Genomic DNA, 115343 nt, shown 5'->3' with positions numbered 1-115343 from the left:
CTTGTGGCCCTTGGCCTGGAAGATCTGGTCGTCGTCGATGCTGCCGAACTGGCTGATCGCGCCATCGACCGGGCACACGAAATCGGCCCTGGCCAGCGGGCGCGCGCCCGGGCGCAGCGGACGCGTGAAAAATTCGTTGAAGCTGGCGTAGCTGGCGATGTCCGGATTGGCCGCTTCCTCCATGTTCACGCCGTACTGGCCGACGAACCAGCGGATCAGGGTGGTCGTGTACTGGCCGCCCTGATGGCCGGCGACGCGGCCCGCGAACCGGGTCAGACCTTGCTTGGGAATTAAATACTGGGGAATGACTTTTATGCGATCGGACACGGGCTTCAACCTGTTTTAAAAACGATGGGCAATTATAACGGCGCGCTGCGCATGTGCAGCGCTTTCCGTCGCCCGGATGGTCAATGCGCTAAAAAATAGTCGGCATGGCGGCGCCGCTCAGCGCGGGCGCACGCCGCCGGCCAGGATGGGGGCCGGGTAGTAGCGTTTGAGGCTTTCGTACACGGAGCCCGATTTGACGGCGGCCGCGAACAGGTTCTGGAGCGCGCTGCGGTCGCTCGCCGTGACGGTCTGTCTGGAGATGTAGATACCGCTTTCGCCCCATGGCAGCTCCTCGAGCGGCTCGATGCGCAGCTTGGGCATCATCCACCCAAAGCGCTTGTCTTCCAGGATGGCGCCGGCAAACACGGTCGGCGCCATCAGCGTCACGTCGGCAAAGCCGGCGTCGAGCACGCGCGCCACCGCGGCGGCGTCCTTTTCCAGCAGCAGGCGGCCCTGGGCCGACAACTGATCGATCATGTCCAGGTAGGCGTCGCCGTAGTCGAAACCGCGCACCAGCACCACGCGCAGCTCCTTGCGCGCGAGCAGGTCACGGATCGAGCGCACAGGCGCGCGCCTGCTGTCGATCGACAGCAGGGTGGCGCGGGTGCCGATCACGGGGACGAAGTAGCCGAGCTGGTCGCGCCGCGGGGTGCGCACGGCGGGCATCAGCAGGTGCGATTTGCCGGCTTCGAACATGGCTTCCTGGCGCGCCCGCGGCACCACCGAAAACGTGAACTTGCAGGGGCTTTTCGCGCTGACGCTGCGCAGCAGGTCCGGATAGATGCCGCTGATCGACTCGCCGCTGATGCTCACGCTCAGTCCCGTGGGCGCGACTGGTGCCAGGAACGGTTGCTCGCAGTTGGCCAGCGCAGGCGGGCTGGCACCGGCTGCGCGGACGGCAATGACAAACGCGGCTGCGCGCGTCGCGCTGCGAATAGAGGTTTTGCCCATTGGCCAATTCTAGCGCATGCCTGCCTCACGTGCGCATCCGATGCGATTTGAAATAGAAAAGTGCAACGCCGATGGCGACCGCCTGCATCGCCGCGCACAGGAAGAAGGTGCTGCCGATGCGCCAGTCCTGCGGCGGCAGGTGGCTCGCCAGGCCCAGGATGGCCGTGCCCAGCAGCGGCATGAACACGACGCCCAGGCTGCTGATCGATTGAAGCGAGCCCATCAGCTCGCCCTGGCCATTTGCGTCCGAACCGCGCGAAATGATGCTCTGCAGCGCAGGCGCGGTGGTAAAAGCCAACAAGTTGCACAAAATAAATACGTACATCATCCAGCCCTGGGTGGCCAGGCCGTACAGCACGTAGGTGATGCAGCCCGATGCCAGGCCGAGCAGCGTCAGGCGCACCTCGCCGAAGCGCTTCATCAGCATGCCCAGCAGGCCGGCCTGCACCACGGCCGCCGCCAGGCCCACGCAGAACATGGCGGCGCCGTTGTCGCCCGGGCCCCAGTTGAAGCGGAAGGTGGTGTACAGCACCCAGGTCGACTGCAGCATCATATGGGCGAAGGTGGACAGGGCATAGACGATCACCACGCCGCGGATATCGGTGCGGCGCATCAGCTTGCGCAGGGATGTGAAGGGGTTGATCTTGGAAATCGAAAACGCGGAGCGGCGCGACAGCGGCAGCGATTCGGGCACGGCGATGTAACCGTAGACGAAGTTGGCGGCGCACAGGGCGGCGGCCACGTAGAACGGCAGTTGCAGGTTGATTTCGCCCAAGACGCCGCCCAGCGCCGGACCGCCGATGAACCCCAGGCCGAAGGCCGCGCCCACCTTGCCGAAGCTTTTGGCGCGCGTCTCGGGGGTCGATATGTCGGATGCATAGGCCGAGGCGACCGACATGCTGGCCGAGGACACGCCGCCGATCACGCGCCCGATGAACAGGAAGGCCAGGCTGGGCGCCCAGGCGGTGGCCAGGAAATTGAGGCACATCCCGGCCATCGAATAGAGCATCACCGGACGGCGCCCCACACGGTCGCTGATGGCGCCGAGCATGGGCATGAAGATGAACTGCAACAGCCCGAACAGCGTCGCCAGCACGCCGAACCAGAACGCCTGTTCGTCGCGCCCGCCCACGAACTGGCCCACCAGGGCCGGCATGACGGGGACGATCATGCCGATGCCGAGCATGTCGATGAAGACGGCGACCAGCACGAAATTGAGGTTGCCGGCAGAAGGGGGGGAGGCGGGGGCTGCGGCGGGGCTGCTGCTCATGGAGAAAAGCCCGGGGCCGGGCGCGAAAGGGCGATGCCCTATCTTAACGCACTACGCCCCCGTACGAACGCGGCAGTTCCTACAGTGCCCATTCCTGCGCGAAGGCGGCGCGGAAGGTGGTCAGCTGCGCCATGCGGGCTTCTCCCAGCGCGCGGCCGGCGGCGGTCTGCATCATTGCTGGCAGTTTGGCCAGCTTGACTTCTATATGGTCGAGCGCATAGGCGCGGTCGTCGAGTTCGCGCTCTCCGGGCAGCGGGTCGCTGGGGTGGGCCAGCGCACTGCCCATCTGGCCGGCGATGTAGAACAGGCGCGCCAGGCCCACGGCGCCGAGGGCGTCGAGGCGGTCGGCATCCTGCACCAGCTTCGCTTCGATGCTGTGGGGCGGCAGCGCCGCCGAAAAGCTGTGCGTTTCAATGGCGTGCGCCACCGCGTCCAGCTTCGCGGCCGGAAAACCGAGGGCGGCCAGCTCGCGCCGGGCCAGTTCGGCCGAGCGGCGCGACGCCATGCTGCGCTCCGGGTGGTTCTTGGGCAGGTTGACCAGGTCATGCAGATAGCATGCCGCCATCACGGCCAGCGCATCGGCTTCCGGGTGGCTGGCCAGCAGCGCCTGCGCATTGCGCCACACGCGGTGCAGGTGATTGATATCGTGGGCGCCGGCCAGTGCTTGCAGGCGTGGCTGCCATGCTGTCAGTTCGTCGGTGGTCATTGCATGCTCCTTGATGGGGAGCGCGATTATGCCATGCCGGCCGGCCCGAACGCGGCCGCGGCGCGCTGCGACAGCGCGTCGGCGGCCTGGTTCTTGTGACGCGGCAGCCAGCGCACGCAGGCACTGTCGATCCGTCCGAGCAGGGCCCGCGCCTGCGCCCGATACGCCTGCAGCGAGGGCGCGCCCGCCAGCTCCGGCCCATTCACGTCGTCGATCACGACGCGGCTATCGCCATGCACGGTCAGTCCGTGCGCGCCCTGTGCGACGGCCGCTTCGAGGACCGCGATCAGCGCCTGGTATTCGGCCTCGCTGCTATTGCCGTAGCCCGCCGGGCGCGAAATTTCGACGCGTTCGCCATCCGGGCCGGTGAGCAGCGCGCCGATGCCGCAGCGCCCCGGGTTGGGATGGGCCGAGCCGTCGAACCACGCGCGCCACGGCGCGGGCGGGCCATCGTGCTTGTTCAATCTGGCGCTGCGTGCAAGGGCGCGCTTGGTATCGCGTTCGGCCAGGCGCGCCGCATCGGCCGCAAGCAGTGCGGCGCGTTCGTCGAGCAGGGCGGCCAGGCCGCGCGCACCGGCGCGCTGTTCGAGCGTGGCGCGCAGGGCCTGTTCTTCGCTGATGCCAGCGCGTGCGGAGAGCTTGCGGCTGGCGTTGCGTTCGGATTTGAAGGCCGCCGCGATCAAATGGGCCAGTTCATGGATCGGTTCGGTCATGGCGACAGCATAACCCCAACGGCAACATGTTGCCAAAATCCTCCATTTGTGAGGGCTGAAACCACTCATCCGCACGATTGTGACGCATCAAACTGCAGAGTCCGTCAGTGCCTAGTATGGCCATAGCGGTCCGCACGAGGACGAGTGGAATTGCCACTGGTCCAGTTTCAATTTTGTTAAAGGAGAACATCATGCGCAACTTGACCAGCACTGAATTGCAACACGTGTATGGCGGTGGCAAATCGGATTGCCATACCAAGTGCCACAGCAAGAGCAAGAGCAAGAGCCGCTGCAAGAGCAAAAGCAAAAGCAAGAGCCGGAACAAGTGCAAAACCCGCGGTTGCGACAGCAAGTCGCGCAACCGCGGCGGCCTGCTCGGATGGCTGCTGTAATGCGTTTCCTGCTTAAACGCTGTGCCGGGCCATCGTTCAGCTAACTGGCTGGACTGGCTACTTCAGTCCGCCGTCGGACGCGGCGGCGGGCTGAACTTTCAAGTGAGGTTGCAAAATGCAGAATCTCAACACATCAACAGCTATTGCCACGCCGGAACGCCCCACGCATGAGGAACTATGGCTGCTCGGCCAGGCGCCGCTGCAGAAGTACCTCGATTTCGCCGACGACCTGTGCGCCGAATCGCCCGAGGCCATCCGGCCCGCGCTGATTCGCGAATGGGGCGCGGCCAACCTGTATTACGAAGAGCTGGCCCGCACCGAGGCCGGCGTCGCCGATCATCTGGACTGCGCCGCGCTGCCGGCCGCCATGATGCCGCTGGCCGCGCAGGTGTGCGCCAGCTCGCAGTACAGGCGCACCTTCAACAGCCTGCCGACCCGGATCGCCATGGTCGAACTGGGGCGCATGGTGGTGTGCCAGAACCACGTGACGCGCAGCTTCGTCGATGAACTCAAGGCGCAATTGGGTCCCCATCCCGATCCGCAAGCATTGTTCCGCTTCTGCTTTCCGCCCGACGAAGTGCGCGCCCCGGTCCATATTCGCGAGGCCGGCTCGAAGCGTTTTGTATTCCGCTCCGAATCGACCGATTTCCGTTTTCACGAACCGGTGCTGCTGCGCCCGGACCAATTGAACGATTACCGCGCTTCGGGCACCGTGGCCGGCGTGGTCGGCCTGGTGGTCGGCTACAGCGCCAACATTCTCAACGCCGTGTGCGACGACGACAGCGGCCGCCTGGTGCTCAATAACGGCTACCACCGCACCTGCGCCTTGCTCGAATTGGGCATCACGCACGCGCCGTGCGTCATCCAGACGGTCAGCTCGCGCGACGAACTCGATCTGGTGGCCAAGTCGATTGTCGCCACCGACCCGGGCTATTTCTTCAACGCGCCACGCCCGCCGCTGATGCGCGATTTCGCCGATCCACGCATCCGCAAGGTGCTGCGCATCAAAAAAATCTCGCGCATGATCGAGGTCAGTTACGATGTCCGCGACTACTTCATCGAAGAGTGAGGCCGGCGCGCCGGACGCGGCGGCGGAGCAGCCGCTGTTCCGGCCGCAGGTGCTGAGCGAACAGCAAACGCGCTGGCTCGGCACGGTGGCGATCAAGCCGCGCCTGGCGCACCGCTGGTACGCCGCCTTTTCGCTGCTGATCGTCGTTGCCGTCACGGCCACGCTGTTCATGGCCAGCTACACCCGCAAGGCGCGCGTGGCCGGCTGGCTGGTACCCGAGCAGGGCATGATCCGCGTGCATTCGCCGCGCGTGGGCGTGGCCACGCGCCTGATGGTGCGCGAGGGCGACACGGTGACCGCCGGCCAGGCGCTGGTGGCGCTGTCGGGCGAAGAGCGCAGCGTGGCCGTGGGCGAGACCAATGCCCAGGCGGCGCGCGAACTGCAGGCCCAGCGCGCCAGCCTGGATGCCGAGCAGGCGCGCGCGGCGCAGTCGTTCGACCAGCAGCGCGCCATGCTGGTCGAGCGCATCGCCGCCGCCCGCGCCGAGCAGGACAACATGGTGCAGGAAATCGCCCTGCAAAAGCGCCGCGTGGTGCTGGCGCGCAAGTCCGAAAAGCGGCTCGAAGAACTCAAGGCACGCGGCTTCATCTCCGCGCAGCAGGTGCAGGCCACTTCCGAGGCGACGCTCGACCAGGCGGGAAAGCTGCGCTCCCTGGAACGGGCCTTGTCGTCGCTCGGGCGCGAACGCATGGCGCTGGAGGCGGAGCTGAACGACATGCCGCTCAAGCTGGCCACGCAAAACGCGCTGGTGGCACGCAACACCAGCGCCATCGACCGCGAGCTGGCCGAGGTGGCGGCCAAACGCGAACTGCTCATCACGGCCCCGCAGGCCGGCACCGTGACGGCGATCCATGCCTCGCGCGGCGCGGCGGTCGGCACCGGCACGGCGATCCTCAGCATCGTACCGCGCGGCGCCACCCTGGAAGCGCATCTGTATGCATCGAGCCGCGCGATCGGCTTCGTGCGCGCGCAACAGCAGGTGCACCTGCGCTACCTGGCCTACCCGTATCAAAAATTCGGCCACTACAAGGGCACCATCAAGAGCATTTCGCGCACCGGCATCGAGCCGGCCGAGCTGCCGGCCCAGTTTGGGGCGGCGGCGGGCGCCGGCAAGCCGGGCGAGGCGCTGTACCGCATCACCGTGACCCTGGCGCGCCAGGACGTGACGGCCTACGGCGCGCGCGTGCCGCTGGCCCCCGGCATGCAGCTGGAGGCCGACATTCTCCTGGAGCGGCGCCGTCTTTACGAATGGGTGCTCGATCCGGTCTACACCATCACCGGGAGGCTGGGACGATGAGCAAACCAATGGACGCCACCGCCGGCCTGGGGGTACGCCTGCCGTCGATCCTGCAGACCGAAGCCGCCGAATGCGGGCTGGCCTGCCTGGCCATGATCGCCGCCTACCACGGCAACGGGACCGACCTGGCGCATCTGCGGCGCCGTTTCGGCATGTCGCTGCGCGGCGCCACGCTCAAGGACCTGGTCGGCATCGCCGTCCACCTCGGCCTTGCCTCGCGCCCCCTGCGGCTCGAACCTGAAGAACTGGACCTGCTGGCCACCCCGTGCATCCTGCACTGGGACCTGAACCACTTCGTCGTGCTCAAGCAGGTCACCGCCAAGGGCGTCGTGATCCACGATCCGGCGGTCGGCGTGCGCCGCCTGCCGCGCGCCACCGTGCTCAAACACTTCACCGGCGTGGCGCTCGAACTGAGTCCCACGGCGTCGTTCGAGTCGGGCCAGGCGGCACCGCGCGTGCGGCTCAGTGCACTGCTCGGGCGCATGTCGGGCATCAAACAGTCGCTGTTCGCGCTGGCCGCCATGGCGCTGGCGATCGAAGTGCTGGCCGTGGTCAGCCCGTTCTTCATGCAATGGGTAATCGACGAAGCGCTGGTCAGCGCCGACCGCGATCTGCTGCTCACGCTCGCGCTGGGGTTTGCGTTCCTGCTGATCATCCGGGTAGCGGTGACGGCCGCGCGCGGCGCCACCCTGATCGCCATCTCCAGCACCATCAAGGTGGCGGGGCGTGCCAGCCTGTTCGGCCATCTGGTCAGCCTGCCCGCGGCCTACTTTGAAAGCCGCCACCTGGGCGACATCATGTCGCGTTTCGGCTCCCAGGAAGTGATCCTGCAAGCCATCACCACCGACATGGTGGAAATCCTCCTCGACGGCCTGATGGCGGCCATCACCCTGTGCGTGATGCTGTTCTACGCGCCCGAACTGGCCATGCTGGTCGTCGGTGGCAGTGTGCTGTACGCGCTGGTGCGCGCCGCCTCGTACACGGCGCTGCGCAACGCGTCGGTCGAAGCGATCGTATGGGGCGCAAAGCGCGACAGCCATTTCCTCGAAACGCTGCGCGGCATGCGCACCATCAAACTGTTCAACGCCCAGGCTTCGCGCCAGGCCCACTGGCTCAACCTGCTGGTGGAAACCGTCAATCGCCAGGTGACGACGCAAAAACTGGGATTGATGTTCCGCACCGTGAACTCGCTCCTGATCGGCATTATCGCGATCCTGGTGGTGTGGCTGGGGGCCGAGCGCGTGTTGAACAATACGTTCTCGGTCGGGATGCTGCTCGCCTTTATCAGCTACAAGGACCAGTTCATGGGCCGGGTCAGCGCCTTGATCAACAAGACGCTCGACCTGTTCATGCTGCGTCTGCACGCCGAGCGCCTGGCCGATATCGCCCTGACGCCACCGGAGGTGTGCCATTTGCCGCTCGCTTCGGACCAGCAGCGCAAGCCGATGGCGATCCGCCTGCGCGAGCTGCGCTTTCGCTACGGCGCCAGCGATCCCTGGGTGCTCGACGGGATCGATCTGCAGATCGAAGCCGGCGAATCGGTGGCCATCGTCGGACCTTCCGGATGCGGCAAGACCACCTTGCTGCGCCTGCTGGCCAGCCTGCTCGAACCGGTATCGGGCGAGATCGAGGTCGACGGGCGCGCGCTGAACCGGAGCGGCCTTGGCGAATACCGCGCGCAGATCGGCGTGGTGCTGCAGGACGACCAGCTGTTCGCCGGCTCGATCGCCGACAACATCAGCTTCTTTGCCGATGCCCCGTCGATGGAGCGCATCCGCGAATGCGCGCGGCGCGCGGCGGTGGAAGACGATGTGGACGCGATGCCGATGGGTTTTCATACGCTGATCGGCGACATGGGCACGGTGCTCTCGGGTGGCCAGAAGCAGCGCATTCTGATTGCGCGCGCGCTGTACCGCGAGCCGGTCCTGCTGCTGCTCGACGAGGCCACCAGCCACCTCGACGTGACGCGCGAGCAGGCCGTCAACGCCGCCATCCACGCCTTGCCGATAACCCGTATCATCGTGGCGCACAGGCGCGAAACCATTCTCTCGGCCGAACGCATTATCGTGCTTGAAGAAGGCAAGATCGCCTCCGACCTGCGCGGGGAGGAGGGCAGGGCCGCGTACCTGGCGCGGATAGCGTTGGAGGACAAATGAAAAAAGCGCCAGCCGGGGGAGCCGGGCTGGCGCTTGGTCAAGCTTGATGACCGTTTAATCGCGGCGCGGATTGTCGGGGCGGTTGTCGCGGCGGTTCGGAACGCCGTCGCCATCGCGGTCGCGGTCGGCGCGGTTCGGCACGCCGTCGTTATCGCGGTCGCGGTCGTAGGCATCGGGCACGCCGTCACGGTCGCGGTCACGGTGTTCCAGGCGATCCGGGACCCCATCGCGGTCACGGTCACGCCCTTCCAGACGATCCGGGACGCCATCGCGGTCGCGGTCGCGGCCTTCCAGGCGGTCCGGGATGCCGTCGCGGTCGCGGTCGCGGCCTTCCAGGCGGTCCGGGATGCCGTCGCGGTCACGGTCGCGGCCTTCCAGGCGGTCGGGGATGCCGTCACGGTCGCGGTCACGGCCTTCGCCATGGCGGCTCCAGCGGGCCGGTTCCATGAACCAGTGGCCATCGCGCTGGACCCAGGTTGGCTGCGAGTACACATAGCCTGCGCGTTCGCGCATCCATTGGCCGCCGACCCACGCGTGGCGGTTGCCGCGCCACTCCCAGTGACCGGGCACCCAGACATGGCCGGCGCGCGGACGTGGCACGCGTTCGTAGCGTGGCGCTGGCGGGGCCACGCGCACTACCGCGTAGTCGCGCTGCGACACTTGCTGCCAGCCGCCGCGGGTGAGACGATAGCTGTCGTTATCGCGGATCCATTCGCTGCGGCGGTACTCGTAGCCCTCGCGCGCGCTTTCCCAGCGGCCGGCGGTCCAGACGTGGCGGTTGTTTTCCCAGTTCCAGAACCCTGGCGCCCACACATAGCCGCGGCGGGGCGCCGGCACGCTCTCGAAGCGCGGTGCTGGTGGAGCGGTATTGATAATCACGCGGAAATCAGTTTGAGCGACCGACGGCAGAGGCATGAAACCGGCGGCGCCAAGGGTGATCAGTGCTGCAAAGGTCAGGGTGCGCTTCATTTTTACTTCTCCTTGTGAAATCCTATGAGTTCAATATAGCAAGCGATGTGGTGGTTCAGGAAGATTGATTCACCTGCTTACAAATGAAACACAATCCGGGGCAGACGTAAGTTCCGTAACTTTGGCCGGCAACCTTGTGCAGTTGATAACGTTGCGCGGTTTCGCTCCGCCCCCCGCTAGTGCTGGGCAGGCCACGCGCGAGGCGTGCCACCTTATTTGCGGAGAAATAATGAGAGGCTGGCTCGAAACGGTTGTGCAAACGTGGTCAGGGCGCTGGACGGCACGGCGGCGCGCCCGCCATCTGCGCCAGGGTTCACGCGTGTCTTCCGCGCCACACTCGTTCACGCTGACTTGCGCGCACTGGATCGGCGCTGCCGGCATTGTCGCCGCCGCCGCGGGCGCGCTGCTGATCGCCGCCCATGCCCGTCATCTGGCCGCGTCGTCGGACCCCGGCGCCGCCGTCCTGCACGGCGCCGGCTTGCCGGTGTCGGTGGACGCCTTGCAGCCAGCCTTGCCCGGGGCGCAGTTCAGCGTGCCGCGCACATCCGGCATCGGCGTGACCGCCCATGGCGACGCGACCCTGCTGATCGCATCAAGCCTGCGCAGTGCGCCGCCGGTGCGCATCGACCTGTGCACGCAGATGCTCGACACCGGCAATCCGCGCCTGCTCCCGCTGCGCATCGGTTACCGCTTCGCCGACGTGGCGCGCTGGGTCGCGCGCAATGACGCCTCGGCCAGTCCGGTCACGCTGCGCAACATCGCCCTGGCGGGCCCCGATGTGGCGGATATGCCGCAGGTGCAGCTGAGCGGCATGGCGCTGCCCGATTTCGCCGATGCGCGCGGTTCGGCGTTGCGCCTCGACTGGGCCGGGGCCGACGTCGGCGCGCGCTGGCTGGGCGAGTCCAGCGGCACCGTACGCGGCCCGCGCGGTTCGGTCGGACTGCAGCGCGAGGGCTGGCTGGTATGGAAAGGCGCCGCCTTGCGTTTCCAGCGCCGTGCCAGCAACCGCTGCCCGCAAGCCGGCGAGCTGCTGGTCCAGCTGTTTCGCAGCGGCGAGGCGACGCCCGCCGCAAAGGCGCTGGTGGTGGCATTTCCGGCGCACGGCCCGGCGTTGTCGGCATGGCTGTCGCCGGGGCGCTATCAGGTGCCGGTACTGCCGCGCGCCAGCCTGGAGGACCAGGCGCTGTTCCTGGCCTTGCAGCAGCATGGCCTAGTGCGCCTCGGCGCCAGCGGACTGGCCGAACTGGCGCCGCGCGACCTGGCGGCCTGGCAGGCGGCCGGCGACGCCGCGCGCGCCGCGCAACTGGCCGGCTGGCCCGGCGCGCGTCTTGATGCCGCTGCCTTGAAGCTGCTCAAGCGCCTGTACCGCATGGCCGACGGCGATTATGTGCGCGAGCAGGTCCAGGTGTTCAACAGCGAACGGCGCCTGCTGGCATGGCGCCTCAAACCGAATCAAGGCGGCGAATGGCAGGCCAGCGTCGCCTCTGCGCCGGCATCCACCACGGCGGCCATGCCGCCCGCCGCCGCGCGCCTGTTCGCCGATGTGCCGCAAGGCTGGGCGCCATGGACCCGGGTCGGCGCCTGGCCGGATGCCGCCGCCGGCGCGCCCGCGCGCCTGACCCTGGCCCTGCCGCGCGCGGCGCAAGCCGGCCAGTCGATCGAATTGATGCTGGTCGGACGCCTGCTCTCGCTCGACGGCGCGCAGCTGCGCGGCCAGCCGCGCGATGCCTGCAGCGGGCGCGATTGTCCGTCGCCTGCGTCGGTCCAGTCGCTGGTACTCGACCTGCAACCGGGCGCGCGCGCAATCACCCTCACGGCCGCGCCCCTGCGCATGGCGGGGCTGGCGGGCGACCAGCAATATCGCCATCTGCGCCTGGCCGGTGGCCAGCTTGCATGGCAGCCGCTGGCCGCGAACAGCGCCACGGCGCGCGCCGCGCCACTCGCGGGCGTGACGCTGGCCGACCGCCATGGCACGGTTGTGTGGAGCGGCGGCGAACCAACCCGGGCGGCGGTCGATGCCGGTCTCGCGCCGCTGCTGGGCATCCGCGCGGCCCATGCCAACAGCGTGGCAGGCATGCTGGCCCGCGTGCCGGCGCCCGATGGCGTGGCGCACAGCGCGCGGCTGACGCTCGACCTGGCGTTGCAGACGGCCAGCCAGCAGGCGCTCGATTGCGTCGGCATGCGGCGCGGCCGCTGGAACGGCGCCACCTGCAGCGCAGCCCAGGCCGTGATGCCCGGCCGCCAGGCTGGCCTGGTCATCCTCGATACCGCCAGCGGCGACGTGCTGGCGGCGGCGGGCGCCGGCGGCGGCGCCGTCACCCCGGGCAACTGGAACGAGGTGCGCGATTTCGACCGCGCCAATCCGGCCCGCAGCCCTTTGCGCCTGCCGGCACTCCAGCACGATGGCGGCGCGCACCGCAGTCCCGGGTCGACCTTCAAGGTGATCAGCGCGCTGGGCCTGGAACTGGCGGCCAGACGCGATCCGCAGCTCGAGGCGCTGCTGGCCGGCTTGCCGCTGCCGGCGATCAACCGGATGGCGCAGTCGAAAGGCTTCGCTTTCCAGACCAACGCGGCCAGCTATCCGCTCGACACCAAGCTTGCCCACATCACCAATTACAAGGACCAGCACCTCGACCGGCGCGCGCAGGACGGCCGCCTGGGCTTGTCCCAGGCACTGACCTACAGCCTCAATACCTGGTTTGCCTGGTCCGGTGAACTGAGCGACAAAAGCCTGTTCGGCCGACCCGATGGCGGCGCGCCGGACCTGCAGGCGCTCGATGGCGGTGCCCTGGACAGTGTGCGTCCGATCGTGGCGATGGCGCACCGCCTCGGCTTCGAGCAGGCCGCGCGCCTCGATGGCGGCTTGCTGCCGCCCGGCTTCGCGTGGTCGACCTGGGACGCGCTGCAGGCCAGTCCCGCGCACATCGACCCGATTCACACCCGCCACGAGCTGCGCCAGATGGCGATCGGCCTGCGCATGCAGGTCACGCCGCTGCAAATGGCGCTGGTGGCCGGCGCGGTGGGCGAGGGTAGGGTAGTCGCGCCGCGCCTGCTGCTCTCGCTCGACGGCCGTGACGCCCTGCCGGGCGAGCGGACGGCCCTGGGCGTGCGGGTGGACCGGGTACGGGCCGGGATGAAGGGCGTGGTCGACAGCGGCACGGCGGCCGGCGCCTTTCGCGGGGCGGGGTTTGACGCCGTCCGGCGTGGCCTGTCCGGCAAGACCGGCACCTCGCCGTCGGTGGTCGATGGGCGCGAACTGGCCACGGTGTGGTTTACCGGCTGGCTGGAGCCGGGCAGCCTGCCGGGCCAGACCCGGCGCCTGGCGGTGGCGGCCTTTGTCAGCCATTCCGACGCGACCGGGGGCGAGCACGCGGCGCCCATCGTGGCCGCCGTGCTGGGGGCGATGGCCGCCCAGAATCCGGAACAGAAGGGTAAACAGGGGTTTCAAGCGCGCCTTGCCGATTCCCGGTCTATGGCATCATTTTGATGCTGACACAACGATGGGGATGGTATGCGCTTGCCGGGAACCCGGTATCAGGAACAGGGCTGGGAACAGGTGCGCAAACTGCTTGGGCACTGCTCCCTGCAGGCGTTCGCCGTCAGTTCGCCCGCGCGTTTGCTGGACAGGCCCGACACGCTGGCCGATTATGTCGACCTGACGGCGGAGGCGCTGCACGCGTGCGCCCGCACGGCGCGCGCCGAGGCCCCCGCCAACAGCTATGGCGAGAGCGCGCTGGAACTGTCACTGAGCCTTTTGTACGAGCTGCAGGCGCGCCCCGCCGACTGGGCCGCATTGTGCGCCGCCGTGGCCAACGAACACCAGAAAATCGGCGCGTTCTGGACGACGCCGGGGGGCGACGCCATCCTGCGCAAGAAAATCAACGACATGTACGCGGGCGTGCGCGACAAGGTCGATTCGGATAATTACCAGGCCGCGTGCGGGCGCAGTTGCAGTCCTAATAAGATGTATGCGTACCGCATGCTCGATACCGCGTACAGCGACATCGCGCGCCTGTTCGGCGCATGGCGCGAGCATGCGGGGCAGGTGGCCGCCATCCTGGGGCGCGAGGTGGTGGCAATGCCGATCGAGGTGCGCCAGATGCGCTCCATCGGCACCTGCAAGGCGGAGTGGGTGCTGCGCTGGAGCGAGTCGCTGGAGCGCTTCGGCGGCGGCGCCGGTCCCCTGCACACCAGATCGAAACGCTTCGCCAACCTGAAAAACAACGTCCCGAAGATCGCCGGGATGCTCACCGAGATCGGCGACTACGAAGAATTGTCGTCCAACCGCGACCGCGACTGGCTGCACGATGCCGGCGAGGCGGCCAACTGGCTCGAAGACCTGTGGCGCGTGAGCGACGCTGCGGTGGACGATGGCGACAGCCGCATTCAGCCGGCGCCGGAGAGCGAAGACGACGCCGACGCCCAGGACCCCGATCCGGCACCGGAGGCCGCGCCAGAGCCGGAACCCTACGACAGCGCGATAGCCGTCAGCCTTTCACTGCCCCCCCGCTTCATGGAACTGGCGTGGGCGGCGCAAGACCACGGCAGCTGGAGCGCGCGCCAACTGGCCGCCTGTTCGCTGCCGGTGCGGCTGGCGGTGTACCTGAAAATGCTGGGTGGGCTGGACGACAGCTATCCCGGCGAATGGCTGGACCCGGCCACCGGCGAGCTGCCGACCATGCAGCAACTGGCGGTGCTGGACCAGATTTCGCTGCCGACCCTGCGCAAGCGCCGCGACGCCGCCATCGCCAGCCTGCTGGAGGCAGTTCCATGAAGGAGAATGATGTGAAAACGAACCAGGAACCCGACCGCAAGCTGATCGCGCGCCTGCTGCTGTCGCGCCGCGTGGAGGGCGACCGCCTGATGCTGGGCGATTCCGTGCTGCTTGCCGCGATCCATGGGACCCACCCCTTGAGCAGCGCCGAACTGGCCGCCTTGCGCGCCTCGCCGCTGACCCTGCGCCGCTTTCGTCAGTTGGCCATCGAGCGCGGCGGCGCGCGCGCGGCCAACGACGACGCCTGGAGCGGGAGCGCCGGCATGCTGCGTGCCGCCTCCGATGGCGCCGATCTGGCCCGCCTGCTGACCGACGACGGCCACTGGGCGCTGCATTTCGTGGCGCAGGATGGCGCCTGGCGTCTGATCCTGTCGCTCGACGCCGCCGCGCCGTTCGCCGCGCGCCTGCTGCGCGAGCAACCGATGCTGCGCGTGGTCGACGGCGGCGGCGCCATCCTGCTGCAAGGCCGGCTGGACGCCGACGGCGAAGTGGAATGCGGCTGGCCCTTCGACAGCGCGCCCGCACCGCACTTCCAGCAGTTCGGCGCGCGTTTCGCGGTCGAACCGGTGCACGTGTGAGGAATGCGATGATCGGTCTGTTCAGGCGCCAGGCCAAGGCCACGCCGCCCGATATCTTGGCGCTGGGCACGGCCACGCTGGCGCTGCGCATGGACTCCGGCTGCACCGTGCCGAAGGGCTGCATCGGGGTGGTGGCCGACACGGGCGGCCACACCCGCCGCGTGGGCGAGGCCAGCCGCATCATCCTGGCCGACATTGAAACCGCGTTCTGCTTTCATCCGGGGCCGTACGGCGTCGACCTGCTGCCGTTCGCCGCAGCCCCGGAACTGGGGCTGCGCCTGTCGTTCGCGGTCGATGGTCCCGATCCGCGCGTGGCGCAGCAGCGCTTCGACCTGTACCTGGCCAGCGAAGCGGGCGACACGCTCGGCCTGGGCGACTTCGCCGCCGCCATCGAAGCAGCGCTTCAGCAGGAACTGGCGCTAGGCCATCTTGAGCTGCCGCCGTGCACCACGCTGGACGAATGGAATGCCTTTCGCGCCGGCTTCAACCAACTGTTATATACCCGCTTTGGCATCAGTGTCGACGATTGCATACTGGTCGACCTGGGCGAGCGTGTCGATTACGCCGCGCTGCTGCTGGCGTGCGCGGTCAGCATGCCGGAAGTGCGGGCGCCGCAGCCGCAGCCGCAGCCGATATGCAGCGCCGTGCCCTTCGACGCCGCTGCTGCCGACGCCAAGGCGTTGCGCCGCCTGTTCCTGGAGTTGCCCTGCGTGATGCATGGCTTGCGCATGGCGGTGCTGCCGCCCGGCCAGGCGCTGTTCCAGCAGCATATGGCGCTGCTGCAGCGGCTCGACAACGTGAGCCTGTCGGTCAATACCATGCCGGCCTTGGCCCTGGCCGCGCCGGGCGACACGCTGCCGGCCGACCGCCAGCTCGCGCGCACGCGCCACAGCCTGCGCGCCAGTGCCGCGCTGGACGAAGCCTGGGCCTTGCTGGCGCGCCTGGGACTGGCGGCCGATGGCGATCTCGCGCCCCTGTTCGATGACGCCGACCGCATCATCGCCAATCTCGAATACGCGTGCGCGGCGCGCCGCGTGGCGGTCCTTGTTCCTGAAAGCGAGCCGGCATGAGCGTCCCGACCGAAAAGCGTCACGGCGCCGAATGCCGCAGCGTGCTGGCCGGCGGCGCGCTGCTGACCGTCAGCGCCACCTTGCGTCCGCGCGCCGGCCGTGCCGACGTCAAATGCAGCGGCGCCGGCGACGCCGCCCTGGCCGAACGCATGCAGCAGGTGGTGCGTCTGGCGCGCCTGACCGAAGGCTGTTTCGACAGCCGCGACCAGGTGGTCATCAGCATCGACCGCGCTCCCGGGCGCCATGAACGCGACTGGGAATTGGCCGTGGTGCTGGCCGACCGCATGGTGCGCGGGGTGTGGCAGCCCGTTGGCCCGGTGCTGGCCAACGGCTGGTCCGAGCAATGGCAGCTGGGCCGCATCGACGGCCATGACGTGGCCAACGCCCCCGGGCACGCGCTGCTGGGCGGGCCGCAGGGGCTGGGATGGCTGGGCGCCCTGACCGGGCAGCCCGACAGCGCTGCCAGCGTGGCCGCGGCGCGCGCCTGGTTCCCGCTGCACAGCGGCGGCATCAACGACAGCTTGTGCTGGGTCGAGGTGAATGTCTATCCGCTGGCCGGGGCGGGCGGCGAGGAAGAGGAAACGATCGCCGCGCCCGGGCTCGATCCGGTCCAGCTGCTGGCGGTGCGCCAGGCGCTGGCCGGGGCACGCCATTTCGACGGCCGTGCGCTGGGGCGCTGGCGCACGGTGGTGCGCTTCGCCCAGGCGCGCTTCCAGGGCAATTCGTTCGAGCTGGCGCTGGTGATGGCCGACCGCATGGCGCGCGGACGCGAGTTTCTGGCGCGCGGACGGGTCATCGCGAGCGGGTGCTCGGGCGCCTGGCATGCGGGGCGGGTCGATTCCGTCGAAGGCTGCGCGCCGAAATGCGCGCTGATCTTGCAGCAGGCCGTCGCCGGCGACCGGATTTTGCTGCCCAAGGCATGGAAAGGCGCGCTGGCGCCGGGGTTCCTTGATGCCGTGCGCGCCAGCGGCGCCAGCGTGGCGCTGGTCGAGCGGATCGGGATTATCTGAACATGCGTTTAATAGTAAAGCAACTACCGGCGTGCGCGACGGTCGTGCGCCTCGTCCCCTGCTAAAATCGGACGGGCCGGGTGGGTTTGGTAAAAAGTGGTGCAAGTTGAACAACCAGGAGTCGATATGTTCCAGATGTTTGGTTTTGGCGGCGTGGCCTGCCCGCGTTGCGAGCATCAGAATGCCGGCGATTCCGGCTATTGCGCCCGGTGCGGCCTGACCTTGGGCGCGCCGCGCAACGAGCCGGTGTTCCGCGAGAACCGCTGGATTCCCGGCCCCGACGATCTGGCCGTGTTTTTCGGTGTCGAGCAGCTTTCCGGCCTGTTCGTGAAGACCTTGCGGGTACCGGCCACCACGCGCGCCTACATCCTCCAGGCGGGCCAGGCGACCGAGGTGCCGCAGGGCGAGTACGAGATCGAGGGCTTTTTCACGCGCCTCAATCACCTGCTGCGCAACCAGCACGCCGAAATCCTCATCACGCGCACCGCCGCCATGCCGGTCGAGTTTTCGTTCGACGACCTGCTGACGGCCGAACACCTGGCCATCGGGGCGCGCTTCACGGTCAGCGTCAAGATCGAACAGGTCAGCGCCTTTGCCCAGCATTTCATGACCATGCCGGGCGCGGTCACCTCAAGCCACCTGCGCGAACTATTGGAGCCGTCGGTGCGCCAGCTGGCGGCCGAATTCATCGCCGGCCAGTCGATCCGCGACATGTCGGGCAACCGCGATTTGCGGCCCCAGCTCGACGAGCGCCTGCAAGGCTCGCTCAAGCTGCGCCTGGCGCAGTACGGACTTGCGGTGGCGCAGGTCGACACGCTGGCCCTGCGCCACGATAAATTCGATGCGCACCAGGCTCGCATCGGCACCCTGTGGCTGGTGGCCGACGAGCGCCACGTGAAGCTGGAACACGCGAAACAGCTCGACCAGTTGTACAACGACGAGGAATGGCAGCGCATCCGGCGCGAGGAGCAGGAAAACCGCCTGCGCTACCGCCGCCAGGAGCTGCGCCAGGACGACAGCATCGAAAAAGCCGAGCTGACCTTGCAGAACGCCGAACGCCTGCAATCGCTGCGTGCGCGCGAGATCGACCTGTATGGGCGCATCGTCGACTCCAAGAGTCGCAAACAGGCGCTCGAACGTGGCGCGGGCGACATCGTCAATGAACTGGAACACGAACTGGCAAAGAAAGGCGCGGCGCGCGAGGACGAATCGACCGAATGGGCACATCTGCGCCACCTGGCCCAGCTTCGCATGCGCACCGAACTCGAAGTGGCGCAGCAGGGGGCGCTCGAGATGCGCCAGCTCGCGCAGCAGCGCTTTTCGCACCAGCTGCTGCAGCAGCAGATCCAGAACAAGATCACGCAGGCGCTGGGCATCGAAGATGAATCGCGCAAACGCGCCGAATTGGCGCGCCTGCATCAGGCGCAGCAAGCGGCCAACGAGCGCCAGATGGCCATGGAAGCGGAGCAGCACAAGGCCCAGTGGCAGTCGCTGGCGCTGGCCAATGCGGCCCACAAGCGCGAGGCCGAGCGCATTGCCGAATGGGAAGAACAGCTGGCGCTGGACCGCAAGCGCGACCTGCTGCGCGCCGACATGCTCAAGGATACCGGCGCGAAGGCGGACGCCGAGGAAATCAACCAGAAAATCGAGACCCTGCGCCGCGGCGGCGCGCAGCAGGACTCCATCGCCCAGCACGAGAAGCTGCTGCGCACGATCGATGCCGACGGACGCCACACGCGCCAGTCGCAGCAGATCGAACTGGAAGCGGAAGAGCGGCGCCACGCGTTGCGCCAGCAGGAGCAGGAGGCGGCCTGGCAGCAGGAACTCAAGCGCCTTGGCCACGAGCGCGAAACGCAGTTCGCGCAGCAGGCGCACGAAGCGGAACTGGCGCGCATCGAGATTTCGCGCGTGTCGACCATCGGTAACCTGAGCGACACCGGCAAGGTGGCGCTGGCGGCCGGCCCCAACGCGCAAGCGCTGGCCGACGTGATGAAAACCCAGGTCCACGCCAGCATGACGCCGCACCAGTTGGCGGCGCTGGCGTCGGTGGTGGCGGCGACGTACAGCGTCACGCCGGCGGAAGCGGCGCGCGGCGCGCAGGAGCGGGTCGACCGCGAACGCGCGCTGCGCGACGCCGAAGTGGACAAGGACCGGCGCCACCAGCTCGACTTGCTGGGGATGCAGAACGATGTGAACAAGGCGGCGCTGGCCTCGCAGGCGGCGCTCGGCACCGGCGTGGCGCAGGGAGGTGCCCAGGTGCGCTATGATCAGGCCCCGCGCCCGCTGGTGCGCATGTGCCCCAACGGGCACCGGGCCGGTTCTAACGATAAATTCTGCGCCGAATGCGGCGCGGCGATCCAACCTTGACAGGACAGATGCAAACGGCAAGAGACAAGATCCGCGAACTGCGCAGCCTGCACGAAGACGGCCTGTTAAGCCAGCAGGAATTCGACAGCCGCAAGAACGCCATCCTGGACGCGGAGTACGCGCCGCCCGGCGGCAGCGGCACGCCCATGGCGCCGCCGGCGATACACATCCGCCAGGGCACCGAGATCGGGCTGATGGTGGGCCAGGAGATCGGCCCGCAAAACCGCCGCTACCGCCTGGAACAGCTGATCGCGCAGGGCGGCATGGGCCAGGTGTGGCAGGCGATGGACCTGGCGACCCACGCCGAACTCGGTCACAGCGCGATGGTCGCGCTCAAGATCCTGCCGCCGCAGCTGACCCAGAGCGCCACCCACGCCAAGCTGCTGATCGAAGAAGCGACGCAGGCGCGCCGCCTGGCGCATGAACACATCGTGCGGGTCTACGAGTGGGCCCAGGACCCGGCCACGTCGAGCTATTTCATCATCATGGAATGCCTCGAAGGCGAGGATCTCGACAGCCTGCTGGCGCGCGAAGGCCCTTTGAGCCTGGCGCGCGTGCAGGAACTGCTGGCGCCGATTTCCGACGCCTTGCAGTACGCGTGGGAAAAGCACAAGCTGGTGCACCGCGATATCAAGCCGGGCAATGTGTTCCTCACCAAAAAAGGCGAGGTCAAGCTGCTCGACTTCGGCATCGCCGCGCGCGCGCGCAGCAGCGCAAGCAGCATCGGCCTGGAGGCGCCCGGCAATTCGGGTACGGCCGGCTACCGCGCGCCGGAAGCGGGCACCCTGCAACGCCAGCCGAGCCGCGCGCTCGACGTGTATGCGGTGGCGGTGATGATCTACCAGATGGTGGAAGGGCACATGCCGTTCGACGGGCCGCGCAGCGCCGGTCACGAGCCGCCGCGCCCCGAGGCGCTGTCGGCGCGCGAATGGGATGCGCTGCGCAGCGGCTTCGCCTTCGATCCGGACCAGCGTCCGGCTACCGTGCCTGACCTGCTGGCCTCCCTGCGCGGGGCGGTAGGGCCGTCGCCGCAGGAGCTGGCGGCGCAGCAGGCCGCGCACCAGGCGCAGGAGCAGGTTGCGCACGCGGCGCAGCAGGCGGCGCTGCGCTTGCAGGAAGAGCAGCGCGCCAGGCAGCTGGCGGTGCAACGCAAGGCCGAGGCGGAAGCCGCCGCGGCCGCCCATCTGCTCAAGGAAAAGCAACGCAAGGAGCAGGAGGCGATCGAACGCGCCGAAGCCGATGCGGCCAAGCGCGACCGCAAGGAGGCGCTGCGCCAGCAGTTGCGCGAGCGGCGCGAGGCCGATGCCGAAAAAGAGCGCAAGGCGCGCGAAGAACAGCAGCGCAAGGCCATGCAGGCCAAGGCGGTGGCGGCATATCGCGCCGAGCAGCAGCGTGCGCGCGAAGAGATGGCCGAACGCAGCGTGGCCGAAGTATCGGCCGAACCGGCGCCCCAGTTGTCGGAAACAGGCAGCCCCGTTGCCGACACCGAGGGCGTGTTGCGCGACCGCTTTCTGGACGGGACGGGCAAGGGCCCGGAGCTGGTGCTGCTGCCGACCGGGCGCTTCCAGATGGGCTCTCCGGAACACGAACGCAAGATCGCGATGCGGGCCGGCTCGCAGCAAGCGTGGGTGGAGCGCGAAACGCCGCAGCACTGGGTCGGCATCGAGCAGCCGCTGGCGATGGGGCGCTTTCCCGTGACGGTGGGCCAGTGGCGCCATTTCGTGCGCGCCACCGGCTGGCAGCCGCACGGCGAGGTCAATTGGGCCGAGCCGGGGTTTGCCCAGACCGACGACCATCCGGTGGTGGGCGTGACCTGGCACGACGCGCAAAAGTACGTACGCTGGCTGAGCGAGAAGACCGGGCAGACGTACCGGCTGCCGAGCGAGGCGGAGTGGGAGTACGCCTGCCGCGCCGGCACCAAAACCGCATTTAGCTTCGGCGACGAGATCGATACCAGCCTCGCCAACTACGACGGTAACTACACCTACAACGGCAGTCCCAAGGGCGAATACCGCCAGGGCACCACGCGCGCCGGGCTGTTCGCTCCCAATCCGTGGGGGCTGTACGACATGCACGGCAATGTGTGGGAGTGGGTGCAGGACACGGTGCACGACAATTACGAGGGCGCGCCGTCCACCGCCGAGGCGTGGGAGCAGGGCGGGGACCAGAGCCGGCGCATCCTGCGCGGCGGCTCGTGGCTGTACAACCCGCGCTATCTGCGTTCGGCGCTGCGCAATGGCTTTTCGGCGCAGCTGAGCAACGACATCGTGGGCTTCCGCGTAGCGCGCAATATCGTCGCGCCCTGAAAGTTTATCTTGCCACGGCTGCGCCGGCAACCCGATACCGGCCGTTTCAATGTCCGGATATTGTTAATCATGCAGCACTTCACCACCTTAAAGATAATGTTCTCTTCCAATCCACCTCCCGATTTCGTTCCAGTTTTCGCGTTTGAAAATAAGCTTTCGACCCCAATCACGCTTTATCTGGAGATGACCCCTCAGGAAGTCGAATTGTTACCGGGCGATGCGGTGCAGGTATGGGTTTACAAGGAGGATGATACCTTGCCGATTCATATGGAACTTGGCGATGGCTATCTTACAATTCATCCTGATCGGAGTTGGGGAAACTGGTACGTGTACAAAAACGGTGAAGATGTCTCCGGAACGCCTTACCGGACACCCTATACCAAGCCATTCGTTTTCACCTGAGGTATGCCTGCACTCGCCTCCGGACGGCGTGGACGGTTCCGACATGCGAGGTGCGTGGCGTGCGTCCTGGAGGCTCTCCCCATTTCGTGGGATGCGCGCTGCCGCGAAAGGGTATAAATTCCGCCAACAGCCACCCTCGTCCAGAAGGAACCCCATGTCCATTACCGTCAAGCGCGACCTGTCGCAGCCGATGCGCCATATCGTTCACGTGCGCAATCACCTCATTTCCGCCGATGGCTCGGTCGAGGAGGGCGGTGCCGATGCCGGACCGTCTCCGCACGACCTGTACGACGCAGCTCTTGGCGCCTGCAAAGCCCTCACCGTGGTCTGGTACGCGAAGCGCAAGGGCATTCCGGTCGAGGATATCGAAGTGACCATCGAGCGCGATGCCAGCGAAGAGCGCAAGGGCGTGTACCGCCTGTCGGCCGCGCTGCAATTCGGGGGCGATCTGTCCGACGAACAGCGCGCCGACCTGCTGGCCGCAGCCGAGAAATGCCCCATTCAAAAGCTGATGACCGGCGTGACCACCGAAGTCACCACCACCCTGGTGCGGCCATGAGCATCGCCTACTTCTTCAAGCCGCACGAGAAGGATATCGGCGGCGGCTTTCGCGTGCGCCGCGTGCTGCCGGCGGCGGCCAAGCAGGCGGTCGGACCGTTCATCTTTTTCGACCACTTCGGTCCCATCGATGCGCCGGCCGAGGCCAATCACGATGTGCGCCCGCATCCCCACATCGGGCTGGCCACGGTGACGTATCTGTACGAGGGCGCGATGGAGCACCGCGACAGCGTCGGTTCGGTGCAGCGCATCGAGCCGGGCGCGATCAACTGGATGACGGCCGGCAGCGGCATCGTCCATTCCGAACGCACCCCGCCTGATCTGGCCGGCAAGCCGCGCCGCTCGCACGGCCTGCAGCTGTGGGCCGCGCTGCCGCGCGCACACGAGGAGGACGCGCCGAGCTTTGCGCACACGCCGGCCAGCAGCATCCCGCTGGCGCAGCTCGACGGCGCGCTGGTGCGGGTCCTGATCGGCAGCGCGTTCGGCCAGACCTCGCCGGTGGCGACCTTCAGCCAAACGCTGTACCTCGACATCGCGCTCGACGCGGGCCGCAGCATCGAACTCGACGACCTGCCGCCGGAAGCGGCGATCTATCCCGTCTCCGGCGAGATCGCCATCGACGGCGAGCTGCTGGCGCCGCATACGATGGCGTATCTCGACGCCGGCACCGGCGCGAGCGTCTACAGCGGCGCCGGCGCGCAGTTCGTGGTCATCGGCGGCGCGCCGCTGGACGGCCATCGCCACATGGTCTGGAATTTCGTCTCGTCGAGCAAGGAGCGCATCGCGCGCGCGTGCGACGATTGGGAGCGGCAGCGCTTCGACAAGGTGCCTGGCGAGACCGAGTTCATTCCCTTGCCCAAACGCTAACGGGAACTTTGCAGCATGACAGTGGTCTAAGTTGTCACATCAACAAACCGTGGAGGCGATCGTGAAGATTCCTGATGAGCTGCAAATTCCCGCTATCGTGTTTACATTGCAAGCGGCGCTGCTGTTCGGCGTGGCCATGGTATTCCTCGTACTTCTCCCCGGCGGCTGAGCCTGCCGTACCGGCAGTGGAGGCGCCTGCCGCTGCCGGCATCCCTTTCATCTTTCGAACATCCTATTTTTCCTCCCGGATCGCAGCGCATTGCTCTGCAAATGCGCCCGCACCGGCATTGTTGTGAGAATGCATATTCTATTTCGCATGCAAGAGAAATAAGCTTTCTGAGGAAGCTATTTGTCAGGCCATATTCAGGCACACCAATGCCTGCTTTCGTTTCCTGAAAACAACGTTTTTGTAAATTTGAAGAGATACTCGGTATCCAAATAGTTGCCCGTAGTCCACAATTCGTTCCCTGAATTAAGCAACCTATTGAGGAAAACGAATGAATCAACCACTGCGCCTGGCCCTGGTCACAGCGATCCTGGCAGCCTTCAGTGCGGCGTCGCACGCCGCCGGTGCACCTACCGTGACGATCAGCGGATTCGGCACTGCCGCCCTGACGGCCACCGATACGGATGATGTCGAATACGCACGTTTCAACCAGGCCGCTGGCGTGGGCAAGAGCCCGCGTCCGGGCGTCGATTCCAATTTCGGCATCCAGGGCACCGCCAAGATGAACGACTGGCTGTCGTTTACCGCACAGGGCCTGGCCCGCAAGAATGCACGCGATGCCTACGGCGCCGAACTGAGCTGGGCGTTCGCCAAGTTCAAGGTCTCCGACGAGATGTCGATCCGCGTCGGCCGCATCGGCATGCCGATCTACATGATTTCCGACTTCCGCCAGGTGGGTTACGCCAACACCATGATCCGCCCGGCGCAGGAAGTGTACCGCCAGATTTATGGCGACTCGTACGACGGCATCGATGCGATGTACCAGCACAATTTCGGCGACACCACGGTGACCGCGCAAGTTGGTATCGGCAAGATGTCGACCAAGATTACCGACGATAACCGCATCCAGTACAAGCCCGCCACCACGATTCACATCGTGGCCGAAAACGGCCCGTTCACCGTGCGCTTCGGCCGCGCCGATGCCAAGGTCAGCGTGGAAGACAGCGAGTCGCTCGACGGCCTGCTGGCAACCCTGCGCCGCGTCGGCATGAGCAACGTTGCCAACGACCTGGCGATCACCGACGTCGACGGTTCGTTCACTTCGCTCGGCTTCACCATGGACTACAAGAACTTCCTGGTCCAGAGCGAATACGCCGTGCGCAAGACCGACTCGCTGGTGATCCATGACACGAGCTCGTATTACACGATGCTCGGCTATCGTTTCGGCAAGGTCACGCCGTACTACTACTATGGCAACATCAAGCAGGACAGCGCCCGTTCCTACGCCGGCTTGCCGAACACCGGTCCACTGGCGGCACTGTCGGCTGGCGTGAACACGGCCATGAAGGCCGGCCTGCAGTCGACCAACGCGGTCGGCGTGCGCTGGGACTTCCACAAGTCCGCCGCGCTCAAGGTGCAGATCGACCATATCAAACCACGCGATGGTGCCGGCGCGTTCCTCAAGGCCAAGCCAGGTTTTAACGACACGGTCAACGTGTACGCCGCCGGCATCGATTTTGTATTCTAAGGAGAGCAGCATGAAGACAACAATCGGCAAGATGCTGCTTGCAGCTGGCTTGTGCGCGGCGACAGTGCCCGCTTTTGCGGAAATCGTGGTGATCGTCAATCCGAAGAACCCGGCCACGCGCATGTTCAGCGAGCAGGCGGCCCAGTTCTTCATCGGCAAATCGGCCTTGTTTACCCCGGTCGAGTTCAATGAAGGCGCGGCCATCCGCACCGAGTTCTACAGCAAGGTGCTGCAGAAGGAGCCGGCGCAGGTCAAGGCGATCTGGTCCAAGCTGGTGTTCACCGGCAAGGGCACGGCACCGAAGGAATATCATTCGGCAGCCGAGGTGAAGAAGGCGGTCGCCGCTGACGTGAGCGCCATCGGCTACATCGACAAGTCGGCCGTGGACGATAGCGTGAAAGTCATCCTCACGGTGCAATAAGCCGATGCGTCCCGGGCCTGTGCGCCCGGCGAGCAGTCGCAAGCCTTTCCCGATTGCGCCGGTTTTCCCGGCCGGCGCATCCCCTCTCGCTGCATCCCGGCAGTCTCCACCTTCTACTCATTCCTCGTATTTGATTGCCAGGCGTAATGCACGCTTGCGCTTCGTTATTCCTAAAATTTTTCTGTTTGGCATGGCATTAAATTACCTTTCGAGAAGAAGTTATTTGTTAGGCTAGATTAAAGCGCACCAATGCCCGCCTGTGTTCCTTCAATACAACGATTTCGTTAATTAAGCCGTGTTCGCTGTACACAAATAGTTACTCGTGGCCCACACTAGAGCTTCAGCACTAGCGAACCATTGAGGAGATAGAATGAATCAACCACTGCGCCTTGCCCTGGTCTCAGCAATCCTGGCAGCCTTCAGCATGTCGTCGCACGCGGCCGATGGCCCGACGTTCACCGTCAGCGGATTCGGCACCGCGGCCCTGACCGCGACCGATACCGATGACGTCGTATTTTCGCGGCCGAATCAACAAGCGGGTGTGGGCAAGAGCCCGCGTCCCGGTGTCGATTCCAATTTCGGCGTCCAGGGCACGGCCAAGATGAACAACTGGCTGTCGTTCACCGTGCAGGGTCTGGCCCGCAAGAATGCCACCGATTCGTGGGGTGCTGACCTAAGCTGGGCGTTCGCCAAATTCAAGATCAATGACGAGATGGCGATTCGCGTCGGCCGCATTGGCATGCCGATCTACATGATTTCGGACTTCCGCCAGGTTGGCTACGCCAACACCATGATTCGACCACCCACCGAAGTGTATCGCCAGGTTAACGGTGATTCGTTCGACGGCGTCGATCTGGTGTATCAACACAGTTTTGGCGACACCACGTTGACGGCGCAGGCTGGCATTGGCAATATGAAGGCCAAGGTCGTCGATGGTGCCAAGGTCACGTACAAGCCGGCGACGGCGATTCACGTCGTGGCCGAAAACGGTCCTTTCACCCTGCGCTTCGGCCGTGCCGATGCCAAGGTGACCGTGGAAGACAACAAGGCGCTCGATGGCCTGCTGGCCACCTTGCGCCGGGTTGGCCTGACCCAGGTCGCACAAGACCTGAGCATTACCGATGTCGATGGTTCGTTCACCTCGGTCGGCTTCACAATGGATTACAAGAACATCCTGGTGCAGAGCGAATACGCGATGCGCCGCACCGATTCGCGCATCATCGTCGACACCAATTCGTACTACGCCATGTTCGGTTATCGCTTCGGCAAGGTGACCCCGTACTACTTCTATGGCGACACCAAGCAGGACAGCCCCCGCTCGTATGCCGGATTGCCGACCAGCGGTCCGCTGGCGCCCCTGGCCGCTGGCGTGAACGGCGTGGTCAAGGCGGCGCAGCAATCGACCAACGCCGTCGGGGTGCGCTGGGATTTCCACAAGTCCGCCGCGTTGAAGGTCCAGATCGACCGCATCAAACCACGTGATGGCGCCGGCACGTTCCTGAGGGCCAAGCCAGGGTTTAACGACACGGTCAACGTGTACGCCGCCGGCATCGACTTTGTATTTTAAGGAGAGCAGCATGAAGACAACAATCGGCAAGATGCTGCTTGCGGCAGGCTTGTTCGCGGCAGCGGTGCCCGCCTTTGCGGAAATCGTCGTCATCGTCAACCCAAAAAATCCGGCCACGCGCATGTTCAGCGAGCAGGCGGCCCAGTTCTTCATCGGCAAGTCGTCGCTGTTCACGCCGGTGGAATTCAACGAGGGCGCGGCCATCCGCACCGAGTTCTACAGCAAGGTGCTGCAGAAGGAACCGGCCCAGGTCAAGGCCATCTGGTCCAAGCTGGTGTTCACCGGCAAGGGCACGGCACCGAAGGAATACAACTCGGCAGCCGAGGTGAAGAAGGCGGTCGCGGCCGATGTGAGCGCGATTGGCTACATCGACAAGTCGGCCGTGGACGATACCGTGAAAGTCATCCTCACGGTGCAGTAAGCATCCACGGGCCGGGGCGTGACCCCGGCGCGCAGCAGCACAGCACAATGCCCTTCCGTTATCCGGCAGGGCATTGTCGTTTCTGGTGCCGAAATTTGCCGGCGCACGCGCGTATCTGCTAGGCTGGGCGACCGCGGCACGCCGCTCTCCATGCCTATCCGATGACGCCACTTCCCGCCGCGCCCCTGACCATTCCCGCACCGGACGGCGTGCCTGCCTTCGGCCGCTTTGCCGGCGCCGCCACGCGCTTCGAATGGGCCCGCCTGGCTGCGCCGCACGCGCGCAGCCGCTGGTGGCGGCGCTTTCACCACAAGCGCTGGCACTACACCGCACTTGCGACTGATGAATTGTTTTGCGGCATCGCGATTGTCGATGTCGGCTGGACCAACACGGCCTTTGCTTATGTGTTCGAACGCGGCCAGCGCGACGTCGTCGCGGGCTTTTCGCGCGACGGCATTCCTGGGCTGACGGCGCGCCTGGCCGACCATGCGGGCGGGCAGAGCCGCTTCAGTTTTGCCGGCAGCCGCGTCGAGATGTCGGCAAGGCAGCTGTCGCTGCGCTGCAAGGGCTTGCGGATCGATGCGGCCATGGCGGCACCGGGCGCGCCGCTGTTGCTGGCGGTGGGGCCGGTGCAGGGCGGGGCGGTGCATGCGACGCAGAAGTCATCGGGCCTTGCGCTTACGGGCACGGTGCGCATCGGCGCGCGCGAGTACCGGCTCGATGGTGGGGTTGCCAGCTTCGACTATTCGAATGGTTTACTGGCGCGCAATACGGCGTGGCGCTGGGCCTCGGCGCACAGCCTGGAACTGGGCTTCAACCTGCAGGCCGGCTATTTTGGCGCGCACGAAAACGCCTTGTGGCTGGACGGGCAACTGACCGGACTTGGCGCGGCCACGTTCGAGTTCGTCGAGGGCGATCCGGCCGCGCCGTGGCACGTGTTCACCGACGATGGCTTGCTCGACCTGCATTTCACGCCGGAAGGGGCGCGCCGCGAGGACAAGAACCTGCTGGTGGCGGCCAGCCGCTATGTGCAGCCGATCGGCACCTTTTCCGGGTGGGTGAGGGCGGCAGCGGATGCCCCGCGCCGGGCCGTGACGCGCCTGGCCGGCGTGACCGAGGACCACTGTTCGCGCTGGTAGCGCGCGTGGGCGCATGTTGCGCACGGAGTGGGCCGGCGTCTTCATGGTGCCGGCGCGGGAATCAAGGGAACAATTCAAGGCACTTGTTGACGCGCTTTCGTGCGCTGCGTCCAGCATTGCTGCCAATCGACATTCTCCGCACGTGTCCCGTCGAACCTTCGCACAGGGGCCACGCGTCCTCCCTTGTGCGAGCGTCCACAGTCACGAGCACTCGGTTCGTGCGCCGTCCGGTTGCCCGGCTTTCCTTGTGTGTCCAAGGTAGTTCCCATCAAAAGCAGTGGGAACTACTTTGACGGGCGAGCCTGGTTACGTTCAGAGCGCCCTCGCAAGACACTTACGCGTTTTACGAGGGCAGTCTCACACAGAAGCAGGACGAATGCGCGCGCGTCGCGTGCTGTGAAAAACCTTGCTTATCGGCGAGGGCAGGCTCCAACGTCGACGGTTTGTACCGGTGGGTTTGCAGTCGCGGATCCCGTCGGGGTGGACTGGACGGTGATATTCGAGAAGGTGACGTTCGCCAGGACGAAGTTCTGTCTAGATGGGCACCTGATGTTGCCAGGACCTGGAGCAGCGAGAGTAAGACAGCCTGAAACGTTGCCGTTTCTATCGCTGATGAAATTTCCGGATGTCGAGACTTGCGTGTTAACCGTGGTCTTATTTGCTGCGTTGGGGCATTGTCCACTTCTAGTTTGGCAAACGTAGGTCGCTGTTGCATTAGCGCTGGCGGAAACGGTGATCGTAGCCTTATTGCCCAATCGCGCTATTTTAAAGCACGTCTGCACACTGGTTCCGACCAGCGTCGACGTCACACGCCCCACAAAGTGGGGACGAGCCGCACAGACGGTGGTAGTTGCGCCTAAAAGTGCCCCGCATAAAGCCATCGTTTTTGCAAACTGATTGATTTCATGATGTTGCCCCTGAAAAATGCTGCTTCGAATACATCTTTACTACTGCTATGCTGCAAAGCGCCCAATTGATCGATCAGTTACCGCGCCTGGCTGCATGTTCAAGCGTAGGCTGCTGATACCTTGAAAATTTGCTCAATATCAGAGCTTGCATTAACCAGGTCGGCTTTTTTTACAGGTGTTCGATGAATGCCGGCGCCGAGACCATCGCGCGTTGACTGCCGGGAAGGAACCTGCACCCTGGTTTCCCGGTAGATCGTGAACCGCAGCGGTTCGGTAGGGGATTCTTTGGAAGTACATCAGCGGCGTCTTTCACGAGCACATGCATCTCGTGCTCTTCGACCTACCGGCACAGGGTGATGCTGTAGCGCGGGCGCGTCGCCAAGGCGACGCGCAACATGCATATCTTTTTATCTTGACATCAAAATTCAATCGGCATATATTTCACATTCCTGATTTGGAAGCGTTTCCATAATCAGGAGAATGGTAAGTTTCCGCTCTCCAATACCTCCGAAAAACCGCATGCACAGGAATGCGGCCCGGCCCGAAAGGAGACCGATGTCCGGCGTGAACCGTTCACGCCACAGGCGCCCGGCGCCCTGATTTTTTCGCCCGATGCAGCCCGGGCCGCGCGCATTGCTCAGCGACGGCTGCACGTTCCACCCTGAATCTTGCCTGATCGCGCATGCAGTTTGCGCAGCCTGGCACAGCGCGATGCCGACGCTGATGGAAGCGCTACCAAAAGGCTTCCGGCACGGTGCCGCATTTTATGAAGAGTAGTTACGAGGAGACATTGTGAAAAATCAAAACAACCAGCTGGCCAACCGCAAACGCACATTCGTACTGTCCGCCATCGCGGGCAGTATCCTGGCCATCTACGGCGCCAGCGCGGGCGCCAGCGTGACCAATCCCGTCATCGGCCAGCTGCTGTGGTCGGAAGAGTTCAACGGCCCAAGCCTCAATACCTCTTTCTGGACGCCGGACGACGGCAACGGTTGCCAGATCAATCTGTGTGGCTACGGTAACCAGGAACTGCAGTACTACAGCCCCAACAACCTGTCCATCGTGAACGTGCCGTTCGAGTCGAACTCGCGCGCACTGGCCATCAAGGCCCAGCGTCAAACGGCCGGCAGCAACTCCTTTACTTCCGGCAAAGTGACATCGGCCGGCAAGGTACAAGTGCAGTACGGCATGATCGAGATGCGCGTGAGCACGCCGCCGCTCGGCACCGGTTTGTGGCCGGCCGGATGGTTGCTCGGTTCCAGCCCGCAAACCTGGCCGCGCAATGGCGAGATCGATATTCTCGAGATGGGTCATCGCGCCTCCTATCGATCCGGTGGCGCAGGCATCGATAACTTCGTCGGCTCGAACGTCATCACCTGGCAGCAAGCTGCCTGCGTGCCGGGCAACGAAAGCTGCGCCGCGTCGACTGCGTGGCAAACCAAGAACTGGTATATCGCCCCGACCTCGATGGCGAACCGGTTTGTTACCTACCGTCTGTACTGGACCGAGTCGCAAATGCGCTTCACGATCGTCGATAACGGCGTCGAGCACAATATGTACGACAACCCGCTGCCGGTCAATTCGACCGCGCTGCAGGCGCCGTTCTATCTGCTGCTGAATATGGCGGTGGGCGGTAACTTTACCGATGCCGCTTCGCCGGGACAAGTCACCGCGCCGCTGCCGGGCACGATGTATGTCGATTACGTGCGCGTGTATCAGCTCGATGGCAAGGGCTCGGTCAAGCTGGGCAGCCAGTCGACGCCGGAAGTGGGCAAGTTCGGCGTGTTCACCGATACCACCGCGGTTAATAACAAGCAGGTCGCCGGCACCAGCTCCGATATCTTTGTGTGGAATAACGCGTCCATGTCCGCCGGTAATATCGCGCCGTTCGAGGGCAGCAATGTCATGGCCTTGAACTACACCGCGCCAAACCAGTGGTTCGGCGGCAGCGTGCAATCGCGCCAAGCGCATGACATGAGCAATTTCAGGAACGGCAATCTGAAGTTCCGGATCAAGATTCCTGCCAATGTCGCGTTCAATGTGAGTATCCAGGATACCTACACCAACCAGAACGCCGTCAAGTTCCCGGCCAATGCGACCACCTATGGCCTGGTGCGTAACGGTGAGTGGGCGACGGCGACAATTCCGGTATCGACCCTGGTCGGGCCGAAGGTCGCGTTGCAGTCGATGCTGGACCTGTTCCAGTTTTCGAGCGAAGCGACGCAATTGCCGGGCGCACCGTTCCAGATGGCGATCGACGATATTGTGTGGGAATCGGGTACGCCGACACCGACACCGACGCCGACGCCGACGCCGACGCCGACGCCGACGCCGACGCCGACGCCGACGCCGACGCCGACGCCGACGCCGACGCCGACGCCGACACCAACTCCAACGCCGACCCCAACGCCGACTCCAACACCGACTCCAACACCGACCCCGGTGTCGGTCAGCGCCACCCAGACCGGCCCGACAACGCTGCAGTTCGCAGTGCGCACGTCGAGCTGGGCGGACGTACATTACACGGTCAACTCCGGTGGCCAGCAAAACCTGCGCATGCGCCAGGATGCCGGCAATAACACCTACGCGGCAGGTGGCCTGAAGGCTGGCGACGTGGTCAAGTACAACTTTACGTACTGGGATACCACGCGCAATTATGCGGTCGATACTGCCCAGCAAACCTTTACGATGAAGTAATCGCGCAAGCGCGCCGGCAGCAAGACGTTCGCAGAGATTGCGGACGTCTTGCGTCCTTTTATTTGCTCTTGCCGGCGACCGGTGCCGCGGCCAGCCATTGTACCGGTGCCTGAACCACCGCTGGCTTGCTCTCCGGACCGAACACTGCTGAGATCGAAGCTGGTGTCATTCCACGCGGCAGGGGAAGCCACTTTCCATCTTCGGAAACGAGCATGGGATAGATCGGTTTCATGACCTTGATGCCATCCATGATGTGCGACATCAGGTAATTATCCAGCTCCACGCGTTCCGGCGTCAGGGCGCATGCGCGGGCGGCCGGCAAGGTACGTTTTGTCCAGTATGTTTGCCATGCCTGGCCCGCATTGTCGTCGCACCTTATGCGGGCAACTTTTTCAAGCCAGGGGATGCCGCCACCCGAGCTATCGCGCAACGAGCCGGGGACGATGTAGAAGGTCGTGTTCAGAGTCGGCGCCGCCTTGTGCATGGCCTTTTCAAGCTGATTGCAGCCCGGACAATCGAGAGCCGAGAACATCAGAATCTTGCGTCCTCCGCCATTTCCATACGAGGTCTTGATCAGTTTGTCGTAATCGATATTGGCCATGATCTCGGCGCGCAGCCCGGCCACTTGCTGTGGCGACATCGGGCGCGGTTTGCCGGGTTGCAGCCCGACGCTGCTGAACCCGCCAGCCTTGCCGGTCAGGGTTCCCGCCTCATTGGTGACTGAGATGAGGTTCCCCTTCGGGCTATAGATGCCATACAAGCCTTTCACTTGCGCCGGGACCATCGTGGCAGTCGACGCGTTCACATCCGGGAAAGTCACACCGGCCTGTTTCATGTTTGCGAAGAAATTAGTTTTCGCACTGTTAGCATCGGCAAGAGCGCCGGTGGACAGCATGGCCGCGGCCAGGCCCAGTAAAGCGGTAAAGACGGGGTGCGCTATGCCACCCAGCGGCGCGCAGGAGGCGAATGCCTTTCGTTGCGTGTTGGTTTTCAATGAAACACCTCTGTTGAGATAGAAAATACGAAGTAGCGCGAATCGTGTAGGCGTTGCTGGTCAGCAAATGTTCTCGATGAAGCAATTCCCAACCGGCTATCGTCCCTTAGCTTGACGCCCGATTGAGAAATGTAATCAAAGCAATTTCTCTGCGCCGCGCTCCATATGCTCGTTGCGCTTGCAGGCGCCATGCAGCGTGCCACCAGCGGCCCGGCGCTCGGCGGAGCGCTGTCCCTCAACGCGAAGCACTTGAGATTGGTATTGCGAAATCTGGCGTACCATCGCGATACGGCCCAGTGCCTGTGCGCTGAAGTCTCAGTCCGCGGCGTCGAGCCAGAAAATGGCATACGCCTTGGCAGGCGTTTTTTCGGTTGGCTTTTCAATCTGGATCTGGGCGCAGTCTTCCGCAACCAGGCTGCGCCAGTTGGGAATGCCTGCGTTGGCAAACACCGTGGTGGCTTTCGATGCGAGACTGATATCGAGCGCGAGACGGGCGTTGCGCGCCCCCGTCTTGGCGTAATTCACGCCGCGCAGCTCAAAGCCGTAGGCGGTCAGCCATGGCTCCCACAGGCCCGATTCCACGCCCTGCACGATGCGGCCGAACATATCCTTGAGCGGCAAGCCTTTCTTGATGACGCCACGCAGCGGTTCGAGCGAGGGCGCCGTGCGCGCGTCGGTCGACAGCTTGCCCGCGCCGCGTTCCCCGATCGCCTTGATTTCCTTGGAAAAGGCCGCATCGCGTTCGGTGTAATCGCGCATCCGGGCGAAAAATTCGGTACTGATGAACGGATTTTCAGGCCGGCCGGCTGGTTCCTCCGGTGCGCGTTTTACCGCAGGCTGTTTTTTGGTGGTCATAGATTCAGGTGCTTAGTGGTCATAGGTGGTAGGGCCGTAGTTTAACCTATCGCTCACTTGCCAAGCAGCGCAAGCGATGCATTCCATTGCCCCAGCCACGGATGCAGGAAATCGTGGCCCTGGAATGCCCGCTTCAGTTGCGATACCGGCACCCGGTACAGATCGTTCATTCCGAGCGCCAGCGTCACCGGATTCCACATGGCGTGCTTCTTCGACTTCCTGGCGCTGCCTTTGATGCGCGCGCCTTCATCGCCGAAGATGCCGCCCGCGTCGTCCAGCGCCTTGCCGATATCGATCCGCAGCATGCCCGCGAAAGCGGCGATCACTTCGTCCCTGCTGATGCCCACGCGCGCCTCATGTGCCGTTTCCGCTATTACCGGCCTGGGTTCCGCCTCGCGTTTGAGCCTGGCGACCAGTTTTTCCAGCTCCTTCTTGAGAAAGCGCAGTTCGTGCAGCTCGCGCCGGAAACCTGGTGGCGGCAGCTGAACCACGATCTTGTACGCGTCCTTGGTAATCGTGATCAGCACATCGTCGCTGCCGGCCACCAGGCGCGCGGTGTCGCCTTCAAAGAAGATCGGCGCCGCATAACCGCCATTGGCGTCGCCGAACAGGTCGGGATAACTGGCGTCGTAATCGAGCCACACATAAGGCGTGAGCGTCTGTTCTATCAGCCGCGCCAGGGTCCAGGGCGAGCCGGTTTGCTCTTCCAGCCACGCGCAGGCTTGTTCTGTTGTCGCCCGAAACGGGAGTTCGATGATCGTCATTGTTTGTCCACTTACAGAAGTTCGGCGACCGGATGGCCGGTCAATACCGCCATGATAGGCGATCCGGGGTATGGCCGAGCGTTTTGGGACGGCCGCCCGCGTGAGATAATGGCCGGCATGACGCTCACAATCTCCAGGATTCTCCACGCCGGCTATGTATTCGAATGCGAGGGCACGCTGATCGCTTTCGATCCCGTCTTTGAAAATCCCTTCAGCCGCAACTGCCACGCTTTTCCCGACGTCCGCTTCGACCACGCGCAAATCCGCGGCGTGCGCTTCGATGCCGTCTTCATTTCGCATTTCCATGACGACCACTGCTCGTTCGACAGCCTGGATTTACTGGACCGCGCCACGCCCATCTACCTCTACTGCCTGTTCGACGAATTGTTCGCCATGGTGCGCGAGCTCGGCTTCATACACGTTCATCCGCTGCGCATCGACGCGCCGGTGCACATCGGCGCCTTCGCGGTGATTGCGCGCGAGGCCATGGATGCCGACGTCGATTCGATGTTCCATATCCAGGCCGCCGGCCTGAATGTGCTCAATGTCGTCGATTCGTGGATCGATCCGGCGACCCTGCCGGCGCTGGCGCGCTTCGCGCCGTGGGACATGGTGCTGTGGCCATTCCAGACCATGCGCGAAATCGAGGTATTGTCGCCGTCGCGCGCCGCCCCCGTGCCGCCCCGGCTGCCGGAAGAGTGGATTGAACAATTGGCCGCGCTCAGGCCGCGCTATGTCGTGCCCAGCTCCTGCCAGTTCGTGCAGGAGCCGTGGTCCTGGTATAACCACGCGTTTTTCCCGATCACGTACCGCCAGTTCGAGGACGAGGTGGGCGCGGCCCTGCCTGACGCGCGCATCGTCAGGATGAACCCATCGGTGTCGTTCGTGCTTGGCCATGATGCGCTCGACGCCGCGCCGCCGTTAAGCTGGGTGGTGCCGGTGGGCGAACAGGATGTCGATTACCAGTACGCGGGGCACGCGCAGGCGCCGCGCACGGCCGATATCGCGCGCCATTTTCCGCCCTTGACCGCGGCGCAGCATGAGCGTGTGATTCACTACTGCGAAGCGGGCCTGCTGGACAAATACCGGGAGTTGGAATTGCCGGAAGAGAGTTTTTTCGAAAAGCCGCGCGTGTGGCGTTTATCGGTATTCGACCATGAAGGGCAGGGCACGCATTTTCATTACCGCATTGTTGGCGACAATATCGAGCTGCTCGCCGGCGTGCCGGATGCCTTGTCGTGGACCACCGAAGTGCCGGTTGCGAGATTGTATGCAGCGCTGGAACTGGGCGAGGCACTGACGTCGATGTACATGCGGATGAATGACGCGGTATTTGACGCCCAGACCGAAGCCGATCTGCAGGGTGCCGAGCTGGTGGACGATCCGTTGATCCGCTGCCTGTTTAACGATGTCTTCGGCGCCTATCAGGCCGCGCAGCTACGCCGCATCAAGGAACGCGGCTAGCGAACCGCCGGGAGCAAGCGTCAGGCGGTCTGCATGTCCGCCACGCCGTGCGTCGATTTCAATGCCGAACGCACGATCCAGCATTCCGGGTACGATTCGCTGGCAAAGCGCGTATGGCGTGGAAACTGGGCCAGCCGGTCCAGCGCCGCTCCGGGACTAAGTGCAGTTTCCTTGCCGGAGGCCGGGTCCAGATGCCAGAAACCGCCATTCTGGTGATAAATAACCGGCATCACCGACGCCCGCGGCGCGGCGCCAAACGGCGCCAGCGGAAAGCCCGGATGCCGCCCCGGTTCCAGAAAATAGAAACACTCGGCATGCGCTCCCTGGTCGACGCGGTGCACGATCACGCCATGCGGCATGATGGCCGTCACATTCAGCTCCACAATGCCCTTGATGCTGGCCGACAGCTCGATGCGCATGCCCAGCCGCAGCGGCACTGGCTTGTTCTTGCCCGGCCACACGCCGTCGAGCAGGATGCCGTAGCGCGACACATCTTCGATTTCAAAGCCGTTGATGCCCGGGCGGATCACCGCGTGGCGCCCGGACAGGCGGCGCGTGAGGCCATCGCGGTCCTGGCCATCGTCGCCGAAGTGGGTCAGCAGCACGTCCGCCTCGGGGTCGTACAGTTCAAACCGGCCCAGCACGCATTCCGCCATCGCGAACAGGCGCACCTGGCGCTGCGCACCGGCTTCGGGCGCGGCGTTGACCAGGCAGGCGCAGGCGGTCGGGTGCGGGTGCGGATCGGAATGCGCGGGCACGTCGATTTCGATCAGGTCTTCATCCCAGGCAATGGTCGAAAAGCCCAGGTCGACCTTGCCGGCCTTGGCGTCGAGATTCAGGTTGGCGATCGAGGCGTTGCGTGCATGCACGTCGATATCGAGGCGTCCACCGCCGGCCTGGGCATTGACCCGGGCGATCGAGGCGTCGTCCGCCATCACGCGCACGTTTTTGTGGGTCGAGAGGAAGGTCTGGTGGATTTCCGTCAGGGTCGCGTCCGGCCGCGGCACCAGGATCACCAGCGTACACACCCATTTATGGCGGATGCGGCTGTCCTGCAGGTTGAACAGCTCCACCTCGATGCGGTACTGCCCGTGTTCCTTGTTGCGTGAGGAAAATTCGATGAACAGCGGGCGCCAGTCGCCGCGCAGGGTGCGCACGAAGGAATGACGGGCGTTGCCTTGCGCGATCAGCGCCGACTGCAATTGCATGGTTACCAGGGGAGCGCTGTCGGGCGGCATGCCGCGCAGCTCGACCTTGATGGCCTGGCGCCCGCCCGCCGCGCGCGGATCGAAACCGCTGATGTGCAGGTGAGGGCGCTGCAGCGCGGGTGGCGCCTCGTCAGGGTAGGCGAACGGCGCCGCCCCTGGCTTGGCCGTGGGACGCGAGCTGCGCAGGGCGCTGATCAGTTCATAACTGGAATTCGCGGGCGCCGCCGCGGCCGGTACGGCCGACTGGGCATGGCCGTTTGAACAGGCGCTTTCCCCTGGCATGACCCAGAAGGTGCAGTGCGGATGAAGAGGATTGTTGCATTTTTTCATGGCAATACTCGCCGTTCATGAGTGTCAAAGCTTACGCGCTTTTATGGATGTGTGGCACGCGAAACGTCTGTGCCTTACAACAATATTTGTGTATCGAAACAGAGTGTTGTCGGGTCATTAAGGCTCGCCTGCATAAAGTTGTTGGGTGGATATCGGAGCCGCCGTCTCGTCGTGGACCAGCGGCCGCAGCACGATGGCGGTCAGGTTGTCGATATGCAGCTCGGGCGGTGGATTGCTGCTCATTTCCCCAAACAGGACGTCGCTGATGGCGCGGGCGCTGTCCTGCCCTTCGAGCAGCGCCGGCCAGCGGGCCAGCCACGCGCACGGGTCGGCGCAGGCCCAGAAACCATCGCTGGCAAGCAAGTACACCGCGCCCGGATCGAGTTCCAGCGCGCGCCGGTCCGGCAAGTGGTACAGATACGACGGCAAGTTGCGCGGCGACAGCTCAAACAGCTCATCGGCCAATTCGGCCGGATTGGCGAACGCATTGCCTAGAATGAAAGCTTGCGAAATCTGGGAGCGGTGCTCGCCATGCACCTGTTGCCACCATTCGTGCTCGCCCAGCAAGCCACCCATCGCAAAGGCGGTTGCGGGAACATGGTCGACCGTCATCGGGGTAACGTGCGCGCCGATGATTTCATACAGGCGCGAATCGCCCACGTGGTACAGCAGCGCCGGCTTGTTGGGGCGCAGTTCCAGCATCGTCAGGGTGGTGCCGGGCCGCTTGCCGGTGGTGGGGTCACAGCCGAATTGGCGTTGCAACTGCCCGTGCAGCAGGTCGAGCCGGGCCGACAGATCGCCCAGCGTGTGGCACGCAGGCATTTCCAGCAAACCGGCCACGACCGCCTCGGCGGCCTCGCGGCCACGCCCGTGGCCGCCCATGCCGTCGAGTACCGCCACGCGCATGTGGCCGGCGGGCCAGTCGGCCACCTGCTGGCGCTGTCCGGCTTGCCCGCGCAGGAAGACGGCGCTGCCGGTGCGGTCGACGACCAGGTAATTATCCTGGTTTTCCAGGCGCGCAACCGCGTTGGCGCCGGCGCAAGAGTGCACCGACACGTCGAGATAGGGGCCAAAATCCAGGCTGGGGGCTGCTGTTGTCATCGGGCTTGAGCGGACTGTTTGGCAATCCTGACAGCTTATCGGAAAACTTGCCGCTCCAAAACGACGATCAGATGGACGTTTCCCGCTTTCCTGTTGCCAAAGCAATGGCATTGACGATCACGCAGGCGCCAGCGGTGGCCAGCGCGGCCTGCACGCCGACCCGGTCGGCAAGAGCGCCCCAGACCACGCTGCCGATGGTATAACCGCCCGCCATCACGAACAGATAGATCGACAGGGTGCGTGCGCGTATGCTGGCCGGAAAAGCCAGTTGCGCCGCCGCGTTCAGCGTCGAGACGGTCGCCGACCACGCCATGCCGGCCGCGACAATGAGCGGCACCAGCAGCGCCAGCGAGCGGATGAATGGCAGCAGGCACAGCATGGCGCCGTAGACCAGCAGCGAGCCGCTCAGCAGGCGCGTCTTGCCGACCCGCGTGCGCAGCGAAGGCAGCAGGAAGGCGCCGCACACTGCACCCGCGCCCAGGCTGCCCATCAGGATGCCGAACACGCTCGAATCCATCTGCAGCACCTGGCGCACGAACACCGGCAGCAGCGCCGCGAATGCAATCGTCGCGAAAAACACCGTGCACACATTGAGCAGGATGCGCCGGTAGCGCCCGCAGCCGAGCGCGGTGCGCAGGCCGAGCTTGAGGCTGCTTGCAAAATCGACCCGGGCGCGCGGCTCGGGCACGCCGTCGCGCCACCACGACCAGTACACGGTCAGCAGACCGACGAAGGACAGCGCGTTGACCAGGAACAGCGCGCCGGCGCCGACCCAGTTGAACAGCAGCCCGCCCAGCGCCGGCCCGAGGATGGCCGCGACGTTGTAGCTGAGATTGTTGAGGGTGGCGGCGGCTTCGACCTCGTCCGGTTCAACCAGGCCCGACATCGACGCTTGCCAGGCCGGCCACATGAAGGCCGCGCCGGTGCCCATGCAGAATGTCAACGCCAGCACGGGCGCGGTCGACACCCGCCCGCTGATGGCCAGCGCGGCCATGGCGCAGGCGCACAAGGCCATGAACAGATTGCAGAAAAACAAAAATTTGGGCCGGTGCACCGCATCGGCAATCACGCCGGCGAACAGCGCAAACAGAAAGATGGGAATGTAGCTGGCGGTCTGGACCAGGCTCGCCGTCGAAGCCGAGCTTGCCACACAGGCAACCAGCCAGGCCGAGGCGAAGGTCTGGGTCCAGGTACCGAGGTTCGATATCAGGTTGGCCGTCCACAAATGCCTGAAGCGGGCGTGGCGCAGCGGCTTGGACAGGGGCACCTTGGCGCACAGCGACGGCGCCGGCAGGGGAACGGACAGGCTCGGTTTGGACATGATCGTTCCAGTCTACGGCGCGCTAGTGCCGGGCGTCAACATGCGGGCGCAAATGGCCTGCACAATCGCGGCCAAACGTGCACAATGGTGCTCTGTCAATCTCATTAAACCGACAATGCGTATCCGTCCCATCGAGCCCAGCGACATCCCCGCCGTCGTCGCGCTGTTCCGCGCGCTGGCCACCGAGTTCATCGTGCATGAATCGCCGCCGGAAGTGGTTGCGACTTTCCTGCGTGACAATGACGAACAGGGTTTCCAGGGTTTTCTGGCAAAAGGCTATGTGTATCACGTGGCCGAGATCGGTGGCGAACTGGCAGGTTTTATCGCCATACGCGAACGCAAGCATCTGTATCACATGTTCGTCGGTAAAAACTTCCACGGACGCGGCGTGGCGCGCGCCATGTGGGACGTGGCCCGGCGCGAAGCGATCGATGGTGGCGGCGACGGCAGCTTTACCGTCAATTCGTCCAATTACGCGCTGCCGGTCTACCAGGCCATGGGTTTCGAGCGTACCTCGCCCATGCAGAGTGTCAATGGCCTGTTTTTCAACCCGATGAAGCTGCCCGCCTGACCACCCTCAGCGCCGCGCTTCCTCGGCGCGCCGCAGCCACAGGCTGCTCGACCAGCCGCGTACAATCTTGCCGTCGATGCGTGCGCTGACCTGCCACCAGTCGCCGTCGCGCAGGCCGGTGGTGGTCACCACGGTTCCCGCCGGCGCCACGGCGATGCGCTGGGCGCCGATGCCTTTGTCCGCGCGCAGGTTCAGGTCATCGTAGACGGTGTAGCTGATGCCGGCGTTGGACGGCGCGGCCGCCAGCGCCGGCAGGGCCGCCGGCAGCAGCGACAGCAGCAGGGCGCCCAGGCCCCAGGTGCCGGCGACCAGAATGCTAGCCGCCCGCAGGTTCGGCCGGCGCCACCAGCGCGCAGGCGTCAGCCACGCCGCCAGCACCAGGGTGGCGATCAGGCCCGCCGCGTAGGCCCCCATGGTCAGGTAATTTGCGCTTGGCATGGTGCGCTCCTTACGCGTCGAAACGCAGCACGTAGTGGCCGGCCACCAGATGATGACCGGATGGCAGCAAATAGGGCTTGTCGGAGCTGGCCTCGCCGATGCTGGCCACGAAAACCAGCTGGTCGTCGAGGTGGTACAGCGCCTGGGTCGCGCTCAGGCGTCCGATCTGGTAACCGCTTGGTCCCGCTTCGAAGCTGAAGGCACTGCGCGAGAGGCCAATACGGTCTGCGCTGGCGCTGTCGGCGCCGCCGGCAAGGCGCAGGAAGCGCGCCGAATCGAGCACCCGCAGCGCCGCCAGCATGGGCGCGCTGCGGCCGAAGGCAAAGCGCGCGCCGCTGGCCACGGGAGCGGCGATCGGATGCGGCAGGCGTAGCAGGGCGCGATAGCGCTCCGCCATGGCGGGAGCGACCGCCAGCAGTTCCACCGCGCGCGCGTCGACCGGGGTGAAGATCGCGGGCGCCTCGATCGGCTGGCGTCCGGCGCCGGTGAGCGCGAACAGCTGGTCGGCGGCGTCGACGCTGAAGCTGATGGCGGCCGCTTCGCCGTCGGCGGCCAGCTGCAGCGAGGGCGCCAGGCCAATTTCCATCGATACGGCGCCGGTATCGTGATAGCGGCTCAGGCAGGGCAGCGCCAGGCCGACCAGGCTGACGCGCTGCTGCGCGAGCGGGGCGTAAGTAGCGTCGCTCTCGATTGGTGCCGCCGCGGGACGGTGGCTGAACGGCACGGCGGTGTCGCCGGTATCCATGCCTGCCGGCGCGCGCGCCTTCCAGACCGCCGCCGGTTTGCCCGAGGGAGCGGGGATGGGGGCCGCACCGGCGCGGCGCACGCGCATCAGCAGGCGCGCGCCGGCGCTGTCGCCCTTGGCGCTGACGACGTAATGGCCGCTCAGCGGGTCGAGCGCGCAGTCGAATGCGCCCTTGGGCCGCACCTGTACCTCGATCGGGGCGTCGGGACCATCGTTGATGAGCAAAATGGCGCCCACCGTGCCGAACGGCCAGGCCGGCACCGCGTGGCTGGCCAGGTCGGCATCGTGGCCGATCAGGGCCAGGCGCTGTTGCGGGTAGATCGGGCACACCGCCTGCCAGACGGCGCTGTCGCGCGAGGTTTCCACTGTATACAAGGGCTGCTCGCCGGCGGCGGGCAGGTACACCGCGTGGCCGAACTTGACCTCGACCTGGCCCGGTTCCAGCGCATCGGTGCCGATCACGTCGTAGCGTACGTCGTCGCTGCCGAGCAGGTCGCCGAAGTCTTTCTGGTGCAGGGCCGTGAGCGACTGCGCCAGGTCGCGCACGCGGGCGCCGCGCGTCAGGTGGCGGTCGTCGTCGACTTCATCCTGCGCCAGCATCAGGGTGATATGCGAGAAGCAGCGGGTGGGCGCGCGGCCGCGGTGTTCGCGCGGGGAGCGCTCGAGCAGGTCGCGCAGCAGCGGGCGGCGCGAGAACAGGGCCAGGCCGGGCGCCTGCCACAGGGTTTCGGCGTTGAACACATCGTTCACCTTGCCCAGGACTTCATGTTGGACGTAGACCGGCATGGTTGATTCTCCTCGATTGATTGCGCACTGATTGCACTGAACGCTAGCAGGGGGCAGATGAAAAACAGCAGATGGCTGCCGCCGGCCGACAGAAAACTCATGGGCTGGCCCATGATCGGGAAGATCGCCAGGTTGGTCCCCCACGACAGCAGGAAGTGGCCCAGCACGAAGGCGGCCCCGCCGCACAGGGCAAAGCAGCGGAAGCGCCACAGCCAGGCCTGGCGGAAGTCGCGCGTCTGCTCGCTGGCGCCGAAGGCGCGCGCCGCCGTCTGCAGCAGGCCGACCAGGAACAGCGCCTGCAGCGCCCACAGCGCCAGTGCGCCCAGCAGGCCATGGCGGTTCAGGAAGAAGGATGGCGCGAAGTCGTCCTGCACCGCCGGGATATGCAGCGCGCTGCCGCCGGTCTGCCCCATGGCGCCCAGTCCCAGCACGTTGTCGGCGCCCCACCAGGCCCCTTCGGCGATGGCGCGCGCCGCCAGCAGCAACTGCTGGCCGGTATGCGGATGCTGGGCCGGGTCCAGCCACACCAGAAAACGGTCGGCATAAAAGCCCCACTGCGCCACTTCGGCCACGCCGGCGCTGCGCAGCCAGGCGATGCTGCCGGCGGCCACGCACGCCACGCCGAACAAGGCCGCGGTGGCGGCGTGGGTGCGCGTGGCCAGCGCCCACGCCAGGGCCATCGCCATGCACCACACCAGCAGCAGGATCAGGGGCGAATAATCGTCGACCTGGACCAGGGCCAGCCCGAGCAGGGCGGCGAACAGCAGGACCGGCGCCGCCAGGCGCAGCCAACGCCGCGCGGGGCTCGATTGTTCCGGCATGTCCGCATGCCAGCCAAGGCCGATGGCGAGGCAGTGCGCGGTTAGCGCGGTCAGCGCCAGCTTGGCGAATTCGACCGGCTGCAGGTCGAACACGCCGGTTTCGTCGCCGAAGACCACCTGCATCAGGAGCGCCGCCAGGGCCGTCAGCGTCAACAGGGCGAGCACCCATTCGAGGCTGGTCTGGGGCATGACCGGCGCGCCGGAGCGCACACGCAGGCGCAGGTGCGCTCCGATGCCAAGGCCGATCGCCAGCAGCGCCACCGATTTCTGGAAGTGGCGCAGCGCGGCCGATTCGGCGCCGCCAAAGCCCAGTTCCAGCTGCGCCAGCAGGCCGACCGCCAGCAGCAGCACGCCCGCCGCCGTAGCCAGTGACAGGCGCGCCGGCACCAGCAGGCAGCCCCACAGCGCAGTCCAGGCCAGCAGCATCGACCAGCCCACGCCCGGTGCGCTGCCGGAGCGCTGGAACAGCAGCGCGGCCACGCCGGCAATGGCCAGCAGTGCACTGCCGATGGTCGCCGCGCGCAGCGCGTGGCCGGTATCGCGGGTAAAAGGCCAGGCACCGCGCTGCCATTGCACCGCTGCCGCCGCAGCCAGCAAGATGCACAGGCCGAGCGCCACGTACCACGCACGCCCGGCGGGCAGCGTCCACAAGCCGCGCTTCTTCCACTGCCACGCCACCTGCACCGGCAGCAGGGCGTCGGCTTCGGCGTACAGCGCCACGTGGCGTTGCGGCAGCAGATGCAGCACACCGTCGCTAATCTGCATGCCGAGCCGGGTGCGCCCGGCCACCAGGGTCTGCACGCCGGCCAGCGGTTCGGCCCTGCGCGCCAGGTCGACGGTTCCGGCGGCGGACGAAATCAGGAGCGGTGCGCGTTCGGCCGCGCCAGAGAGCAGCAGTCCGTCGCGGGTGCGGGCGATGCTGGCGCTGGCGCCCTCCACGTAGGCGATGCCAAGCCGGTTGCCGCAGTACAGATTGCCGCCAAAGGTGAGCGGACGCGCAACCGTGAGCGCGTGGGGCATGGCGCGGTTCCAGAGCGCGATGGCGCGTGCGGCAAAGCCGGCGTCCGGGCACGCAGGCTGGGCGCTGTCGTTGCGGTACAGCGTGGCGCCATCATAGCGCCATGCGGCGCCGGGGCCGGAGAACGCGATTTGCGTGGTGCCGGCGTCGGCGACATCGAAACGCGCGGCGCCGATGCGGAACGACTGGCCAGCCAGTACGGCGCTTGAGCCCATGCGGCGGTCAAACCCATCGCGCTGCAGCAGTACCTGCTTGCCGGCGCTGACGTTGCTGGCCCACCAGCTGCCGTCATTCGCGCGGCGCAGTGCCAGGTGGGCGCTGTCGGCCTGGGGGGCGGCCAGTTCGGCGTCGCCAATGGTGAGCGATTCGCCCGGCTGCAGCGACACCGAAATGCGCTCGGGCGACCATGCCGGCGGCGCGCGCCACAGGCACACCAGCTGCAGCAGGCACAGGACCGCGAGCACGCTGGCGGTCAGGCTCAAGCCCGGCGAACGGTCCGCAAGCTGAAAGCGCATCATGGCTGGACGCTCGCGGGCAGGGCGGCGCGAATGGCGCCGATCATGCGGCTGATCTGCATGGCGTGGCGCGGCCGCTGCGCGCGGTCGGCGCCGAGCAGGGCGCGCAGCAGCAGCAGCGCCTCGTCCGCGCCGCTCGATGGCTCATCGGCCGCCGGGCTCCAGGTGCCGGCGTCGGCCCGGCGTCCGAAGGCGCGCACGAAATGGTCCGCTTCATCGGCGTGCAGGGTGGCAGGAGGGCGGTTGCCGTGACGCGCCAGCAGCATGGCCGCGCCCTCGTTGCGGTGCTCGCGGTAAGCCTGGCCGCAGTCGCTGCAAAAGCGCAGCGGCAGGCCGCCCGTCACCAGATAATAAAACAGCGCCCCGAGGGCAAAATAATCGGTACGCGTATCGGTGTCGTAGCAGCCGGCGGGGTCCGGGAAAAACTGTTCCGGCGCCTGCCAGCTGGCCGTGCCGGCGTAGGCGCGGGCCTGGCCGTCGGCCAGCGGGCGGCTGGTGCCGAAATCGGCCAGCTTGACGCTGCCGTGACGGCGCGAGAGCAGCACATTGGCCGGTTTCAGATCCAGATACGACCAGCCGTACTGGTGAACCTTGGCCAGCGCCTGGTTGATCTGCCCGAGCCAGTCGAGCAGCTGGCCGGTGGCGAGCGGGCGGCCGGCATCGCGTTCGAGGGCGATGTGGCGGCCAAGGTCGGTGTCGAGCAGTTCGAGCGCCATGACGGGCAAGCCATCGTGCTCGCCGCTGTCGAGCAGGCGCACCACGTGGCGCTCGTCCCAGGGGGCGAGCGATTGGAGGAAGGCGATTTCGTTGCGGGCGCTGGTCACCCAGCGTTCCTGCTGCAGGGGATGGGCGCGCGCCATCTGGTCGCGGTTGACCAGCTTGAGCGCCACCTCGCCGCGCGGCCCCACGGCACGCCACACCACCCCGTAGGCCGAGCCGCCCAGCTGGCCGCACAGGCGGTATTGCCCTGCGCCAAGGGCGATGATTGCGTCCGCTGTTTCCATGCTTCCCCCTCAGGTGCCGGCACGTGCCGTCAGCAAGCCATAGCGGAGGGGCTGGGAAAGGGAGTCGGGACGAAAAAAAGGCACGAGAAACTCGTGCCCGGGCAAAACTGGGGGGAACTAGCTGTTATTAACGGCCGTATCCATGTCCGTGGCCGTGACCCCGACCGTGGCCGCGGCCATGACCATGTCCGTACCCGTGACGATATCCCCGGCCGCGCTCAACATACACGACCGCCGGAGGGCCGTAGTAGCGCGGAGGCGGTGCGTAATACACCGGGGCTGGCTGGTAGTAGCTGCGCGATTCGACATACACGCGTGCCGGCTCGCGGTACGGGCGCTCGTAGCGGCGCTCTTCGTAGCGGGTTTCATAGCGGTTGTCGTTGTAGTTGCCGGAGTTGTAACCACGGTCACGGGTGCTGATCGAATTGCCGACCACCGCACCAATGACGCCACCGACCAGCGCGCCGTTGCGCGATCCGGTGCTGTTACCGATTGCTGCGCCGGCGACGGCGCCGATCGCCGTATTGACGCCGCGGTCGCTAGCCATTGCGGTGGAGGAGATGGCCGCCGCAGCCAGAATCACCGCACCAACAAATTTTGTGTTCAACATAGCGTTTCCTTTGGCCTCAACCGAGATCGGGATGATCACGCAAGCGCTGGGGCATGACTCCACTATAGCGGTACTCCATGGGAACTCCATTGGTAATACAGAATCTTACAAATGCGTGCGTACTGTAACAACGGTCGCGTGCGATCTTTGCCCTTGCGTAAGCCGATTGCCGCCCCATCTGCCTTCGGTTACCCCTCCTTTTCCGGACCTGCCCATGCCCGCGCGCGCCGTTTTCATTGTCCTGGCCCTTCTGTCAATGTTGCATGTCTATATAGGCATGCGGCTGGTGCCGGCCATCGATCCCGGCCCGCTGGGCGTGGCCCTGGCGGTCGCCTTGCTGGCCGCGTCGACCCTCTTGATGCCGGCTGGGCTGCTGTCGGTGCGCTTCAAGCGCTGGCGCTGGGCCGACCAGCTGGCGTGGGCAGGGATGCTGACGATGGGCTTTTTTTCCTCGCTGCTGGTCCTGACCCTCGTGCGCGACCTTGGCTTGCTGGTGTTTGAAATGGCCGGCGGCGCCGGCCAGGCCATCGTGCGCGGCACGGCCATGGCGGTACCGCTGCTGGCGCTGGGCGTGACCCTGATTGGCCTGGTCAATGCCCGCCGCGTGGCGCGCGTGGTCGAAGTGGAGGTGCCGATCGCCGGCCTGCCGACCGCGCTGCACGGGTACTCGATCGTGCAGATTTCCGACGTCCACGTGGGCCCGACCATCAAGCGCGGCTACCTGAACGCCATTGTCACCAAGGTCAACGCGCTCAAGCCGGACGCCATCGCCATCACGGGCGACCTGGTCGACGGCAGCGTGCGGCGCTTGCGCATGCACACCGAACCGCTGGCGCGCCTGTCGGCCCGCGACGGCGCTTTTTTCGTCACCGGCAACCATGAATACTACTCCGGCGCCGACGAGTGGATCGCCGAAATGCGCCGCCTCGGCCTGACGGTGCTGATGAACCAGCACGTGGTCTGCGAGCGCGGCGACGCGGCCCTGATGATCGCTGGCGTGACCGACTTCACCGCGCACCATTTCGACGAATCGCACCGCAGCAATCCGCGCGCGGCGGCGGCGGGCGCGCCCGACCACGTGACCGTGCGCATCCTGCTGGCGCACCAGCCGCGCAGCGCACCCGCCGCGGCCGACGCGGGCTTTCACCTGCAGCTATCGGGCCACACGCATGGGGGCCAGTTCTTCCCGTGGAACCTGTTCGTGCCCCTGCAGCAGCCGTTCACCGCGGGCCTGAACCGCATGAGCGAGCTGTGGGTCTACACCAGCCGCGGCACCGGTTATTGGGGGCCGCCGAAACGCTTCGGCGCCCCGTCCGAGATCACGCGCGTGCGCCTGGTGGCGGCATGAGCGGCGGCTGAACGGCCGCCAATCGACATTGCCCCGGCACGCTTGGCGCAAATGCGTTATCGTTGGAATCCTTCTGCCCACTTCAAGGATTGAACGCATGTCACGCACGTTCCACACGCCTGTGTTGTCCCTTCTCGCCGCCAGTATCGTCAGCATCGTCAGCGGCGGCGCGTCTGCCGCCGCTCCCGGCAACGACCCCGCCGCCCTGGCGAAAATCCGCGACACCGCCCTCAAAAGCGACTGGGCCTACGAGCGCCTGGCCGACATGACGGACCTGATCGGGCCGCGCCTGTCCGGGTCCGCCGGCGGCGCCGCCGCGGTCACCCAGGTGGCCGACGCCATGCGCAAGCTGGGCGCCACCGTGACGCTGCAGCCGGTCAAGGTGCCGCACTGGGTGCGTGGCGAAGAAAAGGGCGAACTGGTGGACTACCGCGGGCGGCCGGCCGGCGTGACCCAGCGCGTGGTGCTCACCGCCCTGGGCGGTTCGTCCGCCACGCCGGCGGCGGGGCTGGTGGCGCCGGTGATCGTGGTGCGCAGCTTCGATGAACTCAAGGCGCGCAGCGCCGAGGTGAAGGGCCGCATCGTGCTGTTCGACGTGGCCTTCGACCAGGGCATGGCCGAGCGGGGCATGGCGTCGCAGGCTTACCGCCAGGGCGCGAAATACCGGGTCGGCGGACCGCGCATGGCGGCTGAACTGGGCGCGGCCGCGGCGCTGGTACGCTCGGTCGGCGGCGCCGATTTCCGCCTGCCGCACACCGGCACCGGCGGCATGCAGGACGGCGCGCGCATCCCGGCGGCCGCCGTCAGCGCCGAAGACGCCATGCTGATGGTGCGCCTGGCCGCGCGCGGCCCGGTGAGCATGCGCCTGACGCTCACGCCGCAAGTGCTGCCCGACGCCGACAGTTTCAACGTCATCGCCGACTGGCCGGGCACCGACAAGGCCGATGAATTCGTGATTGTCTCCGGCCACCTCGACTCCTGGGACCTGGCCACCGGCGCCAACGACGACGGCGCCGGTGTCGCCAGCGCGATGGCCGTGATCGAAACGCTGAAAAAGCTCGACTACCGGCCGCGCCGCACGATCCGCGTGATCGCCTGGGCCAACGAGGAAAACGGCGGGCGCGGCGCGCAAGCGTATTTCGAGGCGAACAAGACGACGCTGGGCAAGCAGATTGCCGCCATCGAGAGCGATAGCGGGACAGGGCGGCCGTTCGGGCTGCGCGCCAGCGTGCTTGCGCGCGACGTGGCGCAGTTCGCGCCGCTGCAGGCCGCGCTCGAGCCAATGGGCGCGGGCGCCTTCCAGCGCAGCGATGCGCTCAGCACGGGCGACCTGCACGAACTCGAACAGGCCGGCGTGCCAAGCTTCTCGCCGCTGATCGATACGTCCAGCTACTTCCATTACCACCATACCGCGGCCGATACGCTCGACAAGGTCGATCCGGAAAACCTGCGCCGCCACGTGGCGCTGATGGCGGCCACCACCTGGTTCCTGGCCAATACCGACAAGCCGGTGGCGCGCTGGGCCGACGCCGCCAAACAGTAAGAACCGGTTCAGAAAGCGTTGAGCGGGATTTTCAGGTAGCGCACGCCGTTTTCCTCGGGCGGCGGCAGCTGGCCGGCCCGCAGGTTGACCTGGATGGCGGGCAGGATCAGGGTTGGCATGGCGAGCGTGGCGTCGCGCGCGCTACGCATCGCCACGAAATCGGCCTCGCTCACGCCATCGTGCACATGGATGTTGTGCGCGCGCTGCTGCGCAACGGTAGTCTCCCATGCGGGTGCGCGCCCGCCGGGTGGGTAGTCGTGGCACATGAACAGGCGCGTGGCGGCTGGCAGCGCCAGGATGCGCCGCACCGACTGGTACAGCAGCGCTGCGCTGCCGCCGGGGAAATCGCAGCGCGCGGTGCCCACGTCGGGCATGAACAAGGTGTCGCCAACGAAGACGGCGTCGCCGATCGCGTACGCCATGTCGGCCGGCGTGTGCCCGGGCACGTGCAGCGCGCGCGCCTGCAGTGCGCCGATGGCAAAGGTGTCGTCGGGCTCGAACAGGTGGTCGAAGCGGGTTGTTTCGCCCGGATCGGCGAACAGCCCGGAAAAGGCGCGCTGCACGCTGCGGATGCCGGCGCCGATGGCGGTTTTTCCGCCCAGTTGCGCGGCCAGGTACGGCGCTGCCGACAGGTGGTCGGTGTGGGCGTGGGTTTCGAGCAGCCAGGCGACGCTGAGCGCATTGGCGCGCACGAAATCGATGATCCGGTCGGCCGATGCGGTGGCGGTGCGGCCCGACTTGGGATCGAAATCGAGCACCGGGTCGATGATCGCGCAGCTCGTGCCCGGGCCGGCGAACACCACGTAGGTGATGGTGGCGGTGGCGTCGTCGAAAAAGGCCTGGATCTGTGCTTGCATCGGAAATGACGTTGTCATGGTTGCCTGATTATATTCCCACGAGACGTAAAAAAGCCCGGCGGTTCCTTTGGGAACTGGCCGGGCCGGTCGAGCTGTTGCGGGACTAAAAATTCAGTCGCGGCAGGAAATTACCCGGAATGATGCCGAAGACCGACAGGACGATCAGGATCAGGAGAATGATGAACAGCACACGGACGATCTGCGCCACGGGCGACGGCAGTGGCAGCATGCTGACGAGCCACCAGATCAGTCCGAAGACGACCAGGTAGACGATGAGGCTGATGAGGATATTCATGGTGTTTTCCAATACGGCTGTTGTTATTTAAGTGCTTCGGAGTTGACACAACGGACGATATCGGAAAAGCATCTGCCGATCCGTTCGGTAGGGCACATAGCGCACGCGTGACTGGCGACGGTGCGGCCGCGATCAATCGACCGGCAGGCGGCGAATGGCGCGCGCCCGGCCGCGAAAGGGCCGGCCGTACATGGTCTGGATGCCACTGGTGAAGTTTTGCCCCCACACCAGGTGGGCGCGCGGCTCCTGCGTTTCGCATGACCAATACCACATGCGCTGGAAGTGCTCGCGCAGGTTTGCGTACAGCAGCGCCAGCTCGCGCCGGGTCGGCAATTCGCCGCCGCACTGCAGCGCCCAGTCGCGCGCAAGTCCCCACGGAACCTCTTCTAGCTCGTCGGGAAGCAACACCAGATGGTGGTCCCGGCAGTTATCTTTTCCAAGAATCAGACCGGCATAGTGCTCGCCAGTGGGAAGGGCGTGTTTGACATCCTTGTAGTCGCGCATGGGTTCTCCGTCAGGTTAAATGTCTTGCTTAGAGCGGCCCGGCGAAGCCAAGTTGCAGCTAAGTGTTTGATTTATATGAGGGAATTAAAAATGTGGTTCTCATACTTGACAGAAATTTTCCTAGCAAATAGTTGAACCTAAACACTTGATCCGGCTCAAACCTTACTCATTCACGTCACAAGGTAAGGAACCTGTAATGAATAAATTTGTCACTTTTGCTTCGGACATCCGTGTCAGTGCGTTGCTGTGCAGCAGCATGACGGTCTTGCTGACCGCGTGCGGTGGTGGTGCTGACCAACAGGACTTGTCCCAGGCTAAGCAGCAAACGCAGACGGCCGGCTATATCGTCAGCACCGAATCGACCACTGCCGCCACGGCGCCGGTCGATCCGCTGATGGCGGTCCGCGCCGATGGCGATCAGGCCGAACCCGCCGCCATTGCTTCCCAGGACAATGGCGCCGATGCCAAGGCCAGCAGCGCAACGCCTTACACCGAGAAAGATTTCGCCCTGACCGGCTATGGCGCCGCCGACGCCATGCCGCCCCGGGCCACCACGACCGCGTACGGCGCCAGCGATGCCGCCGCCCTGGCCGAGGCCAGGGGGCAGCAGGCAGTGGCGCCCGCCCCGGCAGCCTTAGCGCCTGCCGTTCCTTCCACCACCTACAACTTTTACGTCGCACCGAACGGCAACGACAAAAACGCCGGCACCGCCGCCGCACCGTTCAAGACGCTGGCACGCGCGTCGAAAGCGGCTAAGCCGAGCACCACCGTGTTCGTGGCCCCCGGCACCTACACCGGCGGCATCAAGACCACCGTCAGCGGTTCCGCCAGCGGGCGTATCTATTACGTGTCGAGCACCAAATGGGGCGCCAAGATCGTGGCCCCCGGTTCCAGCGGCAAGGCGGCCTGGGATAACCGCGGCAGCTATGTGGACATCGTCGGCTTTCACGTCGATGGCAGCGGCAGCAAGTGGACCAACGGCATCTACAACGGCGGCTCCTACGCCATGATCCGCGCCAACCATGTGCACGATGTCGCCAAGGGGGTCGGCTGCAACAGCGGCGGCGGTTCGGCCATCGGCGTGGACAGCTACTATAAGGGCATCAAGTCGGATGTGGTGGGCAATCTCGTGCACGACATCGGCCCTGTCGGCTGCCGCTTTATCCAGGGCATTTATGTCAGCACCTCGGGCAGCGTGAAGAACAACGTGGTCTACCGCGTCTCGGAAGGCGCGATCCACCTGTGGCACGACGCCAACCGCGTCATCATCACCAACAACACGGTGACGACCTCGAGCACCGGCATCATCGTCGGCGGTGGTGACTACTATCACACCAAGGGACCGAACGATTACACGGCCGTGTACAGCAACATTGTGTACGACAACAAGATGGGCGTGTCGGAGCAGGGCCAGACGGGCAAGAACAATACCTACCGCAACAATCTGGTGTTCCAGAATTCGACCTATAACTTCAGGCTCAAAAACGGCCTGAAGCACACCGAGACCGTGACCTCGGCGCCCTTGTTCGTGGACTACAAGCGGACCGGCACGCCGGACCTGCGCCTGACCAGCAGCTCGCCTGCGATCGGACGCGGCACGGCGACCGAGGCGCTCCCATTCGACTACCTGGAAAACCCGCGCAACGCGAAAACCGGGTATGACATTGGCGCCTATCAGTTCCAGGCGGAGTCGCAGCAGCAGTAAGCGCCCCCCGATGCGCCGGCCCGCCACGGCCGGCGCATCGTCAATACGCCACGCCCGGTGTTGATGGCGGGCGTGCGCATCTGGCAGTCATCCGGTACGATGATGGGCGAACCCCCATTGTTAAGGAGATACCCGATGTTGCCAATTCCCTTGCCCCACACCCTGAGCATCGCGGTGATGATGCTGGCGCTGCCTGCCGCGCTGGCCCAATTGCCCACCAGCGATGCGCCGCCGCCCGCCAAAGGCTGGCGCGCGGAAGTGGCCGGCGAAGGTTTGTCCCATCCCTGGTCGATGGCGTGGTTGCCGGACGGGCGCCTGCTGGTCAGTACCAAGGAAGGCAAGCTGCATCTGCTCAAGGGCAAACGCTTCGAGCAAGTTCCGCTGGAGGGCATGCCGCCGGTCTTCACCAACGGACAGGGCGGCCTGCTCGACATTGCCATCCATCCGGGCGACAAGAAAAATCCGCGCATTTACATGACCATGGCCACCGGTACCGATGAGGCCAACCGCACCACCCTGGTCCATGGCGTGTTCGACGGCAAGCGCGTACACGGCATCAAGACACTGTTCCGCGTCCAGCCCGACAAGAGCGGCGGACAGCATTACGGCTCGCGCCTGCTGTGGCACAAGGACGGAACTTTGTTGATGAGCGTCGGCGACGGCGGCAATCCGCCGCAGAAAATCGGCGGCATGCTGGCGCGCGACCAGGCCCAGAACCTGGGCAGCCATCAAGGCGCCATCCTGCGTCTGACCGATGCCGGCAAGGCCGCGCCCGGCAATCCGCTGGCTGCGCGCCCCGGAGCGTTGCCGGAGATCTGGAGCTACGGCCACCGCAACATCCAGGGCATGGCGCTCGACGCCAGCGGCCGCGTGTGGGCCACCGAACACGGACCGCGCGGCGGCGATGAACTTAATCTGGTCGAAGCGGGTCAAAATTATGGATGGCCGCTGCAAAGTTACGGGCGCGATTACCGCACGGGCGAACCGGTCGGCCAGCCGGTCGTGCCCGGCATGACGCAACCGAAGATTGCATGGGTGCCGTCGCCGGGCGCATCCGGCCTGACGCAGTACAGCGGCAGCCAGTTCCCGCAATGGCGCGGCAGCCTGTTCAGCGGCGGGCTGGCCACCACGGACGTGCGGCGCATCGTGCTCGACAAGGAGGGCAATGTGGTGTCGCAGGAACGGCTGGAGATCGGCAAGCGCGTGCGCGATGTGCGCCAGGGGCCTGACGGGCATCTGTACGTGATTACCGATGAAGACAACGGCCAGTTGCTGCGCATCGTGGCGCAGTAAGCGGCGTCCGGCGGCGCTACGGGTATCGTGGGCCGGGGCCGGCCAGCGCCCGCACCACCAGGTTCGCGCTATTGCGGCGCCGCCGCGTGCACGTGGCTCAGGCCAGCAACGCCGAGACCACTGCGGTATCCATGCCCAACAGGTCGATCGGCGTGTCGTGCGCGGATGCGGATGGCATGTCTTGGGCATGATCGGCCGGCGTGCGTGGCGGTGAAAACGACAGGATCGCGTAATTGACGTGCACTTGGTAAGTATCGATTGCCGTCGTCGCCGATACCATCGACAGCAGGGTGCGCGCTGCCGCGGCTGCGTCACTGCCCTTATACGCGCCAATCTCTGTCGGCACATCCAGCTCGGCCGTGAAGTTCCACGCAACGCTGACCTTGTTGGCGATGGTTTGCTTGTCGGTCAGTCCCTGGGCCGACGTGTTCGACTGCGCCCCTCCAAGAATCGCCAGCGAGGCGTTGGCGCGGGTCAGCTGGCCCGAATCGATGGCGCTCGTCCAGAAATCGAGCCCGGCCTGGTTCGGGGCGCGGTTCAACAGATTGTTGAAGATGGCTTTGACGAACACCTGGGTGTCGCCCGGGTACAGCGCCGTCGATTCGGCGCTCGTGCCGAACGAGTCGATGAGGTTCCGGATGCCCGCATCGCTGCCGTATTTGCCACTCAATTCGCTGGCGTTGTCGGGTGCCTTCAGCGCCGCGAGCTGCGACTGGAAGGCGCGCAAGCCGGCCGGATCGGCGGCGCGTCCGAAATAGCCCAGATACAGCGACTCCGCCAGCATGCTGTAGCGCAGGTCGACAACGCCATCGGCAAAGGCGACCTGCTCCACGTTGCGCACCTCATCGGACCCCTCCAGGCCGTCTTTGGCCGAGATCGTCAGGCGATTACCCATGTTGATCATGCTGTAGGCCGCCCGGTCGCAGGAATAGATCAGGGCATCATCGCCGGCGCCGCCATCGATTTTCTCGCCGCCCATGGTGGAAAGGAGCTTGTCGTTTGCGCCGCTGCCGGCAATGGGGGAGGGCGTGCTCACCGTCGCCGTGTCCAGGTCCGCATAGAGGCGCACGCTTCTGCCCGAGGACCCCGGGTACATCAGGACGCTGGCATAGAAGGTTCCCGAATAGGGCGCAATGAAATCGTGCAGATAGGCGCTGCCATCGGCGGAATAGTCGTACTCCTGGACAATTGCTTCGCCGCGTTCGTTGTACACCCAGATCATGGGCGCTTGCTGGTCGTCTGTCGCGCGAATCGCGTATTGCTTGCCGGCTACTCCAGTCCAGCTCATGACTTTTTTGTAGTTGGGGCCAAAAGCCGGGTCGCCGACGCTTGCAGACAGATCCCATCCGAATTCCATGGGCGCGGGGAGATAGGCTTGCAAGTTGAGCCTGGTAGCCGCCGCCATGTCTTCCGGAAGCAAGTGAAATTCGGCTGTTATCGTCGTGGTCGTCATGCGCACTCTTATCGGTCGGCCGGAGCCAAAGCGGGGATGTTAAGGGTAGAGCTGTTAAAAAGGGAAGAGCTTGTAAATATATAATTTTGAGCATTGGATAACAGTGCCGTCGCCTTGACAGGCCAGCGGATCGTTGCCATTTGTCGCATCGATTTTTCCGGTGCGCAACTTCGAGTGCGCTGCCGGTGCGGGAAGGCGCGGAGGCGGCAAAGAAAAGCCCACGCATGCGTGGGCTGTCTCCCGGTCGGCAAGGCTGTCACCGCCGCGCCAGGCGCAACGCGGAGCGATCGTCGCCGCGCTGCAGCGGACAGAAAAGTCAGCTATCCATATCGTTGCTCAACTGCGCAGGCTGGCCGGAGGCGTCCGCCGAGTCGGCAGCCCCGACCGGGGACTGGCCGAAATTCTGGATGATGCCGCCCATGGCCTCGTATCCGGTGAGTGACGGTCCCCAGCTCGAGCCGTTCCACCATTTGTGGTACAGCGCGCTGTCCGAGCCCGTGACAAACACATCGAGCCGGTTCGGGCCCCACGCCACCGCACGCGGTTGCGAGGACAGGATGCCGCCCATGTTTTCAAAGCCGAGCAGCGATGGACCCCAGCTGCTGCCGTTCCACCACTTGTGATACATCGCGCTGTCGGTGCCGACCACGAACACATCGATGCGGTTCGGACCCCACGACACCGCCTCGGGCATGCCGACGCACACGCCGCCGAGCTTTTCCAGGTTACCTCCGGCGGGTAGCCAGGTACTGCCGTTCCACCACTTGTGATACAGCGCGCCATCGGTGCCGGTCACGAACACATCGAGGCGGTTGTTGCCCCAGGCTACCGCGCGCGGCGCCGACATGCACACCCCGCCCAGATTTTCGTAACCGGTCAGCGACGGACCCCAGCTGCTGCCGTTCCACCACTTGTGATACAGCGCGCGGTCGGTGCCAATGACGAACACGTCGAGCCGGTTCGGGCCCCAGGAGACAATTTCAGGCTGCTCCATGATGATGCCGCCCATGTTTTCGTAGCCGGTCAGCGATGGTCCCCAGGTCGATCCGCTGCGCCACTTGTGATACAGGGCGCGGTCGGTGCCGACGACAAACACGTCGAGCCGGTTGGGGCCCCACGAGATGGCGCGCGGGTCGCCGATGCACAGGCCGCCCAGGTTGGTGTAGCCGGTGAGCGAAGGCAACCAGTTGCTGCCGTTCCACTGCTTGTGATACAGCGCGCTGTCGGTGCCGGTCACGAACACGTCCAGGCGGTTGGCCTGGGTCGAGATGGCCTGTGGCGCGCTGGTGCCGACACCGCCCATGAATTCATAGCCGGTCAGCGACGGGTTCCAGCTCGAACCATTCCACCATTTGTGATGTATTGCGCGGCCCGTTCCCAGCGCGAACACGTCGAGCCGGTTCGGACCCCACGACACCACCGGGGACGAACTTGGCCGGCGCGGGCCCGGCTGCACAGCCAGTGCTTGCGCGTCGGGCGTGTCGTCCTCCGCCGCTGGCGCTGCCGAAGGCTGGCTCATCATCTGAGCGCCTGGCATGTCGTGCGTGCTGGCGCTGCCGGCATCCGACATCCCGCCGCTGGTGACTGAATCCGCAATTTCCGATTGCATCGATTTCATGCTGTTTCCCTTCCGGTTCGTTGATCGTCTTCCTCCACGGCGCCGTGCCAACGGCGTACACGCGCAGGCCTGTATAAATTATCGACGCATACCAAAGGGGAACTTTTGATGGAGGTGCAAGGGCGGCGCTTCCTTTTCCGGATGCGGGAATAAAAATACCTATCTGAAAAGCCAAAGCGATAGCTTGTCACTTGGAAATGGAGCGCATTGCCTGCCGCGCCTGCGGCGCTGGCGCTGGCGCTGGCGCTGGTGCAGGCGGCGTCCCTAGTCGTCGCCCGGACCCTCGCCGGGCATGGTGTCAGCCATCAGCCGCAGATCGTCGTCATCGAGTTCGTCGTCATCGGGATAGTCCGGCGCTTGCAGGCCGTCGTCCGGTGGTGTGCTGCCCTCATCCGGCACGCCGGGGCGGCGCGACGCGGTTGACGGCGTGGCGCCGGGCAGTTGGTCCGGCTGGTCGTTTTCATGAGCGTTGCTGTTGGTCATGGCAAGTCTCCACTGAAGTGATGACTGATTGGACAACAGTGCACCGACTAAGGTTCCCGGCCGGTGTGTGCGCGCGCATCAACCGGCGCGGCGCCGCCGTGCGGCCAGCAGGCCGGCGACGCCGATGCCGATCAAGCCGAGCGAGGCCGGCGCGGGAACGGGCACGGGCGGCGGGATGGTCGGCACCGTGGTCGCCGCATTGCTCAGCGAGAAACTCAGATCATTGAATTTGTAGGGGCCGCCACGCAAATCCTCAAAACTGACGAGTGCGGTTCCGGGCGTCCAGTCCTGCTGCACGCGCGCATGGGGGCGCCGGTCCGGATTGCGGCTGGCGGGGCCGCTGAAGAAATCGCGCCCGGTCGTATTCACGTGCAGGCGGAACATCAGTTCGCTGCCCACCACGAACCGCCCGAGGTTGAAGATGCCGCCGACCGGGGTGTCGCGATTACTGAACATGAACACATCGTTGTTGTCGACCCCGTCATCGGTAAACAAATACAGGTCGTTGGCATAGTCGGCCGAGCTGCCCTGGTAGGTCGCCACGATGGCGCCCGCGTTCGCGGCGAGCACGGCCAGTCCCTCGGTGCCGGGTGAAGCGATCGGAATGGCGAACGCCGCGCCGGGTGCCAGCAGCCCGGCCAATGCCACGGTGCCGGCAATCAGTTGAGAACAGAATGTCATGCGGAATGTCATGCGCGTGCTCCCTGCAAAAGCATGTGATATTTCCGTCAGTAAAGTACTACGGAGAATATCCATCATAGCGAGCAGCGCAAGACGCGTAAGCTATGCGATTTGAGTATAGCTTTTTGTCGAATATTCATATTTCGAGCTTAGCTCGCAGGCTTAGACTGCTTGTCATTCTTGACTAATGGCTAAGCGATGAAAATCATCAAACTGACGACGTACCGGGTTCCGCCGCGCTGGATGCTGTTGAAGATCGAGACCGACGAAGGCATCGTCGGCTGGGGCGAACCGGTGATCGAAGGCCGCGCGCGCACGGTCGAAGCGGCGGTCCACGAGATGACGCCATTCCTGATCGGCCAGGACCCGGGCCGCATCAACGACCTGTGGCAAGCCATGTATCGCGGCGGCTTTTACCGCGGCGGCGCGATTCTGATGAGCGCCATCGCCGGCATCGACCAGGCCTTGTGGGACATCAAGGGCAAGCTGCTCGGCGTACCGGTCTACGACCTGCTGGGCGGCCGGGTACGCGACAAGATGAAAATGTACAGCTGGGTGGGCGGCGACCGTCCGTCCGACGTCATCGCCGGCATCCGCAAGCTGCGCGCGGTCGGCATCGACACCTTCAAGATGAACGGCACCGAAGAAATGCGCATGCTCGACAGCGCCCGCGCGGTCGACCAGGCGGTCGGGCGCATCGCCGACATCCGCGAAGCCTTCGGCAACGAGATCGAATTCGGCATCGACTTCCACGGCCGCGTGGCCGCCCCGATGGCCAAGGTGCTGCTGCGCGCCCTCGAGCCATACCGGCCCCTGTTTGTCGAAGAGCCGGTACTGGCCGAGCAGGCCGAATATTATCCGCGCCTGGCCGAATCGACCTCGATCCCGCTGGCGGCCGGTGAGCGCATGTACTCGCGCTTCGAATTCAAGCGCGTGCTCGAACAGGGCGGCCTGGCGATCCTGCAGCCGGACCTGTCGCACGCGGGCGGCATCACCGAATGCGTCAAGATCGCGGCCATGGCCGAAGCCTACGACGTCGCCGTGGCGCCGCATTGCCCGCTCGGCCCCGTGGCGCTGGCAGCCTGCCTGCACCTCGACTTCGTCTCGCACAACGCAGTGCTGCAGGAACAGAGCATGGGCATCCATTACAACCAGGGCGCCGAACTGCTCGACTACGTCAAGAACAAGGAAGACTTCCGCATGGAAGGCGGCTACATCGCGGCCTTGACCAAGCCGGGCCTGGGCGTCGAGGTCGACGAAGAACGCGTGATAGAGGCCAGCAAGAACGCGCCCGACTGGCGCAATCCGCTGTGGCGCCATGAGGATGGCAGCGTCGCCGAGTGGTAGCGGTAAACAAAATCAAGACATGAGGGGCCTCCCTCCCCGCAGCACCACAAAAAATAAAAACAGTAATAACGGAGACAAGATGCACCTGATCGTCAAATGCCTGCCGCTGCTGGTGGCAGGCGCCTTTGCCAGCACCGCGTGCGGCCAGGCCCTGCTGCGCATCGACGCCAGCGCGCCGGCGAAGGCGCCGCTCGAAAACCAGCTGCAAATGGGTGCCTCGGTGTCCCCTTCCGGTGAGCGCATCGGCGCCAACAGTCAGTACCTGACCCGCAACGGCAAGCCGTGGATGCCGGTGATGGGCGAGTTTCACTACAGCCGCACCCCGGCCGACGAATGGGAAGCGGAACTGCGCAAGATGAAGGCGGCCGGGATCGACATCGTGGCCACCTACATCATGTGGAACCACCACGAAGAGCAGCAGGGCACGTACGTCTGGAACGGCCAGCGCGACCTGCGCCGCTTCGTGCAGCTGGCAGCTGGCGCGGGCCTGGACGTGATGGTGCGGGTCGGCCCGTGGGTGCACGCGGAAGTGCGCTACGGCGGCATTCCCGACTGGGTGGTGGGCGCCATGCCCACGCGCGGCGACGACCCGCAGTACCTGCGTCACGTGGCGCGCCTGTACGGCCAGATCGGACGCCAGCTCAAGGGCTTGCTGTGGAAGGATGGCGGCCGCGTGATCGGCGTGCAGATCGAAAACGAATACAACCTCAATGGGCCGGGCGAAGGCGCCGGCCATATCAGCACCCTCAAGCGCATGGCGCGCGAGGCCGGCATGGACGTGCCGCTGTACACCGTCACCGGCTGGGACCAGACGGTGTATCCGTCCGGCGAGGTCACGCCGGTGTTCGGCGGTTATCCCGACGAGCCATGGGCGCGCAGTACCACCGAGCTGGCGCCGAAAGAAACCTACGCCTTCCGCTTCGACAGCCGCGTGAGCGGTGACCTCGGTGCGCAGACCAGGGCCAGCACGCGCGGCACCGCCGACACCGATATCGACAAGACCCCGTTCCTGGGCGCCGAATACGGCGCCGGCCTGCCGTTCATGTACCGCCGCCGCCCGGTGGTATCGAGCGGCGATATCGCCTCGATGCTGCCGGTGCAGTTGAGTTCCGGCGTGAACCTGGTCGGCTACTACATGTTCCACGGCGGGCGCAATCCGGTCGGCATGACCACGCTGGAAGAAAGCACGCTCACCGGCGGCTACAACGACACGCCGATGATCAGCTACGACTTCCAGGCGCCACTGGGCCCGGATGGCCAGCAGCGCCCCGTGCTCACGCGCCTGCGCCCCTTCCACCTGTTCATGCGCGACTTCGGCGACCGCCTCGCGCCCATGACGGTGCGCAAGCCCGATGTCGTGCCGGCTGGCCCGGGCGACCTGAAGACGCCGCGCTTGTCCGTGCGCAGCCAGGGCGACAGCGCCTTTCTGTTCGTGAGCAACCATGTGCGCCAGTATCCGATGCCGCTGCAGCGCCAGGTGCGCTTCTCGGTCAAGCTGCCCGGCCAGACCGTGGAGTTCCCGCGCCAGCCGGTCGACCTGGCCGACGGCGCCTACTTTATCTGGCCGGTCAACATGGACCTGGACGGCACGCGCCTGGCCTATGCCACGGCGCAGCCGCTGGCGCGGCTCGATAACGGCACGGCTGGCGTGGTGTACGTGTTCGCGGCCAGCGCCGGCATTCCGGTCGAACTGGGTTTCGACGCCGCCGCAGCCAGCCTGACAGCCCCCGGCGCGCGCGTCAACCAGGATGGCGGCAAGACCGTCATCGACGGCATCACCCCCGGCACGCAGGCGGCGGTGACGATCCGGCGCGCCGGCAGGGCGCCCGTGACGCTGATGGTGCTCACGCCAGAACAATCGCAGCAACTGGCAATCGGCCAGCTGGCCGGCCAGCGCCGCCTTGTCATCGGCGCCCAGCAAACCTGGTTTGCCGACGGCGGCCTGCGCCTGCGCTCGGACGGCAATCCGGCCTTCCGCTTCGCCGTGTATCCGGCGCTGCCGCGCACGCCCAAGGCCGACATGCCACTTCACGCCGGCCAGGACGGCATGTTCCAGTCGTTCGCCGTTACCCTGCCGGCGCGCAGCCATGCGGCCACGTTCAAGCCGGTGCGCGTGGCGCGCCCGGTGCGCCCGGTGATGATCGGCGGCCTGGCCAACGCCGCGCTGCAGCCGCTGCCGGAGAGCTTCAGCGCCGCCGCGGCCTGGTCGATCGAGCTGCCGCGAGAGCAGAACAAGCTCGATGCGCTGATCGAACTCGATTTCGTCGGCGATATCGGACGTCTGTTCAACGGCACCCGCATGCTCGACGACTGGTACTACAGCGGCTACGGCTGGCAGTTCGCGGCGCGCCATGCGGGCAGCGGTCCGCTGACCCTGACGGTGCTGCCGCTGCGCGCCGACGCCCCGGTCTACATTCCGAAGGAAGGCCGTCCGAACTTTGGCGGCAAGGAGCAGATCGCCGAACTGCGCGCCGTGCGCGTGACACCGATCTACCGTCTCGACGTGAAGCCGTGACGATGACGGCGCCATCGGCACGTTTGTCGCACCATCCCGGGCGCTGCCTGCGCTGGGATGCGCGCGGCCACCGCTGGTGGTGGGCGGGCAGCGGCGCGCACGCGGTGCACGCCCTGGCGGAGCAGGATCCGGCGCCGCTGGCCTGCCGCCTGCCCGACGCCGCCGGCCTGTTGGCGCACTGCGTGTCCGGGCGCGTGCTGCTCGGGCTGAGCAAGCGGCTCGGCTTCTCCGAGCCGGGCCGCGACACCGGTCCGCGCCAGTTGCGCGTGCAGCCGCTGGTGGCGGTGGACGCCGCCGAACCGCGCACGGCGATCAGCGACGGTTGCACCGACCGCCGCGGCTTTCTGGTGTTCGGAACCCGCAACGTGGCCAAGGACGGGCGCGCGATCGGCAGTTTTTATCAGTTTTCGGGCAAGTACGGCTTGCGCCGGCTGGCCTTGCCGGTGGTGGCCGAAGCGAGCGCGATCTGCTTCAGCGCCGACGGCAAGCGCATGTTCTTCGCCGATGCGCGCGCCAGCCAGCTTCTCGCTTGCGACTACGACGCCGAGCGTGGCCGCGTCGGCGGCGTCAAGGTGTTCGCGCAGCTCGATGCCGGTGCCACGCCGCGCGGCGCGGTGCTGGACGCCGCCGACTGCCTGTGGAACGCCCAGGCGGGCCAGTTGGTCCAGTACGCGCCCGACGGCAAGGTGGTACGGCGCATCGCGCTCGATTGCAGCAGCATCGCCTTTGGCGGTGCTGGCCTTACGCAGCTCGCCGCAGTAGGCGAGGGCGGTTTGTTCACCGTCTCTGTTCCCGGCGTCGCGGGCCAGCCAGACAGTCCATTCGACGATCATCCATCACAATAATTGAACAGGAGACCACCATGAAAACCTTCCCTACTCTCGCAAAACTGGCCGCGGCCGTTGTCGTGGCATGCGCTTTCGGCGCCGCCCAGGCGGCCGACCCGGTCAAGATCGGCTTCCTGGTCAAGCAGGCCGAGGAGCCGTGGTTCCAGGACGAATGGCGCTTCGCCGAGCAAGCCGCCAAGGACAAAGGTTTCACCCTGATCAAGATCGGCATCCCGAACGGTGAAAAAATGATCGCCGCGATCGACAACCTGGCCGCGCAAAAGGCGCAGGGGTTCGTCATCTGCGCGCCGGACGTCAAGCTGGGCAAGGCGGTCGAACGCGCCGCCAAGCGCAATAACATGAAAGTCATCTCGGTCGACGATCGCCTGCTCGATGGCGCCGGCAAGCCGCTGGCATCGGTGCCGCACATGGGCATTTCGGGCTACGACATTGGCAAGCAGGTGGGCGCCGGACTGGCCGCCGAAATCAAGGCGCGCGGCTGGAACCTGGCCGACGTCGGCATCCTGCGCGTGTCGTACGATCAGTTGCCGACGGCCCGCGAGCGCACCATGGGCGCGGTCGACACGCTCAAAGCGGCTGGCGTGCCGGCGGCGAACGTTGTCGATGCGGCGCAATCGAAGACCGATACCGAATCGGCCTTCAACGCCGCCAACATCGCCTACACCAAGCAGCAGCGCTTCAAGCGCTGGGTGGCGGTGGGACTGAACGATGAAGCGGTGCTCGGCGCCGTGCGCGCCGCCGAAGGACGCGGCATGCGCGCCGACGCCATGATCGGCATCGGCATCGGCGGCAGCAAGACGGCCCTGAACGAATTCGCGAAGCCGCAGCCGACCGGTTTCTTCGGCACCGTGATGATCAGCCCGAAACGCCACGGTTACGAGACCGCCGCCAATCTGTACGACTGGATCGTCACCAACAAGGTCCCGGCGGCCGAAACGCTGACCGCCGGCACACTGATGACGCGCGCCAATGCCGTCAAAGTGCACGCCGAAATGGAGAAGTGATCCACGATGTCCGCTTACCTCGAGTTTGACCAGGTCTCCAAGCACTTCCCCGGCGTGATCGCGCTCGGGGGCGTCAGCTTCGAGGCCCATGCCGGCACCGTGCACGGCCTGCTGGGCGAAAACGGCGCCGGCAAGTCGACCCTGCTCAAGATCCTGGGCGGGCAATACCGCCCGGACGGCGGGCGCCTGCTGCTGGACGGGCGCGAGGTGCGCTTCGGTTCGGCCAGCGACGCCATCGCCGCCGGCGTGTCGATCATTCACCAGGAACTGCAGTACGTTGCGGAGCTGACAGTGGCCGAGAACGTCCTGCTGGGCCGCATGCCGACCCGCATGGGCTTTCTCGACAAGGGCGCCGCCAACGAGCTGGTCTCAAGGCGCCTTGCCAAGATCGGGGTGGACCTCGACCCGAACGCGCGCCTGGCCGACCTGTCGATCGCGCAGCGCCAGATGGTCGAGATCTGCAAGGCGGTGATGCAGGACGCGCAGGTCATCGCTTTCGACGAGCCGACCAGCAGCCTGTCGCACCGCGAAACGGAAATCCTGTTCCGGCTGGTGCGCGACCTGCGCGCCGAAGGGCGCACGCTGATCTACATCTCGCACCGGCTGGAGGAACTGTACGCGCTGTGCGACGCCTGCACCATCTTCCGCGACGGGCGCAAGGTCGCCACCCATCCGGTGATGGCCGAGGTGCCGCGCGACCGTTTGATCAGCGACATGGTCGGGCGCGAGCTGAGCGACATCTACGACTACCGCGAACGTGAACTGGGCGCCGAGCGCCTGGCGGTGCGCGGCATGGCCGACGGCTGCGACTTTTCCGTGCGCGCGGGCGAAGTGCTGGGCTTTTTCGGCCTGGTGGGGGCCGGGCGCAGCGAATTGATGCGCCAGATGTACGGCGCCGACAAGCGCGCGCCCGGCACCGTGATGCTCGACGGCGCGCCGGTAGCGACGGGCGGGCCGTCGGCGGCGATTGCGGCCGGCATCGTGCTGTGTCCCGAAGACCGCAAGGAGCAGGGCATCCTGGCCCAGTCCTCGGTGGCCGAAAACATCAACATCAGCTGCCGCCGCCATGCGCTGCTGGGCGGCGTGTTCCTGCGCCATGCGCGCGAGGCGGCGCTGGCCGACGAATTCATCGCCCGCCTGCGCATCAAGACCCCCAGCCGCGAGCAGGAAATCCGCCTGCTCTCGGGCGGCAACCAGCAAAAGGTGATTCTGGCGCGCTGGCTGGCCGAACCGGGCCTGAAAGTGCTGGTGCTCGATGAGCCGACACGCGGCATCGATGTCGGCGCCAAGAACGACATTTACCGCATCATCCACGAAGTGGCCGCGCGCGGCTGCTGCGTGATCGTGGTCTCGAGCGAACTGCCCGAAGTGCTCGGCATTTCCGACCGCGTGGCAGTCATGCGGGACGGGCGCATCGTCGGCGAGCTGGCGCGTGCCGACGCCGACGAACAAGCGGTGCTGCGCCTGGCGCTGCCCGACAGCGGCAACGACAACGATAACGATAACGATAGCGATAGCGATAGCGATAGCGATAGCGATAGCGATAGCGACGGCGACAACGCCGATAACACCTCCCGGAGAACCGCATGAGCACCATCCCAGTCACCCACACCGGCGCCCCCGCGCTGGCCGGCCGCCAGCGCGCGCTCCTGATCGAATACAGCATGCCGCTGGCGTACGCGGTGCTGTTCGCCGTGCTGGCGGCCACGGTCGATAACTTCTTCTCGGTCGCCAACGTGGTCGGCTTGATGCTGTCGGTGGCGCAGATCGGCATGGTCGCCTGCACCATGATGCTATGCCTGGCCTCACGCGACTTCGACCTGTCGGTCGGCTCCACCATCGCCTTTGCCGGCGTGCTGGGGGCCATGGTCCTGGAGCGCACTGGCAGCGTGGCGCTGGCGGTGGGCGCCGGCCTGGGCGCGGGAGCACTGATCGGCGCCGGCAACGGCGTGCTCATTGCCTACCTGCGCGTCAATGCGCTGATCGCCACCCTGGCCACCATGCTGATGGTGCGCGGACTGGCGTTCATCGCCTCCCAAGGGCAGGCGGTCGGCATCAACTCCGACGCCTTCATCGCGTTCGGCGATGCCCAGGTGTTCGGGCTGCCGCTGCCGGTGCTGGTGGCCGGCGCCTGCTTCCTCATTTTCGGCGTGCTGCTCAATCATACGGTCTTCGGGCGCAACACCCTGGCCATCGGCGGCAATCCGGAAGCGGCGCGCCTGGCCGGCGTCAAGGTCGAGAAGCTGCGCGTGTGGATCTTTTTGCTGCAAGGGCTGGTGACGGCGCTGGCGGGACTGATCCTGGCGTCGCGCATCACCAGCGGCCAGCCGAATGCGGCCCAGGGCTTCGAGCTCGATGTGATTTCGGCCTGCGTGCTCGGAGGCGTCTCGCTCCAGGGCGGCAAGGCGCGCATCTTCGGGGTGCTGATCGGGGTACTGATCATGGGGACCGTGGAGAACGTGATGAATCTGCTCAACGTCGATTCGTTCTACCAGTATCTGGTGCGCGGCTCGATCTTGCTGGCCGCCGTGCTGCTCGATCAGCTCAAGGCACGCGGAGAACGCCGCACATAAGCGAGAATGGCAGTTGTCGGAACGTCAGATGTCATATGTGTTGACGTTTTGCTTACTGTGCATATATCATCGGCATCCCTGATTTCCGACAGACACCCATGCCTGATCCACGCTCCGACCGATTTGTCCGCTCGCACCTCAAGACCCGCCACCTGGTGCTGCTGGTCGAACTGGGCCGGCACGGCTCCATCATGCACGCGGCGCAAGCGGCGAACCTGACCCAGCCCGCCGCCTCCAAGCTGCTCGGCGAACTCGAACACGCGCTCGGCGTGCAGCTGTTCGAGCGCCTGCCGCGCGGCGTGGCGCCCACCTGGTACGGCCAGGTGCTGATCCGCCGCGCCGGCGCGGCCCTGGCCGAGATGGACGCCGCCCACCAGGAGGTGATGGAACTGCTCTCCGGCCTGCGCGGCCGGGTCGATGTGGGCACCGTGCTCACGCCGTCCACCAGCCTGGTGCCCGAGGCGGTCAACCTGCTCAAATCGCGCCACGCGCGCGTGCACGTGTCGATCACCGTCGATACCAGCAAGATCCTGGTGCAGCGCCTGCGCGCCGGCGAACTCGATCTGGTCGTCGGACGCATTCTCGACACGGGTGCCGCCTCCGAACTGTATTTCGAGCCGGTCACCGATGAACCCCACAGCCTGATCGTGCGCGCCGGCCATCCGCTGGCCGGGCGCACCGATCTCACGCTCGACGAACTGGCGCGCCAGGGCTGGATCTTGCCGCCCAACGGCAGCATCCTGCGCGACCGCCTGACCGCCTTGTTCCTCGCGCGCGGCCTGGAACCGCCGGCCGAAACGGTCGAAACGCTGGCCCTTCCCGTAATCGCGCACCTGCTGACCGGCAGCGACATGGTGGTAGCGCTTCCGCTGGAACTGGCGCAGCCCTACCTGCAAACGGGCCTGCTGACCGTGCTGCCGTTCGACCTGAACATCCGCATGGACATGTACGGCATCATCACGCGCCGCCACCACCAGCTCTCCCCCGGCGCCGAGAGCATGCTGGCCACGATGCGCGAAGTGGCGGCCCTGCGCTATCGACCGTCCCAAGCTATATGATTTAAGCATGCCTTTTTATAAATAAGCAATTGGAATCATATTCCTGGAGTCCGTACGATCCTGACCATGACCCGGATTCGCGGACAGCAAAGCGAACTGCGCATGGCAGCACCATACAAACCCAGGAGACCCGGATGAAACAGAAACAACTCGGTTGGCTGATCGCGAGCCTGTTCGCCTTGCCGCTCGCCGCGGCGCAGGCCCGCGCCCAAGCCGACGAGGTACAGCAAGTGACGGTGTCCGGTATCGGTTCGTCGGTGCGCAATGCGCTCGCTGTCAAGGAAGCGTCGGACAGCATGGTCGAAGTGATCGCCTCCGAAGACATCGGCAAGCTGCCCGACACCACCATCGCCGAATCGCTGGCGCGCCTGCCTGGCCTGTCGTCCGGCATCGACCGCGGCAACGCCAGCCAGGTGGTGGCGCGCGGTCTCGGCCCGCGCTTCATCGGTGCCACCCTCAACGGGCGCGAACTGGCTACGTCGGAACCGGATCGTTCGGTACGTTTCGAGCAGTTTCCGTCCGAGTCGCTCAGCGGCGCCACCGTCTACAAGACCCAGTCGGCCGAACTGGTGGAAGGCGGCGTGGCCACCACGATCGACCTGAAAACCGTGCAGCCGCTCAAATACAGGGGCCGCCAGGCCTCTCTGCGCGCCGATGCGCTGTACTACGCGCTGGGGCGCGATATCCCGGGAGCGAAGAAAACCGCGCCGCGCGTGGGCGGCATCTACCTCGACCAGTTCTTCGACAAGTCGCTCGGCGTGGCGCTGGCGTTCAGCTACCAGGACCAGCCTTCGCTGCAAAAGAACAAGGATCACTGGGGCTTCAACGAAAACAATGCGGGCGACATCGATGGCGACGGCACGGTCGACAAAACGCCGTGGGGCTTCCAGGACAAGGTCTTGCGCGGCACCGACGAGCGCTCCAGCGTGCTGGGGAAAGTCGAATGGAAGAACGGCGAGAGCCTGCTCGCCGCCGACGCCTACTACGCCCTGGCAAAGATCCGCGAACCGGGCCTGCAGCACTGGAGCGGCGACATCGGCAACTGGGATAACGGCCAGAAGGGTCGCTACAGCAAGCTCGATATCCGAAACGGTTACGTGGCCGGCGCCAGCGTGGCCGACATCGGCTTCAGCAACCACGATTCGCTGTGGGTGCAGGACACCAGCACCCTGGCGCTGGGCGTCAACGGCAAAACCACGGCCGGCGCCTGGAAGCTCGAGGCGGACCTGTCCACCTCGCGCGCGCAGCGCGACAGCCAGTGGCGCGACCTGCGCCAGTTCAGCCGCGGCACGGGTACCCTCAGCTGGGCCTTCACCGGCGGCGAGCAGCAAGCCTTCTCGCTCGGCCAGGACAGCGGCAACCCCGCCAATTTCCGGAGCCCGACGATGCACATCGATACCGACGGCCGCCTCAAGGATGAACTGAGCGCGCTGCACCTGAACGCGGCGCGCGATATCGAGCTCGGCCCGGCCAAGCGCCTCAAGTTCGGCGCGCGCGTCACCCACCGCGAAAAGTCATACGGCCAGACCACCTGGCAGGTCGCCCCGATCACTGCGATTCCCGATGCCCACTACGAGACCGTCAACGTGGCCGGCATGGCGCCCTACATCGCGCTGCGCGACTTCGGCGCCAGCACGGCGGCCGCCTTCGGACCGGGCGCTTTCGACGCGGCGGGCCGCCCGCGCACCCAGAACGACCTTCTGTCGGGCTGGAAGGTGCGCGAGCGCGGCGCCTCGCTGTACGGCCAGGCCGACCTCGATGGCACGCTGTTCGGCAAAACCTTGCGCGGCAATGCCGGCGTGCGCGTGGTTCACACCAGGCAGGCCGGCGAGGGCATGCAGGCGCTCAACGGCGCCGCGCCCACGGCGCTCAGCGACGCCGCTTCCTACACCGAAGTGCTGCCGAGCGTGAATCTGGTTTTCAACCTGGACGAGAAGCAGCAACGCCAGGTGCGCTTCTCCATCGCCCGCGCCATGTCGCGCGCGCCGCTCGACGAAATGCGCGCCTCGCGCAACCTGAACGTGGACGCCAATCCCACCCAGCCGCTGACCGGCAGCGCCGGCAATCCGCAGTTGAAACCCATGCTGGCCGACCAGATCGACCTGGCCTACCAATGGTACTTCGACAAGGGCGCGCTGCTGTCGGCGGGCCTGTTCTACAAGGATATCAGCCGCTACATCGGCATCACCAGCGACCGGACCACGCTGGATGGGCGCGGCGCGCTGGTGACGCGTTCGGTCAACGGCAAGGGCGGCAATATCCGCGGGGCCGAGCTGGTGTACCAGCAATCCTTCGCCAGCGGCCTTGGACTCTCCGGGAACTACGCCTACACTGCCAGTAACATCCACGAAAATATCCCGGCCGCCAAACCGTTCCCGATCGAAGGGCTGATGAAGCACAACGGCGGCCTGACCGTCTGGTACGAAAAAGCCGGCTACGAGGCACGCATGTCGGCCAACTATTACAGCGCTTTTGTCCGCAACCCGACCTGGGGCGCGGGCCAGCTGGTCGACAACGACGCCGAAACCTATGTCGCGCTGTCGTTCGCCAAGCACCTCACGCCGAAACTTCAGCTGCGTTTTGGTGTCGATAACGTGACGAACCAAAAGATGGTCTACACCAGCGCGAACAATCCGTACGAGCAGGAAGTGACGGAGTTCGGACGGCGCTTCAATCTCGGCTTATCGTACAAACTATGAGAGGAACCATGCATACGCAACTACTTGGTATCGACTGGGGAACCAGCAACCGCCGCGCCTATCTTGTCGGACGCGACGGCAAGTGTCTGGCGCGCCATGCGGACGACCAGGGCATGCTGGCCGTCGGCGGCGACTTCGCCGGCTCGCTGGCGGCGCTACGCGCCAGCATGAACGTCGGCGCCTCTATGCCGGTGGTCATGTCCGGCATGGTCGGTTCGGCCAGCGGCTGGCAGGAAGTGCCGTATCTCGATACCAGCGTGCCGCTGACCGCGCTGCCGGCCCACCTGGCGCCTGTGGCGGGCCACCCCGGCTGCTTCATCGTGCCCGGCTACTGCACGCGCGATGGCGCGGTCGACGTGATGCGCGGCGAAGAGACGCAACTGCTCGGCGCCGCCGGGCGCGGCCTGAGCGACGGCTGGGTGGTGCTGCCGGGGACCCACAGCAAGTGGGTTTTCCTGCGCAGCGGCCGCGTCGACCAGCTGGTGACCTACATGACCGGCGAACTGTTCTCGATGCTGGCCGCCGGCGGCACGCTGGCCGCACTGATGGCCGCCGGCCCGGACGACGACAGCGCCTTTGCCGCCGGCCTGCAGGAAGCGCGGCGCGCGCGGCCGCTGTCGAACGCGCTGTTCGGCGTGCGCGCGCGCGTGGTGTCGAAGACCATGGCGGCGGCGCAGACGCGCTCGTTCGTCAGCGGCCTGCTGATCGGCACCGAGTTCGTGGCGGCGCAGGGCCATGCCGACAGCGCCATCGACATCATCGCTTCGCCCGCGCTCAGTGCGCGCTACGAGAGCGCGGCCGAGCACTACGGCATGCCGGCGCGCGCGCACGATCCGGACGAGGTTTACCTGGCCGCGCTGGCCCACTTTTTTGAAAGGCTCTGATCATGGACCTGACCCAATTCAATCCCCCGCTGGTCGCCATCTTGCGTGGCCTGCAAGCGCGTGACGCCGAGGCAGCCGGCGCAGCCCTGTTCGGGGCCGGCTTTCGCCTGCTCGAAGTGCCGCTCAACCGCCCCGGCGCGCTCGCATCGATCGCGCTGCTCGCGCGCATGGCGCCGGCGGGCGCCATTGTCGGCGGCGGCACCATGCTCAGCGTGGCCGATGTGGACGCCGTGCATGCGGCCGGCGGACGCATGCTGGTCGCGCCGAACTGCAACGCGGCCGTGATCGCGCGCGCGGCGGCGCTGGGCATGCTGTGCGCGCCCGGCGTGGCAACGCCCAGCGAAGCGTTCGACGCGCTCGGCGCCGGCGCCCACGCGCTCAAGATCTTCCCGGCCGAGATGGTCGGCTACGCCGGCCTGAAAGCCTTCAAGACCGTGCTCCCGCCGGGCACGCCCCTGTGGCCGGTCGGCGGCGTGTCGCCGGAAACCATGCCTGCCTGGGTCGCGGCCGGGGCCACCGGTTTCGGCATCGGCGGCGCCTTGTATGCGCCTGGCGTGACGCCCGACGAACTGGGGGCGCGGGCTGCGGCGTTCGTCGCCGCGTGGCAGTCCACCCAGGCCAGCTAGCGGCAGCGGGGCATGCCGCGTGCATGAACAGTCAAAGCGCATCAGCAGCATAGGCAGCATCAGCGCTCAACAACAAGAAAAAGGAAACACCATGGAATTTGCGAATTACCCGAGCCTGGCCGGCAAGGCCGTCTTCGTGACCGGCGGCGGTTCGGGCATCGGGGCCGATATCGTGGCCGCCTTTGCGCGCCAGGGCGCACGCGTGGCGTTCGCGGACCGCGATATCGCCTCGTCCACCGAGCTGGTCGACGGCCTGGCCGGCACGGTGGCGCATACGCCGTACTTCATCGGCTGCGACCTGTCCGATATCGATGCGCTACGCGCCAGCGTGAAGGCGGCGGGCGAGAAGCTGGGCGACTTCGATGTGCTGGTCAACAATACCGCCAACGACGAGCGCCACGATTTCCTGCAGGTCAGTCCGGAATACTTCGACGACAAGGTCGCGATCAACCTCAAGGTCGCGTTCTTCGCGGCCCAGGCGGTGATGGAAGGCATGCAGCGGCGCGGCGGCGGGGCCATCATCAATCTTGGCTCGACCGGCTGGAAGAACAAGGTGGCCGGCTATCCGGTGTACGCGGCAAGCAAGTCGGCCGTGAACGGCCTCACGCGCAGCCTGGCGCGCGAATTCGGCAAGAGCGGCATCCGCGTCAACACGCTCACGCCGGGCTGGGTCATGACCCCGCGCCAGCTCGACAAATGGGTCGACCCGGCCGGCGAGCGCGCCATGGATGAACACCAGTGCCTGCCGGGACGCATCGTCGGGCAGGATGTGGCCAGCATGGCGCTGTTCCTGGGCGCGCGCGACAGCCGCATGATGACGGCCCAGGAATTCGTCGTCGACGCCGGCTGGACCTGATTCCACGATCATTTCAACGGTGCGCCAAGTTGCGAATATTACAAGTTAAAATCAATGGAAGGAACAACAAGACGCATTGAGGGGATGATTTTTGCTTACTTGGCTATATGACGAGGCGGGCAGGGCGTCCGCCATCCTGGACGAATTCTGCTTGCGCACCATCGGCGGCGACCCGGCCGGTTTCGTGTTCGGCTTGAGCGCGTTTTCGCTCAAGGGCGAGCACATCGGCTGGTTCGAAGATGGGGTGTTCTACGATGTCGAGAACCGCATCCTCGGCTTCCTGGCGGGCGCCAGGGGCATGGCGCGCGACGTTCCGATACTGTTGCCGCCACCGCCCGAGCCGGCCTTGCGCAAGCGCCCGAACGTGCCGACCCTGCGCGCGCGCCCGCTGCGCCGGGCCGCCGGCGGCTGGTCGCGCCACGTGCTGCTCGACTACGTCGATACCAGCGCCGCCTTGGCGCCTGTGTCTGCGCTGCTGCCCGCGGCGCGCACCGCACTCAATGATCTCCCGGGCTGATCGCGCGCGGGTGTTGTCATCCGCCGACGTTGGACAAACGGTACGTCACATGTCGTTACATAATGATACGATCACGCATGCGCCACTGCTTTACCGTGCGCGTGCTTCATTATCGGCGACAACAACCCGGGCACTGGATGCGTCTGACATTTGATTTCCTCTCCAACGGCGGAGAACTCGGCGCCCTGATGCGCGCCAAGGACTGGAGCACCACTCCCCTAGGTCCCCCCGAACACTGGCCAACGCTGCTCAAAAGCACGATCCGCCTGATCCTCACCTCCCGCCATCCGATGTTCCTGTGGTGGGGCGGCGAGCTGGTGCAGTTCTATAACGACGCCTACCGGCTGACCATGGGTCCGGAGCGCCATCCGTGTGCCTTGGGCCAGCGCGGGCGCGATTGCTGGGAAGAAATCTGGCCCATTATCGGCCCGCAGATCGAGACGGTCATGGCCGGCGGCGGCAGCACCTGGCATGAAGACCAGCTGGTCCCGGTCACGCGCCACGGCAAGCGCGAGGATGTCTGGTGGACTTACGGCTACAGCCCGATCGAAGACCACGACGGCGTGCACGGCGTGCTGGTGGTGTGCAACGACGTCACGCCCCAGCACAACGCCAAGGCGGCGCTGGAGCGGATGAACCTGGTCCTGACCGAACAGATCGCCCAGCGAGAGCAGGCGCAGCGGCTCGAAGCCATCCAGACCGGACAGCGCCTGCGCGCCGAACAGGCCCTGCGCGAGCAGCGCGAAGCCGAAACTACGCGCCTGCGTTCGCTGTTCGAGCAGGCGCACGGCTTCATGTGCATCCTGCGCGGTCCGGAGCATGTGTTTGAATTTGCCAATTCGGCTTACCTGCGCCTGGTGGGCGAGCGTCCGCTGATCGGCAAGAGCGTGCGCGAGGCGCTGCCCGACGTCGTCGGCCAGGGATTTTTCGAGCTGCTCGACGCGGTGTATGCCAGTGGCAAGCCATACAAGGCGGGCGACCTGCGCATCGAACTGCGCATGGCGCCCGGCAGCGAGCCGGTCCAGGCCTACATCGACTTCGTGTACCAGCCGATCATCGAAGACGGCAGCGTGAGCGGCATTTTCGTGCAGGGCTTCGACGTCACCGACCGCACCATGGCGCGCCAGGCACTGCAGCGCAGCGAACTGCGCCTGAAGGAAGGCATGAAAGTGGCGCGCATGGTGGTGTGGGACTGGGACCTGGCCAGCAATGAGGTCTTGTTTTCCGATAACGCGCCCGAACTGTTCGGCGAAAACTGGACCGACATGCGCAGTCTGTGGGATTTTCTCGATCCCGCCGATCTGCAAAGGATGGAACTTGCGCGCAGCGAGGCGATCAAATCGAATGGCAGCTACGGCGAGGTAGTGCGCCTGCGCCGGCCCGACAATGGCCAGATTGTCTGGCTGCAGGTGTACGCCACCGTGGTGGCGGACGATGCCGGCAATGCGAAGTGCATACGCGGCGTGTCGATCGATGTCAGCGCCCGCAAGCGCGCCGAGGAATCGTTGCGCGAAGCGGGGCGCCACAAGGATGAATTCCTGGCGATGCTGTCGCACGAGCTGCGCAATCCGCTCGCGCCGATCCGTTCGGCCGCGCACTTGCTGGCCATGGCGCCAGAGAATGCCTCGCGCGTGAAGATGTCGAGCGTCATCATCGAACGCCAGGTCAACCATATGACGAGCCTGATCAACGATCTGCTCGACGTGTCGCGTGTCAACACGGGGCTGGTGGTGCTCGACAAGCAACTGATCGACCTGCACCAGGTGGTGCTGGAATCGGTAGAGCAAACCCAGCCGCTCATTTCCGAGCGCGGCCACGTGCTCAGCCTCGACGTGCCGGGCGAGGGCGAGGTGGCGGTGTGGGGCGACCGCAAGCGGCTGGTGCAGGTGCTGACCAACCTGCTGCACAATGCGGCCAAGTACACGCAGCCGGGTGGACGCATCATGCTCGAGATCAGCCATCAAGCCGACACGGTCGAGCTGCACGTGCGCGACAACGGCATTGGCCTCGATGCCGTGCTGATGCCGCACATTTTTGACCTGTTCACGCAGGAAAAACGCTCGTCCGACCGTTCCCAGGGCGGGCTGGGCCTGGGACTGGCGCTGGTGCGCAGTCTGGTATCGCTGCATGGCGGCCATGTGACGGCGGCCAGCCCGGGACTGGGGGAGGGCGCGACCTTCTCGGTATACCTGCAAAAGCACGCCGCGCCCAGCGGGGCCGGCGGTTCCGGCCGCGGACCCGGCTACCATGCGGGCGAAGGGCTGCGCCTGATGCTGGTCGACGACAACAAGGATGCCGCGAACGCCATGGCCATGGTGCTGGAGTCGGCCGGCCACGTGGTGATGGTCGAGCACGATCCGCATCGGGCGCTGGAAAGCGTGGGCAGCTTCGGGCCGGACGCTTGCCTGCTCGACATCGGCCTGCCCGGCATGGACGGCAACGAACTGGCGCGCCGGCTCAGGGCCAGCTCGCACGCGCGCGCCGCCACCCTGATCGCCGTGACCGGCTACGGCAACAAATACGACAAGGCCAGCGCGGTGCAGGCCGGTTTCGACCATTATTTCGTCAAGCCGGCCAACACGGCCGAGCTGATCGGCGTGCTGGCCCGGATCAAGCCGGTTGCCAGCGCCAACCAGGCGATAGCGGTCGAGGCGGGAGCGCACGGCTGACGGCGCGCATGCGAGGTGGGTAAAGGCCGCGCGCGGCGCGCCATTTGGCGTATCGAAAGCGCAACATCGCAGGCCCGATGGTAAAGTTTGGCATCGTTCATCTTTTGTCAGCCCACATGCCCGCGCCGCTTTTTATCATTCTCAATGCCGGATCTGGTCACGCGGAGACCGAACTCCAGCGTACAACCATCGAAGACCTGCTCACCGCCGCCGGACGCGAGTTCGAACTGGCCGTGGTCGAGCAAGCCAGCGAGCTGGCCGGCATCGCCGGGCACATGGCCGCGCGCGCACGCGACACCGGTGGCGTGCTGGTCGCCGCCGGCGGGGACGGCACCATCAACACCGTCGCGCGCGCGGCGGTGGACAGCGGCTGCCAGTTCGGCGTGCTGCCGCAGGGCACCTTCAACTATTTCGGCCGCACCCACCAGATTCCGGAAGACCTGGCCGAGGCCGTGCAGGCGCTGCTGACGGCGCGCGTGGAGCCGGTGCAGGTGGGGCTGGTCAACGATAAGGTCTTCCTGGTCAACGCCAGCATCGGCCTGTATCCCAAGCTGCTCGAAGAGCGCGAGATCGACAAGAAACAGTACGGACGCAGCCGCCTGGTGGCGCTGCTGTCGGCCCTCAAGACGGTGCTCGGTTCCTACCGGCATTTGCACATCACAGTCGAGCTCAACGGCAAGACGCGCACCCTGCGCACCTCCACCCTGTTCGTCGGCAACAACCGCTTGCAGATGGAGCAGGTCGGCATCGCGCCGCTGGCCGAGCGCATCGAGGATGGCAAGCTGGCCGCGCTGGCGCCCCAGGTGGTGGGCAAGTTCGGCATGCTGGCCCTGCTGCTGCGCGGCGCGCTCGGGCGCCTGGGCGACTCGCCCGATTTGCACGCCTTCGGCCTGACCAGCATGACGGTCAAGCAGCGTGGGCTGGTTGGGCGGCGCCGCATCAAGGTCGCCATCGATGGCGAAGTGACGCATCTGAATGCGCCGCTGGTGTTCCGCGTGCTGGAAGGGCAGCTGTTGCTGCTCAAACCCGCGCCGGCGGCGGACCGGGAGCCGCTGGCGCTCGCTTCCTGAGGCGTCGTCGTCCGCGCGCGCCTGTTACTTTGCAGCGATTTCGTGCACGTGGTGGACAGCGCGCGTATTGACTGGTCTACAATGCCGTCTTTCCGTACGACTTTTTTGACCATGAACGCTTTCAGCCTGATGCGCAGCACCCACCGCCACCCGTCCGCCATCCTGCTGATGGTGCAACTGCTCGGCATGCTGCTGTACCCCTTCATCGAATCGACGCCGAGCGGGCTGGTGGTGTTCAACGCCTTCGGCATCGTCGTCCTCGGCTTCACCACGCGCATGGTGCGGCGCACGCCCGGCCACGCCTGGATCAGTGCCGGCATCGCCTTGCCGATCATCGTGCTGCTGGTGCTGCAGATGGTCTTCGGGCGCGAGGGCCTGCTGCCATGGTCGTCGGCGCTCGAAGCGCTGTTCTACTTCTACGCCGCGGCCAGCCTGATTGCCTACATGATGGAAGACCGCCTCGCCACCACCGACGAACTGTTCGCCGCCGGCGCCACTTTTACCCTGATCGCGTGGGGCTTCACCCACCTGTTCGTGCTGGTGCAGGCCATGCATCCCGGGACCTACGCGGCCGCCGTCAACGCGGCCGATGCGCGCACCTGGACCGAACTCAATTACCTCAGCTTCGCGCTGCTCTCGAGCACCGGCATCGGCGACGTGATTCCGCTCACGGCGCATGCGCGCGCGCTGGCCAGCGTCGAAATGTTCGTCGGCCTGATTTACCTGGCGGCGGTGGTCTCGCGCCTGATCGGGTTCACGCTGCAGCAGACCAAGGACGGGCGCGACTAGCGTGTCAGCTGCGCCTGCACGATGCCCCCGACGGTGGCCAGTGCCGCCTCGGCGCGCGCGTCCCACGCATGGCCGTAGTTCAGGCGCAGGCAGTTTTCAAACCCCGGCTGCGGCGAAAAGATCGGTCCCGGCGCGACGCTGATGCCCTGCGCCAGCGCGGCCGCGTGCACCGCCAGCGCATCGACTTCGCCCGGCAACTCCAGCCATAACAGATAGCCGCCCTTGGGCCGCGTGACGCGTGTGCCCACTGGGAAGTGGAGGCGCACGGCCTCCATGAACAGTGCCTGCTGCGAAGCGAGCGTATGGCGCAGCAGGCGCAGATGGCGGTCGTAGCCGCCTTTTTCCACGTACAGCGCCAGCGCGCCCTGGGCCGGAGCGCAAGTGGTCAGGGTGCTGGCCAGCTTCTGGCGCGCCAGCTGGCGCGTGAAGCGTCCGCCCGCCACCCAGCCGACCCGGTAGCCAGGCGCCAGGCATTTCGAGAACGACGAGCAGTGCATCACCAGGCCCTCGGTATCGAAGGCCTTGGCCGGCAGCGGGCGCTTGTCGCCGAAATAGAGCTCGCCGAAGACATCGTCCTCGATCAGCGGCACCTGGTAGCGCGCCAGCAGGCGCACCAGGTCGCGCTTTTTCTCGTCCGGCATCAGGCTGCCGAGGGGATTCTGGAAGTTCGTCATCAGCCAGCAGGCTTTGGGGCGGTGCCGTTCGAGCGCGCGTTCGGCCGCGGCCAGGTCCATGCCGTCGCGCGGGTGGGTCGGCACCGCGATCGCCTCCAGGCCCTGGCGCTCGATCGCCTGCAGCGAGCCGTAAAAGGCGGGCGATTCGATCAGCACCGCGTCGCCCGGGCGCGCCACCGCCATCAGGCACAGGCTCAATGCTTCCAGCGCGCCGTTGGTGACGACGATATCGTCGGTGTGCACGGTCATCCCGTCGATCAGGTAGCGCAGCGAGATCTGGCGCCGCAGGCGCGCGTTGCCGGGCGTCAGATCGTCGACGCTGGCCCACGGGTCGAGCTGCTGCACGCTGGTGCTCATCACCCGCGCCAGGCGCGCCAGCGGGAACAGCAGCGGGCTGGGAAAGGCCGAGCCGAACGGCACCACGTCGCGCCGCATGGTGGTTTCGAGCAGGTCGAACACGCGTTCGCTCATGGCGATCGGCAGCGCATCTTCGGCCGGGCGCGAGGCCGTATCCGGTTCCGGCGGCAGGCGCGCGGCGCCGACGCTGACGAAATATCCCGAGCGCTCGCGGGCCTGCACCAGGCCCTGGGCCTCCAGCGTGTAATAGGCTTCGAAGACGGTGGCCGGGCTCACGCCGCGGCTGGCGCTGGTCTTGCGTACCGACGGCAAGCGGTCGCCCGGCTGCAGCACGCCGCTGAGGATCGATTCGGAGATATCGCGCGCGAGCGCTTCGTAAAGTTTCATGGTGCGGGCAGGGCCAGGCGGGGCGAGGTGGGGGAAGTGCTGCATCTTAAATCATATTTCCCCGGCTGGCGTTCCCAGCGGCATGGGGTGGTTCTGGTCATTTATTGCTGACGTCGATGCATTGCCTTGCTATTGCTACGCGCGCCCGCGCCCGCTGACAAGCCAACGTCGCCCAACCGGGGTCAGAGCTCTGATTAGCAATTAATTGCAGAGTCGGCAATGAATCCCGTTTTTGTGAGGCGCGACGGCCATTGATTGAACAAAATTTGGGGAAAGCCCGGATTGTTCGTCGTCGTGCGGGAAATGTTTCGAGTCAGAGCTCTGACCCCGGTTGGGAAATCACGGGAAATGTTTCGAGTCAGAGCTCTGACCCCGGTTGGGAAATCATGACATCGAGTAATGGGGCCGCGGCATTGACGGACGCCTGGCGCATCCGATCGAGCCGCACAGCGTGCTCGAGAGCATGCGCACGACCTTCTGAGGACGCGCCGTCAGGTATTGCGGAAGATGATTTCCTTCATCTGCTGCAGGCGCGGGTAGACCACCGGCACCGTCAGCATGGTACTGGCGATCGCCATCAGGAGCAGGGCGGTGAAGGTTTCGCTGGTGATGATCTGTTTGTCGAGCAGGATGTTGACGAAGATGATCATGATCAGCGCCTTGGTCTGCAGCAGCCAGCCGATGATGCCCGCTTCGCCCTTTTTCCAATTGAGGATGCGCCCCGCAATATGCGCGCCAATCAGTTTGCCGCCGACCGAGGCCACCAGCAGCGCACCGGCGGCGATGAAAACCGCGGCGCTGCCCATGTCCCAGTTGGTGCGCAGCCCGGTGCTGAGGAAGTACACCGGCATGATCGCCAGCAGCACGTGGTGGCGCATCAGGTCCATCTTGGCCTGGTCGAACCAGTGCGCATCCATCACCGCGCCGGCCAGGAAGGCGCCGACCATGAAGTGCAGGCCGGCCCAGTCGGCGCCGAAGCCGCACAGCGCGAGCCAGATCAGGCCGACGTACCAGCGGTCGCGTTCCGGCAGCCAGACCATCAGGCGGCGGTAGCCGACCGTGGCGATGCCGAAGGCGAGCAAAAAACCGACCTGGCGCCCGACCCGGTCCCAGTCGAGCAGGATCAGGGCGAGCACGCCCCAGATGGCGATGTCGTCCAGGCTGGCGTAGCGCAGGATGCGCTGGCCGATCGGCTGGCGCAGGATGTCGAGCTTTTCCATCAGCAGGATCAGGATCGGCAGCGCCGTGACCGCGCAGGCCATGCCGACGCCGACCACGAATTGCCAGGTCATCGCCTTGGGCCCGATCCAGCCCGCGTAGCCGAGCATGCCGGCCGCGACCGCCGCGCCGAAGACCAGCGGCACGCCCAGGGCCAGGCTCGATGTGATGGTCGTTTCGCGGCGGTGGGCCCAGGCTTGCTTGAGGTCGAGCTCGATGCCGGCGATCATCACGAAGATCATCACCGCCCACCACGCAATCCCGTTCATGGCCAGCATGACGGACGGGTTGAAGATGAATTTGTAGTAATCCGGATAAATCGCCCCCATCACGCCCGGTCCGAGCAGCACGCCGGTGATGATCTGCACCACCACCAGTGGCGCGTAATAGTCGGTCTTGCAGACCCGCCAGACGAGATAGGGAATGGAGAAAATAAGGAGCATCGCGAGGAGAAAGATCTCCGTCGTGTTCATGGCTGTGTGCATGGGGCTGTCTCGTTCTTGTTGTGGTTTGCGCGCGAGTGTGGTCCTCGCGCTGCTTGTGTGCCCCTGCAAAAAAAACCGTGTAGTAAAATTTCAGAAAAGGGTGAGCTCATGCTAGCTCAACAATTGAGTAAGTTCAACAACTATGTTGCGAAGGTATTGATCAGAGGCTCGTCATCGTCGTGAATGCGGATGCAAACAGCGATAGCGGGGAGCAGCCGCCCCCCGGTGCGCAGTGCGGCTGCGTGCCTTATGGATTTTCCGCAGGCGTGGTTGTGATGGCTTGGTCGACGATATACTCAATGCCTTCACTGTCGGCTTTCAGCACGCGCAAGCGCAAGCCCTTGAAACCGATCTTGGTCGGGCCGTTGGGATTGAGTTCGTACGACAAATCCTGGTTGAACGCCGGCCGCGCCATATTATTCATGAACTCCCGATAGGCTATCTTCACTTCACCTTTGCTCACGCCCTGGTACAGCACCTCGACATGGAAAGCATCTTTATAGGCTTCTACCTTGTCCGTTCCTTCCACGCTGTACTCGACTGGAGAAGCCAGAGGAAAATAGACGTCATACATGGCAAATGTCGAGGCATCGAAAACCCCTTTGCCTTCCCGGTCAACCAGGCAGGCGCTGACATTATTGTTACCGAACAGGAGACCTTTGAAACCGCCCGAATCCGCGGTCGTGCAAATCATTGGGACTGTTTTGTTACGTAAAACGAGGTCGCTCGCAAAGCCAGCCTTGAGGGCCAGTTTGTAGCCGCGCTCCATTTCGCTCTGCACATCTTGTTTGATCACCGCACGGTAGGTGGTCGACTTCTTTTCCGACTGTACGACATATAGCGGCGAGCCGATTTCGGCCTTCGAGACCTGGCCCAAGGCCGGCTTGATCGTGGTCGTTACCTCGGTGGCGATCTTGGGCAGCGGGGTACCTGCTCGTTGCGGCGCCGCCGATGCGACGCTGTGGAGAGATAAACCGGCAATCAGGAAGTTCCGCAGCGTCAGGTGGGTGTTCATCATTCTCCAAAGTGGTAAGGTAAAATCGGATGTTGCTTTGCGTAAATTGTATCATTGCCAAAGTTTCACAAGCCGATGTTAGGGAGAAGGATGGTCCGCTTGAAAGCCTTTATTGAGCGCTGGAGTCTGAGACGCGCAGATGTACCGGCCCCACCGCCTGCTGCGGCGATGAGGCTGGGCTTCGTATTACAGATGCCGCGAGGTGCCGATCATGGCTGCCACACCGGCCGGGCCTTGGTGTTGATGTCGTTAGCCGACCCCACGGTGGACGTGGCGTCGACGAATCCCGACCGGTTCCCGGAGCTGAGATTGAGGCCCGTTCCGCGGTACTCCACATCGCCGTACAGGTTCAAGGTGCCGGATGCGACCTGGGCGCGCTCGAAGAAACCGAGCGGATAGAAGGTAGTGCGTACCTGCGCCGAGCCGCCCACGATAAACGCGTTGTCGCCATTGTTGCCCCTCTCGCCGATGACGCTCAAGCCGCCCACCGTCCCACCCGATACCGTGCCGTTGGCGATGATGGCCTGGTCTTCGATGCGGGCATTGCCCGTCACCGAGTTACCCGCAAGTACCGTGGCATACGGGCCGACATAAACGCTCGCCGGTGTCGTCGACGGCGCGCAGCCGCCGCCGTTGGCGTGACGCGCGGTGCCCGATGGGCAGGGGTCGCGCTGGCCGTTCTGGAAGCCCTGCGGCCAGGCGTTGGCCAGTTCGATCATGTAGGGGTAGCGCCAGATGCTCCCGTACTCCTGTTCGGCGACGATGGTCTTGAACACCGCCGGCGTGGCCGTCACCACCAGGAACAGCGGCTCGCCCGCATTGACCTTGTAGGTCAGGTTGGCGTCCAGGCCCTTCTGCAAGGCGCTGTAGCGCGGCGCGGTGAACTGCGCATTGGTGGCCACCAGGCCCCAGCGGAAATCGGCGTCGGATCCGGGCTGGTTCACGCCGCGGAACTTGACGGTGACCGTCGTGGCGCCGCTGGCCGGATACAGGCGCACCACGTTGTAGCCGAATCGCTGCGGCGCGCCGTAGTGCGGCGAGACGAAGCGGCGGTTGCTGGTCCAGTTGGTGTCGAGCGATTCGAGCGGCATCAGACGGTGCAAGCGCTCGGACTTGTCGGTCTGGGTGATACTGCCGTAGGCGTTGCGGAAGGCGTCGGGCGTGGCCTTGTAGTCCCACGTCACGTTGTGCATGGCCCAGTCGCCGAAAAAGTCGTTGAGCTGGGAGATGCTCCATCCGCGCGACTTCTGGATGTTGGTGAATGGGTCCGGGCCCGGGGTGGTGAAGATCTGGTTGGTCGCGGCCGGGCACTGTTTATCCTTCAGGAACTCCATGAACTGCCAGTTGCAGTAGCGGTCGCGGGTCGATCCGAGGTACAGGTGCGGCGCGTTGACCAGCATCTCGGAGCAGTGAGTCTCGTTCTTGTATTCAGGGAGCTGGTGCGGCGTGTAGTTCGCGTGGCTCTCGGCGATCCAGCCGCAGGTGTTCGAATCCGGGCAGCCAAGGCCGCCGTTGTAGGCCATCCAGAACTGCCAGGCGTGGGTGAACTCGTGGGTCAGGCCCCAGTGATCCTTCAGGGCGCCGGGGCCGATCCACATGCCGACGCGGTCGGGCGCCCAGCCGCCGGCGGTCAGGCCGTCGGTTGAATGAATGTGGATCGAGGGCTTGATCTTGTTTGCCGTGTTGTAGAACGGCTCGGGCATGAACAGATTGCTGTTGAAGAGGTTCTGCCATACCGTGTTTTCAAGCGTGTTCACCGCCAGATTGAGGTCGGCGTCGGACACCGTTTCGTCGGAGTAGAAGGCAAAGTGCGCCGACTCCTTGACCAGCCGGTAGTTGGCGCGGTCGGGGGAGGGGCCGCCCGCGGTCCAGGTGCCGGCTGTGGTGGCGGGCTTGCCGCTGTCGCAGCCTGTGGCCCACACGGTCGTCGTGGTGCCTGCGTCGACGACCGGCGTCGGCGTTGGTGTAGGGGTTGGAGTCGGAGTTGGCGTTGGAGTCGGCGTTGGAGTCGGCGTTGGTGTCGGAGTCGGAGTCGGAGTCGGCGTCGGTGTTGGTGTCGGCGTTACCGGGCCAATCGCACAGTACTTCTTTTTGCCCACGATCGGATCGCCGAAGGTCGCGTTGGTGCACGCTACATTGCCGGACAGGCTCTTGGTGACCCACTTGTTGCTGGCGCCGTAAGAAACGGATCGCTTGCTGGCGCCGACGACACAGGTTCCATTCTCGGCGGCGCACTTCGTGTAACCGCTCGGCCAATCGGCGGCGAACACCTGTGTTGAAGCGCCACAGGCCAGCAACGCGGTGGCGCTGGCAATCAAGGTTTTGCGAATGAAATTGGTCATTTGTCTCTCTATTGTTATTCAAAGATAAATTGTATGTTATCAGATGACTTGTATATTATGTAACTATTTATCGACTGTGGCATGAAATTTCCCCGCCAAGTGCACATTTCCCGCTCAGGCCCACGGCAATTGGACAATTGCTGCCGGTGACGCGAGCGCATTGCCCGGCTATTCCCGGTAAAAGTGGCCGTATCGACCACATCCTGTGCTAGAATCTCGCCCGCTGCCCGGATGGTGAAACTGGTAGACACCCGAGACTTAAAATCTCGTGCTCGTAAGGGCGTGCCGGTTCGATTCCGGCTCCGGGCACCAGCAATGGCGGGGTTTTGAAGTCTTCAAAGCCCCGCCACCTTTTTCGCGAACGCAGGTCTGTTCCGCAAAATCCCCTTTTTATCCCTGACCGATCCGCCGCGCCGGCGTCGTGAGTTGTGCTGACGCTCAACATCGACTTCTAACTGTCAGTTGGTGTAAAAACAACAATGATCCCATTTCCCTCGATTAAGCAGTTTCGTGATGTCATCCGGAATGTGCGCAACAAGGCCCACTTTGTCGGGCTCGATGCAGCCGGGGAGCCCGTCTACGACAACCGTCGGCCTGTTTTGGCATTGCGTTTTCGCGGTTCGGTGAAGCTGCACGGCAGTAATGCCGCTGTTGTGTTCGGGCCAAGCGGCATCGGCTTCCAGTCGCGCGAGCGCGTGCTGACGCTGGAAGACGACAACTTTGGCTTCCATGCTCATATGAGCGGGCACATGGACGAGCTGCGGCGTATCGTCGGCCTCATTGCCACGCAGGCGCAGGTTTCCCTGTCGTCAGACACGCAGATTGTCATGTACGGCGAGTGGTGCGGCGGCACGATTCAGAAGAAGGTCGCCCTGACGAGGCTGCCGACCATGTTCGTCGTTTTCGCGGTATGGATTGACGGCAACTGGTACGACGTCGATACATTGGACTGCCTGATCAGCGAGCCGGCGCGTATTCGCAGCATCGCCGACTTTCCCCAGTACGACATGGTGATCGACTTTGCGCAGCCCGCCCTGGCCCAGGCATGTTGGGTGACATCACCCGCGCCGTCGAGCTGCGCTGTCCGGCAGGGTTGGCGCTTGGCCAGGAGGGCGTGGGCGAGGGCGTCGTATGGCGATGTCTAGATGACCCGGGCTCGGACTACTGGTTCAAGGTCAAGGGCCAGAAGCATTCCGCCTCGCGCGTGACGAAGCTGGCGGCCGTCAGCGTCGAGAAGATCGCAAAAAGATCGGACTTCGTCGCCATGGCAGTGAGCGAGGCGCGCCTGAGCCAGGGCCTTCACAATCTCATTCACGAGCAGCGCAAGCCGTTCGACCTGTCCGGCATGGCCGATTTCATTCGCTGGGTGGTTCTCGACGTGATGAAGGAGGAGGCGGACACGATCAGCGCGAATGGTTTTGACGCGCGCAAACTGGGCGAGCCAATCGCCGCCGTCGCGCGCCGCTGGTACTGCGCACAGCTGGCCGACGCCCCCGGATCCTGAACGATCCGCTTCGCATTCCCCTTGCCCACGGGATGGTGTAGCATTCGTGGCGGCGCGCCGCAGTCCGGCCGCCGCAGTACTTACAAGGACACGAATTGAACATCACTATCAACGAGGAACTGCGTTCCTTCATCGACCCGCTCACCGCCAACGAATACGCCGCGCTCGAACGCAGCCTGCTGGCCGAGGGCTGCCGCGACGCCCTGGTTTTGTGGAACGATGTGCTCATCGACGGCCACAATCGCTACGAAATCTGCCAGAAGCACAACATCGAATTCAAAACCGTGCAGAACGCGACCTTCGCCACGCTCGACGACGTGATGCTGTGGATGATCGATAATCACCTTGCGCGCCGCAGCGTGTCCGACTACCAGCGCGGCGTGCTCGCCCTGCGCAAGAAGGATATCGTCGCCGCCCGCGTGGCGCAGCGCGCCGCCGAACCGGAGCAGAAGGCTGCCACGCAGGACGCGGCGGATGCGCCGAAGGTGCCCGAATCGCCGCCCTGGAACACGCGCGAAGACGTGGCCAAGGCCGCGCGCGTGTCGAGCAATACCATCAGCCAGATCGAACGCATCCAGAAGGCGGCCACGCCGCAGCTGGTCGAAGCGGTGCGTTCGGGGACCATCTCGATCAACGCCGCCGCCAACGTGGCCTCGCTGCCCGAATCGGTGCAGATTGCGGCCGTCGCCGGCGGACGCAAGGAACTGCAGCAGGCAGCGCGCCAGGTGCGCGAGCAAAAGGCTTCGAGCCGGCCGCCGAAAGAGCCGGCAGCCGATGCCGAGACCGAACTGCGCGCCCAGGTAGCTACCCTGCGCGGCAAGGTCGACGCCCTGAGCGCCGAAAACCAGGCCCTCAAGGAGCGCCTCGCGGCCCTGGGCGACAGCGGCGAGTAGCAGCGCGGGCGGCAGCCTCGCATTCCCATTTTCGTCAGGAGATTCATCGATGTTTCGACCCATTCTCGTCTCGACACTGCTAGGCTGCGCCACCCTCGGCGCCACGCTGTCGGCCGGCGCAGCGCCTGAAACCCGCGCCGGCGTATCGTCCGAACAGGCGCGCTGGAACAAGATCGCCAGGCGCGTGACCATCATGCGCGACAAGTGGGGCATTCCCCACGTGTTCGGCAAGACCGACGCCGACGCCGTCTTCGGCCTGCTGTACGCGCAGGCGGAGGACGATTTCAGCCGGGTCGAACTCAATTACATCAACGCGCTGGGCCGCCTGGCGGAAGTCGAGGGAGAGGCCGAAATCTGGCGCGACCTGCGCATGAAGATGTACATCACGCCGCAGGACATGAAGGCCAAATACGCGGCCAGTCCGGCGTGGCTCAAGAAGCTCATGGTCGCCTTTGCCGATGGCCTGAACTTTTACCTGCACACCCATCCCGCGGTCAAGCCGCGCCTGATCACGCATTTCGAGCCGTGGATGGCGCTCGCGTTCAGCGAAGGCAGCATCGGCGGCGACATCGAATCGATCAACCTCAAGGACCTGGAACAGTTCTATGGCAAGAAGAGCGCGCTGGCGCTGGCCGACGCGCCCAATGCACTCGACAAGGAACCGCGTGGCTCGAACGGCTTTGCCATCGCGCCGAAACTGAGCGCCTCCGGGCGCGCGCTCCTGCTGATCAACCCGCACACCTCGTTCTACTTCCGCCCCGAGGTCCACGTCGTCAGCGACGAGGGCCTGAACGCGTACGGCGCCGTAACCTGGGGCCAGTTCTTCGTCTACCAGGGCTTCAACGACAAGGCAGGCTGGATGCACACCTCGGGCGGCGGCGACGTGATCGACGAGTATCTCGAAACGGTGACCGAAAAAGACGGCAAGTACGTCTACAAATACGGCAGCGGGGAGCGCGCGCTGCGCGAAGTGAAGGTAACGCTGCCTTACAAGACCGACAGCGGCATGGCCAGCAAGACCGTCACCGCCTACTTCAGCCACCACGGCCCGGTGGTGCGCGAGGAGGGCGGCAAGTGGGTGTCGGTCAAGCTGATGGAGGAGCCGCTCAAGGCGCTGATGCAGTCTTACACGCGCACCAAGGCCCGCAATTACAAGCAGTTCCGCAAGTCGATGGAGCTGCGCACCAACTCGTCGAACAATACCGTGTATGCGGATGGTGACGGCAACATCGCCTACTTCCACGGGAACTTCCTGCCCCGGCGCGATACCGCCTTCGACTGGAAAAAGCCGGTCGACGGCAGCAATCCGGCCACCGAATGGCGAGGCTTGCACGCCATCGACGAGACCATCACGCTGTTCAATCCCGCCAGCGGCTGGATCCAGAACACCAACAACTGGCCGTTCGCCGCCTCGGGCACCAGCAGTCCGCGCCAGCAGGACTATCCCTTGTATATGTGGTCGCTGCCGGAAAACGCGCGCGGCCTGCATGCCGTGGCCGTGCTGGAAAAGCGCAAGGACTTCACCCTCGATAGCCTGATCGCCGCAGCCTACGACAGCCACCTGACCGCCTTCGATCCGCTGATCGCCTCTTTGTCCGCGGCGTATGACGAACTGCCGGCGGGCGACGCGCTCAAGACGCAGCTGGCGCCGCAGATGGCTGCCCTGCGCGCGTGGGACCGGCGCTACAGCGTGTCATCGGTAGCGGCCTCGCTCGCCATTTACTGGGGCCAGGACATGGTCGAGAAGGCGTCAGGCGCGGCCAAGTTGAAGGGCGTGCCGACGGTCGACTATATTCGCGACAGCCTTACGCCGGCCGAGCGCCTGCAGGCGCTGGTGCGCGCCACGGCCAAGCTGGAAGCCGATTTCGGCACCTGGCAGACGCCCTGGGGCGACATCAACCGCTTCCAGCGCATCAGCGGCGACGTCAGGCAGCAGTACGACGACGCCAAGCCGAGTTATCCGGTGGCGTTCGCGTCGGCCAGCTGGGGTTCGCTGGCGGCTTTCGGGATGGTGGCGCCGCAAAGGACCAAACGCATTTACGGGGACCGTGGCAACAGTTTCGTGGCGGCCGTGGAGTTCGGGCCGCGCGTGCGCGCCAAGAGCATTCTGGCGGGTGGCAACAGCAGCAATCCGGCCTCGCCGCATTTCAGCGACCAGGCCGAGATGTACAGCAAGGGCCAGTTCAAGGACGTGCTGTTCTACAAGGCGGATATCGAGAAGCAGCTCGAACGCAAATACCATCCCGGCCAATAGGAGCTTCAAGTGACTCTGAGCGAAAAACAGAAAATGCTGGCCGGCGAGGCGTTCAGCTTCGGCGACCCGGAAATCCAGGCCGACGACGCGGCGGCAAGGGCGTGGATGGTGCGCTACAACGCGGCGCTGGCCGAACCGGCGTCGGCGCGCCGCGTTCTGCTGGCCGAGCAGCTCGGCGAGGTGGGCGAGGGTGCTTTGATCCGTCCGCCGTTTCACTGCGATTACGGCTACAACATCCGCCTCGGCAAAGGCGTTTTCCTGAACTTTAACTGCGTGATTCTCGATGTCGCCGGCGTGAGCATCGGTGACGGCACGCAGATCGGGCCGGCCGTGCAGATCTACACGGCGGACCATCCGCGCGACCCGGCGCAGCGCAGCGCGGGCCTGGTGTTCGGCCGTCCGGTCGGCATCGGCCGCAATGTGTGGATCGGCGGCGGCGCCATCATCCTGCCCGGCGTGACCATCGGTGACGATGCCATCATCGGTGCCGGCAGCGTGGTCACGCGCGACGTGCCGGCCGGCTCCACGGCGCTCGGCAACCCTGCACGGCTGCTAGCGCCGCACCACTGAGTCCTGCCCGCCCAGACGCGCCTTCAGGAAATCGACGAAGAGCCGGGTGCGCGCCGACAGCAGGCGCGTATCGGTAATGGCGTGTACCGGGATCGGCGCCAGGCTCCATTGCGGCAGCACCCGCTCGAGCAGCCCTGACGCCAGTTCCGCGCGGGCGATCACGTTGTCGAGGACTGCGATGCCGGCCCCCTGGGCCGCCAGCGCGCGGCTCAGCCCCATGCTGTTCAACCTGAAGCGTGACGCGATCGGCACAGCCATGCTCTCCGCGCCATTGAAAAGTACCCATCCGTCCTGCTTGACGCCCCCGGCGACGCACAATGTGTGATGCGCCAGGTCCTCGGGATGGGCCAGCGGCGGCGCTTGATCGAGATAAGCGGGCGACGCATATAAATGGCGCTCCAGCAGCGCGAGCTGGCGCGCGACCAGGGTCGATGGCGCGGCCGGAGCAGGCCCCATGCGGATTGCGAGGTCGAACGGTTCGGCCAGCAGGTCGACCCGGCGCGCGCCGGCATCGAGTTCAAAGTCGATCATCGGGTAGGCTCGGGCAAATTCGGCCAGCACCGGTGCCAGATAGTTGATGGCAAAGTCCACCGGCATCGAGATGCGCAGCGTGCCGCTCGGGTGGGCCGCCTCGCCGCGCAGCGCTTCGTGCGCCACGTTGGCTTCTTCCACGATGCCCTGGCAGCGGTTGAAGTAAGCCTCGCCGGCCTCGGTCAGCTCGACCCGGCGCGTTGAGCGGTGCAGCAGCCGCACGCCGATTTCCTTTTCCAGCGCGGCGATATTGCGCGAGAGCGTGGAACTCGACATGCCCAGGGTATCGGCCGCCTTGCGGAAATTTTTCGTCCGCGCGACTTCCACGTAGAGATGCATGTAGTTAAGCAGTTGCATGTCGATTGCTCCGTTTATGCATCAGTGAATCCCATTCGTGGCTATTTATCGCATTGACGCATCAATGTACCATGGGTTCTCACTCAGCCAAAAGGGAATCAGATGAACACGCTATTCACCCCGCTCGAACTCGGCCACCTCACCTTGCCTAACCGCGTCGTCATGGCGCCCATGACCCGTTCGCGCGCCGACGCTGCCAGCGGCGTGCCTTCCGCGGCGACCATCACCTATTACGAACAGCGCGCCGACGCCGGCCTGTTGATCACCGAAGGCACCTGGCCCGGCCCGATGGGCAAGGGTTACGTGCGCACGCCCGGCATTCATAACGGCGAACAGATCGCCGCGTGGAAGAAGGTCACCGATGCGGTGCACGGCAAAGGTGGGCGGATCTTCATGCAGCTGATGCATTGCGGGCGCATCTCGCATCCGACGCTGCTGCCGGACGGCGCCGCGCCCGTGGCGCCATCCGCGATCAAGGCGACCGGCACGGTCTATACCGACGCCGGACCGCTGGAACTGGCGCAGCCGCACGCGCTGACCACCAGCGAGGTGCAGCAGGTCGTCGAGGAGTACCGCGTGGCGACCCGCAACGCCCTCGCCGCAGGCTTCGACGGGGTCGAACTGCACGCGGCATCGGGCTATTTGCCGGAGCAGTTCCTGTCCTCGTCGACCAATGAGCGCACCGACCAATATGGCGGCTCGGTCGAAAACCGGGCACGCTTCATTCTCGACGTGCTGGCCGCGATGGTGAGCGAAGCCGGTGGCGAGCGGGTCGGGATCAAGATCTCGCCTGAGATGGGCTTTAACGACATCAGCGACGCCACGCCGCAGGAGACCTACCGCTATCTGGTGCAGCAACTGGCGCCGCTTAAACTGGCCTACCTGCACGTGGCGCTGTTCAAGACGTCGTTCGACTACCATGCGGCGCTGCGGCCCCTGTTTGCCGGCGCCTACCTGCACGGTGGCGGACTGGCGAAACCGGGCGCCGAAGCCGTCATCGGCGAGCAGCGTGCCGACGCCGCGGTGTTCGGTGGCCTGTATCTGGCCAATCCCGATCTGGTGCAGCGCTTCCGCCTGGACGCGCCGCTCAACACGCCCGACCAGTCGACCTTTTATTCGCCCGGACCGGCAGGCTACACCGATTACCCGACGCTGGGAGAAGCAGCATGAGCCGCGCCGTTCGCATTCACGGTTACGGCGGCGCCGACGTTGTGCAGGTTGACCAGATCGACGTACCCGCGCCGGGCGCCGGCGAGGTGCTGGTAAAGGTGCACGCGGCCGGCGTCAATGCGCTGGACTGGAAGATCCGCCAGGGATACCTGCAGGCGGCGTTCCCGCTGCCGCTGCCCGCAACGCTCGGCATCGAACTGGCTGGCGAGGTGATGGCGCTCGGCGCTGGCGTGACCGGGTTTGCGCCGGGCGACCGGGTCATGGGCCCGTTGGGCAGGCTTGGCGCCTATGCCGACGTGGTCGCGATTGCGGCGGACAAGCTGGCGCTGGTGCCGCAGGCGATGGATTTCACGCAGGCCGCGGCGCTGCCGGTGGCCAGCCTGACCGCGTGGCAGGCTTTGCGCGCCGCCGGCCCGCTGCGGCCCGGCCAGCAGGTGCTGATCCACGGCGCGGCCGGCGGAGTAGGCAGCTTCGCGGTGCAGTTTGCAAAGGCGGCGGGCGCCGTGGTGGTGGCGACAGCGTCGGCCTCGAGCCGCGAGCATGTCCTGGCACTGGGCGCCGACCGCGTCATCGACCGCCACGCCGAACGCTTCGAGGAGCAGGTGCGCGGTGTCGACCTGGTGCTCGACCTGGTCGGCGGCGATGCGCTGGAGCGCTCCTGGCAGGTGCTCGCCGACGGCGGCGCCATCGTCAGCACGGCCGCGCCGGACATCGTAGGGCGCGCACCCGCCGGACAGCGCGGCCTGTGGTTCATGATGGTGCCGCACCAGCAGCAGCTGACCGAGATCGCCGCGATGGTGGCCGCAGGCAGCCTGCGCTCGACCATCGCCAGGGTGGTCGCCTTCGATGCCCTGGCGCAGGCGATGGAGGAATCCCACAGCGGCCATGCGCCCGGAAAGGTCGTCGTCGATTTCACTCGCTTATGCTAAGGTGCAACAAGCAGGGCGGTTGCGCTTGCTATAATGACGCGCTTCAATTGGTGGGAACACGCAGTGGCAAAACTTTATTTCAGGTATTCGGCGATGAACGCCGGCAAATCGACAGCACTGCTGCAGGTCGCGCATAACTATGAAGAGCAGGGCCAGCAGGTCAAGCTGTACACGGCCGCGATCGACAGCCGCTATGGCGTGGGGCAGGTTACATCACGCCTGGGGCCGCAGCGCGAAGTCGATATGTTCGATGGCGCGACCGATTTCCTGAACGATGCGCCGCGCGTGGCTTGCGTGCTGGTCGACGAAGCGCAGTTTTTATCGACCGCCCAGGTGCAGCAATTGCACCAGCTGGCGCAAATCAGGGGCGTGCCGGTGATTTGCTACGGCTTGCGCAGCGATTTTCGCGGCGAGCCGTTTCCGGGGTCGGCCTATTTACTGGCGCTGGCCGACGATATCGAAGAATTGAAAAATATCTGCACCTGCGGCAAGAAAGCCACGATGAATATTCGCGTGGACGGGCAGGGCAAGCGGATCAGGGAAGGCGAGCAGGTCAGTATTGGCGGAAACGAGCAGTACCGCCAGGCTTGCGGCCGGTGTTTTTACGCGGGCTAGAAAGCCCCGTGGGTAAGGAGGTGTTTGCATGTCTCATCCCGTCACCTATATTCATCTTGCGCCGGGCGATACGCCCAGCGGGCGCGTGCAGCCGGCGCCGTACAAAATGGTGGTCGTCGCCGATGCCGCCGTGCCGCCGGAATGGCAATCGCAGGTCAGCGACTGGATTGTCAAATCCGGTTGCCGCTACATGATCGCATGGGGCGTCGATTGCAGTTCCTGGGACGACGCGGTCGATATGGCCAATATCGAAGCGTTCGACTTCGGCGATATCCCCGACCAGCACTTCATTCCCACTTCGTGGCACGTGGACGATCCGATCGAGGAGGTGTTCGGCTTTTGCAAGCACGATGCGGCGCATCCGGTGGTCGAACTGAAGCAGACGGTCCTGTTGCATATTGCCGACGCGGCAAACGAGGAAGCGCTGCTGCAACTCTATGCGGCAGCATAAATCCGCCGTGTCGTGCCTAACGCCGTGACGAGCGTGGCGGCATGGAACGCTTGCTCAAGCCGGCCGCAACGTCCCTGCGTACGGACGGGCTTTTGATCAGGCTGACCGCCAGCGTTTTGATACGGGCCGCTTCGTCCGGTTCGCCATTTCCGGCCAGAACGGTGAGTACCCGCTGAACCTCGGTGACGTAGGTGGTGATTTCGGCGCGCCGCTCCGGTGCGTGCGAAAACGGACGCTGCCTGATTGCCGCAATGTCCTGTTCGAGCACGCGCGCCATCTCGCGTACGAACGGCTCCGCCGGCGGCATCAGTTTTGCCGCCAGGGCGTAGTCTTGTGCCTCGACAATTGCCGGCATGGCAATCAGCGCGCACTCGGCGGCAAACACCGGCGAAGCATCGGCCAGCGCTTTATAGAATTGATAAGTCGCTGCCGTATCACCGAGTTCCGAATCGATGATGACAATATCCCAAAAGAGTTCGCGGTCGTTTTCGCCGGCCAGCAGGGCCTTGGCCTTGTCGCTGCGGATGGTGCGCAGTGCGTCGAGCGCCTTGGGATAGGCCCGGCCCAGTTCGACCCACATGCCGACCAGGTAATAGCGCATTTCTTCCAGCGACGGATCTTCTGCCAGCGCGTGCTGGTAGAGCCAGATAAAGCCTTGCAGCGCGTCGTCGTGGCGGCCCTCGTGCATGGCGTCTTCCGCATCGCTGAACCGTGTGAGTGCTGTCATGATTTCCTTTTAAGTTGGGCATCTCGCCCGAAAGGCGCATGATGCCATACTTGCCATTGATGCAAAAGCGCGCCACAAAGCCCGTTGTACTGCGCGCCGATCTGGTGGATAATTCGCCCATGAACGATACCACTACACTCCCCCCATTGCCCGACCGCCTGTCGATCGATCCGCGCAGCCCTTTTCATAATGCTGACGCTTTCGAACGCGACGTCGGCATCACGCTCAACGGCAAAGAACACCTGAATGTCGAGGAATACTGCATCAGCGAAGGCTGGATCAAGATTCCGGCTGGCAAAAGCCTCGACCGCAAGGGCCATCCGATGCTCATCAAACTCAAGGGAACGGTCGAAGCGTTCTATAAATAGCGCGCTTTGACGGCATCCGGCTGATGCAGCCGGGTGCCGCACCCTGTTATTCCATTTCCATCCCCGCTGCGATGCCGCCTGTTTTTCAGGCGCCACGACCATCGGGGATATTATTTTGTGCGCGTGGTCGTCGCGGCGGCCTTGCCGACTACCCGACTTTCGTCCAGGAGCCGTCGTGAGCATAGGTATGTGGTTGGGCCTGATTGTCGGGGCATTGGCATTGTGGCTACTCGTGGGCGCCGTCAGGGCAAGCCAGCGCGAAAAAGCCTTCGTGGCGGCGATGGCCGCAGCCGGGCTCAGGGTGACGCAGCATGTCGTCGGCATCGACCAAAAAACCGGCGTCGGCATTGACGAAGTGAGCGGGAAAATCTGCCTCATTACCGCGGACGGCAAAAATCTGCCAACCCGTTTGTTTCCGTACGACGACCTGTTCAGTGCCGAGCTGATTGAAGACGGTATGTCGCTCATGATGGCGTCCAGAAGCAGTTTTCCGCATCCCGGCGAGAAGGGGAGTTGGGTCAATTCCGCCGCAAATTCGGCGCGGGTGCTCGAATTGCGCCTGGTAGTGAGCAGGACCACCGCGCCGCCGCTGAGTCTTACTTTTCTTAACGCCCAGACGCCGAAGAATAGCCGGCAGTATACCGACAAGGCTGCCTCGGCCAGGCGCTGGTTCTCGCTCATGAACGTGATTATCGATCAAGCCAATCGCAATGAAGAGGAGCGCATGGCGCGCCGGGCGGCGGTCAACACTCCCGCAGCGCCGCCGGTGCCGCTGGGAGCCGTCGCCGATGAAATCAAGAAGCTTGGCGAGTTGATGAGCAGCGGCTTGCTTACCGAAGAGGAATTCGCGGAACAGAAAGCCAAGCTGCTGGGCGATACCGATTATGAGGCACGCGCCGCGGCACGCCGGCTGTCGTTCGGCAACCGCACCGGCCGTCCGTCGTGAACGCACAAAGGTTATAGCGTGCATTGGATCCTGCAGGACGGGTTTCTGTCCGAAACCGGCTGGGACGCCCTGATCGCCAACCTGGAACGGTTCGGCATCGGCTATTCCGTGCACGCGGTGGTGCCGAAAACCGGCGGGCTGCTGCCGCCACCAGAGGTAGATCACACCAACGTCATTTGCATCGGCTCGTATTCGATGCGCCACGTGGCGGCGAAACACGGCTGGACTCCCGGCGTATTCGACCTGTATGCGCAGGATTTCGAGCAGCAGCGGGCGCACTGGGGCGATCATATGCTCAATGCCGGCGCCGTCGTCACCACGGTGCGCGACGCGCGCTTCAGCGGGGAACAGATGTTCGTCCGCCCGATCAACGATTCCAAGTACTTTTCGGGGCGCGTGTTCGATGCAAACGCATTTAGGGCCTGGCAAAGCGCTGTCTGCGATCCGGCCGCCAATCACGCCACCAGCCTGGCGCCGGATACCCTGATCCAGTTATCCCGCCCAGTGGCCATTTACGCCGAATACCGTTTCTGGGTTGTCGGCGGCGACATCGTCACCCAATCGCTGTACAAACGCGGCAGCGAGGTGATGTATTCGAGCGATGTCGATGAGCGGCTCACGCAATTCGTCCGCGCGCGCATCGGCGAATGGTCGCCTCACGACGCATTCGTCATCGACGCCTGCGACTGCGCGAACGGCATGAAGATCGTCGAAATCAATACGCTCAATTCATCGGGCTTTTATGCCGCCGATGTCCAGCGCCTCATGCTCGCCCTGGACCTGCGCTACGCTGCCGCATGAATCCTGCCGCCCGCGCCCAACTGGACCGGCTGCGCCAGGCGCTGCGCAGCGCGTCGCTGGCCACCGCCGGCGGTTTTCGTCCACCGCAGGACCCGCTGACATCGTGGTTCGCGCGCGGCGTCGGCTTGCCGCACGAGACATTGCCCGAATTTGAAGGCGCTGCGATGTTCCCGCTGCTGCAGATCCGGGTCAGCGAACTGCCGTTCGTGCCCCCGCAGTTGCGCGACGTCGCGCTGCTGGTGCTGTTCCAGAATCGGTCGCGCCATCCGTTCGATCTGCCGCATGGGGAAGGATGGCTGATCCGCGAATACGCGCGCCTCGACGGCCTGGTTGCGCTCCCCGAGGTGGCGCATCCCTTCCGGCCCTTTCCCATCCGCTGGATGCGCGTGGATGACGATGCGCCGGGCTGGGAGGGTGCCTGGGAAGTTGTCGATCTGGCAGCGGTCAACGACGACGAGGCCGCATCCGACGCCTTTTTCGACGATTTCTTGCGCCATATGGGCACCAAGGTCGGCGGCTACCCGTACGAAATCCAGCACGGCGTCGGCCACCATGACTTCGTGTTCCAGGTCGGGTCGGAAGAGAAGGTCGGCTGGATGTGGGGCGACAATGGGATCGGCTACTTCCACCGCTCGCCCGACGGGCAGTGGCGCTGGGAATGTCAGTTTTACTAGTGCACTCAGGTGTGCAGCCGGCACGGTGACGCCGGGGCAGCAGTGGGCCAGCACGCGATCCGGCGGTCGGCGCCGGCGGATCGATCACGGCAACCCTGGCATGGCGACAAGCTCGGTGCAGCTCGGAAAGGCATGACCGGGCCGCGCACGATAGCATGCCGGCGTTCTGTCGGGCTGGTCTATGGTATAAGTTCGGCGATGAACGCCGGACAATTTCCCGCCGCATTGCCGATAGCGGCCCCATGAAAGAGATTCTCCTCTACCTCGCGCCCTCGGTCGCGCTGGCGCTGGTGATCCGGGTGCTGGCCGGCGCCCATCCATTTTTCTTCCTGTTCACCGTTGCCGGCACCATCTGCCATGAACTGGCGCACTTCGTGGCCGGCCTGCTGACGGGCGCGCGGCCCGCCTCGTTCACCGTGATTCCGCGCAGGGTAGGGCGGCACTGGGAGCTCGGATCGGTAACGCTGACCCGGGTGCGCTGGTATAACGCCGCCCCGGCGGCGCTGGCGCCGCTGGTGATCGTGCTGCTGCCGTTCTGCGTGGCCTGGTGGCGCACGCGCCAAGCGTGGCAGTTCGACACGCGCGACCTGTTCATCGCGCTGGCGCTGGCGCCCCAGTTCCTGTCGTTCTGGCCATCGATGGTTGATTGGCGTATCGCAGTACGCTCCTGGCCGTATCTGTTTATCATCGCCGGCGCGGCCTGGCTGGTGTTTCACTTCCGGCCGCACCTGTTTCAATTTGTAAATCCATGAACCCGTACCGCCCCCAGCCCGTAAGCTCGGTTTCGCGCCAACGCGCTGGCTGGCTCAGCCCCACGCCACTATCCTGTTAGAATCAGCAGCAGTAGCCGATTTAGCGGCTGGGCGCCCTTGCAGTGCACGGTTTCGCCCGCAGATAACACCAGTTCCCGCTCGGAGAGACAACGAATGAAGAAGCACATGTTGATGGTCGCACTGGCATTTGCCGCGACGACACACGCGGCAGTCCCGCAGCCTGTCAAGGTAGGCACCACCCAGCTGCGGCCGGTTGCGACGCAAACGCAGGCCGCGGCCTGGGCCGCCACCGTCTTTGGACGCCACCATTACAAGGTCACGCCGCTCGACGATGCGATGTCGGAAAAGATTTTCGACCGCTACCTCAAGTCGCTCGATGGCGACCGCCTGCATTTCCTGCAGAGCGATGTCGACTCGTTCGACAATGTGCGCACCAAGCTCGACGACGCGATCAGGACAGAAAACCTGGTCACGCCGTTTTCCATGTACAGCCTGTACCAGCAGCGCTTCAACGAGCGCTTTGCCTATTCGCGTGAACTGCTCAAGGGCAAGTTCGACTTCACCGTCGACGAAACCTTCCAGATCGACCGCGAAAAAGCCGCCTGGCCGAAAAACGTGGAAGAAGCACGCGATCTGTGGCGCAAGCGCGTCAAGAACGACTGGCTGCGTCTCAAGCTGGCTGGCAAGGATGATAAGTCGATCCGCGAAACGCTCGACAAGCGCTATGAAAACTACGTCGGCCGCATGAGCAAGGTCGACAGCGAAGACGTGTTCATGACCTTCATGAACGCCTACGCCACCTCGATCGAGCCGCACACCAACTACCTCGGCCCGCGATCGGCTGACAACTTTGCCATCGCCATGCGCCTGTCGCTCGATGGCATCGGCGCCGTGCTGCAGCAGCGCGAAGACTACACCGTCATCCGCGAAATCGTGGTGGGCAGCCCGGCCGGCATGTCCGGCAAGCTGAAGGTGGGCGACCGCATCGTCGGCGTGGCCCAGGCCGATTCGCCGGGCTTCACCGACGTGCTCGGCTGGCGCATCGATGACGTGGTCCAGCTGATCCGTGGTCCGAAGGAATCGGTGGTGCGCCTGAACGTGCTGCCGGTCGATGCCGGTACCGATGGCAAGACCGTCACGGTGGCCCTGGTGCGCAAGAAAATCAATATGGAAGAGCAGGCCGCGAAGAAAACCATCATCGAAGTCAAGGAAGGCGGCGTCAAGCGCCGGGTGGGCGTGATTTCGCTGCCGACGTTCTACCTCGACTTCGAGGCGCGCCGCCGCGGCGACAAGGACTACAAGAGCGCTACGCGCGACGTGGCCCGCATCCTCGGCGAACTCAAGAAAGAAAAAGTCGACAATGTGCTGATCGACCTGCGCAACAATGGCGGCGGCGCCCTGGGCGAAGCGGTCGAACTGACCGGCTTGTTCATCGACAAAGGCCCGGTCGTCATGCAGCGCAGCGCCGAAGGACGTGTCGAGGTCGAGAGCGACGTCCAGCCGGGCCTGGCCTGGGATGGTCCGATGGGCGTGCTGATCAACCGCGGCTCCGCATCGGCGTCGGAAATTTTCGCCGCCGCCATCCAGGACTACGGCCGCGGCCTGGTGCTGGGCGAACCGAGCTTCGGCAAGGGTACCGTCCAGACCCTGGTCAACCTCGACCGTGGCAACCCGGGCGAAAAAGCACGCTACGGCGAACTCAAGATGACGATTGCGCAGTTTTTCCGCATCAACGGTGGCACCACGCAGTTGCGCGGCGTTACGCCCGACATCAAGATGCCGGTGACCTCCGATCCGGAAGGCTTCGGCGAGTCGAGCTACGAGAATGCCTTGCCGTGGGTAGCGATCAAGCCGGTGCCGTTCACGCCGTCGGGCAACGTCAAGCAGTTGGTTGCTCCGCTGCAAAAGCGTCACGAAGCGCGCATCGCCAAGGACAAGGACTTCCAGTACCTGCAGGAAGACATGGCGGAATTGCGTAAGTTGCGCAAGGATAACGTGATCTCCCTGAACGAAGCCGTGCGCCGCAAGGAACGCGATGCGCTCGAAGCCAAAGCCAAACAGCGCGAGGCACGCCAGGTCGCCCTGCGCGCCGCCGTGACCGACGAGCCGGCCGATCTGCTCGACGCCAAGGATGCGCGCAGCAAGCTGGTGCCGCCGGCCAAGACAGCCAAGGCCGCCACTACCAAGCCGAACCGTCAGGACGATGGCTTGCAGGCCGACGAGCGTAATCTGGCATCCGAACTGGCCGCCGAAAAAGCGGCCAAGGATGCCAAGGACGTGATGCTGCAGGAAGCGGCGCACATCCTGGCCGACGAGATCGAGATGCTCAGGACCGATACGCGCATGGCTGCGCGCCTGATGCCTTACCTGCCGGCCGCCAAGTAACTGAGCAGGCATGAAGTAATTTCCGACGACGGGGCCTGATGGGCCCCGTCGTCGTTTACTTGCTGATGTCTGGGGGGGGGCGCCGCATGGCGGGAGCGCGGGTGTCTGTTCCGGTGCCTGGTCTTTTACTCAATGCGCCGTGAGTCCTGGATCTGGCCGGCGGCACCGTTATTCGTTCTTGAGTGCCGCGTCGAATCGACCACAAAATGTCTTTCCGCGAGACTTTCAGGTTCATTTCCGTGCGTGTGAGATAAGCTGGATAGTATTCGCACTGCTTTCGATAGTTATCCATGCTGCCGTTGACGAGCATTTGATCGAGTTTCACTGGGGCTGAGCAGACGGTGGCTAGCTGGCTCGGCTGCCATCGGCGTGCCTTCGAGTGGTTCGGCGGCGTGCCCCTGCGCGTGATGATCGATAACGTCAAGGGCGCGATCACGCGGGCCTGCGTGTATGAACCTGAAGCGCAGCGCTCGTATGGCGAGTGCGCGAACGGCTATGGCTTCGAGATCGATGCGTGTCCGCCCAGTGATCATGCGGCGCGCCAACTTCCGCAACCAGAGGACGCTCGACGGGTTCGACTTCGACCGCTTGCCGGGCTTGAACCGCGCCGCCGTCCATGACCTGGCCACCTGTCGATTCATCGACGACAAGGTGGCCGAGCTTATCGCCGGGCTCTGCTGCACCGGCAAAAGCCACCTTGCGCAGTCCCTGCCGCGCGCCAGGGCTATGACGTGCTGTTCACCACCCAGACTCAGCTGATGGCCAGCCTGCGCAGCGCGCAGGCGATGGGCACATACGAACGGCGCCTGCAGTACCCTCAGCAAGGTCGCGCTGCTCATTATCGCTATCGATGACTTCGAGCCGAAGCAACGCTTTATAGAATGTCAGGCGTGATAATTCCTGATATCAATATCAGCTTATTATCGGCCGTTCAAAGATTGCTACCAATTTCTCTACTGTGTTCGACATCAGCAGATCGCGCGGCAGAATCTGTACCAAACGCCAACCTTCCTGACCCTCCTTGTTTAGGATTGCCGTAAGGTCAGGCAACGGCGCTGACTTGATGCCAGCAAAAAATCCCTGCTTCCACTCGATAGTAATAGTTTTGTATTCGTGCGTTTGCATAGTGGGTAATTCCATCTGTTCAAGGTCTTTGACAGCAATGTCGAATACCGCAGCTAGCGCCTTTTTCGATTGCAGCGAAGCGGTCGCCTCTGTTTCGATTCGCTGCACCGTTCGCAGATTCAGTCCTGACGCAGTTGCCAGTTCCTCCTGTGACCAGGACTTTTCTGTTCTAAGTTTTTTCACTAACGCGGAATTGATCATCATTCTTTATGCTATTCAAAGTCTTGTATGGTGGAGGCAACTGCATGATCCATTTAAACGACGGAAAGCTCCACGTATCGCCTGCGGCAATACCCCGGCAAAGTGACGACAACATGACGACAGTCGCTTGTATCAGGCCGTTCCTGCTGGTTTTTGTTGAGGAAACGTCCGCGTTCGGCCGAACCCGGCCGTTGCGCTCAGCATAGCATCTTGCCAAGGGGGCAGAACATCGTCCCCAGGCCGCTGACGTCCTCCTCGGTGTGGCCTCAGCGTGCCCGCGTCCGAATACGGACGTGTGCTGTCCAGGCGACGCAAACGAGCACGATGGCGATTGCTCCTGAAGCCATGCCCGTGGTGACCATGTTGAAAATTTGGTGTTGAGTCGGTGTTACGCGTTGAAACAGTAAGCCCCATGCGCCCCCAAGCGCGCTTGCAGCCCCAACGGTGGCCACGGCCAGGAGCCGCTGCCGGTCGCTGAAACATGGTTGAGGAGCCGGGCCGGGCTTGCTGCGTGAAAACCAGGCGGCGGTACAGCTGGCGATAACGATGAGCCCCACCAGGCTGCTCGCGTGCTGAAGAACTTTGAATACGGGTATATCGTGGCCGCCGACCGACACAAGCGTGCTTAGCAGTTTGAGGCGGGAGACAAGGAGCGTATCCGGGTGAGTGAAAGTATCCCAGAATATATGGGTCGACGCGCCGATTGCCAGTGAACCGAGCATGACCGATGCCGCTCGCACACTTTGCAAGGGCATGGGAATTTGCCACGCCATGCGCGCGCTGACATCCTGCGGCAACCAGGCAAGGAATGCCTGCCTCAACAGTGCGTAATAGAGCAGAAAGACCAGGGCGCCGACGGGGACGCAATACAGGAATATCCCGGGCACGCTGTGACTGAAGCTGCCACTGACGCCAAAGGCAAAGAAGTAGACGAAATCCGGCATCATGCTGCCGATCACCAGCGCCGGCAGGGAGGTGACATCGCTTGCATATCGATGCAAGGGAATCACGATGGCCGGATGGCATAAGGTAAATGGCATGGGAGCTTTTATTGCCGTGCCGTCCGGCCTCCTGGTAGCGGCTGGGTGTCGGAAAATGTGGCAATGAACGAGCGCTGAGCGTGCGCCGGAAGGTTGATGAGTATCGTCGCACTGCTGTCCCAGCAGGCGATTTCGAATAGAGCGCCGTCCAGTTGAGGGATGACCTGTGCGCCGTTCCAGTAATCAGGATTGCCATCTACGAAGGGCGCGGCCGTTACGCCGGACCGAAAGCCTTTTGCCACAGCACTGAAGACTGCCCAGATAAACTGGACATCATGTTCCCGAAGCAGGCATGCCAACGCCTCGCCGCCCATCCATTGATCGTCGGCGGAGAATCCCGGTGGCGTGAAATTGGTTTCAATGTTACTGAGATACCAGTCGTAGTCTTGAGCGGCGATGCCCGCAGCAGCCAACACCTCTCTCATGTTCGTGAAAAAGGCGACCTGTTCAGTTCTTTCCAAGATCAAGTTCACGGGCATGTATCCTGTCTGGCATAAACGACCGTAAGGTCTGATGTTTCCCCTGGACGACGGTGAGGATCCGGTCGCTTACTCACTGGCAAAGATGGCGCATGGCTGTTGCGTGGAAAAGTTCCGTGATCATAACGGTTTAACAGCATGTCGTAGCGTCCTGGCCACTTTTGGGTAATTACTGCCAGGACACCGGCCGGTCCATGATCTGACGACAGACGCGCTCATGGGCTAGCCGGCGCGGCCCGGTACTGCATGCCGCGCCGTCTTGTCCCATCCACCGTCCACGCACAACTGGTCGAACTGCTGCGCCAGGTCCGCCAGCACGACATTACCCAGGCTCTCGATCAGAATCGCCTCCGCCCGGCGCAGCGCGTCTCCCAGCGCCTGGTTGACCACCTGTTCCACGGCGCAATTTGGATGGTCGTTATCCACGCCAATTGCAAACAGATGCGGCCCGCCCACCGCGCGATGAATGTCGAGCAGCGTCACCGACCCCAAATCGCACGCCATCGACCAGCCGCCGTGCTTGCCCGCACCGGACGTCACGTAGCCCGCTTCGCGCAAGCCGGCCATGGTGCGCCGCACCACCACGGGATTCGTATCGAGCATCTTCGCGATGTGTTCCGATGTCAAAGGCCCGTCATGCCTGGCCATGTGCAGCAGCACATGGAGCACGCGGGAAAGGCGGCTGTCTGTTCTCATTGAATTGTCGCTCGAGGTGATCTGAACTCGCAGTTTACCGCCTCGCGGCATGCCGCGTGGGCCGATATTGAGGTCGGCAAAAGCCGTCTTCCCGGCGCGATTTTTTCGGGTACAATCATTGTGAACGGTCGTGCTATTTTTAGGCGATAACAACAAGGAGACTGTATGGACCTGAACTATACGAGCGAGGACCTGGCGTTCCGCGACCAAGCGCGCGCCTTCCTCGACGCCCATCTTCCGGCCGATCTGCAGCACAAGGTGCGCAAGCATCTGCGCCTGTCGAAGGACGACTACGTGCGCTGGCACCAGACCCTGGCCAAGCAAGGCTGGGTGGCGCCGGGCTGGCCCACCGAATTCGGCGGCCCTGGCTGGAGCGCCGTGCAGCGCCACATCTGGGAAGAAGAATGCGCCCGCGCCGGCACCCCGCCGATCCTGCCGTTCGGCGTGAATATGGTCGCCCCGGTTATCATGGCCTTCGGCAGCGACGAACAGAAAGCCCACTTCCTGCCGCGTATCCTGTCGTGCGAGGATTGGTGGTGCCAGGGCTACTCGGAACCGGGCGCCGGCTCCGACCTCGCGTCGCTCAAGACCACCGCCGAACGCGATGGCGACGTTTACGTGGTCAACGGCCAGAAAACCTGGACCACCCTGGCCCAGCATGCCGACATGATCTTCTGCCTGGTGCGCACCGACAGCGGCGTGCGCAAGCAGGAAGGCATTTCCTTCCTCCTGATCGACATGCACAGCCCCGGCGTGACGGTCCGCCCGATCATCATGCTCGACGAAGACCACGAAGTGAACGAAGTCTTCTTCGATAACGTGCGCGTGCCGGTGCAAAACCTGGTCGGCAAGGAAAACAAGGGCTGGACCTACGCCAAATACCTGCTCGGCCACGAACGCACCGGCATCGCCGCCGTGGGCCGCTCCAAGCGCGAACTGGCCACCCTCAAGCGCATCGCCGCGCAGCGCAGCAAGAACGGCAAGCCGCTGATCGGCGACCCGCTGTTCGCCGCCAAGGTGGCCACCCTCGAAATCGAACTGATGGCGCTGGAGATGACCGTCATGCGCGTGCTGGCGCAGGAGCACAAGGCGCCCGGTCCGGAAGCGTCGGTGCTCAAGGTGCGCGGCACCGAAATCCAGCAGACGCTGACCGAACTGATGGTCGAAGCGGTCGGTCCGATGGCGCTGCCGTTCGACCCCGCCTACCTCGAATCGGAGACGCCGCACAGCGTCTTCGGCGACGACGACGCCGCGCCGCTGGCCGCGCACTACTTCAATTTCCGCAAGACCTCCATCTATGGCGGCTCGAACGAGATTCAACGCAATATCATCACCCAGATGATCCTGGGCCTGTGAGGGACTGAACATGGATTTCAACTTCAAGGAAGAACAGCTGGCCTTCGCCGATGCCCTCAAGCGCTGGGTGACCAAGGACTACAGCTTCGAGACGCGCAAGAAAATCGTTCGTTCAAGCGCGGGCACCTCCGACGCCGCATGGGCCGCGCTGGCGGAACTGGGCATGCTGGCCTTGCCGGTGCCGGAAGAGCAGGGCGGCTTCAATGGCACGGCGGTCGACATGTTCGTCGTCATGCAGGAGCTGGGGCGCGCTCTGGTGGTCGAACCGTATTTCGCCACCGTGCTCGGTGCGCATTTCCTCGCATTGGGCGGCAAGCATCCCGATCTGCTGGCGCAAGTGGCCGGCGGCGAACTCAAACTGGCCTGCGCGCTGGCTGAAAAACAGTCGCGCCACGACCTGTCCGACATCGCCACCACGGCGCTGGCCAGTGGCGGCGGCTTTACGCTCAATGGCCACAAGAGCGTGGTGATTCACGGCGCCCAGGCCGGCAGCCTGATTGTCTCGGCGCGCAGCGGCGGTCCCCAGCGCGGCGCGGACGGTGTGTCGCTGTTCGTGGTGCCGCTCGATTCCGCCGGCGTGGCCGTGCGCGACTACCGCACGCTCGACGGCCAGCGCGCCGCCGACATCACCTTCGCCAACGTCCAGGTCCCGCTCGAGAACCTGATCGGCCTTGAAGGCCAGGGCTGGGACCTGCTCGACGCCGGCGCCGATTACGGCGCGGGCCTGCTGTGCGCCGAAGCGCTGGGCGCGATGGAAGCCATTTTTGCCGCCACGCTCGACTACCTCAAGACGCGCACCCAGTTCGGCGCGCCGATCGGCAAATTCCAGGCGCTGCAGCATCGCATGGCCGACATGTACATTCACCTGGAGCAGGCGCGCTCGATGGCGCTGCTGGCCGCGGTGCGCCTTGCGTCAACGGACGCGGAAGAACGCCGCCGCACCGTGTCGGCGGCCAAGTTCCGCGTCGGCCAGGCGCTCAAGTTCGTCGGCCAGCAGGCGGTCCAGCTGCACGGCGGCATGGGCGTGACCGACGAACTGCCGGCCGCGCACCACTTCAAGCGGCTCACCATGATCGAACTCTCGCTGGGCGACTCCGACCACCACCTGCAGCGCTTCATCGCGCAGCCGGGTTTCGCCGCGGGCGACATGGCATGACCACGACCACATGGTATTTCGAGGACTTTTACGTCGGCCAGGAGATTCCGGTCGGCAGCCGCACCGTGACTGAGGAAGAAATCATCGCCTTTGCCACCCAGTTCGACCCGCAGCCTTTTCACGTCGACCACGACGCGGCCACGGCGTCCATTTTCGGCGGCGTGATCGCCAGCGGCTGGCATACCTGCAGCATGATGATGCGCATGGTGGTCGACAGCGTGCTGGGCACCTCGTCGAGCATGGGCTCTCCGGGACTGGACAAGGTGCGCTGGCTGCAGCCGGTGCGCGCCGGCGACACGCTCACCGTCAGCTACATCACCACGGCGCTCAAGCCATCGAGCTCGCGTCCCGACCGCGGGGTGGTCTGGTCGACGTGGCAGGCCGTCAACCAGCACGGCGAGGTGGCATGCACGATCGAAGGCATGGGCATGTTCGGGCGCCGCCCGAAGGAGGACGGCAATGCGTGAATTTTCCAGCCTGGCCGACATGCAGGCGCTGGTGGGGCAGGAGCTGGCCGTGTCGGACTGGCTCGAAATCACCCAGGAACGCGTTAACCTGTTCGCCGACGCAACCGACGACCACCAGTGGATCCACGTCGACCAGGAACGCTGCGCGCGCGAGTCGCCCTTCGGCGGCCCGGTGGCGCATGGTTACCTGACACTGTCGCTCATTTCCGGCCTGTTCGGCAGGACGTTGCGCATGGTCGATGCGAAGATGGTCGTCAACTATGGCCTCAACAAAGTGCGCTTCCCCGCTCCGGTGCCGGTCGGCAGCCGTGTCCGGGCGCGCCTGACCTTGCAGCAGGTCGAGTCCATCGAAGGCGGCGCGCAGCTCGAATGGAGCGTCGTCGTCGAGAACGAGGGTGGCGCCAAACCGGTGTGCGTGGCCGAACTGCTGATGCGCCGCTACTCCTGACCTCCCCGGCGGGGCCGCCGGTCCCGCCATCTGCACCTCCCCAACCGGCACCGCAACTATCAATATGCACGGGCCAATCCCGGCCGCGTATGGGACTAGTATGGGCTGACGGGTAGCTGTCGTTGTTCTGTCGTGTGCTCATCAGCCAGGAGTCCGGATGAAAATTGCGAACTTGAAGATCGGTGTTCGTCTGGGGGCCGGTTTCGGCCTTGTGCTGCTGCTGATGGGGACCCTGGTCGCCACCGGCATCACCTTGCTCAACAGCGCTGGCGCCAGCACCGCGCGCATGGTCGACCACGAGTGGGTCAAGGCCGAAGCGGCCAACGAGATCAACGTCGGCACGCGCGCCAATGCGCGCAGGACGCTCGAACTGTTCATCGTCACCGACCCGGCGCAGCTGGCCAACGTCCGCCAGCGCATCGAAGCGAACAAGAAGCTGATCTCCACCGCGCTGGCCACGCTCGAGAAGCTGATCGATTCACGCGACGGGCGCGAACTGCTGGCCAGGGTGATGCGCGAGCGCGCCGTCTACGTCGCCTCGTACTCGCGCGTCGACAAACTGATCACCGAAGGCCAGCGTGACGAAGCGTCGACCCTGATGCGCTCGGAGACGCTGCCGGCGCTCGACGCGCTGCAGACGTCCATTACCGCCCTGGCCGCCCTGCAAAAGCGGCTGGCCGAAGCGGCCAGCGCCGCGGTTTCGGACAGCATCGCCGACGCCCGAACGATGATGCTGTGGCAGGGCGCGCTGGCGCTCATGATCGGCGTGGTGGCCGCGTGGTGGATCACGCGTTCGATCACGCGGCCAATCAATGACGCGGTCAAGGTGGCCCGGACGGTGGCGGCGGGAGACCTGAGCGCCCACATTGCGCCCGGATCGTCGAGCGAGACGGGGCAGCTGCTGCATGCCCTGGGCGACATGAACGCCGGCTTGCGCAATATCGTCAGCCAGGTGCGCAGCGGCACCGATGCGATTGCGACCGCGTCGAGCCAGATCGCCAGCGGCAACTTCGATCTGTCCACGCGCACCGAGCAGCAAGCCAGTTCGCTGGAAGAGACGGCGTCGTCGATGGAGCAGCTGACGTCGACCGTGAAGCAGAATGCCGACAATGCGCGCCAGGCCAACCAGCTGGCCATCTCGGCCTCGCACGTGGCGGTGCAGGGTGGTTCGGTGGTGGCGCAGGTGGTCGACACGATGGGGTCGATCAACGAGTCCTCGCGCAAGATTGTCGACATCATCAGCGTGATCGAAGGGATCGCGTTCCAGACCAATATCCTGGCGCTCAACGCGGCGGTCGAAGCGGCGCGCGCGGGCGAACAGGGACGCGGCTTCGCGGTGGTGGCCAGCGAGGTGCGCAACCTGGCGCAGCGCTCGGCGGCGGCGGCCAAGGAAATCAAGATGCTGATCGACGACTCGGTGGACAAGGTCGCGCAGGGCAGCGAGCTGGTTGACCGTGCCGGATCGACCATGCAGGCGATTGTCACGAGTATCAAGAGCGTGGCCGACATGATGGGCGAGATCACGGCGGCCAGCGTGGAGCAGACGGCCGGGATCGAGCAGATCAACCGGGCGATCACGCAGATGGACGAGGTGACGCAGCAAAATGCCGCGCTGGTGGAGGAAGCCGCGGCGGCCGCCGGAGCGCTGCAGGATCAGGCGGGAACGCTCGCTGGCGTGGTCAGTGTGTTCAAGCTGCCGGCCGGCGCGGCGGACGGACGGACCAAGCCGGCGCCGCGCAAGGTGGAGGCGAGGGTGCCGGTGGAGCGGCCCATGCGCGCGGCTAGTCCGGCGGCTGGCCGCAAGCGCGAGGTGGCCGCTGCGGGGACGGATGATTGGGAAGAGTTCTGAGCCGACGTCAATCTTGTTGTTCCGCCCTGGCGCGGGAACAACCCGGCGCTTGTCTTAATCCGGCTGTAGGCAGTAGCGGTTGCGCCCACCCGCCTTGGCTTCATACAGCAGCGCATCGGCCGTCTTGATCAGCCCACCCGGCAACAGGCCATCGCCGGGCATCAGGCTGGCCACCCCAATGCTCAGGGTCAGCCACGGTGACGCGCCTGATTTTTCATGCGGAATGGCCAGCAGCGCGATCTCGTCGAGCAGCTTCCTGGCCACCACTTCGGCACCGCGCTTGTCTTCCTGCGGCAGCAGGATCACGAATTCCTCGCCGCCGTAGCGCGCCACCAGATCCTGGGGCCGCGCCGCCGCGCGCCGCATCGCGCCTCCCACCTGCACCAGGCTGTCGTCGCCGGCCTGATGGCCATACGCGTCGTTGTACGCCTTGAAATGGTCGATATCGGCGATGATCAGCGCGATCGGCATGCGGGCGCGCGCGCAGCGCCGCCATTCGGTATCCATCGCTTCGTCGAAGCCGCGCCGGTTGGCCACCCCGGTCAGGCCATCGGTCAGGGTCAGCTCGCGCAGCGCATCGCTCTGGCGCTTGACCGTCAGCTGGGTGCGCACGCGTGCCCGCACCACCGCCGCGTTGACCGGCTTGGTGATGAAATCGGCGGCGCCGGCTTCGAGTGCGCGCGTTTCATCCTCGGGGGTCTTGAGCGCCGTGACGAAAATGATGGGAATGTCGCGCGTCGCTCCCGACTCGCGCAAGGCCCTGCACACCGCGTAACCGTCCATGTCGGGCATCATCGCATCGAGCAGGATCAGGTCGGGGCGCTGGTTCTGGGCAATATGCAGCGCCTTGGCGCCGTTCATCGCAAACAGCACGTCGTGCTCGTCCTGCAAGGCCTGGTGCAGGATCTGGATGTTTTCCATCGCGTCGTCGACGATCAGGATACGCCCGTTCCTCGCCATATCGGTCCAACTCATGCATGGTCCCTTCGTTTCAAAATCTCTTGCACCTGCAGCGCGGCGTTGGCAAAACCGAGCGTGGCGACGGCATCGCCCAGCGCGCTCACCACCGCCGGGGCCAGGGCCGCGTCCAGAACCGGACGCAATGCGTCAAATGCCGCCATGGCCTTCAGATTGTTATTCTGAAGCAAACTCAGAAGATCCGCCAGCGCCGCGTTTATTTGTACCGGGTCTTGTGCCCCCGGCTGCACACCGGCCGCCGCCGGCGCGGGCAGGGCGCGCGCGGTCTCGAACACCGCCTGCAGCGCCTTGTCGAGCGCCCCCAGGCGCACCGTCAGTTCGGCGCTGCCGGCCCCGCGCAAGGCTTGTTCAAAGTCGAAGGCGAGCGCCGCCAGCTCGCTCGCCCCCAGGTTGGCCGCCACGCCGCGCAGGCGGTGCACCAGCTGGATCGCCTCCTGGCGTTCCTCGCCGCGCAGCAGCGCGCGCACCTCGTCCAGGGTCTGGCCCTGCGAACTCTCGAAGCGCTTGAACAAGGTTACAAAGTTATCGATATTGCCACCGAAGCGCGGCAGGGTCGATGCCAGGTCGATGCCCGGGATGTCGAGCGCGCGCACGCTGTCGGGCAGCGCGGCCTTGGGCCCATGCCCCATGCTTCCGGGCGCATGGGCTTCGCGCACAGCGCCCGCCGACGTGACCCGGATCAGGGTGTTGACCAGATTGTCCACGTCGATCGGCTTGGCCACATGGGCGTTCATGCCCGCCGCGATGGCATGGTGGCGGTCCTCTTCCATCGCGTTGGCGGTCATTGCAACGATCGGCAGCGCCTTGACGCCCATGCGCCGGATCGCTTCGGCCGCCTCGTAACCATTCATGACCGGCATCTGGATATCCATCAGCACCGCATCGTAGCGGCTGGGGGCATCGGCCAGCATGCTGACCGCGATGCGCCCGTTGCCCGCGATGTCGACCGCGGCGCCGGCGTGCAGCAGGATGTACTTCGCCACTTCCTGGTTGATCTGGTTATCTTCGACCAGCAGCACGTACATGCCCTTGAGACGGCCCGCCAGCGGCAGCTCGGGCGCCGCATCGGGCGCCGCTTTCCCGGTATGGAGCTCGATCGCCGTCGTTATCAGGGAAAGGCGCGTCACCGGTTTGCTCATGATGGCGTCCAGTTTCAGGTCTTCCTGCAGTGCCACCAGCTGCTCGCGCGCGCTCTCGGCCACCATCAGCGCGCAGCGCGGCATGACGATGGCCGGATCGGCGCGCGCGAAGGTCAACACCGCGATGCCGTCCAGCTCCGCCATCGCCGTATCGAGGAACATCAGATCGTAGGGAGGGCCGGCGCGGCCGGCCGCGCGCAGCAGTTCGAGCGCCTCGGCGCCGCTGGCGGCACTGTCGACCACCCATCCGAAGCTGGCGCACAGGCGGACAACGGCATCGCGCGCACTGCGGTTGTCGTCCACCACCAGGACCGAGTGCACCGCGCCGGGCGGCAGGGATGGCAGCACGGCCACGTCGTCGGCCTTGGCCGCGCCGAAGACCGAATCGAAATGGAACTCGGCGCCGGCGCCAAGTTCGCTGCGCACGCCCAGGGTGCCGCCCATCAGCCCTACCAGACGGCGGCAGATCGCCAGTCCCAGCCCGGTGCCGCCGTATTTGCGGCTGGTCGAGGTGTCGCCTTGCGAAAACGCGTCGAACATGTGCTCCTGCTGCTCGCGCGCGATGCCGATGCCGCTGTCGCGTACCGCGAAATCGAGCACCACCACACCATCGGCTTGGCTGCGGCGCGTGATCGACAGCACCACTTCGCCCTGTTCGGTGAACTTGATGGCGTTCCCGATCAGGTTCAGCAGCACCTGTTCGAGCCGCAGCGCGTCGCCCACCACGGTCAGCGGCACGTCCGGCGCCACCGCGTACACCAGTTCCACGCCCTTGCTCCAGGCGTTGGCCGACAACAGCACCGAGATGCTGTCGAGGACCTGGCACAGCGGGAACGGCGACGATTCGAGCACCAGCTGGCCCGCTTCGATCTTGGAAAAATCGAGCACGTCGCTCAGGATGCCCATCAGCGAGCGGGTCGACATCTTGATCTTGGCGACATAACTGCGCTCGCGCCGTTCCAGCGACCCTTCCTCGAGCAGGCGCGCCAGGCCCATGATGGCATTCATCGGGGTGCGGATTTCGTGGCTCATATTGGCCAGGAACTGGCTTTTCGCGCTGCTGGCCGATTCGGCCCGTTCCAGCGCCTGGATCAGCTGCTCGTTGAGCGACTGCAGGCGCAACTCGGTGCGCTTGAGTTCCGACACGTCCGAAATGAGCACATAGAAGCCGCGCACCGCCCCTTCTTCATCGAAGTCGGGGATGTAATTGGCCCAGGTATGGCGCACCTCGCCGGACGGCTCATGCAGGTCGCGCGCAAAATGGGTGGCCTTGCCGTCCAGGACCTCGCGCAGGTGCGGCGCGATGTCGGCCATCGTTTCGGGGCCGAGAATATCATCCATGCGCGCGCCGGTCATGCCGGTGGCGCTGCGCCCGAACAGCTCCAGGTAGCGGCGGTTGGCGAACTGGCAGCGCAGTTCCGCGTCCCAGTAGGCCACCATGCCGGGCACGTTGTCGGTGACGGTGCGGATGAAGCGCTCGCTCTGTTCGAGCCGCTCGCTGGTGGCGCGCAGGGCCTTCTCGGCCGCCACGCGCTCGCTGATATCGCGCACGGTCGACTGCAAAATGCCCTTGCCGCCGATGTTCACGCTGGTGAGGAGCACGTCGGCATTGAACAGCGTGCCGTCGCGGCGCATGTGCAGCCACTCGAAATGATGGCTGCCCGTTTCGATCGCGTAGCGGATGAACTGTTCGGCCTTCTCGTCGGAACGGCGCCCGTCCGGCTGGAACTCGGGCGAGGTGGTGGCCGGCGACAGGGTCAGGAATTCCTCGATGGTGGCGCAGCCATAGATGCGCACCGCGGCCTGGTTGCCGCCGATGAAACCGGCGCCCTGGGCGACCAGCATATGGGCGTCGCCCGACATTTCGTATAGCGCGCGGAACTGCTCGTTGACGTCGCGCAGGCGATCCGAGAGCAGCTTGCGCTCGCTGACATCGAGCACCACGGCGCTGATGCCGACCAGCGCGTGGTCGGGGCCGAACACCGGATGGTAGCTGGTCACCCAGTGGCTTTCCACATCGGGCGAGCCGGGCACCGGGCGCGATTCGTGCACCGACTTGATCGGCAGGCCGGTATCGCGCACCTGGCGGTATGCCTGCTCGTATTCGACACCGAGGGGGCCGAGCAGCTCGGTCAGGGTGTGCCCCAGATGGGCGGCCACCGGCATCGCGTTGACCGCCGCCAGGTACTCGTTGACCATGACGATGCGCAGGTCGGCGTCGAGCAGGGCCAGGCCCACCGGCGCGGTCGCGTACACGGTTTCGAGCAGGGCGTTGGCGCGTTCCAGTTCGCCGGTGCGTTCCGCGACCAGGGTTTCGAGGTCGTTGCGGTAGCGCTGCAGCTCGCCGTCCATGTGCTGCAGGGCGCCGGCCACGTCGGCCACTTCGCGGATCTGCATCGGCGGCAGTGCCATCGGCTCGCCGCGGCCGAGCGCCGCCGCTGGCGCGCACAGGGAACGCACCGAGCGCCCGATCACGCCCCCGATGCTCCACGCGGCGGCAAAGCCCACCACCAGCAGCGCGGCCACGCTGAGGAACACGCTGGCCAGCGCCTCGCGCATGGCCTCATAGGCCGCGTCGCGCGGCAGGGCGACCGTGGCGTACCAGCCACGCCTGGGTGAGCGCTGCAGGCTGGAGATGACGCGCACGCCTTCGCGCGAGGTCAGTTCCATCGTGCCGGCATTGGCGCGGTGCGCCAGGTCGGCCATTTCCGGGCGCGCCAGCGCGCCGATGAACTTTTCGGGAGCGATGCTGCGCGCGACAAAGATGTCGCGCCGGTCGAACAACTGGGCGTTCCAGCGTGGCGGCAGGCGCTGGTCGGCCAGCAGCTGATTGAAGCGTTCGGGGCGCAACTGGGCCGACAGCACGTACACCACCTCGCCGTGGCGCCGCACCGGCACCTCGACCGAGACGGTGTAGGGGGCGCTCGGCGTAGCGCGGTACAGGTCCGAGGTGGCGGCCAGGCCGCTGACGGCCACCTGGCGGATGGTCTCGAGGTTGCCGTTCGGCGGCAGCGGCAGGCCGTGGGCGACGCGGGTATTGAGCAGCGGCTTGCCATCGAGGTCGCTCAGCACGAAGGCGTAGCCGGGGAATTCCGGGCCCAGGATGCTGCGCGCCTGATAGTGGAAGTCGGCCAGGTCGCCGCTGGTCAGGCTGGGCGAACTGGCAAGGGCACGGGCTGCGGTTTCGCCGGCATCGAGATCGCGCTCGGCGGCCTGGAGCACATTTTGCGCCAGCCGTTCGGCGTCGCGCAGCAGGTTCTGATGCTCGCGCTGGAAGGAGTCGTAGGACAGGGCGGCGAAGCCGACCAGGGTCGGCAAGGCGCAGGCGAGGACCAGCTTGGCGGTCTTCGAGCGGATGGACGGCAGGGTTGAACGTGATGAAAACGACACTGCCCGAGCCTCCGCCGCATCAAACGCGGCGCCGCGCACCGCTATGAGAACGATGGTAGCCGAGCGGGCGTTTTCTTCAAAGCACTTTACGCCAGCCGTGTGCGGCTATGCGTCTGCCATATCAACCAGCAACACTTCCTAACCGCGGTCAGATTCCGATTAGAAACAAAAGTGTTTCGATTGG

General features: G+C 65.1%; 96 protein-coding genes, 1 tRNA gene and 3 pseudogenes (1 of these 100 running past the window's edge). 63 read left to right on the top strand and 37 right to left on the bottom strand.

Annotated features, from left to right (window positions below; genetic code table 11):
- The 5 genes from asd to RBA40_RS19320 all read right to left on the bottom strand — a co-directional run.
- A protein-coding gene (gene asd / locus RBA40_RS19340; protein ID WP_306649392.1) for an archaetidylserine decarboxylase crosses the window boundary here: on the bottom strand, positions 1-327 show its beginning. 537 nt of this gene lie to the left of the window's left edge; only the first 327 of its 864 coding nucleotides appear in the window; the start codon lies at positions 325-327; its stop codon lies off the left edge, out of view.
- Between the two features lie 117 nt (positions 328-444).
- Positions 445-1278 (bottom strand): substrate-binding periplasmic protein, encoded by an 834-nt coding sequence (locus RBA40_RS19335; RefSeq protein ID WP_306649391.1) that lies wholly within the window; start codon positions 1276-1278, stop codon positions 445-447.
- Between the two features lie 25 nt (positions 1279-1303).
- On the bottom strand, positions 1304-2548 hold the full coding sequence (locus tag RBA40_RS19330; protein ID WP_306649390.1) for an MFS transporter: 1245 nt from the start codon (positions 2546-2548) through the stop codon (positions 1304-1306).
- Positions 2549-2627: 79 nt separating this feature from the next.
- The gene (locus RBA40_RS19325) at positions 2628-3254 is read right to left on the bottom strand and encodes an HD domain-containing protein (protein ID WP_306649389.1); all 627 of its coding nucleotides are present in this window, start codon (positions 3252-3254) and stop codon (positions 2628-2630) included.
- A 26-nt stretch (positions 3255-3280) separates the two neighbouring features.
- A complete protein-coding gene (locus RBA40_RS19320) occupies positions 3281-3967 on the bottom strand; it encodes a ribonuclease HI family protein (protein ID WP_306649388.1) in 687 nt (228 codons plus the stop codon).
- Between the two features lie 191 nt (positions 3968-4158).
- Here RBA40_RS19320 and RBA40_RS19315 point away from each other — a divergent pair, with 191 nt between their 5' ends.
- The 4 genes from RBA40_RS19315 (at position 4159) to RBA40_RS19300 (ending at position 8881) form a co-directional block, all read left to right on the top strand.
- A complete protein-coding gene (locus RBA40_RS19315; protein WP_306649386.1) occupies positions 4159-4359 on the top strand; it encodes a hypothetical protein in 201 nt (66 codons plus the stop codon).
- Between the two features lie 115 nt (positions 4360-4474).
- Entirely contained in the window at positions 4475-5428 is a 954-nt protein-coding gene (locus tag RBA40_RS19310) for a hypothetical protein (RefSeq protein ID WP_306649385.1), read from the top strand.
- Positions 5400-6725: an HlyD family secretion protein gene (locus RBA40_RS19305; RefSeq protein WP_306649384.1), complete on the top strand. Its 1326-nt coding sequence runs from the start codon at positions 5400-5402 to the stop codon at positions 6723-6725. The genes RBA40_RS19310 and RBA40_RS19305 overlap by 29 nt, the downstream gene beginning before the upstream one ends.
- Complete coding sequence (locus RBA40_RS19300; protein WP_306649383.1) at positions 6722-8881, top strand: peptidase domain-containing ABC transporter; 2160 nt, start codon at positions 6722-6724, stop codon at positions 8879-8881. Before RBA40_RS19305 ends, RBA40_RS19300 begins: the two co-directional genes overlap by 4 nt.
- A gap of 54 nt (positions 8882-8935) precedes the next feature.
- Here RBA40_RS19300 and RBA40_RS33710 read toward each other — a convergent pair.
- Positions 8936-9085 (bottom strand): annotated as a pseudogene (locus RBA40_RS33710) (thrombospondin type 3 repeat-containing protein); the annotation flags it as partial.
- A gap of 342 nt (positions 9086-9427) precedes the next feature.
- Positions 9428-9796: pseudogene (locus RBA40_RS33705) on the bottom strand (YXWGXW repeat-containing protein); the annotation flags it as partial.
- Positions 9797-10169: 373 nt separating this feature from the next.
- Between RBA40_RS33705 and RBA40_RS19290 the strand changes: the two are divergent.
- The 16 genes from RBA40_RS19290 to RBA40_RS19215 all read left to right on the top strand — a co-directional run bounded on the left by RBA40_RS19290 (position 10170) and on the right by RBA40_RS19215 (position 32629).
- The gene (locus RBA40_RS19290; protein ID WP_306649381.1) at positions 10170-13337 is read left to right on the top strand and encodes a penicillin-binding transpeptidase domain-containing protein; all 3168 of its coding nucleotides are present in this window, start codon (positions 10170-10172) and stop codon (positions 13335-13337) included.
- 24 nt (positions 13338-13361) lie between these two features.
- Positions 13362-14624: a hypothetical protein gene (locus RBA40_RS19285; protein WP_306649380.1), complete on the top strand. Its 1263-nt coding sequence runs from the start codon at positions 13362-13364 to the stop codon at positions 14622-14624.
- Complete coding sequence (locus RBA40_RS19280) at positions 14621-15202, top strand: hypothetical protein (protein WP_306649379.1); 582 nt, start codon at positions 14621-14623, stop codon at positions 15200-15202. Before RBA40_RS19285 ends, RBA40_RS19280 begins: the two co-directional genes overlap by 4 nt.
- A gap of 8 nt (positions 15203-15210) precedes the next feature.
- Positions 15211-16272 carry a hypothetical protein gene (locus tag RBA40_RS19275; RefSeq protein ID WP_306649378.1) on the top strand — a complete coding sequence of 354 codons (1062 nt, stop codon included), beginning with the start codon at positions 15211-15213 and terminating at the stop codon, positions 16270-16272.
- A complete protein-coding gene (locus tag RBA40_RS19270; protein ID WP_306649377.1) occupies positions 16269-17282 on the top strand; it encodes a hypothetical protein in 1014 nt (337 codons plus the stop codon). Before RBA40_RS19275 ends, RBA40_RS19270 begins: the two co-directional genes overlap by 4 nt.
- A gap of 126 nt (positions 17283-17408) precedes the next feature.
- Positions 17409-19649, top strand: a complete 2241-nt coding sequence (locus RBA40_RS19265; protein ID WP_306649376.1) for an SPFH domain-containing protein — start codon at positions 17409-17411, stop codon at positions 19647-19649.
- Positions 19650-19657: 8 nt separating this feature from the next.
- Entirely contained in the window at positions 19658-21955 is a 2298-nt protein-coding gene (locus RBA40_RS19260; RefSeq protein ID WP_306649375.1) for an SUMF1/EgtB/PvdO family nonheme iron enzyme, read from the top strand.
- Positions 21956-22024: 69 nt separating this feature from the next.
- Positions 22025-22357 carry a hypothetical protein gene (locus RBA40_RS19255; protein WP_306622215.1) on the top strand — a complete coding sequence of 111 codons (333 nt, stop codon included), beginning with the start codon at positions 22025-22027 and terminating at the stop codon, positions 22355-22357.
- A gap of 154 nt (positions 22358-22511) precedes the next feature.
- Positions 22512-22916, top strand: coding sequence for an OsmC family protein (locus RBA40_RS19250; RefSeq protein ID WP_306649374.1), 405 nt, complete (start codon positions 22512-22514; stop codon positions 22914-22916).
- Positions 22913-23782: a pirin family protein gene (locus RBA40_RS19245; RefSeq protein ID WP_306649373.1), complete on the top strand. Its 870-nt coding sequence runs from the start codon at positions 22913-22915 to the stop codon at positions 23780-23782. The genes RBA40_RS19250 and RBA40_RS19245 overlap by 4 nt, the downstream gene beginning before the upstream one ends.
- 497 nt (positions 23783-24279) lie before the next feature.
- Positions 24280-25476 carry a porin gene (locus tag RBA40_RS19240; RefSeq protein ID WP_306649372.1) on the top strand — a complete coding sequence of 399 codons (1197 nt, stop codon included), beginning with the start codon at positions 24280-24282 and terminating at the stop codon, positions 25474-25476.
- 10 nt (positions 25477-25486) lie between these two features.
- Positions 25487-25897: a hypothetical protein gene (locus RBA40_RS19235; protein ID WP_306649371.1), complete on the top strand. Its 411-nt coding sequence runs from the start codon at positions 25487-25489 to the stop codon at positions 25895-25897.
- Positions 25898-26267: 370 nt separating this feature from the next.
- Positions 26268-27464, top strand: coding sequence for a porin (locus tag RBA40_RS19230; RefSeq protein ID WP_306649370.1), 1197 nt, complete (start codon positions 26268-26270; stop codon positions 27462-27464).
- 10 nt (positions 27465-27474) lie between these two features.
- A complete protein-coding gene (locus RBA40_RS19225; protein ID WP_306649369.1) occupies positions 27475-27885 on the top strand; it encodes a hypothetical protein in 411 nt (136 codons plus the stop codon).
- A gap of 161 nt (positions 27886-28046) precedes the next feature.
- Positions 28047-29024 carry a DUF2804 domain-containing protein gene (locus RBA40_RS19220; protein WP_306649368.1) on the top strand — a complete coding sequence of 326 codons (978 nt, stop codon included), beginning with the start codon at positions 28047-28049 and terminating at the stop codon, positions 29022-29024.
- Positions 29025-30724: 1700 nt separating this feature from the next.
- Positions 30725-32629: a glycoside hydrolase family 16 protein gene (locus tag RBA40_RS19215; RefSeq protein ID WP_306649367.1), complete on the top strand. Its 1905-nt coding sequence runs from the start codon at positions 30725-30727 to the stop codon at positions 32627-32629.
- A gap of 58 nt (positions 32630-32687) precedes the next feature.
- Here the strand turns inward: RBA40_RS19215 and RBA40_RS19210 are convergent, their stop codons facing one another.
- The 3 genes from RBA40_RS19210 to RBA40_RS19200 all read right to left on the bottom strand — a co-directional run bounded on the left by RBA40_RS19210 (position 32688) and on the right by RBA40_RS19200 (position 35242).
- Positions 32688-33623 carry a thioredoxin domain-containing protein gene (locus tag RBA40_RS19210; protein WP_306649366.1) on the bottom strand — a complete coding sequence of 312 codons (936 nt, stop codon included), beginning with the start codon at positions 33621-33623 and terminating at the stop codon, positions 32688-32690.
- Between the two features lie 315 nt (positions 33624-33938).
- The gene (locus RBA40_RS19205) at positions 33939-34478 is read right to left on the bottom strand and encodes a hypothetical protein (protein ID WP_306649365.1); all 540 of its coding nucleotides are present in this window, start codon (positions 34476-34478) and stop codon (positions 33939-33941) included.
- A 53-nt stretch (positions 34479-34531) separates the two neighbouring features.
- Positions 34532-35242 carry a hypothetical protein gene (locus RBA40_RS19200; protein WP_306649364.1) on the bottom strand — a complete coding sequence of 237 codons (711 nt, stop codon included), beginning with the start codon at positions 35240-35242 and terminating at the stop codon, positions 34532-34534.
- 117 nt (positions 35243-35359) lie between these two features.
- On the opposite strand from RBA40_RS19200, the gene RBA40_RS19195 reads away from it, so the two are divergent.
- Complete coding sequence (locus RBA40_RS19195) at positions 35360-36706, top strand: MBL fold metallo-hydrolase (RefSeq protein WP_306649363.1); 1347 nt, start codon at positions 35360-35362, stop codon at positions 36704-36706.
- A gap of 20 nt (positions 36707-36726) precedes the next feature.
- On the opposite strand, the gene RBA40_RS19190 is transcribed toward RBA40_RS19195, so the two are convergent.
- The 3 genes from RBA40_RS19190 to RBA40_RS19180 all read right to left on the bottom strand — a co-directional run bounded on the left by RBA40_RS19190 (position 36727) and on the right by RBA40_RS19180 (position 40666).
- Positions 36727-38244: an FHA domain-containing protein gene (locus RBA40_RS19190; protein ID WP_306649362.1), complete on the bottom strand. Its 1518-nt coding sequence runs from the start codon at positions 38242-38244 to the stop codon at positions 36727-36729.
- Between the two features lie 117 nt (positions 38245-38361).
- A complete protein-coding gene (locus RBA40_RS19185) occupies positions 38362-39345 on the bottom strand; it encodes a PP2C family protein-serine/threonine phosphatase (protein WP_306649361.1) in 984 nt (327 codons plus the stop codon).
- A 67-nt stretch (positions 39346-39412) separates the two neighbouring features.
- Positions 39413-40666 (bottom strand): MFS transporter, encoded by a 1254-nt coding sequence (locus tag RBA40_RS19180; RefSeq protein WP_306649360.1) that lies wholly within the window; start codon positions 40664-40666, stop codon positions 39413-39415.
- 115 nt (positions 40667-40781) lie between these two features.
- Between RBA40_RS19180 and RBA40_RS19175 the strand changes: the two genes are divergently transcribed.
- Positions 40782-41237, top strand: coding sequence for a GNAT family N-acetyltransferase (locus tag RBA40_RS19175; RefSeq protein ID WP_306649359.1), 456 nt, complete (start codon positions 40782-40784; stop codon positions 41235-41237).
- A gap of 6 nt (positions 41238-41243) precedes the next feature.
- Here the strand turns inward: RBA40_RS19175 and RBA40_RS19170 are convergent, their stop codons facing one another.
- From RBA40_RS19170 to RBA40_RS19150, 5 genes are all read right to left on the bottom strand, one after another.
- Entirely contained in the window at positions 41244-41675 is a 432-nt protein-coding gene (locus tag RBA40_RS19170; RefSeq protein WP_306649358.1) for an SH3 domain-containing protein, read from the bottom strand.
- Between the two features lie 10 nt (positions 41676-41685).
- The gene (locus tag RBA40_RS19165) at positions 41686-43206 is read right to left on the bottom strand and encodes a hypothetical protein (protein WP_306649357.1); all 1521 of its coding nucleotides are present in this window, start codon (positions 43204-43206) and stop codon (positions 41686-41688) included.
- On the bottom strand, positions 43167-45563 hold the full coding sequence (locus RBA40_RS19160; protein ID WP_306649356.1) for an FtsW/RodA/SpoVE family cell cycle protein: 2397 nt from the start codon (positions 45561-45563) through the stop codon (positions 43167-43169). The genes RBA40_RS19165 and RBA40_RS19160 overlap by 40 nt, the downstream gene beginning before the upstream one ends.
- Positions 45560-46564 carry a protein kinase domain-containing protein gene (locus RBA40_RS19155; RefSeq protein ID WP_306649355.1) on the bottom strand — a complete coding sequence of 335 codons (1005 nt, stop codon included), beginning with the start codon at positions 46562-46564 and terminating at the stop codon, positions 45560-45562. Before RBA40_RS19155 ends, RBA40_RS19160 begins: the two co-directional genes overlap by 4 nt.
- Before the next feature lie 127 nt (positions 46565-46691).
- Entirely contained in the window at positions 46692-47174 is a 483-nt protein-coding gene (locus tag RBA40_RS19150; protein ID WP_306649354.1) for a YMGG-like glycine zipper-containing protein, read from the bottom strand.
- Between the two features lie 214 nt (positions 47175-47388).
- Here RBA40_RS19150 and RBA40_RS19145 point away from each other — a divergent pair, with 214 nt between their 5' ends.
- Together RBA40_RS19145 and RBA40_RS19140 are read left to right on the top strand one after the other, a co-directional pair.
- The gene (locus RBA40_RS19145; protein ID WP_306649353.1) at positions 47389-48522 is read left to right on the top strand and encodes a metallophosphoesterase; all 1134 of its coding nucleotides are present in this window, start codon (positions 47389-47391) and stop codon (positions 48520-48522) included.
- 97 nt (positions 48523-48619) lie between these two features.
- Positions 48620-50065: a M20/M25/M40 family metallo-hydrolase gene (locus RBA40_RS19140; RefSeq protein WP_306649352.1), complete on the top strand. Its 1446-nt coding sequence runs from the start codon at positions 48620-48622 to the stop codon at positions 50063-50065.
- An 8-nt stretch (positions 50066-50073) separates the two neighbouring features.
- Here RBA40_RS19140 and RBA40_RS19135 read toward each other — a convergent pair whose 3' ends face one another.
- The 3 genes from RBA40_RS19135 to RBA40_RS19125 form a co-directional block, all read right to left on the bottom strand.
- Complete coding sequence (locus RBA40_RS19135; protein WP_306649439.1) at positions 50074-50922, bottom strand: MBL fold metallo-hydrolase; 849 nt, start codon at positions 50920-50922, stop codon at positions 50074-50076.
- 103 nt (positions 50923-51025) lie between these two features.
- Positions 51026-51217 (bottom strand): Thivi_2564 family membrane protein, encoded by a 192-nt coding sequence (locus RBA40_RS19130; protein WP_099879863.1) that lies wholly within the window; start codon positions 51215-51217, stop codon positions 51026-51028.
- Positions 51218-51349: 132 nt separating this feature from the next.
- Positions 51350-51721, bottom strand: coding sequence for a DUF1566 domain-containing protein (locus RBA40_RS19125; RefSeq protein ID WP_306649351.1), 372 nt, complete (start codon positions 51719-51721; stop codon positions 51350-51352).
- 196 nt (positions 51722-51917) lie between these two features.
- Between RBA40_RS19125 and RBA40_RS19120 the strand changes: the two genes are divergently transcribed.
- Complete coding sequence (locus RBA40_RS19120) at positions 51918-53426, top strand: right-handed parallel beta-helix repeat-containing protein (RefSeq protein ID WP_306649350.1); 1509 nt, start codon at positions 51918-51920, stop codon at positions 53424-53426.
- Between the two features lie 135 nt (positions 53427-53561).
- On the top strand, positions 53562-54719 hold the full coding sequence (locus tag RBA40_RS19115; RefSeq protein WP_306649349.1) for a PQQ-dependent sugar dehydrogenase: 1158 nt from the start codon (positions 53562-53564) through the stop codon (positions 54717-54719).
- A gap of 97 nt (positions 54720-54816) precedes the next feature.
- On the opposite strand, the gene RBA40_RS19110 is transcribed toward RBA40_RS19115, so the two are convergent.
- The 4 genes from RBA40_RS19110 to RBA40_RS19095 form a co-directional block, all read right to left on the bottom strand.
- The gene (locus RBA40_RS19110; RefSeq protein WP_306649348.1) at positions 54817-56172 is read right to left on the bottom strand and encodes a DUF4214 domain-containing protein; all 1356 of its coding nucleotides are present in this window, start codon (positions 56170-56172) and stop codon (positions 54817-54819) included.
- A gap of 316 nt (positions 56173-56488) precedes the next feature.
- A complete protein-coding gene (locus tag RBA40_RS19105) occupies positions 56489-57790 on the bottom strand; it encodes a PLL family lectin (protein ID WP_306649347.1) in 1302 nt (433 codons plus the stop codon).
- 264 nt (positions 57791-58054) lie between these two features.
- Positions 58055-58273 (bottom strand): hypothetical protein, encoded by a 219-nt coding sequence (locus RBA40_RS19100; RefSeq protein WP_306649346.1) that lies wholly within the window; start codon positions 58271-58273, stop codon positions 58055-58057.
- Positions 58274-58351: 78 nt separating this feature from the next.
- Positions 58352-58954 (bottom strand): PEP-CTERM sorting domain-containing protein, encoded by a 603-nt coding sequence (locus tag RBA40_RS19095; protein ID WP_306649344.1) that lies wholly within the window; start codon positions 58952-58954, stop codon positions 58352-58354.
- A 198-nt stretch (positions 58955-59152) separates the two neighbouring features.
- Between RBA40_RS19095 and dgoD the strand changes: the two genes are divergently transcribed.
- The 15 genes and pseudogenes from dgoD to RBA40_RS19020 all read left to right on the top strand — a co-directional run bounded on the left by dgoD (position 59153) and on the right by RBA40_RS19020 (position 78409).
- Positions 59153-60301 carry a galactonate dehydratase gene (gene dgoD / locus RBA40_RS19090; protein ID WP_306649343.1) on the top strand — a complete coding sequence of 383 codons (1149 nt, stop codon included), beginning with the start codon at positions 59153-59155 and terminating at the stop codon, positions 60299-60301.
- A 79-nt stretch (positions 60302-60380) separates the two neighbouring features.
- Entirely contained in the window at positions 60381-62816 is a 2436-nt protein-coding gene (locus RBA40_RS19085) for a beta-galactosidase (RefSeq protein WP_306649342.1), read from the top strand.
- A gap of 2 nt (positions 62817-62818) precedes the next feature.
- Positions 62819-63661: an SMP-30/gluconolactonase/LRE family protein gene (locus RBA40_RS19080; RefSeq protein ID WP_306649341.1), complete on the top strand. Its 843-nt coding sequence runs from the start codon at positions 62819-62821 to the stop codon at positions 63659-63661.
- A 17-nt stretch (positions 63662-63678) separates the two neighbouring features.
- Positions 63679-64668 carry an arabinose ABC transporter substrate-binding protein gene (locus RBA40_RS19075; protein ID WP_306649340.1) on the top strand — a complete coding sequence of 330 codons (990 nt, stop codon included), beginning with the start codon at positions 63679-63681 and terminating at the stop codon, positions 64666-64668.
- 6 nt (positions 64669-64674) lie between these two features.
- Positions 64675-66258, top strand: coding sequence for an L-arabinose ABC transporter ATP-binding protein AraG (araG, locus tag RBA40_RS19070; RefSeq protein WP_306649339.1), 1584 nt, complete (start codon positions 64675-64677; stop codon positions 66256-66258).
- A 56-nt stretch (positions 66259-66314) separates the two neighbouring features.
- Positions 66315-67241: pseudogene (gene araH / locus RBA40_RS19065) on the top strand (L-arabinose ABC transporter permease AraH); the annotation flags it as partial.
- Positions 67242-67339: 98 nt separating this feature from the next.
- Entirely contained in the window at positions 67340-68299 is a 960-nt protein-coding gene (locus RBA40_RS19060; RefSeq protein WP_306649337.1) for a LysR substrate-binding domain-containing protein, read from the top strand.
- A 134-nt stretch (positions 68300-68433) separates the two neighbouring features.
- Positions 68434-70998, top strand: coding sequence for a TonB-dependent receptor (locus RBA40_RS19055; protein ID WP_306649336.1), 2565 nt, complete (start codon positions 68434-68436; stop codon positions 70996-70998).
- An 8-nt stretch (positions 70999-71006) separates the two neighbouring features.
- Complete coding sequence (locus RBA40_RS19050) at positions 71007-71882, top strand: 2-dehydro-3-deoxygalactonokinase (protein ID WP_306649335.1); 876 nt, start codon at positions 71007-71009, stop codon at positions 71880-71882.
- Positions 71883-71884: 2 nt separating this feature from the next.
- Positions 71885-72508, top strand: coding sequence for a 2-dehydro-3-deoxy-6-phosphogalactonate aldolase (locus RBA40_RS19045; protein WP_306649334.1), 624 nt, complete (start codon positions 71885-71887; stop codon positions 72506-72508).
- A gap of 91 nt (positions 72509-72599) precedes the next feature.
- The gene (locus tag RBA40_RS19040) at positions 72600-73364 is read left to right on the top strand and encodes an SDR family NAD(P)-dependent oxidoreductase (protein ID WP_306649333.1); all 765 of its coding nucleotides are present in this window, start codon (positions 72600-72602) and stop codon (positions 73362-73364) included.
- Positions 73365-73455: 91 nt separating this feature from the next.
- The gene (locus tag RBA40_RS19035) at positions 73456-73881 is read left to right on the top strand and encodes a 4-fold beta flower protein (RefSeq protein ID WP_306649332.1); all 426 of its coding nucleotides are present in this window, start codon (positions 73456-73458) and stop codon (positions 73879-73881) included.
- Positions 73882-74018: 137 nt separating this feature from the next.
- A complete protein-coding gene (locus tag RBA40_RS19030; RefSeq protein WP_306649331.1) occupies positions 74019-76550 on the top strand; it encodes a hybrid sensor histidine kinase/response regulator in 2532 nt (843 codons plus the stop codon).
- 116 nt (positions 76551-76666) lie between these two features.
- Positions 76667-77620 carry a diacylglycerol/lipid kinase family protein gene (locus tag RBA40_RS19025; RefSeq protein WP_306649330.1) on the top strand — a complete coding sequence of 318 codons (954 nt, stop codon included), beginning with the start codon at positions 76667-76669 and terminating at the stop codon, positions 77618-77620.
- Positions 77621-77731: 111 nt separating this feature from the next.
- Positions 77732-78409: an ion channel gene (locus tag RBA40_RS19020; protein ID WP_306649328.1), complete on the top strand. Its 678-nt coding sequence runs from the start codon at positions 77732-77734 to the stop codon at positions 78407-78409.
- Here the strand turns inward: RBA40_RS19020 and RBA40_RS19015 are convergent.
- From RBA40_RS19015 to RBA40_RS19000, 4 genes are all read right to left on the bottom strand, one after another.
- Positions 78406-79827, bottom strand: coding sequence for an aminotransferase-like domain-containing protein (locus tag RBA40_RS19015; RefSeq protein ID WP_306649327.1), 1422 nt, complete (start codon positions 79825-79827; stop codon positions 78406-78408). The two genes, RBA40_RS19020 and RBA40_RS19015, sit on opposite strands and share 4 nt — an antisense overlap.
- Before the next feature lie 491 nt (positions 79828-80318).
- The gene (locus RBA40_RS19010; RefSeq protein WP_306649326.1) at positions 80319-81530 is read right to left on the bottom strand and encodes a cation:proton antiporter; all 1212 of its coding nucleotides are present in this window, start codon (positions 81528-81530) and stop codon (positions 80319-80321) included.
- A gap of 247 nt (positions 81531-81777) precedes the next feature.
- A complete protein-coding gene (locus RBA40_RS19005; RefSeq protein ID WP_306649325.1) occupies positions 81778-82548 on the bottom strand; it encodes a hypothetical protein in 771 nt (256 codons plus the stop codon).
- Positions 82549-82754: 206 nt separating this feature from the next.
- The gene (locus tag RBA40_RS19000; protein ID WP_306649324.1) at positions 82755-84887 is read right to left on the bottom strand and encodes a DUF6055 domain-containing protein; all 2133 of its coding nucleotides are present in this window, start codon (positions 84885-84887) and stop codon (positions 82755-82757) included.
- Positions 84888-85112: 225 nt separating this feature from the next.
- Here RBA40_RS19000 and RBA40_RS18995 point away from each other — a divergent pair.
- The 6 genes from RBA40_RS18995 to RBA40_RS18970 all read left to right on the top strand — a co-directional run bounded on the left by RBA40_RS18995 (position 85113) and on the right by RBA40_RS18970 (position 90108).
- Positions 85113-85199: transfer RNA gene (locus RBA40_RS18995), tRNA-Leu, on the top strand.
- 167 nt (positions 85200-85366) lie between these two features.
- Positions 85367-86032 carry an RNA ligase family protein gene (locus RBA40_RS18990; RefSeq protein WP_306649323.1) on the top strand — a complete coding sequence of 222 codons (666 nt, stop codon included), beginning with the start codon at positions 85367-85369 and terminating at the stop codon, positions 86030-86032.
- Positions 86002-86391 (top strand): hypothetical protein, encoded by a 390-nt coding sequence (locus tag RBA40_RS18985; RefSeq protein ID WP_306649322.1) that lies wholly within the window; start codon positions 86002-86004, stop codon positions 86389-86391. Before RBA40_RS18990 ends, RBA40_RS18985 begins: the two co-directional genes overlap by 31 nt.
- Positions 86392-86486: 95 nt before the next feature.
- Entirely contained in the window at positions 86487-87284 is a 798-nt protein-coding gene (locus RBA40_RS18980; RefSeq protein ID WP_306649321.1) for a hypothetical protein, read from the top strand.
- Between the two features lie 49 nt (positions 87285-87333).
- Entirely contained in the window at positions 87334-89538 is a 2205-nt protein-coding gene (locus RBA40_RS18975; RefSeq protein ID WP_306649320.1) for an acylase, read from the top strand.
- 33 nt (positions 89539-89571) lie between these two features.
- A complete protein-coding gene (locus RBA40_RS18970) occupies positions 89572-90108 on the top strand; it encodes a sugar O-acetyltransferase (protein ID WP_374710521.1) in 537 nt (178 codons plus the stop codon).
- Here the strand turns inward: RBA40_RS18970 and RBA40_RS18965 are convergent.
- A complete protein-coding gene (locus RBA40_RS18965; RefSeq protein ID WP_306649318.1) occupies positions 90091-90996 on the bottom strand; it encodes a LysR family transcriptional regulator in 906 nt (301 codons plus the stop codon). The genes RBA40_RS18970 and RBA40_RS18965 overlap by 18 nt on opposite strands.
- A gap of 102 nt (positions 90997-91098) precedes the next feature.
- Here RBA40_RS18965 and RBA40_RS18960 point away from each other — a divergent pair, with 102 nt between their 5' ends.
- The 4 genes from RBA40_RS18960 (at position 91099) to RBA40_RS18945 (ending at position 94161) form a co-directional block, all read left to right on the top strand.
- Positions 91099-92166, top strand: coding sequence for an alkene reductase (locus tag RBA40_RS18960; protein ID WP_306649317.1), 1068 nt, complete (start codon positions 91099-91101; stop codon positions 92164-92166).
- Entirely contained in the window at positions 92163-93095 is a 933-nt protein-coding gene (locus RBA40_RS18955) for an NADP-dependent oxidoreductase (RefSeq protein WP_306649316.1), read from the top strand. The genes RBA40_RS18960 and RBA40_RS18955 overlap by 4 nt, the downstream gene beginning before the upstream one ends.
- A 63-nt stretch (positions 93096-93158) precedes the next feature.
- Complete coding sequence (locus tag RBA40_RS18950; protein WP_099882787.1) at positions 93159-93710, top strand: thymidine kinase; 552 nt, start codon at positions 93159-93161, stop codon at positions 93708-93710.
- A gap of 28 nt (positions 93711-93738) precedes the next feature.
- The gene (locus RBA40_RS18945; protein WP_306649315.1) at positions 93739-94161 is read left to right on the top strand and encodes a DUF7684 family protein; all 423 of its coding nucleotides are present in this window, start codon (positions 93739-93741) and stop codon (positions 94159-94161) included.
- A 16-nt stretch (positions 94162-94177) separates the two neighbouring features.
- Here the strand turns inward: RBA40_RS18945 and RBA40_RS18940 are convergent, their stop codons facing one another.
- Positions 94178-94888, bottom strand: coding sequence for a hypothetical protein (locus tag RBA40_RS18940; RefSeq protein WP_306649314.1), 711 nt, complete (start codon positions 94886-94888; stop codon positions 94178-94180).
- Positions 94889-95007: 119 nt separating this feature from the next.
- On the opposite strand from RBA40_RS18940, the gene RBA40_RS18935 reads away from it, so the two are divergent.
- The 7 genes from RBA40_RS18935 to RBA40_RS18900 all read left to right on the top strand — a co-directional run bounded on the left by RBA40_RS18935 (position 95008) and on the right by RBA40_RS18900 (position 101594).
- Positions 95008-95256: a DUF3297 family protein gene (locus tag RBA40_RS18935; RefSeq protein WP_099882783.1), complete on the top strand. Its 249-nt coding sequence runs from the start codon at positions 95008-95010 to the stop codon at positions 95254-95256.
- A gap of 175 nt (positions 95257-95431) precedes the next feature.
- Complete coding sequence (locus tag RBA40_RS18930) at positions 95432-96202, top strand: SHOCT domain-containing protein (RefSeq protein WP_306649313.1); 771 nt, start codon at positions 95432-95434, stop codon at positions 96200-96202.
- An 18-nt stretch (positions 96203-96220) separates the two neighbouring features.
- Complete coding sequence (locus RBA40_RS18925) at positions 96221-97003, top strand: ATP-grasp domain-containing protein (RefSeq protein ID WP_306649312.1); 783 nt, start codon at positions 96221-96223, stop codon at positions 97001-97003.
- Positions 97000-97677: a DUF1963 domain-containing protein gene (locus RBA40_RS18920; protein WP_306649311.1), complete on the top strand. Its 678-nt coding sequence runs from the start codon at positions 97000-97002 to the stop codon at positions 97675-97677. Before RBA40_RS18925 ends, RBA40_RS18920 begins: the two co-directional genes overlap by 4 nt.
- A gap of 242 nt (positions 97678-97919) precedes the next feature.
- Positions 97920-98429, top strand: a complete 510-nt coding sequence (locus tag RBA40_RS18915) for a hypothetical protein (RefSeq protein ID WP_306649309.1) — start codon at positions 97920-97922, stop codon at positions 98427-98429.
- A 174-nt stretch (positions 98430-98603) separates the two neighbouring features.
- Entirely contained in the window at positions 98604-100835 is a 2232-nt protein-coding gene (locus tag RBA40_RS18910) for a carboxy terminal-processing peptidase (protein WP_306649308.1), read from the top strand.
- Between the two features lie 510 nt (positions 100836-101345).
- Positions 101346-101594: an ATP-binding protein gene (locus tag RBA40_RS18900; protein ID WP_374710518.1), complete on the top strand. Its 249-nt coding sequence runs from the start codon at positions 101346-101348 to the stop codon at positions 101592-101594.
- A 153-nt stretch (positions 101595-101747) separates the two neighbouring features.
- Here the strand turns inward: RBA40_RS18900 and RBA40_RS18895 are convergent, their stop codons facing one another.
- The 4 genes from RBA40_RS18895 to RBA40_RS18880 form a co-directional block, all read right to left on the bottom strand.
- Positions 101748-102164, bottom strand: a complete 417-nt coding sequence (locus RBA40_RS18895) for a DUF4177 domain-containing protein (RefSeq protein ID WP_306649306.1) — start codon at positions 102162-102164, stop codon at positions 101748-101750.
- A 263-nt stretch (positions 102165-102427) separates the two neighbouring features.
- The gene (locus RBA40_RS18890) at positions 102428-103201 is read right to left on the bottom strand and encodes a DUF4184 family protein (protein WP_306649305.1); all 774 of its coding nucleotides are present in this window, start codon (positions 103199-103201) and stop codon (positions 102428-102430) included.
- An 8-nt stretch (positions 103202-103209) separates the two neighbouring features.
- The gene (locus RBA40_RS18885; RefSeq protein WP_306649304.1) at positions 103210-103674 is read right to left on the bottom strand and encodes a hypothetical protein; all 465 of its coding nucleotides are present in this window, start codon (positions 103672-103674) and stop codon (positions 103210-103212) included.
- 228 nt (positions 103675-103902) lie between these two features.
- A complete protein-coding gene (locus RBA40_RS18880; protein ID WP_306649303.1) occupies positions 103903-104376 on the bottom strand; it encodes an Rrf2 family transcriptional regulator in 474 nt (157 codons plus the stop codon).
- A gap of 165 nt (positions 104377-104541) precedes the next feature.
- On the opposite strand from RBA40_RS18880, the gene RBA40_RS18875 reads away from it, so the two are divergent.
- From RBA40_RS18875 to RBA40_RS18855, 5 genes are all read left to right on the top strand, one after another.
- Positions 104542-105732, top strand: a complete 1191-nt coding sequence (locus RBA40_RS18875; protein WP_306649302.1) for an acyl-CoA dehydrogenase family protein — start codon at positions 104542-104544, stop codon at positions 105730-105732.
- Positions 105733-105742: 10 nt separating this feature from the next.
- Positions 105743-106888, top strand: a complete 1146-nt coding sequence (locus RBA40_RS18870; protein WP_306649301.1) for an acyl-CoA dehydrogenase family protein — start codon at positions 105743-105745, stop codon at positions 106886-106888.
- Positions 106885-107355 (top strand): MaoC family dehydratase, encoded by a 471-nt coding sequence (locus RBA40_RS18865; RefSeq protein WP_306649300.1) that lies wholly within the window; start codon positions 106885-106887, stop codon positions 107353-107355. Before RBA40_RS18870 ends, RBA40_RS18865 begins: the two co-directional genes overlap by 4 nt.
- The gene (locus RBA40_RS18860; protein WP_306649299.1) at positions 107348-107803 is read left to right on the top strand and encodes a MaoC family dehydratase; all 456 of its coding nucleotides are present in this window, start codon (positions 107348-107350) and stop codon (positions 107801-107803) included. Before RBA40_RS18865 ends, RBA40_RS18860 begins: the two co-directional genes overlap by 8 nt.
- Positions 107804-107960: 157 nt before the next feature.
- A complete protein-coding gene (locus tag RBA40_RS18855; RefSeq protein ID WP_306649298.1) occupies positions 107961-109652 on the top strand; it encodes a methyl-accepting chemotaxis protein in 1692 nt (563 codons plus the stop codon).
- Positions 109653-109706: 54 nt separating this feature from the next.
- Here the strand turns inward: RBA40_RS18855 and RBA40_RS18850 are convergent, their stop codons facing one another.
- Both RBA40_RS18850 and RBA40_RS18845 read right to left on the bottom strand, forming a co-directional pair.
- On the bottom strand, positions 109707-110627 hold the full coding sequence (locus tag RBA40_RS18850; RefSeq protein WP_306649297.1) for a diguanylate cyclase: 921 nt from the start codon (positions 110625-110627) through the stop codon (positions 109707-109709).
- Positions 110624-115159, bottom strand: coding sequence for a response regulator (locus RBA40_RS18845; RefSeq protein WP_306649296.1), 4536 nt, complete (start codon positions 115157-115159; stop codon positions 110624-110626). Before RBA40_RS18845 ends, RBA40_RS18850 begins: the two co-directional genes overlap by 4 nt.
- Positions 115160-115343: the final 184 nt, after the last annotated feature.

This window comes from Massilia pseudoviolaceinigra (assembly GCF_030846505.1).
GTDB lineage: Bacteria > Pseudomonadota > Gammaproteobacteria > Burkholderiales > Burkholderiaceae_D > Telluria_A > Telluria_A violaceinigra.
Note: the sequence above shows the minus strand (reverse complement) of the source record. Positions and strands in the feature narration are given on the sequence as shown.

Bases quoted from the DNA above. Each gene is read 5' to 3' on its own strand.
- RBA40_RS19335 (WP_306649391.1), bottom strand. From the start codon at position 1,278: ATGGGCAAAACCTCTATTCGCAGCGCGACGCGCGCAGCCGCGTTTGTC.
- RBA40_RS19330 (WP_306649390.1), bottom strand. From the start codon at position 2,548: ATGAGCAGCAGCCCCGCCGCAGCCCCCGCCTCCCCCCCTTCTGCCGGC.
- RBA40_RS19325 (WP_306649389.1), bottom strand. From the start codon at position 3,254: ATGACCACCGACGAACTGACAGCATGGCAGCCACGCCTGCAAGCACTG.
- RBA40_RS19320 (WP_306649388.1), bottom strand. From the start codon at position 3,967: ATGACCGAACCGATCCATGAACTGGCCCATTTGATCGCGGCGGCCTTC.
- RBA40_RS19315 (WP_306649386.1), top strand. From the start codon at position 4,159: ATGCGCAACTTGACCAGCACTGAATTGCAACACGTGTATGGCGGTGGC.
- RBA40_RS19310 (WP_306649385.1), top strand. From the start codon at position 4,475: ATGCAGAATCTCAACACATCAACAGCTATTGCCACGCCGGAACGCCCC.
- RBA40_RS19305 (WP_306649384.1), top strand. From the start codon at position 5,400: ATGTCCGCGACTACTTCATCGAAGAGTGAGGCCGGCGCGCCGGACGCG.
- RBA40_RS19300 (WP_306649383.1), top strand. From the start codon at position 6,722: ATGAGCAAACCAATGGACGCCACCGCCGGCCTGGGGGTACGCCTGCCG.
- RBA40_RS19285 (WP_306649380.1), top strand. From the start codon at position 13,362: ATGCGCTTGCCGGGAACCCGGTATCAGGAACAGGGCTGGGAACAGGTG.
- RBA40_RS19280 (WP_306649379.1), top strand. From the start codon at position 14,621: ATGAAGGAGAATGATGTGAAAACGAACCAGGAACCCGACCGCAAGCTG.
- RBA40_RS19275 (WP_306649378.1), top strand. From the start codon at position 15,211: ATGATCGGTCTGTTCAGGCGCCAGGCCAAGGCCACGCCGCCCGATATC.
- RBA40_RS19270 (WP_306649377.1), top strand. From the start codon at position 16,269: ATGAGCGTCCCGACCGAAAAGCGTCACGGCGCCGAATGCCGCAGCGTG.
- RBA40_RS19265 (WP_306649376.1), top strand. From the start codon at position 17,409: ATGTTCCAGATGTTTGGTTTTGGCGGCGTGGCCTGCCCGCGTTGCGAG.
- RBA40_RS19260 (WP_306649375.1), top strand. From the start codon at position 19,658: ATGCAAACGGCAAGAGACAAGATCCGCGAACTGCGCAGCCTGCACGAA.
- RBA40_RS19255 (WP_306622215.1), top strand. From the start codon at position 22,025: ATGCAGCACTTCACCACCTTAAAGATAATGTTCTCTTCCAATCCACCT.
- RBA40_RS19250 (WP_306649374.1), top strand. From the start codon at position 22,512: ATGTCCATTACCGTCAAGCGCGACCTGTCGCAGCCGATGCGCCATATC.
- RBA40_RS19245 (WP_306649373.1), top strand. From the start codon at position 22,913: ATGAGCATCGCCTACTTCTTCAAGCCGCACGAGAAGGATATCGGCGGC.
- RBA40_RS19240 (WP_306649372.1), top strand. From the start codon at position 24,280: ATGAATCAACCACTGCGCCTGGCCCTGGTCACAGCGATCCTGGCAGCC.
- RBA40_RS19235 (WP_306649371.1), top strand. From the start codon at position 25,487: ATGAAGACAACAATCGGCAAGATGCTGCTTGCAGCTGGCTTGTGCGCG.
- RBA40_RS19230 (WP_306649370.1), top strand. From the start codon at position 26,268: ATGAATCAACCACTGCGCCTTGCCCTGGTCTCAGCAATCCTGGCAGCC.
- RBA40_RS19225 (WP_306649369.1), top strand. From the start codon at position 27,475: ATGAAGACAACAATCGGCAAGATGCTGCTTGCGGCAGGCTTGTTCGCG.
- RBA40_RS19220 (WP_306649368.1), top strand. From the start codon at position 28,047: ATGACGCCACTTCCCGCCGCGCCCCTGACCATTCCCGCACCGGACGGC.
- RBA40_RS19205 (WP_306649365.1), bottom strand. From the start codon at position 34,478: ATGACCACCAAAAAACAGCCTGCGGTAAAACGCGCACCGGAGGAACCA.
- RBA40_RS19200 (WP_306649364.1), bottom strand. From the start codon at position 35,242: ATGACGATCATCGAACTCCCGTTTCGGGCGACAACAGAACAAGCCTGC.
- RBA40_RS19195 (WP_306649363.1), top strand. From the start codon at position 35,360: ATGACGCTCACAATCTCCAGGATTCTCCACGCCGGCTATGTATTCGAA.
- RBA40_RS19190 (WP_306649362.1), bottom strand. From the start codon at position 38,244: ATGAAAAAATGCAACAATCCTCTTCATCCGCACTGCACCTTCTGGGTC.
- RBA40_RS19185 (WP_306649361.1), bottom strand. From the start codon at position 39,345: ATGACAACAGCAGCCCCCAGCCTGGATTTTGGCCCCTATCTCGACGTG.
- RBA40_RS19180 (WP_306649360.1), bottom strand. From the start codon at position 40,666: ATGTCCAAACCGAGCCTGTCCGTTCCCCTGCCGGCGCCGTCGCTGTGC.
- RBA40_RS19175 (WP_306649359.1), top strand. From the start codon at position 40,782: ATGCGTATCCGTCCCATCGAGCCCAGCGACATCCCCGCCGTCGTCGCG.
- RBA40_RS19170 (WP_306649358.1), bottom strand. From the start codon at position 41,675: ATGCCAAGCGCAAATTACCTGACCATGGGGGCCTACGCGGCGGGCCTG.
- RBA40_RS19165 (WP_306649357.1), bottom strand. From the start codon at position 43,206: ATGCCGGTCTACGTCCAACATGAAGTCCTGGGCAAGGTGAACGATGTG.
- RBA40_RS19160 (WP_306649356.1), bottom strand. From the start codon at position 45,563: ATGATGCGCTTTCAGCTTGCGGACCGTTCGCCGGGCTTGAGCCTGACC.
- RBA40_RS19155 (WP_306649355.1), bottom strand. From the start codon at position 46,564: ATGGAAACAGCGGACGCAATCATCGCCCTTGGCGCAGGGCAATACCGC.
- RBA40_RS19150 (WP_306649354.1), bottom strand. From the start codon at position 47,174: ATGTTGAACACAAAATTTGTTGGTGCGGTGATTCTGGCTGCGGCGGCC.
- RBA40_RS19145 (WP_306649353.1), top strand. From the start codon at position 47,389: ATGCCCGCGCGCGCCGTTTTCATTGTCCTGGCCCTTCTGTCAATGTTG.
- RBA40_RS19140 (WP_306649352.1), top strand. From the start codon at position 48,620: ATGTCACGCACGTTCCACACGCCTGTGTTGTCCCTTCTCGCCGCCAGT.
- RBA40_RS19135 (WP_306649439.1), bottom strand. From the start codon at position 50,922: ATGCAAGCACAGATCCAGGCCTTTTTCGACGACGCCACCGCCACCATC.
- RBA40_RS19130 (WP_099879863.1), bottom strand. From the start codon at position 51,217: ATGAATATCCTCATCAGCCTCATCGTCTACCTGGTCGTCTTCGGACTG.
- RBA40_RS19125 (WP_306649351.1), bottom strand. From the start codon at position 51,721: ATGCGCGACTACAAGGATGTCAAACACGCCCTTCCCACTGGCGAGCAC.
- RBA40_RS19120 (WP_306649350.1), top strand. From the start codon at position 51,918: ATGAATAAATTTGTCACTTTTGCTTCGGACATCCGTGTCAGTGCGTTG.
- RBA40_RS19115 (WP_306649349.1), top strand. From the start codon at position 53,562: ATGTTGCCAATTCCCTTGCCCCACACCCTGAGCATCGCGGTGATGATG.
- RBA40_RS19110 (WP_306649348.1), bottom strand. From the start codon at position 56,172: ATGACGACCACGACGATAACAGCCGAATTTCACTTGCTTCCGGAAGAC.
- RBA40_RS19105 (WP_306649347.1), bottom strand. From the start codon at position 57,790: ATGAAATCGATGCAATCGGAAATTGCGGATTCAGTCACCAGCGGCGGG.
- RBA40_RS19100 (WP_306649346.1), bottom strand. From the start codon at position 58,273: ATGACCAACAGCAACGCTCATGAAAACGACCAGCCGGACCAACTGCCC.
- RBA40_RS19095 (WP_306649344.1), bottom strand. From the start codon at position 58,954: ATGACATTCTGTTCTCAACTGATTGCCGGCACCGTGGCATTGGCCGGG.
- dgoD (WP_306649343.1), top strand. From the start codon at position 59,153: ATGAAAATCATCAAACTGACGACGTACCGGGTTCCGCCGCGCTGGATG.
- RBA40_RS19085 (WP_306649342.1), top strand. From the start codon at position 60,381: ATGCACCTGATCGTCAAATGCCTGCCGCTGCTGGTGGCAGGCGCCTTT.
- RBA40_RS19080 (WP_306649341.1), top strand. From the start codon at position 62,819: ATGACGGCGCCATCGGCACGTTTGTCGCACCATCCCGGGCGCTGCCTG.
- RBA40_RS19075 (WP_306649340.1), top strand. From the start codon at position 63,679: ATGAAAACCTTCCCTACTCTCGCAAAACTGGCCGCGGCCGTTGTCGTG.
- araG (WP_306649339.1), top strand. From the start codon at position 64,675: ATGTCCGCTTACCTCGAGTTTGACCAGGTCTCCAAGCACTTCCCCGGC.
- RBA40_RS19060 (WP_306649337.1), top strand. From the start codon at position 67,340: ATGCCTGATCCACGCTCCGACCGATTTGTCCGCTCGCACCTCAAGACC.
- RBA40_RS19055 (WP_306649336.1), top strand. From the start codon at position 68,434: ATGAAACAGAAACAACTCGGTTGGCTGATCGCGAGCCTGTTCGCCTTG.
- RBA40_RS19050 (WP_306649335.1), top strand. From the start codon at position 71,007: ATGCATACGCAACTACTTGGTATCGACTGGGGAACCAGCAACCGCCGC.
- RBA40_RS19045 (WP_306649334.1), top strand. From the start codon at position 71,885: ATGGACCTGACCCAATTCAATCCCCCGCTGGTCGCCATCTTGCGTGGC.
- RBA40_RS19040 (WP_306649333.1), top strand. From the start codon at position 72,600: ATGGAATTTGCGAATTACCCGAGCCTGGCCGGCAAGGCCGTCTTCGTG.
- RBA40_RS19030 (WP_306649331.1), top strand. From the start codon at position 74,019: ATGCGTCTGACATTTGATTTCCTCTCCAACGGCGGAGAACTCGGCGCC.
- RBA40_RS19025 (WP_306649330.1), top strand. From the start codon at position 76,667: ATGCCCGCGCCGCTTTTTATCATTCTCAATGCCGGATCTGGTCACGCG.
- RBA40_RS19020 (WP_306649328.1), top strand. From the start codon at position 77,732: ATGAACGCTTTCAGCCTGATGCGCAGCACCCACCGCCACCCGTCCGCC.
- RBA40_RS19015 (WP_306649327.1), bottom strand. From the start codon at position 79,827: ATGAAACTTTACGAAGCGCTCGCGCGCGATATCTCCGAATCGATCCTC.
- RBA40_RS19010 (WP_306649326.1), bottom strand. From the start codon at position 81,530: ATGCACACAGCCATGAACACGACGGAGATCTTTCTCCTCGCGATGCTC.
- RBA40_RS19005 (WP_306649325.1), bottom strand. From the start codon at position 82,548: ATGATGAACACCCACCTGACGCTGCGGAACTTCCTGATTGCCGGTTTA.
- RBA40_RS19000 (WP_306649324.1), bottom strand. From the start codon at position 84,887: ATGACCAATTTCATTCGCAAAACCTTGATTGCCAGCGCCACCGCGTTG.
- RBA40_RS18990 (WP_306649323.1), top strand. From the start codon at position 85,367: ATGATCCCATTTCCCTCGATTAAGCAGTTTCGTGATGTCATCCGGAAT.
- RBA40_RS18975 (WP_306649320.1), top strand. From the start codon at position 87,334: ATGTTTCGACCCATTCTCGTCTCGACACTGCTAGGCTGCGCCACCCTC.
- RBA40_RS18970 (WP_374710521.1), top strand. From the start codon at position 89,572: ATGCTGGCCGGCGAGGCGTTCAGCTTCGGCGACCCGGAAATCCAGGCC.
- RBA40_RS18965 (WP_306649318.1), bottom strand. From the start codon at position 90,996: ATGCAACTGCTTAACTACATGCATCTCTACGTGGAAGTCGCGCGGACG.
- RBA40_RS18960 (WP_306649317.1), top strand. From the start codon at position 91,099: ATGAACACGCTATTCACCCCGCTCGAACTCGGCCACCTCACCTTGCCT.
- RBA40_RS18955 (WP_306649316.1), top strand. From the start codon at position 92,163: ATGAGCCGCGCCGTTCGCATTCACGGTTACGGCGGCGCCGACGTTGTG.
- RBA40_RS18945 (WP_306649315.1), top strand. From the start codon at position 93,739: ATGTCTCATCCCGTCACCTATATTCATCTTGCGCCGGGCGATACGCCC.
- RBA40_RS18940 (WP_306649314.1), bottom strand. From the start codon at position 94,888: ATGACAGCACTCACACGGTTCAGCGATGCGGAAGACGCCATGCACGAG.
- RBA40_RS18935 (WP_099882783.1), top strand. From the start codon at position 95,008: ATGAACGATACCACTACACTCCCCCCATTGCCCGACCGCCTGTCGATC.
- RBA40_RS18920 (WP_306649311.1), top strand. From the start codon at position 97,000: ATGAATCCTGCCGCCCGCGCCCAACTGGACCGGCTGCGCCAGGCGCTG.
- RBA40_RS18915 (WP_306649309.1), top strand. From the start codon at position 97,920: ATGAAAGAGATTCTCCTCTACCTCGCGCCCTCGGTCGCGCTGGCGCTG.
- RBA40_RS18910 (WP_306649308.1), top strand. From the start codon at position 98,604: ATGAAGAAGCACATGTTGATGGTCGCACTGGCATTTGCCGCGACGACA.
- RBA40_RS18900 (WP_374710518.1), top strand. From the start codon at position 101,346: ATGCGTGTCCGCCCAGTGATCATGCGGCGCGCCAACTTCCGCAACCAG.
- RBA40_RS18895 (WP_306649306.1), bottom strand. From the start codon at position 102,164: ATGATGATCAATTCCGCGTTAGTGAAAAAACTTAGAACAGAAAAGTCC.
- RBA40_RS18890 (WP_306649305.1), bottom strand. From the start codon at position 103,201: ATGCCATTTACCTTATGCCATCCGGCCATCGTGATTCCCTTGCATCGA.
- RBA40_RS18880 (WP_306649303.1), bottom strand. From the start codon at position 104,376: ATGAGAACAGACAGCCGCCTTTCCCGCGTGCTCCATGTGCTGCTGCAC.
- RBA40_RS18875 (WP_306649302.1), top strand. From the start codon at position 104,542: ATGGACCTGAACTATACGAGCGAGGACCTGGCGTTCCGCGACCAAGCG.
- RBA40_RS18870 (WP_306649301.1), top strand. From the start codon at position 105,743: ATGGATTTCAACTTCAAGGAAGAACAGCTGGCCTTCGCCGATGCCCTC.
- RBA40_RS18865 (WP_306649300.1), top strand. From the start codon at position 106,885: ATGACCACGACCACATGGTATTTCGAGGACTTTTACGTCGGCCAGGAG.
- RBA40_RS18860 (WP_306649299.1), top strand. From the start codon at position 107,348: ATGCGTGAATTTTCCAGCCTGGCCGACATGCAGGCGCTGGTGGGGCAG.
- RBA40_RS18855 (WP_306649298.1), top strand. From the start codon at position 107,961: ATGAAAATTGCGAACTTGAAGATCGGTGTTCGTCTGGGGGCCGGTTTC.
- RBA40_RS18850 (WP_306649297.1), bottom strand. From the start codon at position 110,627: ATGAGTTGGACCGATATGGCGAGGAACGGGCGTATCCTGATCGTCGAC.